Origin of the sequence: Duganella guangzhouensis (genome assembly GCF_009674535.1) — a bacterium.
Classification (GTDB): domain Bacteria; phylum Pseudomonadota; class Gammaproteobacteria; order Burkholderiales; family Burkholderiaceae_D; genus Rugamonas; species Rugamonas guangzhouensis.
In genome coordinates, this window is record NZ_WKJK01000009.1 from 57672 (window position 1) to 173014 (window position 115343).

Sequence of the window (115343 nt, forward strand, 5' to 3'; positions counted from 1 at the left end):
CCAGGAAGTACACCGCTTCCGCGATATCCTCCGGTAGCACGCTCAGTTTCAACATGCTGCGGTCGCGGTAGAAGGCTTCGACGTCGTCGGTGCCGATCTTGTTCGACTGCGCGCGTTCTTCCTTCCACTTGCCGTCCCAGATGCGCGAACCGCGTATCACCGCGTCCGGATTGACGACGTTGACGCGAATGCGGTGCGGTGCGCCTTCCAGCGCGATGCAGCGCGCCAGATGGATCTCAGCCGCCTTGGCGGTGCAGTAGGCCGACGCGCCGGCCGACGCCACCAATCCGTTTTTGCTGGCCACAAACACCATGCTGCCGCCCAGCTTCTGCTGCTTCATCATGCGGAAGGCGGCGCGGCTGGCCAGGAAGTAGCCCTTGACCAGGATGTCCTGATTGCGGTCCCACACCTCCAGCGAAGTATCCTCCAACGGCGACGACGACGCGATACCCGCGTTTGAAACCAGCAGATCCACCCCGCCGAAACGTAGCGCGGAGGCGCTCAACACCTGCTCCACCTGCTCCTCGCTAGTGATGTTGGCCACCACGCTGCCGACATTGTCCTTGCCGCCGACCTTGGCCAGATCCTTGTGCGCCTGCTCCAGCGCCTCGGCATCGATATCGGTCAACAGCACGCAAGCACCTTCCTGCAGCAGCTGTTTGGCCACCGCCTGGCCGATGCCGCCGGCGCCGCCGGTCACCAGCGCGATGCGGCCGGCCAGGCTTTTCGGCTTGGGCATGCGCTGCAGTTTGGCTTCTTCCAGCAACCAGTATTCGATGTCGAAGGCTTCCTGTTCCGGCAGGCCGACGTAGCTGTCGACACCATTCGCGCCACGCATCACGTTAATCGCGTTGACATAAAACTCACCGGCGATACGCGCCGTCGCTTTGTCCTTGGCGAACGACAGCATGCCGACACCGGGAATCAGATAGATGATCGGATTAGCATCGCGCACCGCCGGGCTGTTAGCGTGCTTGCAGCGTTCATAGTAGGCCACGTAGTCGGCGCGGTACTGCGCCAGCGCGTCATCGAGGCCGGCCACCACCGCATCCACATTGGGCTGGCGCGGATCGAAGTCGATCACGAAGGGACGAATTTTGGTGCGCAGGAAGTGATCCGGGCAGGACGTGCCCAGCGCCGCCAACGGCTTCAAATCGGCGCTGCAGACAAATTCCAGCACCGCCGCGCTATCATCGAAGTGACCCAGCTTGTACTCGTCGCGGCTGATTTTCCCGCGCAGCAGCGGCATCAGTTTCGCCGCCAGCGCGCTGCGCTCTTCCTGCGGCAGCGGCGCCACCGCCTGGCCGCCGAATACCGGCTGCTGCACGTTCGCGGCCAGCCATTCTTCGGCGCGCTTGATGATGGCCAGCGTGGTTTCGTAGCAGGACTTGGCAGTGTCACCCCAGGTAAACAGGCCATGGCCTTCGAGGATGATGCCCTTCAGTTGCGGCTGCGATTGCGACAGCGCTTCCAGCTTCAGGCCCAGGTCATAACCGGGACGCTGCCACGGCAGCCAACCCAGTTCACCCTCGAAGATCTTCTGCGTCAGCGCAGCGCTGCTGGCGCAAGCAGCAATCGCGATCACCGCATCCGGATGCATGTGATCGACGTGCTTGCGCGCGATGTAGGCATGCAGCGGCGTGTCGATACTGGCCGCACGCGGATTCAGATTGAAGGTGCAGTGTGGCAGATACGCCACCATTTCATCTTCATTCGCCAGTCCGCGATAACGCCCTTTGAGCGCCTGCAGCTTGTCCATGTACAGCGTGGAGAAGCCATCCAGCTTGATGCTGCCAAGGTCACCGCCGGAGCCCTTCACCCACAACACCTCCACCTGCTGGCCGCTGAGCGGATCTTCCATCATCACTTTGGCCGAGGTGTTCCCGCCGCCGAAATTGGTGATGCGCAGATCGGAGCCCAGCAGATTGGAACGGTACAGCAGCAGTTCCGGTTCGCTCATTTTGGCGGCGGCGGCATCGTCCCATAACGAGGTAATCGGGGCTGGCGCGGGTAGGTTCATTGCGGGTCTCCATGGTTGGCGTTTGATTCCAGCCAGTAGAAATCAGCGGCAGATGAGTGTCAATGCGGAAGCAATCAACTTGGTGACCAACAGAAGAAATAATCATATCGATGATCGGTTAATGAAAGCGATCATTTCTTTTTATCGAAACAGTCAATTCCTTGATCGAAGTGTGATTGACGTCGCGAGATTAAACGTTTAGCCTAGATATTAACAAACAGACACGCCGCAGTAAACGACGGTAGTAGTCACAATAAAGGAGACTGAAATGATCAATCACAAGCGCCGCAAACGCCTGCTGAAGCTTCTTGCAGAACACCAGACCGCCAGTGTGCCCCAATTGGTTGATTGGCTTAACGCCAGTCCGGCCACCGTACGACGCGACATCAGCTGGCTGGCCGCGCGCAGCCTGCTCACGCGCACGCGTGGTGGCGCCGCCAATCTTGAGCAGAAAAAGCGCGGCTTCACGCTCACCAGCGAGACCTTCCAGAACAACATCCAATGCCGCGCCGAGCACAAACGCGCGATCGCGCGCTACGCGGCCGGCATGTGCACCGAGGGTGAGACCATCATCATCAACGGCGGCACCACCACCTTCATGATGGCCGAATTCCTGGTCGATCAGCACCTGAAGATCCTGACCAATTCCTTCCTGATGGCCGAGCGTTTGCTGGTCTCCAGCGAGAACGAAATCATCGTCCCGGGCGGTAAGGTATACCGCGAGCAGAACGTGATCCTCAGTCCCTTCGATAACGACATCACCCAGCACCACTACGCCGCCAAGATGTTCATGAGCGTCTACGGCCTGTCGCTGCTTGGCCTGATGGAAGCCGACCCGTTGCTGATCCAGGCCGAGAAGCGTTTGATCTCGCAGGCGGAAGAGCTGATCGTGTTGGCCGACAGCTCCAAGTTCGCCAAGAAGGCGGGCCTGATCCTGTGCGGTCTGAATCGCGTATCGACCGTCATCACCGATACCGATGCCTCCGATTCGGCGGTGCAGCTGCTGGAGCAGTCCGGCGTGCGCGTGGTCACGGTGGAGCCGGAGGCGATGCCGAAGCAGATCCACACGCCATCCACCTACTCCGCGCCTTACGGCTTTGATACGGCCAGCATGTACCATCCGGAGGCCGCACATTGAAGCTCAAGTCGATCGTATTGGCGGCCGTTGCCGCCGGTCTGCTCACGGCGATCGCGGGCTGCAAGGAGAAAGCGCCTGAACACATCCGCATCGCGATGGTGGTGAAAAATCTGGGCAATGGATTCTTCGACGCCGCCCACACCGGCGCGCTGGACGCGGCCAAGGAACTGAAGGATGTCGAAATCATCTACACCGGTCCCACCACGCCGAGTGCCGAAGGCCAGATCGAAATCATCAACTCGCTGATCAGCCAGAAGGTCGACGCCATCGTCATCTCGGCCAACGATCCGAATGCGCTGGTGCCGATCACGAAAAAGGCCATGGCGCGCGGCATCAAGGTGGTGTCGTTCGACAGCGGCCTGGCGCAGGAAGGCCGTTTGATGCAGCTGAATCCCTCCAACGCGGACTTGATCGGCTTGAAGCAGATCGAGATGGCGTCGGACGCCATTGGCGGTGAAGGCGACGTCGCCATTCTGTCGGCATCGGCGCAAGCCACCAACCAGAATATCTGGATTGGCGTGATGAAGAACGTGCTGCAAAAGCCGGAGTACAGCAAGATGAAGCTGGTGGCGGTGTCCTACGGCGATGACCAGTCGGACAAGAGCTACCGCGAAGCGATCGGCCTGCTGCGCAGCTACCCTCACCTGAAAGCGATCATCTCCCCGACCACGGTGGGCATCAACGCCGCCAGCAAGGCGGTGGTGGATGAGCACCTGGTGGGCAAGGTGTTTGTCACCGGTCTGGGGCTGCCGTCCGAAATGGCGGGCCACGTCAAAAGTGGCGCGGTGCGCGAGTTCGCGATCTGGAATCCGATCGATCTCGGTTACGCGGCCACTTACGCGGCGTATGACTTCGTGAAGAACAAACCGAACGCGCACCCGGGCGGCAGCGTCTCGGCCGGCCGCATGGGCGACATCGCCATCGATGCCAAAGGCGAAGGTGCGATGGCGCCGCCGTTCACCTACAACAAGGCGAACGTCGACAAGTTTTCCAAGATCTTCTGATCCGCAGACGTCTCTCTTAAGCATCTGGCACAAGGGAGAAAAAGCGCGCTAGACTATGGCCATGGCCATCTACGACACCTTCAAAACCCGCACCGCCCAGGCGCTGCCGACGCTGACCGCGACCGAAATCCGCCGCATCCAGCGTTTTGGCAACGTGGTTTGCTATCGCGATGGCGAACGCCTGTTCGACGCGGGTCTCAGTACTTTCGGCATGCTGGTGGTGCTGAAAGGGAGCCTGCGCATCAGCCGTCATGATGGACTGGGTAATACCTCGGTCATCACTGAACACCACGCGGGCGAATTTGCCGGCGAAATCAGCCAGTTGTCCGGCGCGCCCACGCTGGTGAATGGCGATGCCGTGGGCGATCTTGAAGTGCTGACGCTGACCACCGAGGCGCTGCGCGCGCTGCTGGTGGCGGATGCGGAACTGGGCGAACGCATCGTCCGCGCCTTCATCCTGCGTCGCGTCGAGCAGATCGATAACAAGGAAGGTGGCTTGGTATTGGTGGCGCCACCGGGCCATGCGCGCCTGCATGCGCTGCAGGGCTGGTTGACCAGCAACGGCCTGCCGCACCGCGTGCTCGATCCAGACAGCGACCAGCAGGCGCGCGCGCTGACCGAACGCTATCAACCCGAGGCCCACGACTGGCCGCTGGCGGTCTGTCCCAACGGTGACGTTAAAAAGAATCCCTCCTCAGTGGAGCTGGGGCGCTGCCTTGGCACCTTACCGGAACTAATCCCGGACCATATCTGGGATGTGATCGTGGTCGGCGCCGGTCCGGCCGGACTGGCAACGGCGGTGTATGCGGCATCGGAAGGCTTGTCGGTGCTGGTGCTGGAAACCCGCGCCTACGGCGGCCAGGCCGCTGCCAGCGCGCGCATTGAAAACTATCTCGGCTTCCCGACCGGCATATCGGGCGGTGCGCTGGCCGGTCGCGCCTTTGTGCAGTCGCAAAAATTCGGCGTCAAGATGGCGATCCCGGCGCCCGCCGGCCGCCTGCTGTGCGACACCTATCCGCTGCAGGTGGAAATGTGCGGCAGCCTGACGCTCCTGCAAGGCCGCACCGTGGTACTGTCCTGCGGCGCGCGCTATCGCCGCCCTTCGCTGGCCAATCTGCGTCAGTTTGAAGGCAAAGGCCTGTACTACTGGGCCTCGCCGCTGGAGGCCGGGCTGTGTGCCAGCGAAGAAGTGATCCTGGTCGGTGGCGGCAACTCGGCTGGCCAGGCGGCGGTCTACCTGTCCGGCCATGCGGCCAAAGTACACATCCTGATCCGCAAGGACAGCCTGGCGTCCACCATGTCCAGCTATCTGATCGAGCGCATCGCGGCCACGCCCAACATCGAGCTACACGTGGAGTCTGAAATCGTGGCGCTGGAAGGCTGCGACGAGGAAGGCTTGCAGCAAGTGCGCGTGCGCGATAACCGTAGTGGCCTGGAGACGGATTACGATATCTGCCGCGTGTTCCTGTTTATCGGCGCCGACCCGAACACTGGCTGGCTGAGCGAATGCGGTGTAGAGGTTGATGATAAAGGCTTCATCCTGACCGGCTTTGACGTGCCGGGAGCAGCCAGCACCAGCCGCGCAGCGCTGGAAACCAGCGTGCCGGGCGTGTTTGCCATCGGTGACGTGCGCGCCAATTCGACCAAGCGCGTGGCGGCCGCAGTGGGCGAAGGCGCCGCCGTGGTGTCGCAGATCCACGGCTTCCTGGCCAACGCCGCTAGAGAATGTTGATGTGCTGGTGCGGTTCCAGGTCGTGGAACACGTCTTCCTGATGCAGCGGGATATACAGATGAATCGCTTTCCCGCGATGGAACACGCCGCGTAGCTGATTACACACCTGCCAGACCCGCTCGTAGGAATCCGCCACTTCGATCAGCGCCCAGGGATTGTCGCTGATGCCGTCGCGGATCATGGTGACGTGCTTGACGTGGAAAAAGCGCGCCAGCCCCTCCGACACGCTGTCCTCGCACGCGTCGCCGTGCAGTCCGGATAAGATCACTTGCATCGATAGCTCCTTTCAGGCGACGATATTCAAACCGCCATCCACGTAGACAGTGCTGCCGGTCAGTCGCTTCGCATACGGCGAGGCCAGATAGGCACAGGTATTGCCGACGTCTTCGATGTCCACCAATTCCCCCAAGGGTGAACGCGCGATCGCCTCGGCCAGCAAATGGTCGAAGTCCTTCAGGCCAGAAGCGGCGCGGGTTTGCAGTGGGCCGGGCGAAATAGCATGCACGCGGATGTCGCGCGGTCCCAGTTCATACGCCAGATAGCGGCAGGTCGCTTCCAGCGCCGCCTTCACAGGTCCCATCACGTTGTAGTTGGGGACCACCTTGTCGGCACCGTGATAACTCATCGCGAACATGCTGCCGCCTTCGGTCATCAGTGGCACGGCCAGTTTCGCCATCCTTACAAACGAATGGCACGAGACGTCCATCGCCTGCAGGAAGCCGTCCAGCGAACAATCGAGCAAGCCGCCTTGCAGGTCGGCCTTGGGTGCGAACGCGATCGAATGGACCAGAATATCCAGCTTGCCCTGCTGCGCCAGCGCGGCGAACACCGCTTCCAGCTGACCGGGCTGCGACACGTCCAGCGGCAGCAGTTGGGCGCCGATTTGTTCCGCCAATGGCGCCACGTGCGGCAGCGCTTTCTCGTTCAGATACGTCAGCACCACTTCGGCGCCCAGCTTGCGGAACGCCAGCGCGCAGCCCCAGGCGATCGAGTGTTCATTGGCCACGCCGACCACCAGCGCGCGCTTGCCGGTCAAAATGGGATAGACGGTATCTGTACTCATGCTGCCTCCACCAGATCAAGTGCATGCTGCGCGATCATCAATTCTTCGTTAGCGGGAATGACCCAGACCGCGACCTTGCTGTCTGCTTTGCTGATGCGGGCGATGCCTTGCGGTTTGGCCGCGTTCCGCTGCTCGTCCAGTTGCACTCCCAGCCAGGCGGCGTCGCGGCAGACGGCGGCGCGCAACGCCACGCTGTTCTCGCCTATGCCACCGGAGAACACCAGTGCGTCGACACCACCCAGCGCGGCGGCCAGCGAGCCCATTTCGCGGCCGATGCGATAGATCATCAGATCGATTGCCTGCCGGGCGCGCGGATCATCACTCTGTTCGAGCGTGCGCATGTCGGACGAAATGCCGGACACGCCCAGCAATCCGGACTGCTGGTACATCAGCTTCTGCACCGCCGCCACGTCCATACCCAGCTCCTGCATCAGATACAGCACCACGCCGGGGTCGAGCGCGCCACAGCGGGTTCCCATCGGCAGGCCGTCGACGGCGGTAAAGCCCATGGTGCTGGCGACGCTGCGGCCCGCATCGATGGCGCACATGCTGGCGCCATTGCCCAGATGCGCCGCGATCACGCGCGCGTGGGCCAGGCCGGCGTCGGCCTTGGGCAGTACACTGGCGATATACTCGTAAGACAGGCCATGGAAACCGTACCGGCGCACGCCCATTGCAGTGATCTCGGCGGGCAGCGCGAACGCCTGTGCCTCGGCCGGCTGGCCGACGTGGAACGCGGTGTCGAAGCAGCCGATTTGCGGCACATGCGGCGCCATCGCCAGCACCGAGCGCACCGGCGCCAGATTGTGCGGCAGGTGCAGCGGCGCCAGCGGAATCAGTTTTTCCAGGTCGGCCAGCACGGCCGCATTGAGCCGCACCGGGCCGCTGTAAGCGACGCCGCCGTGCACGATGCGATGGCCGACCGCCACCACGCGGTGCCCGTCCAAATGGCTTTGCGCGAAATCGACCAGGAAGCGCATGCCTTGCTCGTGAGTCAGAGCGCTATCCGGCCATTCGTTCGCGCCCACCACAGCGCCCTGCGCGTCCTGCGCGATGAAACGGGCGACACCGCTGTACAGGTTTTCGATTTTGCCGCGCATGGTGAGGTCCAGCGCGGCGCCGCTATACATCGAGAACTTGATGCTGGACGAGCCGGCGTTGATGACGATGATGCTATCGTTGGCCAACATGGCATCAGCCTCCGAGAATACGCGCACCAGACAGTTTGCTATGCGCCACCAGCACAGCCACCGCACACGACGCCAAGCGTGCCTGTACAGTATCCGCACGGCTGGTCAGGATCACCGGTACACGCGCGCCCAGCACAATCCCGGCCGCGCTGGCGCCGGCCATGAAGGTCAGACTCTTGGCCAGCATATTGCCGGCTTCCAGATCCGGCGCCACCAGTATATTGGCACGTCCGGCCACCAGCGATACCAGATGCTTGATGGCCGCCGCTTCCGGGCTGATGGCATTGTCCATTGCCAGCGGGCCGTCCAGCAGCGCGCCGGTGATCTGGCCGCGATCAGCCATTTTGCACAGCGCGGCGGCGTCAATGGTGGACGGCATTTTGGCGCTGACGGTTTCCACCGCCGCCAGGATCGCCACCTTGACCGGATCGAAGCGCAGCACATGCGCCAGGTCGATGGCGTTCTGCACGATGTCGACCTTGTCGCTGAGCGTGGGGATGATGTTGACGGCGGCGTCGGTGATAATCAGCGGTTCGTCGCGACCCGGCACGTCCATCACAAAGCAGTGACTGAGACGGCGCGCGGTGCGCAGGCCGGTGGCGGTGGCCACCACGGCGCCCATCAATTCATCGGTGTGCAGGCTGCCCTTCATCAGCACCGAGGCGCGGCCTTCGTGTATCAGCTGTACCGCGCGCGCCGCCGAGGCGTGACTGTGTTCGGTATCGACCAGCGGCAACGCGCCGATGTCCAACCCCGCTGCCTCGGCCTCCTGGCGGATGCGCTCGACCGGGCCAACCAGAATGGGTTGGATCAAACCCATGCGGGCCGCATCGAGCGCGCCTTCCAGCGCACTGCGGTCACAGGGATGGGCGACGGCGACGGTAACCGGCCCTGCATGCCGCGCTGCAGCGATCAGTCTATCGTAATGCGGATGCGGTCTTTCCATGCGAGCTCCTTAGTAAGCGGCACGGGAATGATAGCAACAAATGCTAATAAATCAATCGTTTTTTGTGCGACGCCGCAAGCCAAACCAGCAGCACAGCGCCACCGGTATGCCCAGCGCGACGGCCGAGATATGATCCCACACGCCGTCACCAACCAGCGCCGAAATCAGACCGACCAAGGTGAGGACCGCCAGCGCGATCGGTGCGCCCCACATGCGCATGAAAGGGCTGTTCATCGCGCATCTCCTTCGGTTGCCAGGGCCGGCTCCGCGCCCTGCTCTTCGCTGCGCGCGACATTGCGCGCAGCCGCCGGCGCCGGCGCACCACGCTTCAGCCACAGATACAAGCCGCTACCCAGCACAAAGATGGTGATGACATCCAGCGCCGCCCACAGGAACTGCATCCACGCGCCGCCGTAGTCGCCAAAGTGCAGTGGCTGCGAAATCAGCAGGCCGGTAAGATACCAAGGCAGTTCGCGGCGATCAGTGATCTCGGTGGTTTGCGCGTCGATCAGCACCGGCTTGTACAGGCGCGAAGTCAGCGCCTCGTCGCCGCGCATGAAGATGCCGTAGTGATGCGGGCTGCTGAACGGCGTGCCGGGGAAGGCGACAAAGCCGATCTTCATGCCCGGTTCCGCCGCCACCGCATGCTCCAGCGATTTCTGCATCGAGCCCAGTTGGGTCGGCGCCGGCATGCCTTTGTACGGCGCGATCATCTCGGCCATTTCGGTGACCTGCCAGTACTTCAACATCAGATCGGCCCAGGTGTTGATCATGCCGGTGGCGCCCACCACCAAGGCCCAGGTCAGTGTGACGATGCCCAGCATATTGTGCAGGTCCAGCCATTTGACGCGTGGACCGCGCTGGCGCCGCACCTCGCCAAACTCCAGCTTGCGCATGAACGGCGCGTACAGCACCACGCCGGAAATGATGGCGATCACCAGCAGCAGGCCCATAAAGCCGAGGAACAGCTTGCCCCACAAGCCGGCGTACAGGTCGACGTGCAGGTGGAACATCACACCCAGGAAGGTGCCTTCGAAACTGGGTTCGCCCAGCACCTTGGCGCTGCGCGCGTCCACCGCGATCGACTTGAAGGATTCGTCGGTGGGATTGTCGCCCAACGTCAGATACCAGATATTCGGCTCGTCCGCCTCCTGCGACAAATACATGGCGATCTTGTTCGGATACAGCGCCTTGCCGGCGGCGATCACGTCATCCATGCTGGCCTTGGGCGTGCCGGCCACCATCTCGGGCGCCTCAATGGCGTTGCCCAACAGGTGATCGATTTCATGGTGATAAATCAGCGGCAGGCCGGTCAGGCAAAGCAGCAGCATGAATACGGTGCAGACCAAACTGCTCCATTTATGTATCCACGCCCAGCGGCGGACGGCGATCGGTGTCATTTTGCTATCCCAGTACAGTCAAACAGACTGCAATGATAATGCAAATTAGTCGCATTCAGCACAATATCCGCGTGTTCAGCCACGCTGAAACACCACTTCAACCCGCAGTCCGGGGCCATCGGCGCGGTTGGCCAGCTGAATGGCGGCCTGGTTGTAAGCCGCCGCCCGCTCCGCGATGGCCAATCCCAGCCCACTGCCCGGCTGGTCCTGCCCCGGCAGGCGGAAGAAGCGCTCGAAGACCTTGCGCTGCATCGCCGGCGCGATCCCCGGACCCTGGTCCACAACCGACAGCACCACCCGCTCGGCCGACGCCGCGATCGCCACCGTCACACGGCCCGCCGATGGCGAGTATTTAACCGCGTTGCTGACCAGGTTATCGAGCAGCGACGCCATGCTTTCCAGATGCAGCGGCAGCACGCAGTGCTCCGGCGCCTGCAATTCGATCTCGATGCCGCGCATGGCCGCCAGTTGCCCGGCCAGCGCCAGGCGGTCCGCCACCAGTTCCACCAGATCCAGCGGCAGCAGGCTGGCTTGATCTCGGTCGCTACCCGAACGGGCCAACGCCAGCAACTGATGCACCGTATGGGTGGCGCGCGCCACGCCGGTGCGCAATCCACGGCCCGCCTCCTCTAGCCGCTCCGGCGTGCGTGCCTGCTCCAGGCTTTCGGCATTGATCTGGATGACGGAGAGCGGCGTTTTCAGTTCATGCGCGGCGTCCACCAGGAATTCCTGCTCGCGCTCCAGCCGCTCCTTGAGCCGCTCCATCAGCCGGTTGACCGCCGCCACCAGTGGCGATAATTCCTGATACGGCGACGGCGCCAGCGAACTCAAATTGGTACCGGAACGCTGCTCGATCTCGCCGACGATGCTGCGCAAAGGACGCAAGCCGGCGCGGATGATGAACCACGCCGGCAGCAGCAGGAACGGAATGCTGAACAGCAGCGGCGACAGATAGTAGCCGACGCTGGACACCTGCAGCAGCCACTCGCCTATCACCTCGGTTGTCATGCGCACCGTGACCCCGGTCGCTGGATCGCTCTCCACCGCCACCACCCAGCCATCGCGCAGCGGCTGGCGATACGGGCCGGCGGCGGCATCGGTGGGTGGCAGCCCCGCGTCCGGCGACTGATACAGCAACCGTCCATCGCGCCACACCTGCGTCTGCAGCGCCGGGGTGTACCAGCCCAGCTCTTTGTACAGCGCGTAATGCAGCTGCTCCATCTGACGCACCACCGGCTGTATCTGCTCCGGCTGACGCCCTTCCATGGTCTGCATCACCACCAGAATCCGCAGCACACTGGCGCGCAGTTCGCGCTGCATGTCGCGCCGCTTGGCGGTGCGCGTTTCGTAGACGTCCAGCGCCAGATTGGCCAGCCACACCAGCGCCATCACCGACACGAAGCCCAGCAGCAGCCGGCGGAACAGCGAGCGGTGCGTCATTTGTCGACCACGTAACCGACGCCGCGCACGGTGCGGATATAGCCTTCACCGATTTTCTGGCGCAGATGCGACATGTGCACGTCCAGCGCCGCGCCCTCGCTGTGCGGCAGTGCGCGCGCCTCCAGCTCGCGCCGGGTCAGCACCCGCTCCGGATAACGCATCAGCGCATGCAGCAGCGCGAATTCAGTTTTCGACAGCACCACATTGGCGCCGCCGCGCGTTAGCAGCATGCGTTTTTCGTCCAGCACCAGATCCTTCACCTTCCACACCGGTTCACCGTTTTCGCTCCAGCCGGTGACGCGCCGCATCACCGCGCGCAGCCGCGCCAGCAGCTCGCTGACGGCAAACGGTTTAACCAGATAATCGTCGGCGCCGCGATCCAGTCCATTGAGCCGGTCCTCCAGGCTCTCGCGCGCGGTGATCACCAGCACCGGTAGCCGATGGCCGGCGGCGCGCAGCTCGCGCAGCAGGTCCATGCCGTTACCATCGGGCAGACCGAGATCCAGCAGCGCGGCATCGAATGGCTCGCTATCCAGCCAGCGGCGTGCATCGCTGGCGCGGCGCACCCAGACCACCTCCTGCCCCGCATCCTGCAGCGACGACTGGAGCGCCCGGCCCAGTTCCAGATCATCTTCGACCAGGCATATCTTCATCTATGCGTACCTCGTGTTCTCATGGCCGATATCTACGCACTTTATTGCAACCAAGTCAATCGCCTGCGCGCCACAGTCTTAGGCAAACATTAAGGTTTCTTTTCGATTTAGTTAAGGAAGGCTGGCCAGAATCGACTAATAAATCCACCACCAGACGAGGGAGAGCAATGGAACGCATGAGAACCGCACCGACGCCGATTGCATCGGCTGTCTTGATGATGTTGGCCTGTAGCGCAGGCCAGTCCTGGGCGCAGGAGGCCGACAAGCCGATGGAGCAAGTGGTGGTGTCCGGCATTCGCGCCTCGCTGGAGCAGGCGCTGACCCGCAAGCGCAACAGCGATACCCTGGCCGAAGTGGTGTCGGCCGAGGACATCGGCAAACTGCCGGACAAGAACGTGGCCGATGCGGTACAGCGGGTGCCGGGTGTGAACATCTCATCCTCCGCCGGCGGTGAAGGTGGCTTTGCCGAAAATGACCGGGTCAGCATACGCGGCACCAGCTCCAGTCTGACGCAAACGCTGGTAAACGGCCATGCCATCGGCACCGGCGACTGGTTTGTGCTGGACCAGGCCGGGGCGGTCGGACGCAGTGTGAGCTACGCGCTGCTGCCTTCGGAAATCGTCAGCGCCGTCACGGTACAGAAAAGCCAGCAGGCGGACATGGTCGAAGGCGGCGTGGCCGGCTCGGTCAACATTGAAACTCGCAAGCCGCTGGACTTCAAAAAGCAGTTCACCGCCGAAGCCACGGTACAAGCCATCTACGCCGACCTGCCGCGCAAGACCGATCCGCAAATGAACGCGCTGTTCGCGTGGAAGAACGACGCCAAGACCTTCGGCGTCCTGCTGCAGCTGTTTTCCGAGAAGCGCCACGAGCGGCGCGACGGCCAGGAATTCTACGGCTACGCCCCGATCGACGCGGAAAGCAACGCGGCCAAGGCCCATCCCGAGCTGGCCGGCGTGCTGGCGCCGGCCGGCATCAGCGCCTCGCTGTTTGAGCAGGAGCGCAAGCGTACCGGCGGCGCCATTGATTTGCAATTCAAGCCATCGCGCGATTTCAGCTTCGATATCAACGGCTTTAGTTCCTCGCTGGACGCAGCCAACTACAACCGCAGCTTCTACAACAACATCGCCGGCAATCTGAACGCGACCGATCCTGTCACCGGTGCCTCGGTCGGCGTGGTGCCATCGTCGTATGTGATCAAAAGCGGCACCCTGGTGTCGGCCACGATTCCGGCGTCGCAGTACCCGGCGGTCAGCGCCACCCAGCCGTATAACCCGTCGTTGTACGCCGCCTTCGGTGACCAGATCTACCGCCCCGGCTCCTCGTCCTCTTCGGCCTATATCGACCTCGATGGCAGCTACCGCGTCAACGAGAACTTGCGCATCACCGGCAGCGCAGGCTATACGCGCGGTACCGGCAAGACGCCGGCGGACATCGGCTACGAGGCCGGACTGACCGGGGTCGGCTCCAGCTACACGCTGAACGGCATGTCGCCGGCGCTGATGTCCTTCCCTGGCGCGGACACCTCCAGCTTCACCGGCTATGTGACGGCTTCCGCCTGGGGCTCGCATGTGGTCACGCTGGACACGGAAAAATACGCCCAACTGGATGGTGAGTTGCGACTGGACCGTGGCGTCATGGAGTCGGCCAAATTCGGCGTGCGCTACGCGGAGCATCACCGCAATGTGAGTCAGCCGGAGAACCGCAGCTGCGCCGTGTGCGACGGCACCACCTCCGCACCGCTGCCGCAATGGAGCGGCGCCACCTATCCGTCCAACTTCGGCAGCGGCATCAGCACCGGCGCCGGCTTCCTGCGCAACGTGTGGCAGATCGATCCGGCCGCAATCGCCGCCTGGGCGGCGCAATACGACCTGACCGGCGGCGCGACTACCCGCAACTGGGCCGGCGAGCTGGATGTGCGCGAAAAAGTCAGCGCGGCCTACGGCATGCTGAATCTGGCGGGCGACGGCTGGCGCGGCAATGTCGGCGTGCGGCTGGTGCATACCAACCAGGCCACCATCACCAATATTCCCGGTGGCGACAATCCGATCGGCCAGGACAACGTCAACGGCGAGTACACGCCGACGCTGAACCAGCGTAGCTACAACGACGTACTCCCCAGCGCGAACTTCAAGTTCGATCTGTCGCCAACGCTGGTGGGCCGGGTCGCTGTGGCCAAGACCATGGCGCGCGCCGACTACAGCGCCATGGTCGGCGCGGTTACGCTGAACGATACCAATCTGACCGGCAGCAGCGGCAATCCGAATCTGAAACCGGTGCGCTCGCTCAATTACGACGCCGCGCTGGAATGGTATTTCGCACCGAAGTCGCTGCTGTCGGCGGGTGTGTTTTACATGGACATGTCGTCCTACGTCACGTACGGCACGGCCAACCTCACCTACTACAACAATTCCTTCAAGCGCTTCGACAGCTACACGATTTCGTCGCCGACCAATATCGGCGCCACCAACCGGGGCGTGGAACTGGCGTGGCAGCAGCACATCTGGGGCGGCTTTGGCGCGCTGGCCAACTACACCTACACCGATGGCAAGGCGGACGACGGGCTGGCGGTGGTGGGCAATTCCAAAACCACCTACAATGCCGAGGCATATTACGAGGACGACAAACTGAGCGCGCGGTTGGCCTACACCTACCGTTCGGCCTTCTCCGGCGGCCTGTATAACAGCTTCCCGCAGGTGATGGCCGGCACCGGCAATCTGGCCGCATCGCTCAATTACAAGATCAACGAGAACCTGTCGATTACCTTCGATGCGCTGAACCTCAACAACGCCGTGCTGCGCTACTACGGCATGAACAAGGACCAGCCTATCGCTTCGTACTCCAACGGTCGTCAATACTATCTGGGGCTGCGTGGAAAACTCTAAACCTGAGCGTATCCTGGCAATCGATGCCTTCCGCGGCATCACCATCCTGGTCATGATCTTCGTGAACACGCTGGCCGGCGTGCGTGGCATGCCGGCCTGGCTCGATCACGCCCCGGCCGATGCGGACGCGATGACCTTCCCGGACGTGGTCTTCCCGGCCTTCCTGTTCATTGTCGGCATGTCGATGCCATTTGCGATGGCGCAGCGGGAAGCGGCCGGCGATCATGGTTGGCGGCTGTGGCGCCATGTGCTGGCCCGTACCGCAGGGCTGCTGGTGCTCGGGGTCTTCATGGTCAATGCCGAGGAAGGCTATAACGAGGCGGCGATGGGATTCTCCATCCATCTGTGGTCGCTGCTGTTCTACGGCTGCGCCCTGCTGGTGTGGGCGGTGTACCGCTTCCGGCGCCCGGGCGTGGCATGGGTGCTGCGCGCGCTGGGCCTGGCTGGGCTGGTGGCGCTGGCGCTGCAGTTCCGGGGCGGCCCGGACGGCAGCACGCGTCTGGCGCCGCAGTGGTGGGGCATACTGGGACTGATCGGCTGGGCGTACCTGTACAGCGCCATTGCATGGCGCCTCACACGCAGCCACCAGCTTGCGATCACTTTACTCATCCTTGCCGGTACGGCCGCATCACGCTACGAAGACGCCACCCATACAGTGATCGCACTGTGCGGGATGTTGACCGCACAGATCTTCTTCGCCGGTCACCAGCGCCAGCGATTTGCCCGCGCCTTGCTGCTGGCGGCGGGACTGGCGGTGCTGGCCTGGTTGCTACGGCCCGTATTCGGCATCTCCAAGATCCATGCCACGCCCAGCTGGGCGCTGTATAGTGCCGCCATCTGTGTGCTGTTGTTCGCCGCCCTGTACTGGATCGTGGACCTGAAGCGCTGGAGCGGATGGACCGTCTGCTTGCGTCCCGCCGCCGCCAACCCGCTGCTGGTCTACATCATCCCGTACATCGTCTACGCCGCCATGCAGCTGCTGCACCAGTCGTTTCCCGCCGTGCTGGGAGCCGGCTGGCCAGGCTTGCTGTGGGCGATGACCTATGCGGTGATCATCGTGGCGATGGCGGTGCCGCTCAATCGTCTGCACATCAAACTACAACTCTGAACACTATGCGCATCACCTCTATCGACGCCGTGCGTGGCCTGACTGTGGCAGCCATGCTGCTGGTGAACGACGCCGGCGACTGGTCTCACGTCTATCCCTGGCTGGAGCACGCGGAATGGCACGGCTGCACGCCCGCCGATCTGATTTTCCCGGTGTTTATGCTGATCGTCGGCGTCTCGCTCCAGCTTGCGCTGAGCCGTCAATTTGAAACGGCGACACCGCCCCAGGCCATGGCGCGCGCAGTCCTGCTGCGCGGTGCGCGCATTCTGCTGCTGGGGATTGCGCTCAACGCCGCCGCCGCGCTACTGCTGCATGACCGCGAGATGCGCCTGCCCGGCGTATTGCAAAGGATAGGCATCTGCTTTGCCGCCGGTGGCCTGATAGCGATCTGCCTGCGCAGCGCGCGCCTTCAATGGGCGCTGTTGGCAGCCATCCTGCTCGGTTATTGGGCGCTACTGCTTAATACAGGAGGGCTGGAGCCCGGCGCCAATCTGGCCGACCGCATCGATACCGCGCTGCTGGGACATTTCGCCTACCAATACAACCCGACCACCGGCCTGGCCCACGATCCCGAAGGTGTACTGGGCACGCTGCCGGCGCTGGGCACGGTGCTGCTGGGATTACGTGCGGGCGATTGGCTACGCGGCCGCCGGATTGGCATACTGGCTATCGCGGGAATCGCGGCGATGCTGATTGGCGCCACCTGGTCGCTGCTACTCCCATTGAACAAGCAGTTGTGGACCTCGTCGTTTGTGCTGTGGAGCGGCGGATTCGGCATGTTGCTGATCGCCCTGGCCGCGTATTTGATCGACGCGCGAGGCTGGCCGCCGCTGGGCCGCGCGATGGGTGTCAACGCCATCACCGCCTATGCTGGCTCCTGGCTGGCGACCTGCCTGCTATCGGCCGGCGGCGTACTAGGTCCGCTGTACGAACATGTGTTCCGCGTCCCCCTGGCGCCGCTGTTCGGACCGGAATTCGCATCAATGGCGTTCGCCGCCGCCTTCACCGCCGTGTTCTGGCTGGCGATGGCCTATGCCTGGCGACGCGGCTGGCGCATCACAATCTAGAAGAGGGTCGGCCGGGATTACGAATTTTTTCGCAGAAGATGCAGCAGGGTCTTGGGGAGCGCGAATTAGCCACGCATACGTGCTGGCGCCGGATCCTCTTCGCCCTGCTGCGCTGGCGGGACTGTTGGCGCAGCGGAGCTGCGGCGGCTAAAGCTTTGCTTCAAACGGCCCAGCAAACCCGCCACACTGGCCAGGCCCAGCAGCGACAGCAAGCCATTGATCAATGTGACTCCTTCCGTGGCAGCTTTGATGAGCCTGATAGATTTCTGCCACAGCGTCTGCGGCGCCGCCTCCACCGCAATGCTCTCATGCACGCTTGGGAATGCATCTTGGTCGACGCCACGGTCGATGCTGGCTTGCAGCACCAGCTTGAGTGCGGCGCTGCCGCTGGCATGCTTGGGTGTCACGGACCAGTCCCAGCGGGCCATGCCTTCGTTGATCAGGGATTTGCCGGCTGGCCCTGAGGGAATAATAATGAAGTCGGCTTCGTTGCCGCTTAAGGTCGCAGTCATATGCTGTCCCACATACACCTGGTCGCGGCCACGCACTTGCTCTCCCCCAGCCGCAGGGTCTTTTGCTCCAGGCTTCACCTCGATTTTGATATTGTCGCTGTCCATCTGCAAGGCTTCGGCCAGCTTTGCCTTCAACTGATCCGCAGGCATGTTCAAGGCGATCCATAAATCCACGCGTGAGGCGACGCCCTCTGTCATTTTGGCTGGAATATGAAACGCCATGCTGCCGTTGGGCGAGACTTCGCCAGCCGCTGGCGGTTGAGCAGGAAGAGACGCTGGCGGCGGGTTGGGCACTTTCCTTCCGTCATGGCTCGCGCGCGGCGGAGGGCGTGAACCTGTCACTAGTACTGGGTTGATAATGGGCGTCGCCACGATGCGCGGCGGCGCTGACGGATCTGGCGCAGCCAACGGCGTCGGTTGTGGCGACGGTTCGCTAGCAACGGGAGCGGGTGCTGGCGCGAGCGACGCAAGTTCGGACGAGCCGCTGATTTGCGTGGCGCAGGACGACAGCAAACACATTGCGGCAACGAGAGCGAATGATCTGAAAATAGCCAGTTTCACGACATCCTCCGGTAAAGCATGTCATTTTGCGCTTTTAATCAGTTATATTTCCTCTCGAATTGTCACTTTTACACGAAATTACGAAGCGCTGTCCAATCCGTCCCCCTTAGCTGCGCGGCGCTTGCTTGCCTGAAATATACGCGAAATTCTAGAAGCGCCAGCGCAGAGACACCGTCAGGCTGCGATCCGTCTGCTGCGGCGACGTGGCGATCAGGCTGCGCGCGGCACGATCGCTGCGCACCCAAAGCGCCTCCGTCATCAGCGACAGGCTGTCGGACAACGCCAAGTCATACGCCAGCGCCAAGCCGTCGCCGTCCTCGTTATTCGGGTCCGATGGCAGGATGTCGTGCTCGCGGGTCAGGAAACGATCGTAACGAACCGCCGCCGTACCGCTACCCAGCGGGTGACTGGCTAGCACATACCAGGACTGAAAGGTGACGGCCACCGCATTCGGTCCCATCAAGGTATCGCCACGCATCGCCTGCGCCAGCAACTCCCACTCTCCGCGCGGACGCCATACCGCGCTGACATGGTTGAAACGGGTGCGCCAACTGTACTGCCAGTCCTTCACCACCATGGGGTCGCCGAGATTGTCGTAATGCAGTGCGGCCAGCTCCAGCACGGAGCCGAAATTCAGATTGGCACCGGCATAGTAGCCCAGCCGGCCGTCGATTTCGCGGTATGGATGGATGTCGCGCCACTGACGCGGGATGGCTCCGGTGCGCCGGTACACCGGCAGGTCAGCCAGCTTCACAGTATCGTTAAGGCCACCAATACGGTCACTGATCGACCAGCCGCGCCACGCCAGCAGTGTGCCGGTAGGGTCGTTGCCGGTAAAAACAGCGGCCAATACACCGACGTCGTAAGGCGCATCACTGTAGCGGCCCAGCCGGCGGGCGCTCCACTCCAACCCCTTGGTGCGCACCTCTTCGCCTATCCAGCTGTTGATGGCGGAACTGGAAATGGTGTGCCTGGGGACCCAGCCCACGCTGTCGTAATCGATTTCGACGCTGGTGGGCGGAAAAAAGAAACCGGCCTTGACGCGGGTTTTCCACGCGCCCGACGGCAGTGGATTCCAACTCAGGAAAGCCTCGCGCACATCGACCACGCCGCGATGCTGCTGATCGGCGCTCAGCTCCAGGCTGGCGGAGAAGCTGTCGCTAATATCCGCATCGCCACGCAGCACGGCCTGGCCTATGCTCAGCAGCGGCGAGCCGCTGTCGTAGCGCAGCTTGCCCAGGCCGCTGTCGAGGAAACTGCGATCGCTGTCCGCATCGACCGCGCGCACATCGACCAGACCACGCCATTCGGCGCCCTGAGCGATGTCGACGACCAGCGCCAGCAATATGCACGAGGAATATCGGAGTAGTTGCATTCCGACATCATACGTCAGTTTTGACGGGGCATCGCATGCCGCTGCGCATGCCCATGATTCGCTATAATCCAACGTCCTTAACCGAACCCTGAACCAGGAAAGAAGCTTCAGATGATGAAACATGTGCGTATTGCCGGGCTGGTTGTGCTGGCTTGCCTGTCCGGCGCGGCGGCGGCCGATACTTTCGAGACCATCGAATCGGCGCCGGCGCAGGAACTGTGGCTCAATGGTGGTTTTTACACCTGGCACTTCCAGCGCGACAAAGACCTGAATGGCGCCAACGGCGGCCTGGGCGCCGAATATCGCTTCTCGACCGTGGCCTCGGTCACCGCCGGCCGCTTCTATAACAGCGACCGCGCCTATTCCAATTATGTCGGCGTCTACTACCAGCCCTGGAAAGTCGGTCCGGTGCGCATCGGCGCGGTGGTGGGCGGCTTCGACGGCTACCCAAAAATGCGAAATGGCGGCTGGTTCCCCGCCGCCATCCCTACCCTCAGCTATGAATACCAGCGTGTGGGCGTCAACGTCGCCATCATCCCGACCTACAAGGACCGGCTGTATGGCGGCATCTCCATACAGCTCAAGCTCAAGGCATTTTAAGCACGGCCCTTGGTCACGGCGATCTGATCCAGGATGTGTTTCGGCACTTCGGCATAGTGCTTGAACTCCATGGTGTAGGTCGCCCGGCCCTGGGTCAACGAACGCAGCGTGGTCGAGTAGCCGAACATCTCGGCCAGCGGCACCAGGGCGCGGATGATCTTGCCGCCACCGCCAGGAATTTCATCCATGCCCTGCACCATGCCGCGCCGCGACGTCAAGTCGCCCATGGCATTGCCCATGAACTCTTCCGGCGTCTCCACCTCCACCGTCATCATCGGCTCCAGCAGCACCGGGCCGGCGCGCTTCATGCCGTCCTTGAACGCCATCGAACCAGCCATGCGGAACGCATTCTCGTTCGAGTCGACGTCGTGGTAGGAACCAAAGGTCAGCGTGGCGCGCACGTCAACCACCGGATAACCGGCCAACACGCCCTGCTTCAGCGTCTCCTGAATACCCTTGTCGACCGCCGGGATGAACTCGCGCGGCACCACGCCGCCTTTGATGGCGTCGACAAACTCATAACCCTTGCCGGGTTCCAGCGGTTCCACCGTCAGCACCACGTGACCGTACTGACCGCGCCCGCCGGACTGCTTGACGAACTTGCCCTCGACATCGCTGGCGGTCTTGGTGATGGTTTCGCGGTAGGCCACCTGCGGCTTGCCCACGGTCGCCTCGACGCTGAATTCGCGCTTCATGCGATCCACCAGAATCTCCAGATGCAGTTCGCCCATGCCGGACATGATGGTCTGGCCCGATTCCTCGTCGGTGTGTACGCGGAACGATGGATCTTCCTGCGCCAGCCGGTTCAGGGCGATGCCCATCTTTTCCTGGTCAGCCTTGGTTTTCGGCTCCACCGCCTGCGAAATCACCGGCTCGGGGAAGATCATCTTTTCCAGCACGATCACGTGATCCGGTGAGCTCAACGTATCGCCGGTGGTCACGCCTTTCAGGCCGACCGCCGCCGCGATATCACCCGCGTACACCTCTTTGATCTCCTTGCGCTCGTTGGCATGCATCTGCAGGATGCGCCCCAGCCGCTCCTTCTGCGACTTGGTCGGGTTGTACACCGTATCACCCGAATTCACCACGCCGGAATAGACGCGGAAGAAAGTCAGCTGGCCGACAAACGGGTCGGTCATGATCTTGAACGCCAGCGCCGAGAATGGATCGCTGTCGGTCGGATGGCGTTCGATCGGCTGGTCGTCTTCGTCGGTACCGGCGATCGCCGGCACATCCACCGGCGACGGCAGATATTCGATCACCGCATCCAGCATCGCCTGCACGCCGCGATTCTTGAAGGCGCTACCGGCCAGCATCGGCACGATCTCGTTGCGGATGGTGCGCTGGCGCAGGCCGGACTTGATCTCGTCCTCGCTCAGCGTGCCGCCTTCCAGATATTTTTCCAGCAGCTCGGGTGAACCTTCGGCGGCGGCTTCCACCATTTTCTCGCGCCATTCCTGGGACACCGCCAGCAGATGCTCCGGGATATCCTCATAGGTGAACTTGACGCCCAGCGTCTCGTCGTCCCAGTTAATCGCGCGCATCTTGACCAGATCGATCACGCCATGGAAGTTATCCTCGGCGCCCAGCGGCACCTGAATCGGCACCGCCACGCCTTTCAGGCGATTGGCGATCTGCTCGCGCACGCGGAAGAAGTCCGCCCCAACGCGGTCCATCTTGTTGATGAAAGCGATGCGCGGCACATGGTATTTGTTCGCCTGGCGCCACACGGTTTCCGACTGCGGCTGCACGCCGCCGACCGCGTCGTACACCATTACCGCGCCGTCCAGCACCCGCATCGAGCGCTCGACTTCAATCGTGAAGTCGACGTGGCCCGGGGTGTCGATGATATTGATGCGGTGCTCAGGGAAATTGCCGGCCATGCCTTTCCAGAAGGCCGTGGTCGCCGCCGAGGTGATGGTGATGCCGCGTTCCTGTTCCTGTTCCATCCAGTCCATGGTGGCGGCACCGTTATGTACCTCACCAATTTTATGGTTAACTCCGGTATAAAACAGGATGCGTTCCGTGGTCGTGGTTTTACCAGCGTCAATGTGGGCGCTGATGCCGATATTGCGGTAACGCTCGATAGGGGTCTTGCGGGTCATCACGAATCTCCTTGAACAGACTGCCAGGAGCTCTCAAGTGCGGCACTGCCGGCCGAATTCAAGAGCGCGTTAGCGTGCGACGTGTTTAATGGCAATTAATGTAGTCTCTCGAATAATCCATCAGCTTAACTCTCAACCAGAAAATCTGCATGCCAATGCGAGCCAAAACTACCCTCATCCTCTCCTTCGGCATGGCGCCGGCTCTGGCTTTAGCCCAGGTATCCGACCTTGAACTGCGGCTGGAACGCTGCGCCGTGCTGGGCGACGCCAGTGCCCGGCTGGCTTGCTACGACGGCCTGGCCAAAACCGCCCCCGTGGTGCAGGCCGCCGGCGACAATGCCGTGGTGCCGCCAGCCGCCGACGTCACCGGCAATAAGGTCGCCACCGTCCCCGCTGCGGACGCGCCGCCACGCACCCAGCCCGCAGCGCCGCCGCCGGAACCCAAGGTGTCGCCCAAGGTCGCGGCGCTGACCACCATTCCGCCCGAAGACACGGTGTCGCGCATGGTGCAGGAATGGGAACTGGACCGCTCGTCCAAGCGTGGCGTGTTCAACTTCCGGCCGCATCGTGACAGCTATTTGCTACTGGCGAATTACAGCACCAGCTCCAATGATGCGCCTTTTGAGGAGTTTACGCCTGCCGGCATCAAATCCAAGCACGTCGAGCTGACTTACCAGATCAGTTTCAAGATGAAGCTGATCGAGCAGCTGTTAAGCTCGCCGGTCGACCTGTGGTTCGGCTACACCCAGAACAGCTTCTGGCAAGCCTACAACCGCGCCGCCTCCAGCCCGTTCCGCGAAACAAACTACCAGCCGGAGCTGATGCTGACCACGCCGCTGGCGCTGGACCTGGGTGTGCTGGACGTGCGTTACCTGACGCTGGCGCTGAATCACCAATCGAACGGCCAGACCTCCACGCTATCGCGCAGCTGGAACCGGATCTATGCGGAAGTGGGAGCGGAGAAAGGCAAGTTTGGTCTGCAGCTGCGCCTGTGGAAGCGGCTGGACAACGCCCGTTCGGATAACGACAACATCGACATCGTCGATTTTATGGGGCACGGCGACCTTACCGCCAACTATCGTTTCAACGGCAATGAGCTGTTTGTCGCGGCGCGCCGCAACTTCAAGACCGGTCACGGCGCCGTCAAGGCCGGCTGGGCCTTCCCGGTGGCGGCCAATCTGAAAGGCTATCTGCAAGCCTTCAGCGGTTATGGCCAGAGCCTGATCGACTATAACTACTCGCAAAAGTCGCTGGGCGCCGGCTTTATGGTCGATTTTTAACGCGGCGTCCCGCCCAAAATGCGCGCCGGCAGCATGACTATGGCGCGCAGCAGCTCAAACACGCCTTCGACGCCGATGCCGATCAGGCGGAACGGCAACAGCAGCAGCCACAGCAGCGGATACATCACCAGCGCCAGCAAAGCCAGCGGCCAGCACAGGAACAGCAACCCCAGCCACAAGATAAAACTCAGCATGACAAGCCCCCGATAGCGTTAAATAATTGTCTATAATGTCACTCTAATAGAGTAGCGGGCCGCCGGCAATCATCGTGCGACCAACTGCGGATAACGGCGATCAATCGCGACATTTTGGGGACAAACGGGAGCATTATGATGAAACCGTGGTATATCGCGCTGCTGCTTGGCAGCGCCAGTCTGGCCGTGCAGGCCCAGCAGCAAGCACCGGCGCCAGCGTCGGCCAGCGTGGTGGTGGCCGGCCAACGCAACGCTTCCGAATGGTTCCGGGTCGAAAGCCAGCACTTCATCGTCTATTCGGACACCAGCAACGACGACGTCGCGCTGCTGCTGAACCAGCTGGAAAAGCTGGACCACATGCTGCGCATCTACACCCAGCCCTATCTGAAGACCACCGGCACCGAGCCCAAGCTGACCTTTTACTACCACGGCCGCGCGACCGACCTGAACGCGCTGGCGGTCAGCCAGCCGCCCTACGCCATCGGCCTGTACAACAGCTGCAGCGCCGGCGTGCAGGGTTTCGGCGTCCACCTGGCCAAGCTGGAGCGGCTGACCAATGCCGACCTGCCCAAGGCGCTGCCGAATGAAAGCCTGGCCTATCTGTTTGAAGCGTACACCCGCCACTTCATCTACCGTTACACCGATATCCGCTCGCCGACCTCGTTCATTGACGGCATGGCGCAGTACTTCGCCAGCGTGCGCTTCTCGGATGCGCAGATGCTGCTGGGCCGCATGCCGATCAATATCGCGCGCTATTACACCTTCCTCGACAAAGGCCGGATGTACAGCCTGGACTACACCGACGTGCTGCAGCAGAACGACAACCGCACCAGCGGCTACGGTTCCAAGGCTGGCGTCAAGCTGGAATTCGCCGCCCGCTCCTGGCTGCTGACGCATTACATATTGTCCAGCGAAGAAAACCGCAAACACCTGCCCGGCTATCTGGCGGCGGTGTATCGCGGCGAGCCGATCCCGCAGGCGTTTGAACAAACCTGGGGCATCAAAGTGGCCGACCTCGGCACCACCTTGTGGCGCTACCGCCGCCAAGCGGTCAAAGTGATGCAGGTGGATGTGCCGGACCTGCCGGCGGCGGTGATGGAGTTCAAGAGCCTGCCGCAATCGTCGGGCGAATTCGTGCTGGCCGAGGCGGCGCTGAAATCCTGCCCGGCGCGCAAGGCTGGCGAAGGACTGCTGCGCCAGCTGCGCGAGTCGGCCGCCCGCTATCCCGCCAACGAATACGCGCAACGCACGCTGAGCCGGGCACAGATCGACTGGGGCAATCCGCAGGATGCGCTGCCCTATCTGGCCAAAGCCACGCAACAGCCGGACGCAGAAGCGTTTTACCTGCTGGGACTGGCAAACCTGAAGCTGTCAAAGCTGGACGCCGCGCGCGCCGCGCTGAACCGTTCGCTGGCCTTGCAACCGTCATCGGCGGAAGCCGCCTACGCGCTGCACCTGACCGGCCTGCAAAGCGGTGCCGTGCCGGACGACGCCACCTTGCAGGCGGCCGTCACCGCCTGGGACAACGGTCATGAAGTGAATACGCTGGCGCGCTCGGCGGCACTGGCTTATGCCTACGTTGGCGACGCGGCACACGCCCGCAACGCCCTGAAGCTGATGGCGCATAACATCCGCGAACCAGATTTGCAGACCTGGGCTCAGACCTGGCTGGACAAACTGGCCAAGGGCGGCGTCACGCAGGATGAAGTGCTGGCCGAGATGCGCATCCTGCCGGCGGCCGATCAGGCCTTCCGCGAATGGACCATCGCCAACGCCGATGTGATGAAAGAAGTGGAATACAACGCCGGCTTGCAGGATGCGCGCGGCCATCTGGACCAGCTGAGCATCAACCCATCCAGTCCGGACAAAGCGCTGCAAAGCACCTACGGTAACCGCTGATCAGGCGAAGGCCGGCGCGCGGTAAGGTTGCAGCACGGCCTCGTACAGCACTTCGGCGCGCAGCGAGGCTTGCAGCGACGCGATCGAGCCGCCGGCGCGGTACTGGAAGCTGACTTGCAGCACATCGCCCTCGCGCGCCTGCACCGGCGTCGCGAGCGGCACCGTCATGTACGGATTCAGCCAGTCGATGGTGGTCGAGCGGTCTTGCACCACCGCCAGGATATTCTTGGTGACGAAGCGCATCGCGTTCACCTCGCCGTTGCGATCCACCACGAACTTGCCCTGCCACGCATAAATCAGCTCATTCGGCTGGTTGAAATCGATGATGCTGTACACCGACGGGCTGGCCAGCTCCACCGTGCCGGGATAAATCCCGGCGGTGTCCTGGAACTGCACGATCGGCGCATGGAAGCCCTCGAAATCGTACTCCTGCTGCAGCGGCTGCACCGCCATGATGACGGCTTCCGGCAGGAATATCGGCAGCGGACCGTCGAACCGTTCGGCGTAACGGCGCTTGAACGATTCAATCACCTCCACCTGCTTCTCGCGCAGCATGCCGACGTGGATCATTTCGCAGATCACCACATCGACCGGCTCCGGCGGCAGGTATTCGAAAGCATCGGCATGGATCACCTCCACTTTTTCGCCGTTGGGATTCAGCGCCAAAAACCTGCGCGCTTCCTGCACCATGTCCGGATTGAACTCGATGCAGTAGACCTTGGACGCCTTGGCCGCCGCAAACCACGACAGCACGCCGGTGCCACCGCCCAGCTCCAGCACCTTGGCGCCCGGCTTGACCGCGTAATCGATCGCCGACTTGAACCCGTGCATGCGGTTCTGATCCATCAGCATATTGTGATGGTATTGCAGCGGGATGAACTGCCCCAGGTAGCAGCTTTCAATTTCGCGTTCGTTCAGCATGGTGATCCTTGATGAGTATCCTGGACCAGATTATGTTCAGGATTGCCCTCACACCATGCCGCGAACTACGCGACAAAACCCCGCCAATTCCCACGCTGCCACTGGCTGAGTTAGTCAATCGACATGTATACGACTATACTAGGGCGATCAACCTGCCGAGGGCCACATGTCAGTTCAGCACCGCAACAACGTTCATTGCCATGGCGACGGCCCGGCCACCATCGTGTTCGTGCACGGCTACGGCTGCGACCAGCAGATGTGGCGCTTCATCTACCCGTCGTTTGCCACGCGCTACCGGGTGGTGTTGATGGATCTGGTGGGCTGCGGCGGCTCCGACCTCAGCGCCTACGACCGCGACAAGTACAGCACGCTGCACGGCCATGCCGAAGATCTGCTGGATGTGATCGACTTGTATGCGAAGGCGCCGGCGGTGTTTGTCGGCCACTCGGTGAGCGCGATGATCGGCATGCTGGCGACCATCATCGCGCCGGAAAAATTCCGCGCCCAGATCATGGTCGGGCCATCGGCCAGCTACATCAACGATGGCGATTATGTCGGCGGCTTCAATCCGGAAGACATCGACGGCCTGCTGAAACTGATGGAAATCGATTACGACGCCTGGGTCAAGCGCATGGCGCCGGCCATCATGGGGGCGCCGCACCCGCAACTGGCCAAGGAATTGCTGACCCGCTTCGAGCGCAACGACCAGGACATCACACGCCACTTCGCGCGCGTCACCTTCACCGCCGACCACCGCGCCGACGTGCCGAAATCGACGGTGCCGGCCCTGATCCTGCAATGCAGCGACGACATGATCGCCCCGCGCGAGGTCGGCGACTATCTGCACCAGCACATGGCCAACAGCCGGCTGGAAGTCATCACCAACATCGGCCACTGCCCGCACATGAGCTCACCGTCAGCCAGTGCGGATATCATCAATGAGTATTTGGCCCAACTGGGCGCTACCGCTTAACGCTTTGCTTTGTTGGCCAGGAAGGTATTGATGGTCTTGGCGATCCACGGCTTGTCGGCCTTGAGGGCGAATTCAGCGGCGGTGAGGTGGAAGCCGCCGTCTTTCAGGGTGGCGTCGGCGCCTTCCTTCAACAGCAGTGCGACCACATCTTCCTGGCCTTCGCGGGCGGCGATCATCAACGGCGTCATGCCGGATGGCGATTCGGCGTCGATGTAGGCGTGCTTGTCCAGCAGCAGCGCGGTCAGCTCGACGCTGCCGGCTGCGGCGGCGTAATGTAATGCAGTCCAGCCCTTTTGGTTGACCTGCGCGCCGTGCTTCAACAGCTCCAGCACCGCCGGCTTGTTCTGGCGGAAGGCCGCCATCATCAGCGCGGTATTGCCGTTGGGCGCCTTGGCTTCGAGGTCGATGCCCGGCGTGTTCATCAGCAGACGGCCGACATTCAGCGCTTCGTAGCGCATGGCGACGATCAGGCCGGTCTCGCCATTGGCATCGCGCGCATTCGGATTGACGCCGCGCGCCAATGCCTTCTTCACGCGCTCTACGCCATCCAGCTGAGCGGCGCGGAAGAAATCGACTTCATCATCGCTTTGCTCGGCCGCCATCGCCGGCAAGGCCAGCGCGGCGCCCAGCGCCCACAGCATCAGACGGCGCCGCATCATGCCGCCACGTTGAACAGTTTGCGGAAATTGGCCGTGGTCTGGGCCGCCACTTCCTCCACCGTCACGCCCTTCAGCTTGGCCAGATATTCGGCCACGTGCGCCACAAAGCCCGGCTCGTTCATTTTGCCGCGGAACGGCACCGGCGCCAGATACGGCGAATCGGTTTCGATCAGGATGCGCTCCAGCGGCAGCTCCAGCGCCACCGCCTGCAATTCCTTGGCGCTCTTGAAGGTCACAATGCCGGAGAAGGAAATGTAAAAGCCCATCTCGATCGCCGCCTTGGCCACTTCCAGCGACTCGGTAAAGCAATGCATCACACCAGCCACGCCGCCAGCCTCGGTGCCGGCGCCCTCTTCGCGCATGATGCGGATGGTGTCCTCGCTGGCGCTGCGGGTATGAATAATCAGCGGCTTGCGGGTGATGCGCGATGCCTTGATATGAGTGCGGAAGCGCTCGCGCTGCCATTCCAGATCACCTTCCAGGCGGTAGTAATCCAGCCCGGTCTCGCCGATGGCGATGATTTTCGGATCGTCGGCCAGCTGTACCAGCTGTTCAACGGTCGGCTCAGGCGTGTCTTCATAGTCCGGATGCACGCCAACAGAGGCGTAGATGTGCGGATACTGGTGAGCCAGCGCCAGCACTTGCGGGAAATCCGGCAGATCCACCGACACGCACAGCGCATGGGTGACCTGGTTGTCGGCCATTTTGGCCAGGATTTCGGGCATGCGAGCAGCCAGCTCGGGGAAATTGATGTGGCAGTGAGAGTCGATATACATGCCGCGATTGTAACCCACCGGCGTTTGTGGAAGCGATGCCACGCTCGCGAAGAAAACGCTTTCAGTTTTAACATTGCAAAGATATCATCCATTCAGCGTTATGTAATTACATTACAAAAATCAAGGAGACCTATGAGTACCACCGAAATTTTCCTGCTAGCGATGCTGCTGATTTTCGTTGCTCCCTATCTGGTATGGCGTCTCGGCCGCACCGATTACTTCGCGCCGCTGGTGGTCGTCCAGATCATCATGGGCATCGTGCTCGGCCCAGGCGTGATGGGCGCGCTATTCCCCGACTATCACAAATTCGTCTTCAATCCGGACGTGACCAAGACCCTGAACGGCATTTCGCAATGGGGCGTGATGCTGTTCGTCATGCTGGCCGGCGTTGAGCTGGACCTGAAAAAGGTCTGGCAATATCGCCGCGAAAGCGTCACCACCGCCGGCCTGTCGCTGGGCATCCCACTGGCGTTCGGCTGCGGCGCCGCGCTGCTGCTGATGCAATACCAGGGCTGGATCGGTGCCAAGGCCGCCAACTGGCAATTCATGCTGGGCACCGGCATGGCCTGCGCCGTCACCGCACTGCCGGTGCTGGTGCTGTTGCTGGAAAAACTCGACATCCTGCGCCAGCCGATGGGCCAGCGCATCCTGCGTTACGCCAGCCTGGACGACGTCGCCATCTGGGGCGTACTGGCGCTGATCATGCTGGACTGGGAACGCGTCGGCCGCCAGGCTGGCTTCCTGCTGGCGTTTGCCGTGCTGACCGTGGTATTCCGCCGCCTGATGGCGCGTCTGGGACAGAGCGACCGCTGGTACGTGGCCCTGATTTGGCTGATCGCCTGCTCGTTCGGCGCCGACTGGGCCGGCCTGCACTTCATGGTCGGCGCCTTCCTGGCCGGCGTGGTGATGGATAGCGACTGGTTCGGCCAGGAGAATCTGGACCGTCTGTTCAGCGCCGTGCTGCTGGTGTTGATGCCGGTATTCTTCCTCAGCACCGGCCTGCGCACCAAATGGGATCTGGGTGGTTACTCGGTGTTCTTCGTGGCGGGCCTGCTGCTGTTGGCCTCGGTGGGCGGCAAGCTGGCTGGCGCTCATATCGCCGGCAAGGTGCTGAAATGGAAGGATGGCGAAGCCTCCATCATCGGCTGGCTGCTGCAGTCCAAAGGATTGATTGAAATCGTGTTTGCCAACATCCTGCTGGACAAGCAAATCATCACCAACGAGACCTTCACCGCGCTGTTGCTGATGGCGGCCGGCAGCACCATGTTGACGATTCCAGTCGTGCACCCTAAACTGAACCGGGCACAAAACCGTGGGCTGGTGAGTCAAGCCAGCTCCTGACATCTGAAGAGGCAATATGGCGCGTAGCGGATTAACCAAGTCACAGGTCAAGGCAAGCCGGGACCAATTACTGGCAGAGGGGCGCTACCCCTCGGTGGACGCGGTCCGCCACGCGCTGGGTGACACCGGCTCCAAGTCCACTATCCACAAATACCTGAAAGAGCTGAGCGCGGAAGATGGCCAGTCCGGCATCACCCGCGAGCAGACTGCGAATAGCCTGCAAGCCATGGTCGAGCAACTGGCTGACCGACTGCACAGCGATGCCGAACAACGCATGGAACTGGCATTGCAGGAAAAAGACGCGGAACTGGCGGCGCTGCGCCGTCAAGTCGCGCAATTGCAGGCGCGCTTGGATCTGCTGGAAGTCGATGGCGACAACGCGCACGACCAGGGATTCGGCAACTTCAGCAACCTGTTCGCCAGCTCGCGCAGCGGCCAGCGCGACGACACCCCATTCAACATCATCCTCGCCGGCGGCCGCAGCATGACCATCGACTTCGACAGCCCGCAGATCCGCCTCAACAGCGCGTTCAGTTAAGCAGTTGCCGTCCCGTCCGGGGCTATTTCAAGCGTTTGAACTTGCTGCCTGTTCTAGGCTTAACGGGTGTGTCGCCAGGCGGATCGACGTTCACAACCATAGTTGTCGATATTGTCTCCAGTTCATAGGGAACGCGAACATTCCGACCTCTGAAGTCCTTCGTATTGCGGGTGATGATCGTGAGATTTTTCACATCGGCGGTCGCTTGAATGATAGCGTCGGGCAGAGCGATCCTGGGGCCATGGCGGCGGCGCTCAGAGACTATGCTTGCGGCTTTCCGCATGATCTCGGCATCGATCTCGATAATCTCAAACCCGAAATCGGCCATAAACTCATCGAAACGCGGCACATCCATCACGTCGGCGCCGCCATACAACTCCATCCAAGTGATAGCGCTGATTGCCGGATTATCCCAGTGGGCCAGCTCGTTCAGCGCTTCCTTGTAGCCCTTGCTCCAGTCGATGAGAATGTTGGTATCGAATAGGACTAAGCCTGCCATTCAGACCTCAATTGGCGCTGGTATTCAAGGCCATCCGCTGGGATGTCAAGCCGATCTACCCAGATCCCCGCAACCTTCTGCAAGGCAGCCATACGGCGCGCGCGGCGTGCCTCTATCGTATCTTCAACAGCAGGCTTGTCGTTCCCAGTCGTATCGAGAACGTGATGATCTTCGAGTGAGTGCTTAAGCGTCGCCATTACACACCTCCCTTGATTGATATTGCAAGTTTAGCGCAATCAGCCAGGCATGGTTTACAGCGTATGCGTAGCGCGCGACGAGCGTAGTGCGGCGCCGAGGATGTCTTCGATGCGCGAGCGGGCGCGTTGGCCGCTCTCGTCGTCCGGGAAATGCACGCCGATGCCTTGCGCCTTGTTGTTATTGGCACCCGGTGGGGTGATCCAGGCGACCTTGCCGGCGATCGGGTATTTGTTGGGGTCGTCCATCAGCGCCAGGATCAGGTAGATCTCGTCGCCGATTTTGTACGGTTTCTGGGTCGGCACAAACATGCCGCCGTTTTTGAGGAAAGGCATGTAGGCGGCGTACAGCGCCGCCTTTTCCTTGATGGCCAGCGAAAGCACCGTCGGCCGTGGCGTCATCGGCACGGTGTTCGGATCGAGTGGGCTGGCAGCGGACATTCCTTACCTTTCAGGCGCAGCAGTTGGCGTAGTCAAGCAGCATCTCTTCCAAAAACAGCTTGGGCGACAAGGGGTGATCGGCCGTCGCCCGCCGTTCGTTGGCGCCCTTGATCGCGGCCAGCAAGCGGCTGACATGGACCTTGTCCGCCAGTCCGGCCAGCTCTTTCTGGTAACGAGGATAATACCGGATGTTACCCGCGAGTTTGTACGAAAACACGTCGTAAAGCCAGCGCTGCAACCAGGACACCGGGCCGCTGAGTGGTACTTTCTGCAACTTGTCCGCCACCTTGAGCGCGCCTTCGACGCTCGGATGGGCCAGCAACTGCAGCAGCGTTTCCAGCTCCTCGCGACTGCCGGCCTCGGCCTGCGCCATCGCCGCCAGCGGCGCGCCGCCCTGCTCGCGCAGCCAGCTGTCGGCGTCCGGCGCGCCTTGCGCCTTCAGCCAGGCCAGCGCCTCGGCGTGACTCGGCATCGGCAAGGCGAACTTGCGGCAGCGCGACAGGATGGTCGGCAGCAGCCGGTCAAGGCTGTTGGAGGCGAGCAGGAACACGGTGCCCGGCGGCGGCTCTTCCAGCGTCTTCAGCAAGGCGTTGGAGGCCGGCATGTTCAGCGCTTCAGCCGGGTACAGCACCACCACGCGCAAGCCCTGGCGGTGGGTCGAAATATTCATGAAATCCGCCAGCGAGCGGATCTGTTCGATCTTGATTCCCTTGGACGGAGTCTTGGTCTTGGCGGCCTTCTTGGCCTCGCCATCGCCCTCCTCGCCATCGGCGGCCGGCTCGTCCTCCATGGACTCGGGCCGTACCCGGCGGTAATCCGGGTGGTTCTGCTGCGAGAACCAGCCGCAGGACGCGCATTGGCCGCAGGCGTGGCCGTCCGGCAGCACCGCCTCGCACAGCAAGCCTTGGGCGAAACGCTCGATGAAGTCGGATTTGCCGATCCCGGCGGCGCCATGGAACAGGATCGCATGCGGCATGCGCTGACGCAGCGTTTGCAGCTGCTGCCAGGCCGATTCCTGCCACGGATAGATGGAATTACTCATTATTCAGCATTCTATGTCAAAAGCAGGCGTCGAGGATGGCGGCGATTTGCTGCTGAATCTCGGCGATGCTTTGCGTCGAATCAATGACACGGAAGCGCTGCGGGAACTGGGCGGCGCGGCGCAAATATTCGTTACGCGTTGCGAAAAAGAAGTCAGCCTTTTCCTGCTCGAACTTGTCTAGCTCGCGGGTGGCATCCAGCCGCGCGCGCGCCACTTCCAGCGGCACGTCGAACAGCAGCGTCAGGTCCGGCTGCAACTCCGGATGCACCCACTGCTCCAGCACCTCCAGTTTGGCCAGGCTGGTGCCGCGGCCGCCACCCTGATAGGCGAAGGTGGAATCGGTAAAACGGTCGGAGATAACCCAGGCGCCGCGCGCCAGCGCTGGCTGAATCACCTGGGCGATGTGCTCACGGCGGCTGGCAAACACCAGCAGCGCCTCGGTTTCCAGATGCATTTTTTCGTGCAGCACGATCTGGCGCAACTGTTCGCCCAGCGGCGTGCCGCCCGGTTCGCGCGAGCTGACCAGCTCGACGCCGCGCGCCTTGATGTAGTCGCTGACGAAGGCGATGTGCGTGGACTTGCCGGCGCCATCAATGCCTTCGAAGGTGATGAATTTACCCATTTAATTCTTATCGTTGATACTGGTTGACTGCCCGATTGTGATCGTTCAGGTTGTCGGAAAACTGGCTGGTGCCATTGCCGCGCGAGACGAAGTACAGCGCGGCGGTCTTGGCCGGCGACAGCGCCGCCGTCAGCGATTGCAGGCCCGGCAGTGCAATCGGCGTTGGCGGCAAGCCGGTCCGCGTATAGGTATTGTAAGGGGTGTCGGTTTCCAGATCCTTCTTGCGGATCTTGCCGTCGTACTTGCTGCCCATGCCGTAGATCACGGTCGGATCGGTTTGCAGCAGCATGCCCAGCTTGAGGCGGTTGACGAACACGCCGGCGATCATGCCGCGCTCGGACTTCTGGCCGGTTTCCTTTTCGACGATGGAAGCCATGGTCAGCGCCTCGTATGGCGTGCGGTACGGCAGCGCCGGATCGCGCTTATCCCAGGCTTCGGCCAGGCGGGTCACCATCATCGCATACGCCTGCTTGTAGATCTGCAAATCGCTGGCGCCCTTGGCGAACAGATAGGTATCCGGGAAGAACAGCCCTTCGGCTTGCTTGTAGTCGGACGCGATGGCGCTCAGCACTTCGGTGTCGGACAGCGCCACGGTGTCATGCTTGAGCCCCTTGTGGGCGGCGATCGCGGCCCGCATCTGGCGGAAGGTCCAGCCTTCGATGATGGTCAGCTGCTCCTGCGCGAACTCGCCGCGCGCCAGTTGGTCGATCAGGCGCAGTGGGGTCGAGCCTGGCTTCAGCTCGTAGGAGCCAGCCTTCAGCTTGCTGCTCTTGCCGGTCGCGCGCGCCAGCAGGTTGAACAGCAAAGGCTGAATCGGCACGCCGGCCTCGGCAATCTGCTGGCCAGCCGCATGGGCGCCGCTGCCGGGCGTGATGGTGAATTCGATGGCTTCGGCCTCATCCGGAATAATCGGCTGCTTGGACCAGTATATGAAATAAGCGCCGCCCAGCAGGGCCAGCAACACAAACAGACCAATTATTTTTTTGATAAAAGCCATTATTAAAGCCGAATTGTTGGGTCAAGTCGCACAGCTTGCCAGTTCCCGGCCCGCTTCGCCAGTGCCGCGTTTTGTGCGGCACCTGACGCGATCTGCGCGACATCACTATAATGAGCCCGTAATGATAATGCTTCCAACGTCAAATAACGAAAAATTATGTCTTCCTGGAATGAACTTTTAGCGCAGCGCACGGCGCCGCTGACCACCGCCCAGCTGGCGGCCGGCTTTGTCGCCCCAATCAACGACCTCGGCCTGATCGCCCTGGACGGCGAGGAATCCGCCACTTTCCTGCACTCCCAGCTGACCAACGATGTCGAGCACCTGAGCCTGGGCGAAGCGCGCCTGGCCGGTTACTGCTCGCCCAAGGGCCGTCTGCTGGCCTCGTTCCTGATGTGGCGCAGCGCCTCGACTATCTTCCTGCAATTGGCGCGCGACATTCAGGCGCCGGTGCAAAAGCGGCTGTCGATGTTCGTGCTGCGCGCCAAGACCAAGCTCAGTGACGCCAGCGAGTTGCCAGCCAACGCGGTGGTGCTGGGCCTGGGCGGCGCCAAGGCCGACGCCGTGCTGCAAACCTGGTTCGACACACTGCCAGCCAAGCCGTTCACCAAGATCGACCACGCGCTGGGCACGCTGATCCGCGTCGCCGATGCGTTTGGCGCAGCTCGCTATCAATGGCTGACGTCGGCCGAGACCGCGCAGACGGTGACGGCGGCGCTGGTCGATGCACTGGCCGTCGGCAGCAACGATGCCTGGCATCTGTCCGAAATCCACGCCGGCGTGCCGCAGATTGCCAAGGCCACGCAAGAGCAGTTCGTGCCGCAGATGATCAACTTCGAGCTGCTGGGCGCCGTCAACTTCAAGAAAGGCTGCTACCCGGGCCAGGAAATCGTCGCCCGCAGCCAGTATTTGGGCAAGCTGAAGCGCCGCGCCACGCTGGTCACCATTCCCGACCTGAGCGCGGTGGCTGGCGCCGAAGTGTTTGCCACCGCCGATCCGGAACAGCCTTGCGGCATGATCGTCAACGCCGCGCCGAATGGCAACGGCGGCGTCGACGCGCTGGTGGAGATGAAGCTGGCCGCCATCGAGTCCGGCTCGGTGCGTCTGGGCTCGGCCCAAGGCACGGCGCTGACCTTCCTCGACATGCCTTACGTGCTGGAACCGCTCGACCTCTAGCATGGATCTGTATATTTACTACAAGGTGAAGGACGCCGACGTAACGTCGCTGCAACCGGCCGTGGCCGCCATGCAGGCGGCGCTGGCGCAGCAGCATGGCGTGCAAGGCCAGCTCAAGCGCCGCCCGGGCAGCAAGGACGGCTTGCAGACGTGGATGGAAGTCTATCCCGCCACGCCAGCTGGTTTTGGCACGGCGTTGGACAGCGCGGTGACCCAGTCCGGCCTGCTGGCGTGGATAGCCGGCCTGCGCCATACCGAACAGTTCACGGACGTGCCGCCATGTGCCTGATCGTCTTTGCCTGGCAAGTCGTGCCGGCGGTGCCGCTGATCGCCGCCGCCAACCGCGACGAATACTACCAGCGCGCCACCGCGCCGGCCGGCCCGTGGCCCGAACATCCGCAGATCTACGCCGGCCGCGACCTGCAAGCCGGCGGCAGCTGGATGGGCATCACCCAGCCCGGCGCCGATGGTGGACCGTCGCGTTTTGCCGCCATCACCAACATCCGCGCGCCGTCCGAGCACAAGGACGATGCGCCGTCGCGCGGCCAGCTGGTGGCCAACTATCTGGCCGGCAGCATGACGCCGCAGGAATATGTGGAGCAAATCCGCGCCACCGCCGATGAATACAACGGCTTCAACCTGGTGCTAGGCGACCGCGACACCCTGATCTGGTACTCCAACAAAGGCGACAACGACCCGCGCAACGGCCAGCCGCTGGCACCCGGCGTGTACGGCCTGTCGAACGCGCTGCTGGACGCGCCATGGCCGAAAGTGCTGAAGACCAAAGCCCAGTTCGCCAGCCTGTTATGCCTGGGCGCGCCCGACGAAGCCTTCTTCGAAATGCTCTCCGACACCGCCCCCGCGCCTGACCTGCGCCTGCCCGAAACCGGCGTGCCGCTGGACCTGGAACGCGTGCTGTCCGCTGTCCGCATCGAAAGCCCCAGCTACGGCACCCGCACCTCCACCGTGGTCAAGCTATACGCCAACGCCCCCGCAGTCCTGCAGGAAATATTGATTCATTGAATCTTTACTTGAATTAACGCTGGTTAACACATGTAGCAAGCATTCGTGCATAAGATGGTTAATCTTGCCATTGGCAGCTTAACCAGCGATTTTCATGATTATTGCCAACGCAGACAGCACTTGGATCGACGTATTCGACAAGCCCATCAGTGAACGCCACGGCCCCGCGCCGAGCGAGGCGATTCGTCACATTTCACTGGTCAACGCCGGACGGGTGCAAGGCGGCACGGTGCCGGTCACGCCGGACGCCGCGCTGGTGGCGCTGGTGCGCGCGGCCATGGACAGCATGCCGCCAGCCGTCACGGCCCGGCTGCGCGACACTTTTCTCGGGGTGTATTTCGCCAACGGCCTCGGCTCGTCGGCCGTGACCGATATCGTGGTCTCGCCGCGCAGCGAATTCCTCGGTTTGATGGTGGTGATCGATGTCGAAGGTCTGGCCCACGACGGCGCCAACGCCTGGGCCAGCTGGCGCGAACGCTCGCCGTTCGACCACACTACCGCAATGGCATTGGAAATGCAGATCACCAACGATGATGATGATGGTCTGCTGCACGCCATCCAATTCCTGCTGCTGCACGAACTCGGCCATGCACTCAGCGCCGGCCGTTCCTTCCTGCCCGACTGGTGGAGCGGCCTGCCGGACCGCAGCAGCGCCAACGATTATTCCTTCCTGCCGATCTCATGGCAGATCGACGAGAAGCGCCGCATCGTGCCGCTGCCGGGCAACGATTTCCCGCTGCGCGCCAACGTCTCGCACTACGAGGGCGACACCCGACTGCCGGCCGGCTACATGACCGACATTTATCGCGCACTCAAACGCACCAGCTTTCCGACCCTGTATTCAGCCTCCAGCGTGCATGAAGACTTCGCCGAATCCTTCGCCTGCTACGTCCACATGCAACTGATGCACAAACCGATGTCGGTCTGCATCCGCCAGCACGGCGAACTGGTGCTGCACTGGCAGATGGACTGGCGTAGCGAGCGCTACGCCGCCAAGCGGGCTTTCTTCGAACGCCTGTTAGGCGTTGCGGCCTGACGCCTTCTGCAGCAAGGCGCGGAAGCCGTTGAACACCTTCTGCATCGCCGGTACCTTGTAGGGGAACATGTCTTCCGGGTCCATGGCGTGCACGATCATCGCATTGTCGGCCTCGAAAATCAGCAGATCGCCGTTCGGCATTTCGGCGCAATCGATGCCCAGATAAGGCAGGTTCATGCGTCGATCGATCGCGCCCAACGCGGCCTGGTGACGCACCGCGAAACCGTCGTCGAAGCGGGCCATTTCGGCCGCTTCCTCGGCGCGCTTGTCGGCGCTTTCGGTCATGCCGGCGTTCAGATAATGGATCATCCAGTTCTGCGAAATCGCGTAGTGGCAGATGTAGGGCTTGCCGTCGATCAGCGCCACACGGTATTTGCGGAACAGGCCATCGGCGCCGCGATAATCGACAAAGCGCGAAATATAGAATTGGCTGCCCTCCACCTCGCGCAGATATTTGCCCAGCTGGGCCGGCGTATCGACCTTCTCCAGATTGGTGCCCGCATGCGAACCCAGCGGACGCACGATGATCGGGAAGCCGCCATCGGTCAACAGCGTTTCAATCGGCAACTCGCCGGCCACCACCGAATTCAGCGCGCCACGGCCGGTGCGCACCGACAGCGGCATTTCCACGCCCGGCAGGCCGCGCAGCGCCGCACATACGCCATCGCGCGACAGCGTGCGGATGTGCTCGGGACGATTGATGACTGGCCGCGGCCAGTCGGCGGTGTACTCGGTCAGGCGCTCCAGCAGCGGCTGGTTGGCCTGCGATTCCGCCACCGCCACCAGCATCACGTCGTGGTCCGGCACTTCATCCGGAAAATCTTCGTCGGCGCGCAGGTACAGCAGCTCCAGCGTGACATCGCTGTTCTCGACCAGGAATTCGACCGGCGTGTTGGCCATCAGGTCGCCCGGCCCCATCAGCACCAACAGGGTCAGCCCCGGCTCGGGACGCTGCGCCGGAATGGTGTAATGCGGTTGCAGAATGATGGCCTCGGACTGCACCGCCAGCGCATCCTCGCGGTTGCCGGTCAGTTGCAGCACGGTGGAAAAATCCATGTAGGCGTGGGCGTCGTTGGGATACGCTTGCGCGCGTTGCAGCAGCGTCTCGCCCACCGGCGTCAGGTCTTCACCGGCGAACGCGCGGCGCATCAGCGGCGCCACGCCGATCAGCGGGGCATTGTGTTGGCCGATAAGGCTTGCATCAAAAGTCATGCGGACTCCGTGGTAAGTAAGTTCAGGCGCCGGGCGCCCAGATTCAGTACCGCATCCAACAGCGCGTCAATGTCCTGACGGCCGGTGCGGTGGTTGACGATGGCCACACGGATGGCCAGATGGCCGCGCACCGTGGTCACGGACGGCGCGGCAATGCCAGATTCCTGCAGGTCCGCCACCAGCGCGGCGTTGAAGGCATCAACATCGCCCTCGCTGCGATAACGGAAGCAGACGATATTCAAGGCGACCGGCGCCAGCAATTCCAGTTCCGGCTGCGCCTGCACGCGCTCGGACAGGTAGCGCGCCAGCACGCAGGTTTCGTTGATCACCTGGCCGATGCGCTCGGCGCCAAACACCTGGAAGGTGAACCAGGTCTTGAGCGCGCGAAAGCCGCGCGACAAGTCGGGACCGAAGTCGGTCGGCCACGGCGAATTGGCGGCCATGCCGCGCACGTCGCGACGCAGATAAGTGTCGCGGGTGGCGAAGGTGTCGAGGTGGGCCGTGCCATCGCGTACCAGAATGAAGCCGGCGTCGTACGGCACCTGGCCCCACTTATGGAAGTCACAGGCGATCGAATCGGCCAGCTCGATGCCATCCAGCAGCGGCTTCAGCTCCGGCGCCAGCATCGCCAGCGCGCCATAGGCGCCATCGACGTGGAACCACAGGCCGTTGCGCTCGGCGATCGCGGCCACTACCGGCAGCTCGTCGATGGCGCCAACGTCCACTGTGCCAACCGTCGCGGCCACGAAGAATGGCTGCAGACCGGCCTGGCGGTCGGCGGTGATGGCGGTTTCCAGCGCCATGGTATCCATCTGGAATTGCGCGTTCATCGGGATCTTGCGCAGGTTGGCGCTGCCAAGGCCGGCCAGATCCATGGCTTGAGCGATGCAGCCATGCGCGCCGGCCGACGCGTACGCCACCAGCTGGCGCTTGGGTGGAACGCCGTGGGTGCGCACCTCGCGCCCCAGCGCGCGGTAACGCGCCACCAGCACCGCGATCATATTGGCCATCGAACTACCGGTGAGGAACAGGCCGGTGGCGTCGGACGGGAACTCGAACAGATCGGCCATCCAGCGCACCAGTTGGCGTTCAACTTCGATCGGGATCTGGTCGCGGCCGCCGCAATTGGCGTTCAGCCCGGCGGCCAGCATCTCGGCCAGCATGCCGACCGGCGTGCCACCGCCCTGTACCCAGCCGAAGAAACCAGGGTGGATATTGCCGATCGTGTAGGGCAGGATGTTTTGCTTGAATTGCTGGTGCACGTCGGCCAGCGTACTGCCTTGCGCGGGCATCGGGCTGCGGAAAGCAGCGCGGGCCGTGTCCGGTATCGGCTGCCAAACCGGGCGCTGCCGTATGCCCTGCAGATAGTCGAACATATCATCCAGCATGCTATGACCCTGGGCGCGGAATTGCTGCCAATCTTCAGGATCCAGCGGGCCAGCGAAATTATTTTCCATTTTCTTTGACATTTGACTCAATTTTTTTTCAGACCTGCCGTTATTGCCAGTAGCGGGGTAATTTATCCAATGCCGTTATCCCACTAACTTGAAGGAAAACGATCATCATGGACCTGAGCAGCATTACTCGCCTGGATACACTTCCCGCAGCCTCCGCTTCGTCGGCTGCGGCATCCGTGCCTGCGTCCGTGAAAACTGTGGGCGCAGATAGCGCACAGTCTATTGTCGCCGCTAAAGAAGACAGCGGGGCCAAGACGCCTAGTAAAACTGAGTTAAAAAAGTCTGTTGATGAAATAAATCGTTTCCTGCAAAACAATAGTGAGGTAGAGTTCAGTATAGACGAAGCCAGCGGGTTGTCGGTAGTCAAGGTGATTGATACCGAGACCAACAATGTATTGCGCCAGCTACCGTCCGAACAGTCGCTTGAAATTGCCAAGAATCTTAACAGCACCCGGAAAGGCTTGCTCATCGATAGCAAGGTATAGCAATCCGACTTGATTCACCACCCCGCCGACCTCTGCCAGCTACCCTCCACTGCCGATTTGCTGGTCGCAGGCGGCGATGAGCGCCTCGCGCTCGACGCGGACTCAGGCCGCAACCGCTACGGCTGCCGGCCAACACCCGATCCGGGCCTGATTGCGCTGGGCTCCTCCACCGCTTCCAATATCTCCACTGCCGCCTATCAGGCTGCTGGTGCGTTGCGCACACGCTGCCTGCAAGCGTTGCGCAGCGCGCCTGAAATGACGGTTTACCGGGCCGCGCTGGCTGAGCTGCGGCGCCGTCTGCTGGCGTTCTGCGGTTGCGGCGTCGATGATAGTCCGATGGCCTTGCTGGCGCCGTCCGGCACGGATTTGTTCATGTTGGCCGCCAATCTGCGCCAGCCACAATGCACGGTGTTGATCGACCCGGCCGAAACCGGCAGCGGCGTGCCGCTGGCGCTGCTTGGTCCGCGTCAGGGCGCGGCGCATACGGTCGCGGTGCGGCGCGCGGATGGCAGTTTGCGCGATGCGCGGGAGGTGGATGCGGAATATGCCGCCATCGTCGACGCGGCGGCCGCGCGCGGGCAGCGGGTGCTGCTGGTGCTGACGGATGTCAGCAAGACGGGGCTGATTTCGCCTGGCATCGCTTCGGTGCTGGCCTTGAAGCGGCGCTGGGGCGCGCAGCTGGATGTGCTGGTGGATGCCTGCCAGTTCCGCATCGATGGGGCGACCGTGCGGGCTTATCTGGCGCAGGACTTCATGGTGGCGCTGACCGGCTCCAAGTTCATGGCCGGTCCCACCTTCAGCGGCGCCCTGCTACTGCCGCGCGCGATGGCCGCCAACGCGGTCGATGCCGTCACCAACAAGGCCAATTTCGGCATGCTGCTGCGCTGGGAAGCCGCGCTCACGGAGATGGAACGTTACGCCGCCGTGCCACCCGCTACCCGCACCGAATGCGCCAGGCGCTTCGAACACGCCGCCACCCACGCGCTTGGCACGGGCTCGACGCTGACATTTGAGCCGCTGCCGGTGCCCGCGCTCGACCGTTCCGCGCTGGGCGCGTCTTCGGGATGGGATTTGGTGCAGACCGTCTTTCCGTTCACGCTGCGCGCGCCGGGCGGCCGCTTGCTGGACGGCGCCGAAGCACGCCGCCTGTATCTGCTGTTGCAGCAGGCCACATCCGGCCGCAAACGCTTTCATTTAGGCCAACCGGTCGGCAACGCGCTGCGTCTGTGCTTGAGCGCGCCCATGATTGCCGACGTCCACGCCGGCCTGCGCGTCGACTACGCCGCCGACATCGCGGCGGCGCTGCAAAGCCTCAGCCTAAGTTTCGCTGCATGTTGATGTGCGCGATGCCGGCCTCGTAAAACTCCTCGCCCTCGATCGCAAAACCGTGACGCTGGTAAAACGGCGCCGCATGCGTCTGCGCGCTCAACGCCACCAACTTGTCGCCACGCGCGCGTGCCTGCGCCATCAGCGCCTGCAGCAACGCCGCGCCTACACCGCTACCGCGCGCCGACTTGCGCACCGCCATGCGGCCGATATGCCCGTCCGGCAGCAGGCGACCAGTGCCGATCGGCGTGCCATCTGCCTCGTAGGCCACGGCGTGCAGACAGAGCGCATCCATGTCATCCATCTCCAGTTCGGCCGGCACCTGCTGTTCCTCGACAAAGACTTCGGTGCGTATCAGCTTGGCGTCCGCCTGCAACGTGGCCCAATCGCCCAGCTTGATGGTGTGCTCGCTCATCGTAAAGATCCTGTGCAAAAGCTCGATTGTCGCACGTCAGCCTACCGCTTGGAAGCGGCCGCGATTTTGGCGCGCAAGGCATCGCGCAACTGCGGCGCCGCCGCGTACGGATCGGCCGGATTGGCGCCATCCACCATGTGCTCCAGTCGCTCGCGCACGCCGGCCAGCGCCTCCGGATGCGAGTAAATATAAAAGCGCCCTTCGGCGACCGCCTTGAAGGTGACCTCGGCCACTTCCTCCGCCGACACCTTGCCAGAAGTAACCGCCTTGTCGGTCATGGACTGCGCCGCCAGCTGGCTGGCGGTCGGTCCCGCCGTCATACGCACATCCTCGGGACGGTTGCGGTGCGACTGGCTGATCCCGGTTGGCACAAAATACGGACACAGCACCGAAGCGCCCAGCGGCGCCCCCACCAATTGCAAATCGTGATACAGCGTTTCGGTCAACGCCACCACCGCATGCTTGGAGACGTTGTAGACGCCCAGCGTCGGCGCATTCACCAGCCCCGCCATCGACGCCGTGTTGACGATGTGCCCCTCAAACTCCGGATCGCGCGCCGCCGTCTCCAGCATCAGCTTGGTAAAGATACGCACGCCATGAATCACTCCCCAGACGTTGACACCCATCACCCATTCCCAATCCGCCTCGGTGCTTTCCCAAATCAGGCCGCCCGAGCCAACACCGGCATTGTTGAACACCAGGTGCACCGCGCCAAACTCAGCCACCGCCGCATCGGCCAGCGCCTGCACTTGCTCGCTCTTGCGCACGTCGCATAACAGGCCGATGACGCTGGTGCCCTGCGCGCGTAATTCCTCGACCGCGCGCTCCAGTGCATCGGCCTGCACATCGGCCAGTACCAGCTTCATGCCTTCGCGCGCCGCCACGTTGGCGAATTGACGACCCAGACCACTTGCGCCGCCAGTAATGACGGCCACCTTGTTGCGGAATGTTTTCATATGAGCTTCACCAGTTGTTTACCAAAGTTGCGCCCCTGCAGCAGGCCCATGAACGCTTCCGGCGCGGCGGCCAGGCCGTCCGCCACCGATTCGCGGTATTTGATTTGACCATTGGCGACCAGCACGGCCAATTCCTGCAAGCCCTGCGGCCAGTACTCCATGTGTTCGGTGATAATGAAACCACGCAGCGTCAGCCGGTTAATCAGCAGCAGGCGCGCGTTTTTGATCGGCAGTTCGCCGCCGTTGAAGCCGGCGATCAGCCCGCACAGCGCTACCCGGGCGAAGGCGTTGGTGCGCGCCAGCGCCGCATCCAGACAGGCGCCGCCGACGTTTTCAAAGATGGCATCGACGCCGTCCGGCGTGGCTGCGGCCAGATCGGCTTCCAGATTGCCGGCCTTGTAATCGACGCAGGCGTCGAAGCCCAGCTCGCGCACCACGTAATCGCACTTCTCCTGACCGCCGGCGATGCCGACCACGCGGCAGCCGCGCAATCGCGCCAATTGGCCAACCACGCTGCCGACCGCGCCGCTGGCGGCGGAGACCACCACCGTTTCGCCGGCCGCCGCTTGCATGATCTGGTTGAAGCCATACCAGGCCGCCATGCCCGGCATGCCAACCACGCCAAGAAAGGCCGACAGCGGAATCCGCGTCGCATCCAGCTTGCGCAGCAGCACGCCGTCCGACACGCCCATCTCGGCCCAGCCCAGAACGCCGTTGACGTAATCGCCTACCTGGTAGAGCTCGTTGCGCGAGGCCAGCACTTGGCCGACCGTGCCGCCGATCATGGTCTGATCCAGCTGCTGCGACGAGGCGTAACTCTTGGCCGCGCTCATGCGGCCGCGCATGTACGGGTCCAGCGACAGATAGTGATTGCGGATCAGCACTTCGCCAGCGGCCAGTTGCGGCACCGGCACCGTCTCCAGCCGGAAGTTTTCCGGCGTGACCGGCCCGCGCGGACGCGAAGCCAGCACAATCCGCTGGTATGTTGCGGGAATACTCATACCGCCGAAACGCCTCCATCCACCGCCAGGATCTGGCCGGTGATGTGCTTGCCGGCGTCGGACGCGAACAGCACTGCGGCGCCTTTCAGGTCTTCGTCGTCGCCCAAGCGGTTCAGCGGCGCGTGCGCAGTCAACTGGTCGCCCATGGCGGATAGCAGGCCTTTGGTCATCTTGGACGGGAAGAAGCCCGGCGCCAAGGCGTTGACGGTGATGCCGAATCGGCCCCATTCACCAGCCAGCGTGCGGGTAAAGTTGACCAGCGCGCCTTTCGAGGTGTTGTAGGCGATGGTCTGCATGGTGCCCGGCGGATTGCCGGCCAGGCCGGCGATTGACGCGATATTGATAATGCGGCCGCTCTTGCGCGGGATCATCGAGCGCTTGCCGACCAGTTGCGACACCACGAAGATGCTGCGAATGTTCAGGTCCATCACCTTGTCCCAGGCGTCGACCGGATGGTCCTCGGCCGGCGCGCCCCAGCTGGCGCCGGCGTTGTTGATCAGGATGTCGATGTGGCCGAGATGGGCAATGGCGCCGTCAACCAGCGCGGCGGCCTGCTCGTCCTGCGACAGGTCGGCGGCGATGGCGTGCGCGCTGATGCCGTGCTGTGCCAGCAAGGCGACCGCTTCATCCAGATCGGCCTGCTTGCGGGCCGACACCACAATCTTGGCGCCCTGCTCGCCCAGCGCCAGCGCCATCTGCAGGCCCAGCCCGCGCGAGCCGCCGGTGACCAGCGCAGTACGGCCGGCCAGCGAAAACAGTTCTTGGGTAGTACGCATATTGTCTCCTCCGCTTGTTCTAAAACCACGCATCCTGCATATCGAGCGTGGTGGTGTCTATGCTGGCCAGCAGTTCCAGCTGCGGCCCGATTTTCGGCAGCTCCCACTGGAAGAAATACCGGCACGCCTGCAGCTTGCCGCGATAGAAATCCGCGTCGCCGTGGTCCAGCGACGCCGCCGCCAGCAAGGCTTGCTGCAGCCAGATCCATGCGACCACCACATGGCCCACCGCTTCCAGATACAGGCTGGCATTGGCCAGCGTCTTGTTCAAATCGCCGACAGCATACAGCTTCTGCGTCACTTGTTCCACCGACTGCCAGGCGTGCTCCAGCGCGGCGGCATGCGCCATCAACTCAGCGCTGAGCGATGCCAGCCCCGGATCGAGCGCATCCGGCGTACCGACGCTGCCGCGCACTTTGCGCACAGTTTTACGCAACTCGGTGCCAAATGCGCGGAACAAGGCGCCATCTTGCAGTGCCACCTTGCGCCCCAGCAGATCCAAGCCGTGGATGCCGTGCGTGCCTTCGTGGATGGCATTCAGGCGGTTATCGCGATAGAACTGCTCAACGTTGTATTCGCGTGTGTAGCCATAGCCGCCATGCACCTGGATCGCCAGACTGTTGGCCTCGACGCACCATTGCGACGGCCAGGACTTGGTGATCGGCGTCAGGAAATCCAGCAGGCGCGCAGCGTGTTCGCGCGCTTCTGGCGTCTCGGCGCTGTGCTGCTCGTCGACCAGGCGGGCACTGAATAGCACCAAGCCCAGACCGCCTTCCACATAAGCCTTCTGCGCCAGCAGCATGCGCCGCACGTCGGTGTGTTCGATGATGCGCAGCTGAGCTTGCGACGCATCCTTTTGCGCCGGATGCCGGCCTTGCGGACGGTTGCGCGCATAATCCAGCGCGTGCAGATAGCCGGTATAGCCCAGCACGGCCGCACCGAGGCCAACGCCGATGCGCGCCTCGTTCATCATGTGGAACATATTGGCCAGACCCTGGCCCGGCTTGCCGACCAGATAGCCAATGGCGCCGTCCCGCTCGCCGAAGTTGAGCAGGCAGTTGGTGGTGCCGCGATTGCCCATCTTGTGGTTCAGTCCGGCTAGCGCGACGTCGTTGCGCTCGCCCAGGCTGCCGTCGTCGTTGACCAGAAACTTCGGCACGATGAACAGCGAAATGCCTTTGACGCCTGGAATCAGCTTGCCGTCCTCGCCCGGAATTTTGGCCAGCACCAGGTGGATGATGTTCTCGGCCAGCTCATGCTCGCCGCCCGAAATCCACATCTTGTTGCCCTTGAGGCGATATTGCGCCTCGCCGTCCGGCAGCGCGCGGGTGGAGATGTCCGACAGGCTGGACCCGGCTTGCGGCTCCGACAAACACATGGTGCCGAAGTAGCGCCCTTCCAGCATTGGCTCGACGAAGCGGCGAATCTGATCCGGCGTGCCGGTCTTGAGCAAAGTGTTGGCATTGCTCATGGTGAGGAAGGTGTAGGCCGAGGTGGCGACGTTGGCGGCGGTGAAATAAGCGGCCAGCGCCTTTTCAACCACCACCGGCAATTGCATGCCGCCACGTTCGAAATCCTGACCGGCCGCCATCAGGCCGGCGGCGGAGAAAGCGTCCAGCGCCGCCTTCACCTCGGGGATGATGCGCACCGCGCCGTCGACCACATGCGGTTCGTTGGCATCCGCCTTCTTGTTGTGCGGGGCGAACAGCTCGGTGGCCAGACGCTCGGCGGTATCGAGCGCGGCGTCGAACGTTTCTCGGTTGTGTTCCTGGAAGCGGGGCCGCTTGGTCAGCGCCTCCGCATCCAGCCACTCATACAGCATAAACGCCAGATCGCGGCGCGACAGAATGAGCGAGTCCATGCGGCTTACACCACTTCGAACAGACCTGCCGCTCCCTGGCCACCACCGATACACATGGTGACCACCACATATTTGACGCCACGGCGCTTGCCTTCGATCAGCGCGTGACCGACCAGGCGCGCACCCGATACGCCGTAAGGGTGACCGACCGCGATCGCGCCGCCATTGACGCTGAGGCGATCCATCGGAATGCCCAACGTGTCGGCGCAGTACAGTACCTGCACCGCAAACGCCTCGTTCAACTCCCACAGGCCAATGTCTTCAACCTGCAAACCAGCCTTCTTCAGCAGCTTGGGAATCGCAAACACCGGACCGATACCCATCTCGTCCGGCTCGCAGCCGGTCACCGCGAAGCCGCGGAACACGCCCAGCGGCTGCAAGCCCTTGGCGGCGGCGGTCTGGGCGTTCATCACAATCGCCATCGAACCACCATCAGAGAACTGGCTGGCGTTGCCGGCGCTGATGACGCCGCCCGGCACCGCAGTGCGGATCTTGGACACGCCTTCGTAAGTGGTATCGGCGCGGATGCCTTCGTCGGCGGCAATCGTCACCTCGCGCGACAGCAGTTGGCCGCTGGCCTTGTCGGCCACGCCCATCACCGTGGTCATCGGCACGATCTCGGCATCGAACAGGCCGGCGGCCTGGGCGGCGGCGGCACGCTGCTGGCTTTGCACGCCATACTGATCCTGACGCTCGCGGCTGATGTTGTAGCGCTTGGCGACGGTTTCGGCCGTCTGCAGCATCGGCCAATAGATTTCCGGCTTGTGCTGCGACAGCCAGACTTCCTTATACATATGCAGATTCATTTCCTGCTGCACGCAGGAAATCGACTCGACGCCGCCGGCGGCATAGATATCGCCCTCGCCAGCGATGATGCGCTGGGCAGCGGTGGCGATGGTTTGCAGGCCGGACGAGCAGAAGCGGTTGATGGTCATGCCGGCGGTGGTCACCGGACAACCGGCGCGGATCGCGACCTGACGCGCGATATTGCCGCCGGTAGCGCCTTCAGGATTGGCGCAGCCGACCAGCACGTCCTCGACCTCCCCCGCCTCGATGCCGGCACGCTGTATCGCCGCCTGCAGCACATGGCCGCCAAGGGTGGCGCCATGCGTCATATTGAACGCGCCTTTCCACGATTTGGCCAGGCCGGTGCGGGCGGTAGAAACAATGACGGCATCTATCATGGGAGTCTCCTATAGTGAATGTGTTATACAAACCAGAATAGCATACATTTAGTACGGTCGTTCGCAAATTTAATTTGTAAGTTTGGCGTAAGTTTGGTGCAAGTATCCCGTAAGGTTAGCGCTACACACTGAAATCAAGCTGACGAAGTATTAACTATCTCAGCCGGGGACTGATTCCTAAAAAAACCAAAGGAGACACATCATGGCAAATTCAGGTACGGCGGACACCCGCAACCTACCCAAGCAAGCCACGCCGATGACCGCCGAGGAGCGCAAAGTGATCTTTGCATCCTCGCTGGGCACGGTTTTCGAGTGGTATGACTTTTATTTGTACGGCTCGCTCGCGCCGATCATCGCCAAACAGTTCTTTATTGGCGAACCGACCACCACCTTCATTTTCGCGCTGCTGGCGTTCGCCGCCGGCTTCATCGTGCGTCCGTTCGGCGCCGTCGTGTTCGGCCGCCTGGGCGACATGATCGGCCGTAAATACACCTTCCTGGTGACCATCCTCATCATGGGCGCCTCCACCTTCATTGTCGGCCTGTTGCCGGGGCATGCGGCGATCGGCATCGCCGCGCCGATCATCCTGGTCGGGCTACGCATCCTGCAAGGTCTGGCGCTGGGCGGCGAATACGGTGGCGCGGCCACCTACGTGGCCGAACACGCGCCGCACGGCAAGCGTGGCGCGTTCACCGCGTGGATTCAGACCACCGCCACGCTGGGCCTGTTCCTGTCGCTGCTGGTGATTCTGGGCACCCGTACCGCCGTCGGCGAGGAAGCGTTCAACGCCTGGGGCTGGCGCGTGCCGTTCCTGGTGTCGGTGCTGCTGCTGGGCATTTCGGTGTGGATCCGCCTGTCGATGAACGAATCCCCCGCCTTCGCCAAAATGAAAGCCGAGGGTAAAACCTCGAAAGCCCCGCTGAGCGAAGCGTTCGGCCAATGGAAAAACCTGAAAGTCGTGATCCTGGCGCTGATCGGCCTGACCATGGGCCAGGCGGTGGTGTGGTACACCGGCCAGTTCTACGCCCTGTTCTTCATGACCCAGGTGCTGAAGATCGACGGCGCCAACGCCAACATCATGACCGCGCTGTCGCTGGCGCTGGCCACCCCGTTCTTCATCATCTTCGGCATGCTGTCGGACAAAATCGGCCGCAAATGGATCATCCTCGGTGGCTGCGTGCTGGCTGCCGCCACCTACTTCCCGCTGTTCGGCGCCCTGACCCACTACGGCAATCCGCAGCTGGAAGCGGCGCTGAAAAACTCGCCGGTGGTAGTGTATGCCGATCCAGCGTCGTGCAACTTCCAGTTCAACCCGACCGGCCAGAAGAAATTCACCTCCTCGTGCGACATTGCCACCAGCATCCTGTCGAACGCCTCGGTGAACTACACCAAGCAAGACGCGCCGGCTGGCAGCGTGGCCAAGATCAAAGTGGGTGACAAGGAAATCAACACCTTCAACGCCGTGCTGACCGCCGACGGCCTGAACTTCGACAAAGCCTCGAAAGACGCCGACGCCGCACTGAAAAAAGACGTCGCCGCCGCAGTGAAGGCCGCCGGCTACCCAGCCAAGGCCGACGAAGCGCAGATCAACAAACCGATGGTGGTGCTGATCCTGTTCGTGCTGGTACTGTACGTGACCATGGTGTACGGCCCGATCGCCGCCATGCTGGTCGAAATGTTCCCGACCCGCATCCGCTACACCTCGATGTCGCTGCCCTACCACCTGGGCAATGGCTGGTTTGGCGGCCTGCTGCCGACCATCTCGTTCGCGCTGGTCGCGTTCAAGGGCGACATCTACTACGGCCTGTGGTATCCGATCGTCATCGCCGTAATCACCGCCATCATCGGCGCCCTGTTCGTCGGCGAAACCAAAGACAACGACATCTACGCCGGCGACTAACCCCCACCGCCCCCACCAAGCCGCCCACGGGCGGCTTTTTTGTATCCGGGGTCAATCCTCCCAATCGCACACGAGCTGGACTGTAGTTCGGCTTCCACGCGGCGGATGATACGGCTGATGGTGCTCTTCGACACGCCGAAGTAGCTGGCGAGTTGGGTCATGGTGTAGGCGGTGGAGTGGTAGGCGGCTGTGATGGCGCTGTCGCGGTCCGCACTGCTTGCACGGTATTCATCGAGCGACAGGGCTAGCGCGCGGCGGTGTTCTTTCTTTACCTCGGCCAAAGCAGCCTCCGGTCTCGGCTGGCGATGGCGCGCTACGAAGGCATCGTCGCCTAGCAGCAGTTGGTGACGAAGTTGCTTCAGTGGGCTGTCCATGCCGATGCCGGCGCCGACGAAGCGTTTGTAGGCGTCGATGGCTTGCTGTTGGGAATCGGCAAACACCTCCAGCATCCAGCGGGTTTGCAACCACGCGGGAGACTGTCGCTCCTGAATCATGTAAGCGTAACTGCTCCAAGGCCAGCCATCCACCGTGGCAACCATACCCGCCCGCACCGGATTCAGCACCACATAGCGCGCCAGCTCGCGCAGATGATTGTCCTTCTGAACCAGCACCGCCGTGTAACGTCCCTGGAACAAATGGCCGACCACCTCATGCCGCCGGTTGAAATACTGCGAATACTGCGCATTCAGCTGCCGCATGCCGTCCGACAAATTCGGCTCGCTGGTCTCGATCAGCACATGGTAATGATTACCCATCAGGCAAAAGCCGTGCACCGAAAAAGCGAAGCGCGCGCAAATCCGCGCCAGTATGTCCAGCCAGACGAAGCGATCGGTATCGTCGAGATAAATGGCCTGACGCCGCTGACCACGCGAGGTCACGTGGTAGACGGCGCCGGCAAATTGCAGTCGTAGTAGTCGGCTCATAAGGGGCAAGATACCCCGCAATCGCCGGGCGGATCATGAGCCGCATCAGTCCCCCAATCATTCACTAGCGCAGAGGCCGTGTGTGATTGGGAGGATTGACCCCGGATACAATTAGCTGTTGAAGCCTTTGTTTTCGGCGGCGAGTTTGAGCAGCAGCGGGGCTGGTTTCCATGCCTGGCCTTGGTGGCCCTGGGCGTAGCGGTTCATGGCGCTGAGCACGTTCGGCAGGCCGACGGTGTCGGCGTAGAACATCGGGCCGCCGCGGTATAGCGGGAAGCCGTAGCCGGTCAGGTAGACCATGTCGATGTCGGAGGCGCGCAGGGCGATGCCTTCTTCCAGGATCAGCGCGCCTTCGTTCACCAGCGAGTACACCAGCCGTTCGACGATTTCCTGGTCGCTGATTTTGCGCCGGGTGATGCCAAGGTCGGCCGAGTGCTGGACGATCATGGCGTTGACTTGCTCGTTCGGATACGCTTTGCGGTCGCCCGCTTTGTAGTCGTACCAGCCGCCACCGGTCTTCTGGCCGTAGCGCCCCATTTCGCACAGCAGGTCGGCGGTTTTGGAGTAGCTGATCTCCGGCTTTTCGACATAGCGCCGCTTGCGGATGGCCCAGCCAATGTCGTTGCCAGCCAGGTCGCCCATGCGGAACGGTCCCATCGCAAAGCCAAACTTCTCGGCGGCTTTGTCGACCTGCTCCGGCAACGCGCCCTCTTCCAGCAGGAAGCCGGCCTGACGGCTGTATTGTTCGATCATGCGGTTGCCGATGAAGCCGTCACACACGCCCGATACCACGCCGGTTTTCTTCAGTTTCTTGGACAGCGCCAGCGCGGTGGCCAACACATCTTTCGCAGTCTCTTTGCCACGCACGATTTCCAGCAGTTTCATGACGTTGGCCGGCGAGAAGAAGTGGGTGCCGATCACGTCTTGCGGACGCTTGGTGAAGGCGGCGATCTTGTCGACATCCAGCGTGGAGGTGTTGGTGGCCAGGATGGCGCCCGGTTTCATCACCTCGTCCAGCTTGCGGAACACAGTTTCCTTGACGCTCAGCTCTTCGAATACGGCTTCCACCACGATGTCGGCATCGCCGATCTCTTCGTAGGACAGCGTGCTGCTCAGCAGGCCCATGCGCTGGTCCAGTTTTTCCTGCGTCAGCTTGCCCTTTTTCAGGGTGTTTTCGTAGTTCTTGCGGATGGTGGCGATGCCTTTGTCCAGCGCTTCCTGTTTGGTTTCCAGCAGCTTGACCGGAATGCCGGCGTTCAGGAAATTCATGGCGATACCGCCGCCCATCATGCCGGCGCCGATGATGGCGGCCGATTTGATGGCACGTACCGGTGTATTCGCCGGCACATCCGGCACTTTGCTGGCGATGCGCTCGGCAAAGAAGGCATGACGCAGCGATTTCGATTCGCTGGTCTGAATCAGGTGCATAAAGCGTTCGCGCTCGAATTTCAGGCCGTCTTCAAACTTCATGGTGACCGAGGCGGCCACGGTTTCCACGCACTCCAGCGGTGCCGGGAACGGACCGGCCATGGCTTTGACGGTGTTGCGCGAGAATTGCAGGAAAGCTTCGTGGTTCGGATAGTCCACCTTGCGGTCGCGCACTTTCGGCAGCGGACGCACATCGGCGATTTTTTCCGCAAAGGCGATCGCCGATTGCAGCAGGTCGGCATCGGCCGCATACAGTTCGTCGAACAGCGCCGGCAGCTTTTCCGACGGCACCGGGTTGCCGGACACGATCATGTTCAGCGCCGGCTCCAATCCCAGCACGCGCGACAGGCGCTGGGTGCCGCCGGCGCCCGGCAGCAGGCCCAGTTTGACTTCCGGCAGCGCGATCTGCGCGCCCGGCAGCGCCACCCGGTAATGACAGCCCAGCGACAGTTCCAGCCCGCCACCCATGCAGACGGTGTGGATGGCGGCAATCACCGGCTTGGTCGAGCTTTCGGCGGTGGCGATCAGCGTGTGCAGATTCGGCTCGGTCATCGCCTTGGGGCTGTTGAATTCCTTGATGTCGGCACCGCCCGAGAACGCCTTGCCGGCGCCGGTGATGATGATGGCCTTGACCGCGTCGTCGGCCAGCGCGCGCTGTATGCCTTGCACGGCGGCGGTGCGGGTTTCCAGTCCCATGCCGTTGACCGGCGGATTGTTCAGGGTGACGACGGCCACGGTGCCGTGCACTTGATATTCAGCAGTCATTGTCTCGTTCCTTATGGTTTTAGTGGTGAGGTACGCCATCCACTATACCGCATAAAAAGAACGATCGTGTTTTTATTTTTATGACACGGAAGCAGCGTCTGCGCAGCGCGCGATTTTGAATGCGGCGACAGCTCTTTGTAACGCCGCGAACATAAGCACAATCATGTTGCTACAAACGGACAGCCGAGCCAAGTTATATAGTGCTCGGCTTGCCTCAGATTTAAATAAAAGAAATAATTACAGAAGCACGAACATATATTCCCCACCCCCGAATATTAAAACAAATCTCACCAAATACCACGTTAAATAAATAACTTGATATTTGGACCACATTATATTTGACAGGGATCCCCCCAATGAACGCTCCTAGCCAGGTCATTCAAACTCAGGACATCGAACTTCAAGCCATCCACGCCGCGCTCAACCGCGTGCAGGCGGTGATTGAATTTGACCTGGAAGGCAAGATTTTGCACGCGAACGAGAACTTCTTGCGTGCCATCGGCTACACGCTGGCCGAGGTTCAGGGCCGTCATCACTCGATGTTCTGCGAGCCGGAGTATGCCGCTAGCCCCGCTTACAAACAATTCTGGGCCGGCCTGGCAGCGGGCGAGTACGACCACGGCGAATACAAGCGCATCGCCAAGGGCGGCCGCGAGATCTGGATCAACGCGTCCTACAACCCCATCATGGACGCCGATGGCAAGCCTTACAAAGTCATCAAATTCGCCACTGACATCACCGACAGCCGCATGCGCAACGCCGAATACGAGGGCAAGGTCAGCGCCATCAGCAAGGCCCAGGCCGTGATCGAGTTCGATATGCAGGGCCATGTGCTTTCCGCCAATGATAATTTCCTCGATGTCATGGGTTACTATCTGGATGATATTAAAGGCGAGCATCACCGCATTTTCTGCGACCCGGAATTCGCCGCCAGTGCCGAATATAAACGTTTCTGGCAAAAACTGAATCGTGGCGAATTTGACAGCGGTCGCTATAAACGTCTTGGCAATAATAAAAAAACAGTATGGATTCAAGCCACTTATAATCCGATTCTGGATTTAAATGGCAAACCTTACAAAATAGTGAAATTCGCAACCGATATTACCGCCCAAGTGGCGCTGGAAGAGTCGGTGGCGGCCAAAGCCAAGGCCGACGGCGACAAGATCGCCCGCCTGCTGGAGTCGGTCGCGTTGGCCGCCAATGGCGACCTCACCAGCAAAGTGCTGGTCGAGGGCGACGAGCCGCTGGACCAGCTGGCCGAAGGCATCAGCAAGATGATTGCCGACCTGCGCAAGGTGATCAGCGACGTGGTGATGTCCGCCAGCGGTCTGGCCGATGCCTCCACCACCATTTCCGAGCGCTGCAACGGCGTCGCGGTCGGCACCCAGGCGCTGGGCGCCACGGTGGAAGAAATGAACGCGTCGATCGACGGCCTGACCAGCTCGATCAACACCATCGCCGGCAATACCTCGGACGCCGACGCCATGGCCAAGTCGACCCAGCACGAAGCGGAAGTCGGCGCCAAGGCGGTCGCCAAGTCGATCGAAGCCATGGACTTGATCAACCGCTCGTCCGAAGATATCGGCGAAATCGTCAAAGTCATCAGCGACATCGCCAACCAGACCAATATGCTGGCCTTCAACGCCGCGATCGAAGCCGCGCGCGCCGGCGAGCACGGGCTGGGCTTCTCGGTGGTGGCGGACGAGGTGCGCAAGCTGGCCGAGCGCTCGTCGCAGGCCACCAAGGAGATTTCCAAGCTGATTAACGAGTCGGTCAAGCGGGTGTCCGCCGGCAGCGAGATTTCGCGCCAGGCCAGCGACGCCTTCGACAAGATTCTGGTCGGCGTGGTCAAGACCACCAATGCCATTTCCGACATTTCCAAAGCCACCAACGAGCAGCTGCTCACCGCGCGCGAAGTCAGCACCGCGGTGCAATACATCGCCGAGGAGGCCGAAAAATCGGCCGCCGCCTGCGATAGCATCGCCCGCTCGACCGAAGGGCTGAATCAGCGCGCCGGCGACTTGAATAAAACCGTAGCCGGCTTCGCGGTGTAATCATGGATGCCGGCGGTTTCCCCCCCGCGACGCTGAGCGCGCTGATCGCGCTGGTGCGCAAGCACACGGGCATCGCGATGACCGAGCGCAAAAGCGTGCTGCTGGAGCGGCGTCTGCGTCCGCGCGTGCAGGCCTTGAACCTCAGCAGTTACCAGGCATATCTGGACAAGGTGGAACAGGATCGGGCCGAAGTACCGCATTTTATCGACCTGGTCACCACCAACGACACGCTGTTTTTCCGCACCCCGCAGGTATGGGATTACGTGGAAAAAGAGTTCCTGCCCAAGTGGTGGAGCGAACACCAGGGCCAGAAGCTGAAAATCTGGTCGGCGGCGGCCTCCAGCGGCGAAGAGCTGTATTCGATGGCCATCCTGTGCGAGGAATTCCTGGAATCGCATCCAGGCTTCAGCTACCAGATCCATGCGACCGATATTTCGCGCCAGATCCTGGCGCTGGCGCGTGACGGCCAGTACACCGGCCGCTCCGTCGAACGCATCCAGTCCACGCATCCGGACTGGGTAAAAAAATACTTCCGCCCCAGCGCCAACGGGCTGCGGGTGGTGGATGCACTGAAACGCAATGTGGAGCTGGCCCAACATAACCTGCTGACTCCGTTAAAGCCTGCCAGACAGTTTGACCTGGTGTTTCTGCGCAATGTACTGATCTATTTTGACCAGGAACAGCAGCAGATCATCCTCCAGCAAGCACGTCCGAGCATGGCACCCCACGCCATCATGATAGTGGGTGAATCCGAATCGATCTCTGGCCTCAACACCGCCTACCAGTTCGACCGGCCGATGATATATCGAATGGAATAGGCGGTCGACATGCAAGCCACACTCAATCCCACCCTGCCCCTGCCCTATGGCACACCGTTGCCATGGCCGGAACCGGAGCCCCGTCAACGCAGCGATAGCCCGCGCGCGCCGTTGCAGGTGGCCATGGGCCAGCTGAAAATCGGCACCCGCACCGAGCAGTTGCAAGCGCTGCTGGGCTCCTGCGTCGGCATCGGCTTCATCTGGAAAAAGCGCGGTATCTGCGGGCTGGCGCATTGCCTGCTGCCGGAATGCCCGCAAATGGAAGATGAATTCGGCGCCCGCTACGTCAACCAGGCGGTGCCGTCGCTGCTGCGCCTGATTGGCGCCACCCCGGCCGACTACGCGGATATCGAAGTGATTCTGGCCGGCGGCGCCACCATGCTGAATGTCTGCTCCAGCCGGTTGCAGATCGGCCAGCAGAACGCCGACGCGGCGCGCAAGCATTTGCGCAAGCGCGGCCTGAACGTCAGCTATTGCCGCATCGGCGGCAAGTGCGGCCGCACCATCAATATCGATTGCGCCAGCATGACGTGTTCGGTCCAGGAAATTATCGCCACTTGCGCGGAGAATACCCATGCCTGATGCGTCGTCTGCCGTCCCTTGCACCGAATTGTTTGGCTCGTTTGTCCTTGGTGACGATGAGTTCGCCCTACCCGCCAGCTGCTTCCGCGAGGTGGTCAATTATCCGGACAAGGTGTCGGCGCTGCCGCTGTCGCCGCGCTTTCTCGAAGGGATTTTTACGCTCCGCGGCAGCGTGATCCCGGTGGTCAATCTGGGCCGGGTGTTCAACCCGGACGCGCGCGCCGCCCAGCCGACCGACAAGATCGCCATCCTTGATTATCACGGCGTGCTGATCGGTATTCTGTTCGACGCCACCGGCGAGATTCTGCGCGTGCGGCCCGAACAGCGCAGCACGCTCAGCTACACGGACGGCGAGCAGCCTGGCGTGGTGGCAGGCACCATCCTGCTTGACCATGGCACCCGGCTGGTACAAGTATTGAATCCGGACGCGCTGGTGCGCATCGAGAACGTGCCGCAAGTGCTGGCGCTGCAATGCAACGACCAGTTGACCCAGCGTCGCCACGGCGAGCGCCGCCAGTGCGTCAGCTTCCGCGCCGGCGACTCCTCGTTTGCGTTTGAAATGCGGGCGATCCAGGAAATTATCCGCGTGCCCGAGCTGCAACCGTCGGTGCTGAACAGCGCCTTGTGCCTGGGTCGCATCAACTTCCGCGGCAGCCCGGTGGCGGTGGTGGATTTTGCCACCCTGCTCAACGCCGGCACTGGCGACAACCGGGTGCGCAGTGATGACAGCGACCAGCGCATCATCGTTGCCCGCATCGACGATGCCACCATCGGCTTCCTGGTCGATTCGGTCGACAATATCGTCAATTTCTACGGCGAGGAAGTGATGCCGATTCCGATGCTGAGCAAGGCACGGGCCGGCATGTTTGCCGGCTGCCTGTCCAAGCCGGAGCTGGGCGACATCTTCCTGCTCGACCATCAGAATATCTTTTCCAGCAATGAAATCAAGGAGATGCGCGCCGGTCACGCCAATCTCTATCCGAAGGACGAGGCCCAGCTGGCGCGCAACGATGCACGCGATGCGCGTCGCACCCAGCGCAAGGTCTACATCACCTTCGCGTTGGAAAACCGCTATGCGGTGGAAATCAAGCAAGTGCGCGAGATTATCGACCTCAGCGTGAGCGACATCACGCGCCCGCCCGGCCTGCCGGCCTTTATGCGCGGCATGATGAATCTGCGCAAGCAGATGGTGACCGTGATCGACCTGCGCGGCCTGTACGATATGCCGCCGCTGGAGGACACCTCGCAAGCCAAGATCCTGGTGGTGGACCGTGGCGACGATTGTTACGGCCTGATGGTGGACGCGGTGGAAAACATCATGACCATCGAAGACAGCAAGCGCTACGGCGCGCCCAAGATGATGCGCAATCCGAATGCGCACGGCGACCCGCGCGCCGAAATGGATGAGGTCATCAATATCGACGGTGCCGACGGCGCGCAGCAAACCCTCAGCGTATTCGAATGCAACCGCCTGCTGGAACGTCTGACCCAGGAGATTCCCGCGCTGGCCACTTGACCGCCGCAGGAGTACAGTAGCGTTATTGTTAACTTGAACGCCACTGCCATGACCATCTCGCGCCGCGCCCTCGTCCTGTTGTTCCCCCTGAGCCTGCTGGCCGCCAGCGTGCAGGCGCTGTCGTTGGACGATATCAGCAACAAGGATGCCTCCGGCGGCCTGAAGGCGGCGCTGGAAGCCGGCTCCAATCAGGCGGTCAGCAAGCTAGGTGCCGAGGGCGGCTTCCTCAACAACGACAAAGTGCGCATCCCGCTGCCCAAGATCCTGGAACAAGCCCGCCCCATTCTCAAGATGACCGGCAAGGCCCAGCAGCTGGACGATCTGGTGGTGCAGATGAACCACGCCGCCGAATCGGCGGTGCCGATGGCCAAGCCGCTGCTGCTGGACGCGGTTAAATCGATGAGCATCAGCGATGCCAAGAACATCCTCACCGGTGGCGAGACCTCGGTCACCGATTTCTTCCGCTCCAAAACCCAGGACAAGCTAGCGGTACAGTTCCTGCCGGCGGTCAAAAAAGTCACCGACCGCTCCGGCCTGGCCACCAAGTACAACTCGGTGATGAGCCTGGCGCCGAAAATCGGTGTGCTGCCCAAGGAACAGGCCACGGTGGAAGGCTACGTCACCCAGCGCGCGCTGGACGGCCTGTACACCATGATTGCCGAGGAAGAAAAAGCCATCCGCGCCGATCCGATCGGCACCGGCAGCAAGCTGATCGGCAAAGTATTCGGCGCGCTGCGCAACTGATTTTCTGAACACCCGCTTGCGATACGCGGGTGGCTAGTCTAATATGGATAGGTAGCCTACCTATATTAGTTGACCATGACATCAGAAATCCCCCAATACGCGGTCGAGCTGGCGGATGAGCTGCGGCTGGCGCTGCATCACGCCTTCCGCCGCATCCGCCAGGAAAGCGACGACGATCCCTCCGGCCTGAGCTTGCAGCAAAAGCTGCTGCTGTCTCACATCAGCCTGCAACCCGGCATCGGCGTGGCCGAGCTGGCGCGCATGGAAAAGCTGCGCGGACCGACCATGAGCGGCCATATCAAGACGCTGGAAAACAGCGGCCTGGTGCGGCGTTCTCCGCCCGATCCCGAGGACCGCCGCCGCAACGGCGTCGAGCTGACCGAACACGGCCTGGCGGTGCTGGAAGCGATCCGCGCCCGCCGCCGCGACTGGCTGGCACGCAAACTATCCCAACTTCCGCCCGAAGGCGCCACCGCGCTGCGCCAGGCGCTTATATATCTGCAGCAGATAGGCAATGACGATGACTGAAACAACTGTGAACGCGGCACTGATCCGCAAAATCTATATGGGCCTGGTCATCATGATCGGCCTGGCGGCGCTGGACCAGAGCATTGTGGCAACCGCGCTGCCGCGCATCGTCGACGAGCTGGGCGGCATGACCCATCTGTCGTGGGTGGTGACGGCCTATGTGCTGGCCTCCACCGCCGTGATGCCGCTGTACGGCAAGCTGAGCGATCAGTATGGCCGCAAGCCGCTGCTGTACACCGCCATCATCACTTTCCTGATCGGCTCGGCGCTGTGCGGGCTGGCGCAGAATATGGTCGAGCTGATCGCCTTCCGCGCCATCCAGGGGCTGGGCGCGGGCGGCTTCATGCCGCTGGCGCAGATTGTCATTGGCGACCTGATTCCGCCGGCCGAGCGTGGCAAGCGCCAGGGCAGCATCGCCGCCGTCTATGCGCTGACCAGCGTGCTCGGCCCGGTGCTGGGCGGGCTGCTGACCGATTGGCTGTCGTGGCACTGGATTTTCTACGTCAATCTGCCGGTGGGCGCGGTGGCGCTGTATGTGATCGCCAAATCGTTGCCACACGACAAGCCGCATCACGCCCACAAGATCGATTACCTCGGCTCGGTGCTGCTGACCGGCGCGGTGACGGCGGCGCTGCTGGTGCTGGCGCTGGGCGGCACTGAATGGGCCTGGCAATCGCGCGAGCTGTTGTACACGGCACTGCTGGCGCTGGCGATGATCGCGCTGCTGCTGTGGCATGTGCGCCGCGTGCCGGAGCCGGTGTTGCCGCCGGATCTGTTCCAGAATCGCGTGTTCAACGTGGCCAGCGTGGTGCTGGCGCTGACCTTTGTCGGCATGATGGGCTCCAGCGTGTTCTTCCCGCTGCTGTTTCAAATGGTGATGGGCGCCAGTCCGGCCAGTTCCGGCCTGCTGACCATGCCAATGATGGTGGGACTGATTATCTCGTCGACGCTGAACGGTCGCGTGCTGGGCAAGACCGGCCGCTACAAGCCGGCCCAGGTGCTGGGGCTGGCGCTGGCGACGCTGTCGTTTGGGGTGCTGGCCTGGGGCATTTCCAGCGCGGCCGGCTATGGTGTGCTGGAGCCGGCCATCTTCGTGCTGGGTGCCGGGCTGGGTCTGGTGATGCCGAATATGACGATCGCGGTGCAGAATTCGCTGCCGGCGATGCGGCGCGGCGTCGGCACTGCGATGCTGGGTTTTTTCCGCTCGCTGGGCGGGCTGATCGGCGTGACCGGTTCCGGCGCCATCCTGGCGCAGCAACTGCACGGCCAGGCGGCGACGGCGGGTTTGTACCGCCATGCGATTGGTAATGTCTTTACGGTGGGGACGGTGATGGTGGGCCTGGGCTTGCTGATGCTGGCCCTGCTGCCCGAGCTGCCGATGGCAACCCGGGCGTCTGCAAAATAAGCTTAGTGTTCCAGCGCCAGCGCCGGGCGGCGCAACGGGCCACGGCCGCCACCCAGACGGTGCGTGGACTCGCGATCCAGCTTGAAGGTGCTGACCATCTCTTCCAGCTGGGCCGCCTGCTCTTGCATGGCATTGGCGGCCGCTGCCGCCTCTTCCACCAGCGCCGCATTCTGCTGCGTCACTTCATCCATCGACACGATGGCCTGGTTGATCTGGTTGATGCCCTCGCTCTGCTCCTCGCCGGCGATCATAATTTCCGTCATGATGCTGGTGACACGTTCCACGCTACTGACAATCTCATTCATGGTGGCGCCGGCCTTGTCCACCAGCTGCGTGCCGGCATCCACCTGCTCCACCGACGCCGTAATCAGCTCCTTGATTTCCTTGGCCGCCGCCGCCGAACGCTGCGCCAGATTACGCACCTCGGTCGCCACCACCGCGAAACCACGGCCCTGCTCACCGGCGCGCGCCGCTTCCACCGCCGCATTCAGCGCCAGAATATTGGTCTGGAACGCAATCCCATCGATCACGCCAATGATGTCGGCAATCTTGCGCGACGAAGTGTTGATGGTGCCCATGGTATCCACCACCTGCGACACCAACTGACCACCCTTGCCAGCCACATCCTGCGCGCTCAGCGCCAGTTGATTGGCCTGACGGGCGTTGTCAGCGTTCTGACGCACGGTCGAGGTCAGCTCTTCCAGCGACGACGCGGTTTCCTCCAGCGCGGCCGCCTGGTTCTCGGTACGGCGCGACAGATCCAGGTTGCCCGAAGCGATCTCGGCACTGGCGGTGGCAATCGCGCTGCTGCCGCTGCGGATGCTGCTGACGGTGTTGGACATCTGGTCCTGCATCTTGATCAGGCCGCCCATCAGCTTGCCCATCTCATCCTGACGCTCAACGCTGATGTGGTTGGCCAGATTGCCGGCGGCGATCTGGTCGAAGTGGCCCAGTGCCTGCTCCAGCGGACGCAGAATCGCCGCCAGCAGACGCACCGCCGAAAACACCAGTAAAGCCGCGCCCAGCACCAGCGCAATCGTGAAGCCCTTGGTGAAGCCGCCGAAGAACGACTGGCTGTCGTCATAGTGCTCTTTGGCCGAGGTCATTTGATACTGTTCCAGCTTGTTCGAAGCGGCGTCAAAAATGCCGAACTGGGCCGACAGCGTCTTCATCGACAGTTCGTCGATCTTGGCGCTGTCCTGGGCGCGCAGCGCGCTCATCAGCGCGCGCAGCTCGTTGACGTACAGCGCGCGCTTGCCGTCCAGATCCTTGGCCAGCACTTTTTCTTCGTCGCCCAGCGGCAGATCAAGGTAAGCTTTCCACGCTTTATCGGCGTCCTGCATGAAACCATCGGCGCGGCCCAGGGTTTTCTCCAGATCCGCCGCTTCCGGATGGAACACGCCACGGTCGATCACGAAACGGGCGCGGTTGAGGAAGTTCTTGGCGGCGCCCAGCGCGATGGTCGACGCCATCTGGTTCGAATACACGTCTTTCAGTGCGTAGTTGACGGTGTTCATGCCGAAGATACTGACACCGCCGAGGCCGAGCAGCAGTGCTCCCAGTAAGGTCATGGTGGCGATCAGGCGCGTGCGAATGGTTATGCTGTTGAACATATCTTTTTTCTCGTATGTATAAAGAATGGACCGGGAGCGCCGGAAGCTGTCATCACGGGGATCTGCCCGTCGGGGGGTGCGCGCCTGGGTGGCCGAAGTGGCTCTATTAATGCCGTAAGGCAATAATGTACGAGAAAAGTAGTTCGGGGTCAAACCATTTATTTGTGAATTAACCTAGTTTCATGCCACAGAGCAACAAACCCGGCGTCTGGCCGGGTTTGATTTTGCAAGCCACTATGCTGTGGGCAGGCGGTAATCGCGATATTGCTCGCGCAGCTTGTTTTTCTGGATCTTGCCGGTGCCGCCGACCGGCAGCGCGTCGGCAAACACCACATCGTCCGGCAGCCACCATTTGGCGATCTTGCCGTCGAAGTGGGCCAGCAGTTGATCCCGGCTCAGTTCAGCACCCGGCTTGCGTACCACCACCAGCAAGGGCCGCTCATCCCATTTGGGATGCGACACACCGATGCAGGCGGCCTGCATCACCGCAGGATGCGACATCGCGATGTTTTCCAGGTCGATGGTGCCGATCCACTCGCCGCCGGATTTGATGACGTCCTTGGCGCGGTCGGTGATCTGCATGAAGCCGTCCGGGTCGATGGTGGCGACGTCGCCGGTCGGGAACCAGCCGTCCTCCAGCACCTCGCCGCCCTCGCCCCTGAAATAGCTGGCGATAATCCACGGCCCCTTGACCAGCAGGCTGCCGGAATGCACGCCATCCCACGGCAATTCCTGCCCCAGCTCGTCGACGATTTTCATGTCGACACCGAAGATGGCGTGGCCTTGCTTTTGCAGGATCTTGCGCTGCTCTTCCTTCGGCAGCGCCATATGCTTGCTCAGCAGGCCGCCGGTGGTGCCCAGCGGCGACATTTCGGTCATGCCCCAGCCGTGAATGACTTCAACGCCGAACTCGTCGATCAGCGTATTCATCATCGCCGGCGGACAGGCCGAGCCGCCAATCACGGTGCGGCGGAAGGTCGAGAACTTGAGCTGGTTTTGCATCGCATAGTTAATCAGGCCCAGCCAGACTGTCGGCACGCCGGCCGAGAAGGTCACGCCCTCCTTCTCCATCAGCTCGTAGACCGATTTGCCGTCCAGCGCCGGGCCGGGGAAGACCATCTTGGCGCCGGACAGCGGCACCGAATACGGCAAGCCCCAGGCGTTGACGTGGAACATCGGCACCACCGGCATGACGGCGTCGCGCGAGGACACATTCAGCACGTTCGGCAAGGCCGATGCGTAGGCGTGCAACACCGTCGAACGGTGCGAGTACAACGCGCCTTTGGGGTTTCCGGTCGTGCCGGATGTGTAACAGAGTGTAGCGGCGGCGTTCTCGTCGAAGCTCGGCCAGGCGTATTCTTCGGACTGGGCGGCCAGCAAATCCTCGTAGCACAGCAGATTCGGAATCTTGCTGTCGGCCGGCATGCGGTCGGCCGCGCCCAGCAGTATCCAGCCCTTAACCGTCTGGCAGTGTGGCGCGATGGCCTCGATCAAGGGCAGGAAGCAGAAGTCGAACAGCAGGTATTGGTCTTCGGCATGGTTGCAGATATAGGCCAGTTGCTCAGGATGCAACCGCGGATTGATGGTGTGCAGCACCGCACCGCTGCCGGACACGGCGTAATATGCTTCCAGGTGACGGTAACCATTCCAGGCCAGCGTGGCCACGCGCTCGCCGCTTTGCACGCCCAGCGCCCGCAGCGCGTTGGCCAACTGGCGGGCGCGCCGGGCGCAGTCGCGGAAAGTGTAGCGGTGCAGATCGCCTTCCACCCGCTGCGAGACGATCTCACTATTGGCGTAATGGCGGGCGGCAAATTCAAGGATGCTTGAGATCAGCAAGGGCTGATCCATCATCTGTCCCATCAGCATGCGGGAGTCTCCGTTGGTAGTGATTATTGGCCCGAGTGTGGTGCGCCGCTCCACCCAGCGTCAATGCTTTTCGATGCTGCACTGCCGCATCGCCGGCCTGCGGTAAAATCCGAGCCTGGCTTATTCTCGATTGGAACCATCATCACTGCCGCTAACCTGCCGCTGGACAATTCGTTTGCGTCCTTGCCGCCTGCTTTCTATACCCGGTTGATGCCTACTCCGCTGCCCGCGCCCTATCTGGTGGGCGTCAGCGCGCCGGCGGCGCAGCTGATCGGGCTGACACCGGATGACGTCGCCGCCAGCCTCGACATCCTGATCGGCAACGCCGTGCCCGAGCGCGCGCAGCCGCTGGCGGCCGTGTATTCCGGCCATCAGTTCGGCGTTTGGGCCGGCCAGTTGGGCGACGGCCGCGCCATCCTCTTTGGCGATGTCGCCGGTGCCGACGGGCCGCTGGAACTGCAATGGAAAGGCGCTGGCCTGACGCCCTACTCGCGCATGGGCGACGGCCGCGCTGTGCTGCGCTCGTCGATTCGCGAATTCCTGTGCTCGGAAGCCATGCATGCGCTGGGCATTCCGACCTCGCGCGCGCTGTCGGTGGCCGGTTCGGACCAGGGCATCATCCGCGAAACCATGGAAACCGCCGCTGTGGTGGTGCGCATGGCGCCCAGCTTCGTGCGCTTTGGCTCGTTCGAGCACTGGTACTACCGCAAGCAGACCGATCAACTGAAAGTGCTGGCCGATTACGTCATCGACCGCTTCTATCCGGCGCTGCGCGACGCCGAAAATCCCTACGCCGCGCTGCTGGAAGAAGTCACGCGCCGGACCGCGCACATGATCGCGCAGTGGCAGGCGGTCGGCTTCATGCATGGCGTGATGAACACCGACAATATGTCCATCCTCGGCCTGACGCTGGATTACGGCCCTTACGGCTTCATGGAAGCCTTCGACGCCAACCACATTTGCAACCACACCGATCAGCAAGGTCGCTATTCCTACGCCAACCAGCCGCAGATCGGCCACTGGAATTGCTACGCACTGGCGCAGGCCATGCTGCCGCTGATCGGTGACGTCGAGGCCACGCAGGCCGCGCTGGACGTCTATCAACCCGAGTTCGGCAGCAAGATGGACGAGCTGCTGCACGCCAAGCTGGGCCTGACCATGCTGGATGAGCATTTCGAGGCCGACCGCACGCTGTTCGACGACCTGTTTGCCATCTTGCCGGGTGTGGACTTCACGCTGTTCTTCCGCCGCCTGAGCGGGGTGCGCGCGGCCGATGCCGGCGGCGACGAGCCGCTGCGCGATCTGTTTATCGACCGTCCCGCTTTCGACGCCTGGGCCGAGCGCTACCGCGACCGCCTGCGCGCCGAAGCAAGCGACGACGTCAAACGCGCGGTTGCGATGAATCAAACCAACCCCAAATACGTGCTGCGAAACTATCTGGCCCAGGTGGCCATTGAAAAAGCGCAGAATAAGGACTTTTCCGAGCTGGAGCGGCTGCTAAAGGTGTTGCAGCGCCCCTACGACGAACAGCCCGAACACGAGCAATACGCCGCCTTGCCGCCGGACTGGGCAAGCCACTTGGAAGTTAGCTGTTCTTCTTAAGCGAGAAATAAGCCATGAGCAATAAAGTTGCCAAAACCGACGCCGAATGGCGTACCCAACTGGACCCGATGGAGTATCAAGTCACGCGCCACGCCGCCACCGAACGCGCTTTCACCGGCAAGTTCTGGGATCACCACGAACCGGGCATCTACACCTGCGTATGCTGCAACACGCCGCTGTTCCGCTCCGACACCAAGTTTGATTCCGGTTGCGGCTGGCCCAGCTATTTCGAACCGATCGATCCGGCCAACGTGATCGAAAAAGTGGACCGTTCGCATGGTATGCTGCGCACAGAGACCATTTGTGCCGTGTGCGACGCCCACCTCGGCCATGTATTCCCGGACGGCCCGCCGCCAACCGGCCTGCGTTATTGCATCAACTCGGCGTCTCTGCGCTTTGACCCACAAGACTAATAAAACCACATCATGAAATTCCTCTTCGACCTGATCCCGGTATTGCTGTTCTTCGGCTCGTACAAAATGGCCGGCTGGAATGCCGAGGCAGCCCAGCATTTCATCAACACCCATATGAGCGGCATGATTTCCGGTGGCTCGGTGACGGCGGAACAGGCGCCGATCGTGATCGCCACCCTGGTCGGCATCCTGGCCACGATGGCGCAGATCGCCTGGATCAAGCTGCGCGGGCGCAAGGTCGATGGCGTGCTGTGGTTGTCGCTGGGCATGTTTGTCGTGTTTGGCGGCCTCACCATCTACCTGCACGACGAGGATTTCATCAAATGGAAGCTGAGCATCGTCTACTGGATCTTCGCGGCCGGCCTGTTGATCAGCGACCTGGTGTTTAAAAAGAACCTGATGCGCCAATCGATGCAGGAAATCATCGATTTGCCGGAAGCCATCTGGAGCCGTTTGAATCTGGCCTGGATCGCATTCTTCAGCTTCATGGGCGTACTGAACTGGTATCTGGCATTTGTGCTGTTTAAAGGAAATACCGACGCCTGGGTGAATTTCAAAGCCTTTGGTTCGACCGGCATCATGTTCGTATTTATTGTTGGGCAGACGATTTATTTGTCGCGCCATATCAAGGACCAGGCATGATGAGCCAGATTCAAGATACCCGCCTGGAGCGCATGCGCGCCCGCTTCACCGACAAGCTGCAGCCGCTGGAACTGGTGGTCGACGACGACTCCGCCGCGCATGCCGGCCATGCCGGCGCCGCCTCTGGCGGTGGCCACTACAACGTCAGAATTGTTTCGTTACAATTCGAAGGGCTTAAACTCGTCACAAGACATCGACTCGTGTATGATTCTGTGCACGATATGATGCATAAAGAAATTCATGCATTGGCCATTACCGCATTGGCTCCGTCCGAAGTATGATGGAGCGCTGGATCGGGGATGGCCTGATCGGCTTTTAAAATAATTGAAGACAAAGACGGATTACAGTCCAACCCCATCCAGGTATTTTCGCTATAACTTTCCCCTTACAGGAATTAATAATGACCTTCAAGCCAGCCAAGTTGCTGATTGCACTTCTCGTTGTCGCTGTACCAGCTTTTGCGCAAAACGTTGCCGTGGTTAACGGCAAAGCGATCCCGACCTCGCGCGTGGACGCCATCGTCAAGCAAGTTGTGGCCCAAGGCCAGCAGCCAGATTCGCCACAGCTGCGCGATATGATCAAGAAAGACCTGATCAGCCGCGAAGTGCTGATGCAAGAATCGGACAAGCAAGGCTACGCCAAGAGCGCCGACGTCAAAACCGCGATCGAAAATGCCCGCCAAGCCATCATGATCAATGCTCTGCTGGCTGAATACGTGAAGAAAAACCCGGTCACCGACGCTGAAATCAAGGCGGAATACGACAAAGCCGTGGCCGCCAATGGCGACAAGGAATACCACGTGCGCCACATCCTGCTGGGCACCGAAGCCGAAGCCAACGACGTGATCGCCAAGATCAAGGCTGGCGCCAAGTTCGAAGACCTGGCCAAGCAGTCGAAAGACACCGGCTCGGCAGCCAACGGCGGCGATCTGGACTGGGCTGTGCCTGCCTCGTTCCCACCAGTGTTCTCGCAAGCTTTCGTGACCCTGCAAAAAGGCCAGGTCACCGAGAAGCCAGTGCAGACCCCGAACGGCTGGCACGTGATCAAAGTGGACGACATCCGTCAAGCCAAACTGCCAACCCTGGAAGAAGCCAAACAGCAAATTGGCGAAGGTCTGGTACAGCGTAAAGTACAGGCTTACCAGGAAGAACTGGTAAAGAAGGCAAAAGTACAGTAATGTTATGAAAGGCGGCGCCCTGCGGGGCGCCGTTTTTGATTCCGCGTTGGTATCATGCACCCTCAAGTGTATTTTTTATAGGATTTAAATAAATGATGTTGAAGCCAGCCCGTCTGATGTTAGCCCTGGTCGCTATCGTTGCCGCTCCAGCTTTCGCGCAAAACGCCGCGACCGTTAATGGCAAAGCCATTCCAGCCGCCAAGGTTGATCAAATGGTCAAACAAGTGGTTGCCCAGGGTCAGCAGCCGGATTCGCCGCAACTGCGCGATGCGGTTAAAAAAGAACTGATCTCCCGCGAAGTCATGCTGCAGGAAGCAGATAAACAGGGTTATGGCAAAAAGCCGGAAGTCACCGCCGCGATTGATAATGCGCGTCAAAGCATTATTATCAATGCCATGCTGGCTGATTATGTGAAAAAGAATCCGGTAAAAGACGCTGAAATCCAGGCTGAATACGACAAATATAAAGCCGCTGTCGGTCCAAACGAATATCACTCGCGTCATATTCTGGTGGCCACCGAACAGGAAGCGAAAGACATTATCGCCAAGCTGAAAGCTGGCGGCAAATTCGAAGAACTGGCCAAAGTATCGAAAGACGGTTCGGCCAATAATGGCGGCGACCTTGGCTGGATGTCCCCAGCTAAACTGGTGAAACCATTCGCCGACGCCATGGTGGCACTGAAAAACGGCCAGATCACCGAAACCCCGGTGAAAACCGAATTCGGCTACCACGTGATCAAACTGGAAGAATCGCGCCCGACCAAGTTCCCTTCGTTCGACGAAGTGAAAGGCCAGATCGCCGAAGGTCTGCAACAGCGCAAGATCGTCGCCTACCGCGAAGAACTACTGAAGAAAGCCAAGATCCAGTAAGCTGGACCCGCTCCAAGGAAGCGCCTGCATGCAGGCGCTTTTTTTACGCCCTTTGCAGACTCGAAACTGGCTTATACAAGCCAACAACTAGCATGAAACCTGACTTCCTGGCCGACCTCAACGCCCTGCTCACCTCTGTCATCGACAATGACCGTGCGCCCGCCATGCGCGCCTACATGCGCGACCAGTTCGACTTCCTCGGCATCGGAACGCCGGACCGCCGCGCCGCCGCCAAGCCGCTGTTGCGCACTCTCAAAGGCCAGAACCTGCTGACGTACGCCAGCGCGCTGTGGCAACTGCCGCAGCGCGAATATCAATACATCGCGCTGGATTTACTGGCGTTGCATCATCGGGAATTATCGGCGGCGGATATCCCCGCCTTAATGGTACTGATACAGAATAAACCGTGGTGGGATACAGTGGATGCCATGGCCGGCATTATTGGCGACGTACTGCGGTATCAGCACGATTATATGGATGAAGTGCTGCGTGATTCAAATATGTGGATACGCCGCATCGCCATACTGCACCAACTAGGCTGGCGCGATAAAACAGATGAAGCCCGCTTATTCGATTATGTACTGACCTGCGCCCACGAAAAAGAATTCTTCATTCAAAAAGCCATCGGCTGGGCATTAAGAGATTATGCCCGTCATGCTCCCGACGCCGTACGCATATTCACCCACAAACAAAAAGAGCGGCTCGCGCCGCTCTCTTTCCGTGAGGCGAATAAACACCTCTAATGTCCAGCACGTGTCCACTTCGGGGTCAGTTCCAAAAATCGGACATCGAATCGCGTACGATCCAATGTCCATTTTTTAGAACTGACCCCGAATAGGGGACATTAATTACCCGACGAATTTACGGGCGTTGCGGAACATCCGCATCCACGGCGATTCCTCGCCCCAGCTTTCCGGCGCCCACGAATGCTGCACCGAGCGGAATACGCGCTCGGCGTGCGGCATCATCACGGTGAAGCGGCCGTCGGCGGTGGTGACCGAGGTCAGACCTTGTGGCGAGCCGTTCGGGTTGTATGGATACGCCTCGGTGGCGGCGCCACGGTTGTCGACGAAACGCATCGCCGCCACCGCTTCGCCGATGTTGCCGGTCTGCGAGAAGTCGGCATAGCCTTCGCCGTGGGCGATGGCGATCGGGGTTTGGGTGCCGGCCATGCCGCTGAAGAAGATCGACGGCGAGTCCAGCACTTCCACCATCGCGAAGCGCGCTTCGAATTTCTCCGATTTGTTGGTGGTGAACTTCGGCCACGCCTGCGCGCCAGGAATCAGCGGTTTCAGGTTGCTCATCATCTGGCAACCGTTGCAGACGCCCAGGCCGAAGGTGTCTTTGCGGGCAAAGAACTTGGCGAACTGGTCGGACAGCGCGTTGTTGAACAGAATGGTCTTGGCCCAGCCCTCGCCGGCGCCCAGCACGTCGCCGTACGAGAAGCCGCCAACGGCGATAACGCCCTGGAAGTCGTCTAGCTTGGCACGGCCCGAGATCAGGTCGCTCATGTGGACATCGACGGCGGTAAAGCCGGCCTGGTGCATTACGTAGGCGGTCTCGATGTGCGAGTTGACGCCTTGCTCACGCAGAATCGCCACGCGTGGACGCACGCCGGTGGCCAGGAATGGCGCGGCAACGTTGTCGGTCAGATCAAACGTGACTTTTGGCGTGATGCCTGGGTCTTGCTCGTCCAGCAGACGGTCGTATTCGGCGTCGGCACAGGCCGGATTATCGCGCAGACGGGCGATGCGCCAGCTGGTTTCGCTCCACAGACGGTGCAGTTCGGCACGCGTCTTGTTGTAGATGACTTTGGCGTCACGGGTGAATTCGATCACGCCGCGATCGTTGGTCTTGCCGATGATGTGGCTGCAAGCGCCCAGGTTGAACGAACGCAGCACGTCCATCACCGCCGATTTTTCGTCGGCACGTACTTGGATCACCGCGCCCAGCTCCTCCGAGAACAGCGCGCGCAGGGTTTGTTCGTTGCGGCGTTCGGCGATCTGGGTAGCCCAGTTCTTGGCGTCGCCCTGGTCGGCGCCGTGGCCTTCTTCCAGCGTCAGGATGTCGAGATTGATCGACAGGCCGGCGCGGCCGGCAAACGCCATCTCGGTCAGCGTGCCGTACAGGCCGCCATCCGAGCGATCGTGGTAAGCCAGCAGCTTGCCGTCAGCGTTCAGTTGCTGGATGGCGGCGAAGCAGGCTTTCAAGTCTTCCGGGCTGTCGACGTCCGGCACGCTGTTGCCCAGCTGGCCCATGACTTGCGACAGCGCCGAGGCGCCCAGACGGTTCTTGCCGCGACCCAGGTCGATCAGGATGATCGAGGTGTCGCCAACGTCGGTACGCAGCTGCGGGGTCAGCGACTTGCGCACGTCGTACACAGGGGCGAACGAGGAAACGATCAGCGAAACCGGCGAAATCACTGCCTTGGCTTGGTCGCCCTCTTTCCAGGTGGTGCGCATCGACAGCGAATCCTTGCCAACCGGGATGGAAATACCCAGCGCCGGGCACAGCTCCATACCCACGGCTTTCACCGTGTCATACAGCGCCGCATCCTGGCCAGGCTGGCCGCAAGCCGCCATCCAGTTGGCCGACAGTTTGATGTCTTCGATCGAGCTGATCGGCGCGGCGGCGATGTTCAGCACCGCTTCCGCCACCGCCATACGGCCCGAGGCGGCGGCATCGATCACGGCCAGCGGCGTGCGTTCGCCCATGGCCATGGCTTCGCCTTTGTAGCCTTCGAAGCTCATCGCGGTCACTGCGCAGTCCGCCACAGGCACCTGCCACGGGCCGACCATCTGGTCGCGCACCGACATGCCGCCCACAGTCCGGTCACCAATGGTGATCAGGAACGATTTGTCGCCCACGGTTGGCAGCAGCAGCACGCGTTTGGCGGCCTCTTCCAGATCCATGCCGGTCAGGTCGATGGCCGGGTAGTCGTTTTGCACGTGATGCACGTCGCGCTGCATTTTTGGCGGTTTGCCCAGCAGCACTTCCATCGGCATGTCGACCGGGCTGTTGCCCAGATCAGGATCGATCAGTTTCAGTTGACGCTCTTCGGTGGCGGTGCCGACCACGGCGAACGGGCTACGCTCGCGCTCGCAGATGGCCTGGAATGCCGGCAGGTCGGCCGGCGCGATCGCCAGCACATAACGCTCCTGCGATTCGTTGGACCAGATTTCTTTCGGCGCCATGCCGCTTTCTTCCAGCGGAATCTTGCGCAGATCGAAGATCGCGCCGCGCTTGGCGTCGTTGGTGATTTCCGGGAACGCGTTCGACAGACCGCCAGCGCCCACGTCGTGAATCGAGATGATCGGGTTGTTCGCGCCCAGCTGCCAGCAGGAGTTGATGACTTCCTGCGCGCGGCGTTCCATTTCCGGGTTGCCACGCTGGACCGAATCGAAGTCCAGGTCGGCGGTGTTGGTACCGGTCGCCATCGACGACGCGGCCGAGCCGCCCATGCCGATGCGCATGCCAGGACCGCCCAGCTGCACCAGCAGGCTGCCAACCGGGATGTCGTCCTTGTGGGTGTGTTGCGACGAGATATTGCCGATACCGCCGGCAATCATGATCGGCTTGTGATAGCCGTACACGGTGTCGTGCGCGCCGGCAAACTGCTTGCCGATGTTCTGCTCATAGGTACGGAAGTAACCGCCCAGCACTGGACGACCGAATTCATTGCTGAAGGCGGCGCCGCCCAGCGGACCGTCGATCATGATTTGCAGCGGCGAGGCGATGCGCTCCGGCTTGCCGTATGGCGTGCCGGTATCGCGGTAATCGCCATCCTTGACCGGTGCGGTGACCACAGCATCGCTTTCCCAGGCGCGCACAGCGCCCGGCAGCAGCAGGTTGGACACGGTGAAGCCAGCCAGGCCGGCTTTCGGCTTGGCGCCGCGGCCGGTCGCGCCTTCGTCGCGGATTTCGCCGCCGGCGCCGGTCGAGGCGCCCGGGAATGGCGAAATCGCGGTCGGGTGATTGTGGGTCTCCACCTTCATCAGGGTGTGGGTCAGCTCGGTGATCGGCGCATATTCCTGGTTGCCGGACTGCGGGAAGAAGCGCATCACTTCCGCGCCTTCCATGATCGACGAGTTGTCGCTATAGGCCACCACGGTGCCCTTAGGCTGCAGCTGGTGGGTGTTCTTGATCATGCCGAACAGCGATTTAGGCTGCGCCACGCCGTCGATGGTCCAGTCGGCGTTGAAGATCTTGTGGCGGCAGTGCTCGGAGTTAGCCTGCGCGAACATCATCAATTCAACGTCGGTCGGATTGCGGCCGGCCTTGGTGAAGGCGGCGTCCAGATACTCGACTTCATCTTCCGACATGGCCAGGCCGAGGTCGGTGTTAGCCTTGTCCAGCGCGGCCTTGCCGCTGCCGATCACGTCTACCGATTCCAGCGGACGCGCTTCCAGCTCGCGGAACAGGCCGGCGGCGTCATCCGCCGAGCCCAGCACCGATTCCGTCATGCGGTCGTGCAGCAAGGCGATTATGGCTTGCTGCTCTTCCGTGCTTAGCTGCTTCTGCGCGCCCAGCGAGGTGCCCAGCAGGCCGGTCTTCAGGTTGATGCGATACGCCACACCGCGCTCAACGCGCTTGATGTGCACCATGCCGCAGTTATGCACGATGTCGGTCGCCTTGGACGCCCACGGCGAAATGGTGCCGAAGCGCGGAATCACGAAGAATTCCTCTGCATGGCCTTCGGTGTTGTCGGCGTGAGCCGGCTCGCCGTAGGTCAGCAGACCTTGCAGGCGGCTGGTGTCGTCGGCCGACAGCGGTGCGCCGGCGTCGATGAAGTGGACATAGCGCGCCTGGACGGCGGCAACAGAAGGCAGCACCGCTTGCAGTTGGTTCAACAGGCGTTGGCTACGGAATGCGGACAGGGCGTTAGAGCCCGGCAGAATCAGCATGGTTGGAAGATAGTTGATGCAGCTAGGCTGCGGTTTAAAGGGGAATGGGGCACGAGATACTTGGTCTTGCAGATTTTCCTTTGCGCGCATTATACCTGCTATCAGCCCGGCCATATAGTGGGGACAACAGCCGAAACCTGCCACAGAAGCAACATTTAGCACTGAAAATCAGGTATTTTGACTTGCCTTGGAGTATGCTGAGCGAAACTTAGCTTGGATGTGGAACAATGGCAGAATATAGCGACTTGTCAGTGCTGATCGTGGACCCCAACCCCGGGATGCGCGGCAACCTGCACAATATGCTGAGCCAGGCGTCGATCACGCGCATCGACTACGCGGTGAGCTCCGGCACGGCGGTACGCCAGCTGGCGAAGAAACCGTTTGACATCATTTTGTGCGAATACGACCTCGGTAACGGCAGCGGCGACGCCAATGGCCAGGACGGCCAGCAGCTGCTGGAAGACTTGCGTCACCATAAATTGATCACGCCGTGGACTATTTTCATCATGCTGACCTCCGAGGGCGAGTACAGCAAGGTGATCGGCGCCGCCGAGCTGACGCCGACCGACTATGTGCTCAAGCCATTCACGGTGGACGCCCTGCTGCAGCGCATCCAGCGCGCGGTGGACCGGCGCGCCGCCTTCATGCCGGTGTATCAGCTGGTTGAGCTGGGCAATATCCGCAAAGCCATCAGCGAAGCCAAGGCCTCCGAAGAAAAGAATCCCCGCTACGCGATCGAATTCGCCCGCCTGCGCGCCGAATTGCTGTTCTCGCTGAACGAGCTGGCCGAGGCGGAAATGGTCTATCAGTGGATTTTGATGACGCGACCGATCGCTTGGGCCCATCTGGGTCTGGCGCGCTGCCGTTACGGGCTGGAGAAATACGTTGAGGCGCAAGAGACGCTGAACGCGCTGCTGGGACAAAATCCGCGCTTCATGGCCGCCTACGATCTGCTGGCGCGCACCCATGAGGCGCTGGGCCAGCAGGAAGCCGCCAAACGCGTGCTGGAAGACGCGGTGGCGATTTCGCCGCACATGGTGCGCCGGCTGCGCCATCTGGGCGAGGTGGCGCTGGAAACCGGCGACGTTGGCGCAGCTGAAAAAGCCTTCAAGCAGGTGGTGGCCAAGGCCAAATATTCCGAATTCCGCGACCCCGAGGACCACGTCAAGCTGGTCAAGACGCTGGTCAAGAAAGGCGACGCCAACCAGGCCAGCGGCGTGCTGCGCGATATGGAGCGCTCGCTACGCGGCGGCCCCAACGTGGATGTGTGCCGCGCCGTCGCGGCCGGCATGCTGCAGCAGATGAACGGCAACACCAGCGCCGCCGCCAACGAGCTGACCCAGGCGGTCAACGCGGTGGCGTCCAGCCGCGGCCTGTCGACCGGGTTGAAGCTGGGGCTGGTGCAAAGTTGTCTGGACGTTAAGCTGGACCAGCAGGCGTCGGACCTGATGCTGAATCTGATGAACGACACCGACAGTGGCATCTCCATGGACGACGCGGTGCAAGTGTTTGAAAAGGCTGGCCGCCACGATCTGGCTGCGGGCATGGGCGAACAGATCAAGATTCAGGTCGACGAACTGCTGGCGCACGCCAACGAGCAGCGCACGCAAGGCGATCTGCGGGCGGCGGTGGATACGCTGAACGCCGGACTGCGCAAAGCGCCCGGCAATATGGCGCTGCTGCCGGCGGCTCTGGCGGCCATCCTCAAGCAGTTGGACGATCTCGGCTGGGAGGCGCCGTTGGGCGAACAGGCTCAGTACCTGCTGGAACGCATGCGCCAGCTCGACCCTGGCCACCCTACCCTCGACGCGCTGATGGAGCAATACCATCACACCCAGCGCAAATACGGCATCTCGGTGGTGGCCTGAGATCTACTCGGGGCTGTCGATCTGGTAGCCCTTGGCTTTCAGCGCGTTCAGGTAGCTGTCCGGGCCCAACAGGTCCGACAAACCGAGCGTGGCAAAGCTGGTGGTATTGCTGCTGAGCGCCTGCTCGGCGGCGCTGACCCACGCTTCCTGGATGCGCTCGCGCACGTTTTGCCAGCCGGGTTGGTTCTTGACAAACTGCGCATTCTGCATGGCGTCCTCGCACGCCTGCTCCTGATCGGGATAACTCAGTTGTTGAATCGCGGCGATGTCGCCTTTGGCCCAGGCGTTGGCGCGGGTGCGCATGGCCTCGATATCGCTTTCCAGCCGCGATAGCGTCTTGTCGAAACAGGCGGTATCGGACAGCGCGCCTTGCTTGAAATCGCTGAGCGCCTGCGACATATTGCTGGTGTCCAGCTTGATGCCGGTGCTGGTGGTCTTGATCTTGCGGTCCTTGACGATACTATTGATTTTGGCCAGCACGTCACCCCCGCGCGACAGACCTGCTTGTTTCAGGCCGGCCTCGTACAGCGTTTGTGCCACGAAGATCGGGCGTTCGCGCTCAATGCTGTTGTCCTTGCCGATGTATTTGGCTTTCAGCGGCTGCCAGCGGGCGTAGACGTCGGCCGGCAGCACGTCATGCAGGGTGGCGCCATCAGGATTCTTTTTCACGCCGATCAAACTCGGCAGCAGCGTCAGGCCGCGCCAAAAGCCGACTTGGGCGTGGGCACTAGGCGGTGACAAGTATTCCTGCGATTGGGCAAGGATGGTTTCCACCTGCTGCGAGCGCCATTCCATTTTCTGCGGCAGCGGCGAGTAGGTGCCGAAGATCCACAGCGTGTGGTCGCCCTTGCTGACCTTCCACAGGCCGGGGCCGGGTCGCTGGCCGACCAGCAGGATTGATTCGGGAATGGGTTCGGCGGCTTCCTGCTCAGCCGGCGCCGCTTCGGTTTGCGCCCAGCTGGCGATGGGCAGTATCAAGCACAGCGTCGACAGCAGGCGCGTGCGCATGGCTTAGAACGCGATCAGGCCAGTGCTGAGGAAGTGGCTGATGATGTACCACGAGGCGAAGTACAGGCCGCACAGGCCGAAAGCGGAGAGAATCGCGCCGCGCGGGCTACCGTTCCGGAACACTGTCAGTAATGTGCGCATGCTGCGGTCTCCTTGCCTGTCGAAAACCCGACTGTACGTCGCGCTTGCCCCTGGGACAAGCAAGGATTCCCCGGTAGCAGATGGCGATACTGGAGGTATCGCCAGATAGACCGCCGCCCACTGCAGTCTAGTCCGCCGCCGGCCCGTAACCACCGCCGCCCGGCGTTTCGATGACGAACACATCATCCGGCTGCATGGCGGTCTTGCCGATATGACCCAGCACATCGACCCGGCCATCGGCCCGCTGTACGCTGTTGCGCCCCAGCGCGCCCGGCTCGCCGCCGGCCATGCCGAACGGCGCATGGATGCGGTTGTTGGACAGGATGGCCGCCGTCATCGGCTCCAGGAAACGCACCTTGCGCACGCCGCCGTTGCCGCCATGCCAGCGCCCCGCTCCGCCACTGTCGGCGCGGATCTCGTAGCTGTCCAGCCGTACCGGGAAGCGGAACTCCAGGATTTCCGGATCGGTGAGGCGCGAATTGGTCATATTGGTCTGCACCACCGAAGTACCGTCAAAGCCATCACCGGCACCGGAGCCGCCGCTGATGGTCTCGTAGTACTGATAGCGCTCATTGCCAAACGTGAAGTTGTTCATCGTGCCCTGCGCCGCCGCCATCACGCCCAGCGCGCCGTACAGCGCATTGGTGATGCAGGTCGAAGTCTCCACATTGCCCGACACCACCGAGGCCGGATAATGCGGATTCAGCATCGAACCCGGCGGTATCAGCACCTTCAGCGGCTTGAGACAGCCGGCATTCAGCGGAATCTCGTCATCCACCAGCGTGCGGAACACATACAGCACCGCCGCCATGCATACCGCCGATGGCGCGTTGAAATTATTGTCCAGCTGCGGTGAGGTGCCGGCAAAGTCGATCTCGGCACTGCGCGCCGCCCGATTGACACGCACCGCCACCTGAATCTGCGCGCCGTTATCCAGCGGCAGCGTGAAACTGCCATCCTTCAGCGCGCTGATGACGCGGCGCACCGCCTCCTCGGCGTTGTCCTGCACATGGCCCATGTACGCCTGAACCACGTCCAGCCCGAAGTGCGCGACCATCTTGTGCAGCTCGTCCACGCCCTTCTGGTTGGCCGCGACCTGGGCGCGCAGATCGGCCAGATTCTGGTCCGGATTGCGCGCCGGGTAGCGCGCCGAAGCTAGCAAGGCGCGCGTTTCCGCCTCCAGCAACTGGCCGCCGTCGACCAGCTTGAAGTTATTGATTAAGACGCCCTCTTCCTCAATCACGCGCGAATCCGGCGGCATCGAACCCGGCGTGGTGCCGCCGATGTCCGCATGGTGGCCGCGCGAGCCGACGTAGAACAGAATGCGGGCACCGGTCTCATCGAACACCGGCGTAATCACCGTCACATCCGGCAGGTGGGTGCCGCCGTTGTAGGGATCGTTGAGCATGAAAACGTCGCCGGCGCGCATCTTGCCAGCGTTCTCGCGCATCACCGTCTTGATGCTTTCGCCCATCGAGCCCAGATGCACCGGCATGTGCGGCGCGTTGGCAATCAGATTGCCGTCGGCGTCGAAGATGGCGCAGCTAAAGTCCAGCCGCTCCTTGATGTTGACCGAATAGGCGGTGTTCTGCAGGCGCAGCCCCATCTGCTCCGCGATCGACATGAACAGATTATTGAAGATCTCCAGCATCACCGGATCGGCCGTGGTGCCGATGGCGCGCCGTTCCGGCAAGGCCACCACGCGGCGCAGCACCAGATGATCGTTCAGCGTCACTTCCGCCTGCCAGCCGGCTTCGATGATGGTGGTCGCATTTGCCTCCGCGATGATGGCCGGTCCTTTGACGATATCGCCTATCCGCGTGGCCGAACGTTGATACAAGCTGGTCTGGCGCCAGCGGCCGCCGGTGTACATCGGCACCACCGCGTGCGGCATCAGGCCGGACAGGCGGCGCGCCGCCGGCTCCACCGATTCGGACGGCACCTCGGAACGACCGATCGCCTCCACCGACACCGCCTCCACGATCAGCGCGCGCGCCGGCATCAGGAAGGAATAGCGTTTGCGGTAGGCCGCTTCGAACTGCTGGCGCATGCTGTCCACCGCATCGAACAGCACGATCAACGCGGTGTCCGTGCCCTCGTAGCGCAGATGCACGCGGCGTATCAGCGTGATGCGCGCATCCTCCACCTGCTGGTGATGCAGGTCGGCGCGCGCCTGGCGGCCCAGCGCGTGCAGGCGCGCGTCCAGCTCGACCTGACCTTCGATGCTCAATTTGGCCTCAACGGCGGCCTCACGCATCGCGGTCTGATCGGCCAGGCCCATGCCGTAGGCCGACATCACGCCCGCCAGCGAATGCACGAACACCGTCTTCATGCCGAGCGCGTCGGCCACCAGACAGGCGTGCTGGCCGCCGGCGCCGCCAAAGCTGGTCAGCGTGTACTCGGTGACGTCATGGCCGCGCTGCACCGAAATCTGCTTGATGGCGTTGGCCATATTGCCGACCGCGATGGCGAGGAAGCCCTCCGCCACCTGCTCCGGCGACGTCTCCTTGCCGGTGGTTTTGACGATTTGCGTGGCCAGTTCGGTAAAGCGCTGGCGCACCGCAGCGGCGTCCAGCGCCTGCTTGCCGTCAGCGCCGAACAGCTGCGGAAAATGCTGTGGCTGAATTTTGCCCAGCATAACGTTGCAGTCAGTGACCGCCAGCGGCCCGCCGCGCCGATAGCTGGCCGGGCCTGGATTGGCGCCGGCGCTGTCCGGGCCGACGCGATAGCGGCTGCCGTCGAAATGCAGGATCGAGCCACCGCCGGCCGCCACCGTATGGATACTCATCATCGGCGCGCGCATGCGCACGCCGGCCACCTGAGTTTCGAACACGCGCTCGAACTCGCCGGAGTAATGCGAGACGTCGGTCGAGGTGCCGCCCATGTCGAAGCCGATGACCTTGTCAAAGCCGGCCAGCTTGCTGGCGCGCACCATGCCGACAATACCGCCGGCCGGGCCGCTCAGGATCGAATCCTTGCCCTGGAAGGCGCGCGCATCGGTCAGGCCGCCATTGGACTGCATGAACTGCAGATTCACGCCTGGCAGCTCCTGCGCCACCTGGTCGACATAGCGGCGCAGAATAGGCGACAGATAGGCATCCACCACCGTCGTATCGCCGCGCGCCACCAGCTTCATCATCGGGCTGATTTCGTGCGAGACCGACACTTGGGCGAAGCCCATCTCGCGCGCCATGTCGGCCACCTTGGTCTCGTGCGCATGGTAGCGGTAACCATGCATGAACACGATGGCCAGCGAGCGCAACCCCTTGTCGTACGCCTCGGCCAGGCCGGCGCGCGCGGTGGCCAGATCCAGCTCGCGCACCGTGTCGCCGTGGGCACCGATGCGCTCGTCAATCTCCACCACATGGCTGTACAGCAGCTCCGGCAGCAGGATGTGGCGGTCAAACAGGCGCGGACGATTTTGGTAGGCGATGCGCAGCGCATCGCGGAAACCGCGCGTGATCGCCAGCGCGGTCGGCTCGCCCTTGCGCTCCAGCAGCGCGTTGGTGGCGACGGTCGTGCCCATCTTCACCGCGCCGATTTGCGCCACCGGAATCGGCTTGCCCTTGGCCACGCCCATCAACTGGCGGATGCCGGCAATGGCGGCGTCGGCATAATGCTCGGGATTCTCGGATAGCAGCTTCAGCGTGCGCAGGCGGCCGTCCGGCGCGCGCGCCACGATGTCCGTAAAGGTGCCGCCGCGATCTATCCAGAATTGCCAATCCATGCATCCCCCACCGAGCTGTGAAGCGCCTATTGTAGTACCTGTCGTGCCGCGAGGTGATGCCGCGCTGGCCGCCTTTACAGAAATTTAGATGATAAAATGGCACGATGAGTCCACTTTACGACGTTGCCGACATCCGCGCCATTGAACGCGCAGCCGCCGCCATGCTGCCGCCTGGCGCGCTGATGCAGCGCGCCGGCCAGGCCAGCGCCAACGCCGCGCTGGACCTGCTGCCGTTCGCCACCGCCCACGCCAAAGTACTGGTGCTGGCCGGCCCCGGCGACAACGGTGGCGACGCGCTGGAAGCGGCGGCCCACCTATCCTACACCGGTGCGCAAGTCACGCTGATTCACTTCGCGCCCGGCGCCACACCATCGGCCGAACGCCAGGCCGCGCTGGAACGGGCCAAAGCCAGCGACACCCGCTTCCGCGCGCTGGAAGACGCCGCCATCGCCGGCACCGACTGGAACCTGGTCATCGACGGCCTGTTCGGCATCGGCCTGAAGCGGCCGCTGGCCGGCGACTACCGCGCGCTGGCCGAGGCCGTCAACCAGCTGCGCTGCAGTGTGCTGGCGCTGGACGTGCCGAGCGGGCTGGATGCCGACAGCGGCAGCGTGATCGGCGGTACCGATGGCATCGCCATCCATGCCAGCCACACCATCACCTTCATCGGCAACAAACCGGGGCTGCATACCTGCGACGGGCGCGATTACGCCGGGCTGGTCGACATCGCCCGGCTCGACATCGACGCCGCGCTGTTTCCGCCGGCGCGGCTGCACCTGAACGACGTTAAGTTTTTTGCCCGCCAGCTGCGCGCACGGCGTCAGAACAGCCACAAAGGCAGCTACGGCAATGTAGCGGTGATTGGCGGCGCCGACGGCATGCGCGGCGCGCCAATCCTGGCCGCACGCAGCGCGCTGCATAGCGGCGCCGGCCGCGTCTACGTGCTGTTTCCGGATCAAGCGCTGGCCAACGATCCCGGCCAGCCCGAGCTGATGTGCCGCCAGGCCGAAGGCTACGACTTCAGCCTGGCCACGCTGGTGATCGGTCCCGGCCTGGGCGACAGCGACCATGCGCGCGAGCTGCTGCAACGGGCGATCGTCTGCGGCAGCGCACTGGTGGCGGATGCCGACGCCCTCAACCTGCTGGCCGCCGACCCGGCGCAACAAAGCGCGCTGGCGCAGCGCCCGGCCGCCGTCATCCTGACCCCGCATCCACTGGAAGCGGCGCGGTTGCTGAACACCAGCATCAGCGCGGTGCAAGCCGACCGCCTGGGCGCCGCGCGCACGCTGGCGGCGCGGCTGCAAGCGATCGTCGTGTTAAAAGGCTCGGGCACCGTGATTGCCGCGCCGAATGGCGACACCGTCATCAACAGCACCGGCAACCCGGCGCTGGCCACCGCCGGCACCGGCGACGTACTAGCGGGCCTAAGCGGCGCGCTACTGGCGCAAGGCTGGCCGCAATGGGAAGCCGCGCTGGCCGCCGTCTGGCTGCATGGCATGGCGGCCGACGTCCTGGTCACCGACGGCCACGGCCCGATCGGCCTGACCGCCGGCGAACTCATCCCCGCCATCCGCACCGCCCTCAACCGCATGGTCCAACACCATGTCCACTAATTCGGGGTCAGTTCCAAAAATCGGACATTGAATCGCGCACGACTCAATGTCCGATTTTTGGAACTGACCCCGAAGTGGACATTTAGACCAGACGGCCGGCGGCGATGGTGATGGTGCGGCGGCAGCGTGCGGCCATCGCTTGGTCGTGGGTGACCAGGACCAGGGTGGAGCCGTGTTGGCGGTTGAGCTCGAACATCAGCTGGATCACGGATTCACCGGTCGCGGCGTCCAGCGAACCGGTCGGTTCGTCGGCAAACAACAGCGGCGGTTCGCTAACGAAGGCGCGTGCCAGCGCGACGCGCTGTTGTTCGCCGCCGGACAGGTATTTGGGATAGTGCTTGAGCCGGCTCGACAGACCGACCCGTTCCAGCATCGCTGCCGCTTTGTCGCGCGCGCCACTTACGCCGGCCAGTTCCAGCGGCAGCATGACGTTTTCCAGCGCGGTCAGATGCGCCAGCAGCTGGAACGACTGGAACACGAAGCCGAGCTTTTCCTTGCGCAGCGCGGCGCGGCCGTCTTCATCCAGCGCGTAAATGTCGACGCCATCCAGCACCACGTTGCCGGCGCTGGGGGTGTCAAGGCCTGCCAGCAAACCGAGCAAAGTCGACTTGCCGGAGCCGGAGGCGCCAACGATCGCCAGCGTCTCGGCCTTTTGCACGGTAAAATCCACTTCGTGCAAGATCGTCAGTTCGCCACTGGCGTCAGCCACGCGCTTGGCCAGGCCGTTGACGGCAATCGCTGGCTGCGCGCTGGCGGCGCCGGCCGGCGGGGTGGCCAGGGCCGGACCTTCCGGCATGAAATGGGAAGACGCTTTAGGGAAATCAGGCATGCTTAATCTGTTGAATCGTTTATCGGGAAAATTTCTGGCCACCCTGCTCTTGTTGTCGGCAGCGGCGAGCGCCTATTCTGCACCAAAAACCGTGCTTGTGCTCGGGGATAGTCTGTCGGCCGAGTACGGTCTGGCGCGCGGCACCGGCTGGGTCGCGCTGGCGGAGCAAAAGCTGAAGCAGAATAACATCGAAGCGGTGGTGGTCAACGCCAGTGTCAGCGGTGAGACGACCAGCGGCGGCCGTTCGCGCCTGCCCGCGCTGCTGAGCAAGTACAAGCCGGATCTGGTGGTGATCGAGCTGGGCGCCAACGATGGCTTGCGCGGTCTGCCGGTGCCGGCCGCCGAGGCCAATCTGCGCGCCATGAACGAGGCCGCCACCAAGGCCGATGCCAGGGTGATGTTGATTGGCATGCGCATGCCGCCCAATTATGGCCGCGACTACGCCGACAAGTTCTTTGCCATGTACGGCAAGCTCAGCAAAGACATCAAGGCGCCGCTGGTCCCATTCATGCTGGATGGTGTGGCTGACAAGCCGCAATTGTTCCAGCCCGACCGCCTGCATCCGCTGGCCGAGGCCCATCCCACCATCCTGGCCAATATCTGGCCGCAGCTGCAAAAGAGCCTCAAGGCTAAGTAATCCCCCTATCCGGATTTCACCAGCGCTGTCGGCGCGCTGGTGAATGCTGAACATGGGCGACGCGCGCGCCCAGCCGCGCCTAACCGGCCGCAACACCGCATAAAACCTGCATATCCGGCCAAATGTCGGCCAAATTCCTTAGCTTCCATACCACTTTGCCATCCTGGCATGCCGCTTGCAAACAGGGAGGGAATGTTATCCCAGATTCATTCCCAACCCTAAGGAGCCTCTCCAATGAAGCAAGCTTTGCGCATGAAGAAAAGTGTGTTGACCCAGGCGGTACTGCTGGCCCTGCAAGCCGGTGCCGCTGTGACCGCCTTGGCCGCCGAGGACGATACAAGCGGCGCCAACGCACCTGCCGTCGCTGCGCTGGGCGATAACGTCGGCGCGGTGATCGTCACCGGCACCCGCCGCAGCGGCCTGAAGGCGGTCGACAGCGCCTCGCCGATCCAGGTGGTGGACGCCGGCACGCTGGAGCGCACCGGTCAGCCCGACCTGATTCAGGCGCTGGCGCAAAACCTGCCCTCCTTCACCGCCCAGGCTTTCGGCGGCGATACCGCCAACCTGACGCTGTCGGCCCGTCTGCGCGGCCTCAGCCCGAACGATACGCTGGTGCTGGTCAACGGCAAGCGCCGCCACACCACGGCCAACCTGGCGGTGCTGGCCGGACCGTTCCAGGGCGGCGCCGCCACCGACCTCAACTTCATTCCGGTGGCGGCCATCGACCACATCGAGGTGCTGCAGGACGGCGCCGCCGCCCAGTACGGCACCGATGCGATTGCCGGCGTGATCAACATCATCCTGAAAAAGGACAATACCGGCGGCAGCCTGACCACCACCGGCGGCGCTTACTTCGACCAAGGCGGCAGGACCGGCGACGTCTCCTTCAACAAGGGCTTTGAGCCCAGCAGCAATAGCTACATCAATCTGAGCGGCGAGCACAAATACCATGGCTTCAGCGACCGCGGCGCGATCGACCCGCGCGTGGTCAGCGCCGCCAACCTGGCCGCGATCCCGACCCTGAGCCAGGCCGAGGGCTACCCTTACGTCAACCACATCTCCGGCGACGCCGCTTATCATATCTCGCTGCTGGCGCTGAACGCCGGCGTCAACCTGGGCGACACCGAGCTGTACTCGTCGGCCACCTACGGCAAGAAGACCGCGCAATCGTATGAAAACTACCGCTTGCCGAACCGCCTGCCGAAAGTCTATCCAAAAGGTTTCAGTCCGCTCGAAACCATCGATGAAACCGACTTCGGCTTCACCGGCGGCGCGCGCGGCACGGCGGCCGGCTGGAACTGGGATTTAAGCAGCACCTACGGCCGGGACAAGGCTGACATCGGTGTAGTCAATTCGGCCAATATCTCGCTGTACAACGATACCGGCTCAACGCCGACCAGCTTCCACGCCGGCACTTTCACCGCCAGCCAATGGACCACCTCGCTCGAACTGAACCGCGACTACGCGGTCGGCTGGTCCAGCCCGCTGACGGTGGCCGCCGGTCTTGAATACCGCCGCGACACCTACGACATCGGCGCCGGCGATGCCGCCTCGCGTTACAAGGAAGGCTCGCAGTCCTATCCAGGCTTCTCGCTGACCGACGCCGGCAGCCACGCCCGCCACAACCAGTCGGTGTATGTCGATGTCGCCGGCTCGCCGGTGGCCCAGTTCAAGCTGGACCTGGCCGCGCGTTATGAGAACTACAGCGACTTCGGCAGCGCCCGCGTCGGCAAGATCACCGGCCGCTACGACTTCTCGCCAGAAGTGGCGCTGCGCGGCACCGTCAGCAACGGTTTCCGCGCGCCCACCATGGCCGAGCAGTACTACTCGGCCACCAATGTAACGCCGACCCAGGCGTCGGTGCAGCTGGCGCCCAACTCGAAGGCCGCCGCGCTGGTCGGCATCAACGGCTTGAAACCTGAGAAGTCCAGCAACTACAGTGTCGGCCTGGTGCTGCATCCGCTGCCACGCGCTACGCTGGCGCTGGACGCCTACACCATCATCATCCATGACCGGATTGTCGGTAGCGGCACCGTGTATGGCTCGGGCAATACCGTCAATTCGCCGGCGGTGGTGGCGGCGATTGTGGCCAACGGCAATGTGCTGGACCCGACCGTGTCCAAAACCGGCATCAGCATTTTCTCGAACGCGGCCAACACCAAGAATACCGGACTGGAAGCGGTGTTCAGCTATAACACCAACCATGACGACTGGGGCAAAGTCGACTGGACCGTGGCCGGCAACTACAACAAGGTCGAGGTCACCAAGGTCAATCAGGCGCCGTCGCAGTTGTCGCCGCAAAAATTGCTGGACCAGGCCGCCGTCGCCTTCCTGGAAAAAGCCTCCCCCAAAGTGCGTCTGAACTTTGGCGCCTTGTGGAAACGCGGCGACTGGACCGTCAATCTGCGGGAATCGGTGTACGGCCCATCGTCCGGCTTCGCCTCGCTGGACAATGTGACCTACTACGAGACCAAGATCAAAACCCTGGCCACCACCGACCTGGAAGTCTCTTACCGCATCAACAAGGCGTGGACCGCGTCGCTGGGCGCCAACAACCTGTTCAACAAGTATCCGGACCAGATCAACGGCGATTATCTGCAAGCGGCACGCAACGGGCTCAACAATCTGGCCGTCACCCAGTATCCGTCGTTCTCGCCGATCGGCATCAATGGCGGTTATTACTACGGCCGGCTTAGCTACGTGTTTTAAGGCTCTGCCTTTTGCAGGGTAAAATCCTAGCCAGATAAAACATCATCAAGGCAATATGAAATACCCTGAAGTTCTCGGCATCGCAGAGGTGCTGGCGCAGTTGGACAGCTTTGATGCCATCATCGATGTCCGCAGCCCCTGCGAGTTCGCGGTTGACCATCTGCCCGGCGCTATCAACGCGCCGGTGCTGGATGACGAGCAGCGCATCCGTGTCGGCACCATGTACAAGCAACAAGGAGCGTTTGAAGCAAAGAAGGTCGGCGCCGCGCTGGTGGCCAAAAACATCGCGCGGCACATTGAAGAACGCTGGATCGATCAGCCACGCGAGTGGCGGCCGCTGATTTATTGCTGGCGCGGCGGCAACCGCAGCGGCTCGATGGCGCACATCCTGGCCAAGATCGGCTGGCCGGTGGTGCAGCTGGACGGCGGCTACAAGGCGTTCCGGCAAGAGGTCAACGCGGCGCTGGAGCAGACGCCGCAGCTGCGCTTCAAGGTGGTGTGCGGCACCACCGGCAGCGGCAAGAGCCGGTTGCTGGAGGTGCTGGCCGCGCAAGGCGCGCAGGTGCTGGATCTGGAACAGCTGGCCGCGCATCGCGGCTCGGTGCTGGGCCATTTGCCCAACGCGCCGCAGCCGTCGCAGAAAGCGTTTGAAACCCGAATCTGGAACACGCTGCGCCGCTTCGATCCGGCGCGCCCGGTGTTCGTGGAGTCGGAAAGCAAGAAGGTCGGCAATCTGCGCGTGCCGGCCGCGCTGATGGACAGCATGCGCGCTTCAGACTGCATCGCGTTGTCGTTGTCGGTGCCGAACCGGGTGCGGCTGCTGATGGAGGATTACGAACATTTCCTGCTCAACCCGGAGTCGCTGAACGGTCAGCTGGAACACCTGACCCAGCTGCACGGCCGCGACAAGATCGGCCAGTGGCAAGCGCTGTCACACGCCGGCCAGATGCCGCAGCTGGTGGAGCAGCTGCTGGTTCAGCATTACGACCCCGCTTATCTGCGCTCTATCGACCGCAATTTCGTCCGCTACGGCCAGGCTTTGCCGCTGCATCTGGACGATATCGGCAGCACCGCCTTCAACGCCGCCGCCCAACAATTGATCGCCGCTACGTAGTAACCACTATGGCCATCGCGGTGCGTCTCCCAAAGTAGTGCGATGGCCGAAACTTCTTTATTTGCAGCCCGCGCGCGTAGTCTTGCGTAATGGATTCCCTTAAGTCGCCTCCGGCGAGCCCGGCTGGCGCTGGTCGCTTCGCACGCAAAGTGCTTACATGCAAGTTACTGGCATGTATTTTGCGGAACGTTAAGAAAAATTATTATTTCTTAACCTGAAGGAGCGGCATCAATGAAGCATCCGAAGCACATCAAGAGACGTTGGTTGACCCAGGCAGTCCTGCTGGCCCTGTACGCCGGCAGCGCTGGCGCAGTGTACGCGGCCGACACCACAGCCGATGACAGCGCCGCCGCAGCACCAGCCGCCCCAGTCGCCGCCGGCGAAAACGTTGAAGCCGTGATCGTGACCGGTACCCGCCGCAGCGGCCTGAAGGCGGTCGACAGCGCCTCGCCGATCCAGGTGCTTGACTCCGGCTCGCTGGAACGCACCGGCCAGCCGGATCTGATCCAGGCGCTGGCGCAGAATCTGCCCTCCTTCACCGCCCAGGCATTCGGCGGCGACACCGCCAACCTGACGCTGTCGGCCCGCCTGCGCGGCCTCAGCCCGAACGATACGCTGGTGCTGGTCAACGGCAAGCGCCGTCACACCACCGCCAATCTGGCGGTGCTGGCCGGGCCGTTCCAGGGCGGCGCCGCCACCGACCTCAACTACATCCCGGTGGCCGCCATCGACCACATCGAGGTGCTGCAGGACGGCGCCGCCGCCCAGTACGGCACCGATGCGATCGCCGGCGTGATCAACATCATCCTGAAGAAAGACAGCTCGGGCGGCTCGCTGACCACCACCGGCGGCGCCTATATGGACCAGGGCGGCAAGACCGGCGACGTCTCGTTCAACCAGGGCTTCGAGCCCAGCGCCAATAGCTACCTGAACGTCAGCGGCGAACACAAATACCACGGCCACAGCGACCGTTCCGATGTCGACCCGCGCGTGGTCAGCGCCGCCAACCTGGCCTCGATGCCGACCCTGAGCCAGGCCGAAGGCTACCCTTACGCCAACCACATTTCCGGCGACGCCGCCTATCACATCTCGCTGTTGTCGGCCAACGGCGGCATCGACCTCGGCGGCGTCGAGCTGTACAGCAACGCCACCTACGGCAAGAAGAGCGCGCAATCGTACGAGAACTACCGTCTGCCGAACCGCATCCCGAAGGTGTACGCCTACGGCTTCAGCCCGCTGGAAGCAATGGATGAAACCGACTTCGGCTTCACCGGCGGCGCGCGCGGCAGCGTGGCCGGCTGGAACTGGGACTTGAGCAGCACCTACGGCAAGGACAAGGCTGAAATCGGCGTGGTCAACTCGGCCAATATCTCGCTGTTCAACGACACTGGCTCGACCCCGACCAGTTTCCACGCCGGCACCTTCACCGCCGCCCAATGGACCACCTCGCTGGACGTCAGCCACGATGTCGATATCGGCTGGGTCAGCCCGCTGTCGGTGGCGGCCGGCCTGGAATATCGCCGCGACAGCTATGAAATCGGCGCCGGCGATGCCGCCTCGCGCTACAAGGAAGGTTCGCAATCCTATCCCGGCTTCTCGCTGACCGACGCCGGCTTCCACACCCGCCACGACAAATCGGTGTACGTCGACCTGGCCGGTTCGCCGATCGCCAACCTCAAGGTGGATATCGCCGCGCGCTACGAGGATTACAGCGACTTCGGCGCCGCCCGCGTCGGCAAGATCACCGGCCGCTACGACTTCACGCCGACCTTTGCGCTGCGCGGCACCATCAGCAACGGCTTCCGCGCGCCGACCATGGCCGAACAGTACTACTCGGCCACCAACGTGTCGCCGACCTCGGCCTCGGTGCAGCTGGCGCCGAACTCGGCGGCGGCGGCGCTGGTCGGCATCAACGGCCTGAAACCGGAGAAGTCGACCAACTACAGCCTCGGCTTCGTGGCCCACCCGGTGGCGCGCTCGACCTTGACGGTGGATGCCTACAGCATCGAAATCCGCGACCGCATCATCGGCTCCGGCACCATCTACGGTTCCGGCAACACGGTGAATTCGGCGGCGGTGGTGGCAGCCATCAAGGCCAACGGCAACGTGCTGGATTCGACCGTGACCAAGACCGGCATCAGCATCTTCTCCAACGCCGCCAACACCAAGAACACCGGGCTGGAAGCGGTGTTCTCGTACGCCAGCAATTTTGGCGACCTGGGCAAGGTGGACTGGTCGGTGGCGGGCAACTACAACAAGGTGGAAGTGACCAAGGTCAATCAGGCGCCGTCGCAGCTCTCGCCGCAGAAACTGCTGGACCAGGCCGCGATCGCCTCGCTGGAAACCGCCTCGCCCAAGGTACGCGTCAACCTGGGCGCGTTGTGGAAGAAAGGCGACTGGACCGTCAATCTGCGAGAATCGATTTACGGCCCGTCGTCGAGCTACAGCTCGCTGGATAACGTGACCTACTACGAAACCAAGATCAAGACGCTGGCCACCACCGATCTGGAAGTGTCGTACCGCGTGACCAAGCAGCTGACCGCGTCGGTCGGTGCCAACAACCTGTTCAACAAGTATCCGGACAAGGTGAACCAGGCATACGTGGCGGCGGCGCGCGCGGCGCTGAACACGGCGGCGGTGACGCAATATCCATCGTTCTCGCCGATCGGCATCAACGGCGGTTATTACTACGCCCGTTTGAACTACAGCTACTAAAAACAAAAGGGCCGCATTAGCGGCCCTTTTTTTAATTACTTCACTTCGGTGACTGTCGTCGTCGAAATCGGCTTCAGGATCTTGACCTTGGCCTTTTGTTTCAGCAGTTCGACATATTGCGCCATCTCTTGCTGAGCGATGATGTTACCGATCTGCTCAGCTTCCGATTTACGCTGCGCCGCATCCTGCTGCACAGGCTGCTGCACTTTGGCGATGCGGTACAGGCCGTAGCCCATGCCCGGCACATCCACGCCAGTGTAGGCTGGCAGCTTGCTGGTGTCGGCCTTCATCACGGCTTGCAGCGCCAGACCGTTGATGCCTTCAGGCTTGGAACGCGAGACCACTTTGGCGGCGCCGAAACCGGTCGCATCGCCCGACTTCTTGAAGGCTGCCAGTTTCTCTTCACCCGCCTTGGTCGCCAGCTGAGCGGCTTGTTCCATGGTCACGCGCTGACGGATCTGCGCATCGACTTCGGCCAGCGGACGCTTGGAGGCCGGCTTGAACTCGACGATACGGCCCGAGATCAGGGTGTTCGGTGCGACTTCGACCGCTTCGGTATTGCGCTTGCTGCTCAGCGAATCGTTGGAGAACAGCGCGGTCAGGAACTTGGCGTTGTTGTACGGCGCGGCGGCAGCCATCGGCGATGGCGTGCGCGACACGTTCTCGGCGCTGACGATCTTCAGGCCCAGCTTGTCGGCGGCCGGTTTCAGGCTGTCAGCTTGCTCGTAGACGGTGTTGGTGAAGGTCTCGGCCATTTCCGAGTACTTCTTGCCGGCCTTGCTCTTCTTCAGCAGGTCGGCCACGTCGCCCTTGACGGCGTCGAATGGCTTGACCACGGCTGGTTTCAGCTCGGTCACGGTCAGGATGTGGAAGCCGAAGTCCGACTGCACCAGATCGCTGATCTCGCCTTGCTTCAGTTTGCCGATGGCGGTTTCCACCACTGGCACCAGTACGCCTTTTTCAATCACGCCCAGGTCGCCGCCTTGCTCGGCCGAGCCCGGGTCTTCCGACTTGGCTTTGGCGATTTTGGCGAACTCGGCCGGAGCCTTGCGCACTTCGTCCAGGATCGCTTGCGCCTTGGCCTTGGCGGCGCTGATCTCAGCCGCGCTGGCGCCCTTCTTCACGGTCACCAGAATGTGGCTGGCGCGGCGGGTTTCCGGGGTGGTGAACTGGACCTTGTTCTTGTCGTAGTAATCCGACACTTCGGCATCGGTCACGCTGACCTGGCTCATCACCGCGTCGTTGTTGAACACCACGTATTCGATCTTGGCCTGCTCAGGCACTTCGAACTGCTTGCTGTTCTTGTCGTAGAACGCCTTGACCATGTCGTCGGTCACTTTGACCTGCGGCACGAAGTCGCTGACCGGCAGCAGCAGTTCCTGCACTTCGCGCTCCTGGCCGGCGATGTCGGACAGGTTCTTGGCGACAGAGCGCGGCGCGAAGCCGCTGCCTTCGATGGCGCCGGCCAGCTGCTGCAGCGCCAGGTCGCGGCGCATGCGGGCATCGTTGTCCTGTGGACGCAGACCTTGCGCCGCCAGGATGGCCTTGTACTGTTCCATGTTGAACGAGCCAGGGCCGCCAAACAGGTCCATGATGGCCTTCTGCAGCTGGGCGTCGCTGACGCTCAGGTTGCTGTGAATGACTTCAGCGGCCACCGCGCGCTGGGCGATCAGCTGGTCCAGGATGCTTTGCTTGAACTCAGGCGTGTCGAACATTTTCTGGTCGAACTGCGCGCCCAGGCGCTGGCGGTAGCTGTCCAGCTGGTTACGCACGGCGTTGTCGAACTCTTGCTGGGTCAGCGGCTTGCCATCGATCTTGGCGATGGTATTGGCGTCATCGCCAAAGCTCTTGTAACTGCCGATACCGACAAATGCAAACGATGGCACGATGATGATGGCCAAGAAAATCTGCATCAAGCGTTGATGGGTACGAATAAATTCAAACATGGTCTGCCAATTCGGATTAAGTGGGGCTTGCACATACAAAAAAGGCGAACTCGCGTTCGCCAATTCCGGTTGCCGGATTTTACAGTGCACACCCCTCTATAGCAAGGGCCATCCTTGGCAAAAGAACTATATTGCCACTCAGCCCTGGCGACGACGGCGCGCCATGAAGCCCAGCAGGCCCAGGCCGGCCACCAGCATGGCGTAAGTCTCGGGTTCCGGCACGGCGGCCGTCACCGACACATTGTCCAGCAAGGCGCCGACATTATCGCCGCCGGCATTGTGGAAGCTGAACGACGCCAGCCCGGTCGAGGTGGCGGTATAGCTCAGCATGTAGGTGGTGAAAGCGTCGCCGCTGTCGCGGGTGATGACCTGGCTGCTGCTGCCGAAATTCACGCTCACGCTGTCGGTGCTGTAGCCACGGTGGTTGCCGGCCAGATCAAACGTCAGCGTGTAAGTCTGCCCTGCCGTCAGCGTCACCGAGTTGGCAAACAGCGCGGCTTGGCTGGTGGAGCCGTCCAGATCGATATAGTGGCCGTCGGCGCCGCCCACCAGGTCGTATGGCGTGCCAACACCGATCACATCCACGGTGCCGCTGGTGGCGCTCCAGCCGCCAGCAAAAGACGGCGTGTTCAGCGAATATGGATCAGTATTGAAGTTATCGGAAAACAGTGGCGCAGCTTGAGCTGCTGAGGCGCACAACAAGGCTGCGGCAATTGCGAGTTTTTTCATGGTATCTCCCAGGGGTTTAATTATTCTTGAAGCAACTTCATTTGCATAATAGCACCATCAGATGCCACAGGCCCATGAATTTTTCCTTGGGAAAATCCAACATCGATAGATGTTGCCGGGAGGGATATTAATTAAAATCGGGAGATAAAAAAGAAAAACCCCGCAGCTTGAATAAAGCTGCGGGGTATCTTGTTCTTGGCGGAGCGGACGGGGCTCGAACCCGCGACCCCCGGCGTGACAGGCCGGTATTCTAACCAACTGAACTACCGCTCCTAGTTGGGCACTACAATCTCGATATTTGTTGGCGGAGCGGACGGGGCTCGAACCCGCGACCCCCGGCGTGACAGGCCGGTATTCTAACCAACTGAACTACCGCTCCAGCTGAATATCAAGGTGCTACATACTACAGTAAAACTTAATTTTCGGCAAATGTTTTTTGGTGGGCGGTGAGAGGCTCGAACTCCCGACCTAAGCCTTGTAAGGGCTCCGCTCTACCAACTGAGCTAACCGCCCATTTGCCGCAGTGAACAACTTAGTTACCTGAGCTGCTCACCGAAGTCCGTTAGTTTACAGCATCTTTCAAAGCTTTGCCAGCTTTAAATTTAGGAACTTTCGCTGCGTCGATGGTGATCTCTTCTTTGGTGCGTGGGTTGCGGCCGGTACGGGCAGCACGCTCGCTTACCGAGAAGGTACCAAAGCCAACCAGGGTCACGCTGTCGTTGTTTTGCAGGCTGGTGGTTACGCCGTCGATAACAGCGTCCAGTGCGCGAGCAGCAGCCGCTTTCGAAATATCAGCGGTGGTGGCGATATGGTCGATCAATTCAGTCTTATTCAAAGCAATTCCCCGTCACTAAGGTTATTCATTCTCGAAAATCCGAGAATGCGAAAAAATTCAGGCCGTATTAAACAAGCCAGCCCACTACTGTGTCAAGGCTGCACAATAGAAAAACAAGTAAAAATAAAAAAACAGGCGCTATATAAGCGCCTGTTTTAATGTTATTACTGCAGCGGAGTTAGTGTTTTACCACGTCACCCTGGCCGTCGGCCTTGGCGGCGGCGGCTGCCACCGCTTCCACCGGCGCGGTTTCCACCAGCGCTTCCGGCTGGCGTTCCAGCGCGATTTCCAGCACTTTGTCGATCCAACGCACTGGCACGATCTCCAGTTTGTTTTTGACATTGTCCGGAATGTCGGCCAGATCCTTGACGTTCTGCTCAGGGATCAGCACGGTTTTGATGCCACCGCGTTGCGCCGCCAGCAGTTTTTCCTTCAGGCCGCCGATCGGCAGCACTTCGCCGCGCAGCGTGATCTCGCCGGTCATGGCGACATCGGCACGCACCGGAATGCCGGTGAAGACCGAGACCATGGCGGTGGTCATCGCGATACCGGCCGATGGACCATCCTTAGGCGTCGCGCCTTCCGGCACGTGGATGTGGATGTCGGACTTCTCGAACTGCTCAGCCTTGATGCCCAGACGGGCGGCACGGCTGCGCACCACGGTGCGCGCGGCTTCGATCGATTCCTTCATCACATCGCCCAGCGTACCGGTGCGGATGACGTTGCCCTTGCCCGGCATGGTCACGGACTCGATGGTCAGCAGATCGCCGCCCACCTCGGTCCATGCCAGACCGACCACCTGGCCGACCTGATTTTCTTTCTCGGCCACGCCGAAGTCGTAGCGGCGCACGCCCAGGAATTTATCCAGGTTTTTCGGCGTGACGGCGACTTTCTTCTCCGACTTCTTCAGCAGCAGCATCTTCACCACCTTGCGGCAGATCTTGGACACTTCACGTTCCAGCGAACGCACACCGGCTTCGCGGGTGTAGTAGCGGATCACGTCGCGCACCGCCGCTTCGCTGATCGAGATCTCGTCCTCTTTGAGGCCGTTGTTCTTGATCTGCTTCGGCAACAGATAACGCTGGGCGATGCTGGTCTTCTCGTCCTCGGTGTAGCCCGACAGGCGGATCACTTCCATCCGGTCCAGCAGCGCCGGCGGGATGTTGTACGAGTTCGAGGTCGCCACGAACATCACATCCGACAGGTCGAAGTCGACCTCGATGTAGTGGTCCGAGAAGGTGTGGTTCTGTTCAGGATCCAGCACCTCCAGCAGCGCCGACGATGGATCGCCACGGAAGTCCGCGCCCATCTTGTCGATCTCGTCCAGCAGGAACAGCGGGTTGCGCACACCAACTTTCGCCAGCGATTGCAGAACCTTGCCCGGCATCGAGCCGATGTAGGTACGACGGTGACCGCGAATCTCGGCCTCGTCACGCACGCCGCCCAGCGCCATGCGCACGAACTTGCGGTTGGTGGCGCGCGCGATCGACTGGCCCAGCGAGGTTTTACCCACGCCTGGAGGACCGACGAAGCACAGAATCGGCGCTTTCAGCTTGTCGACGCGTTGTTGCACCGCGAGGTATTCCAGAATGCGTTCCTTGACCTTGTCCAGGCCATAGTGATCGCCTTCCAGCACTTTTTCAGCGTTGGCCAGATCGTTGTTGACCTTGGATTTTTTCTTCCATGGCAGGCTGACCAGGGTGTCGATATAGTTGCGCACCACGGTGGCTTCGGCCGACATCGGCGACATCAGCTTCAGCTTTTTCAGCTCGGCGGTGGCCTTGTCCAATGCCTCTTTCGGCATCTTGGCCAGCGCGACTTTCTTCTCCAGCTCGTCCAGGTCGGCGCCATCTTCGCCCTCGCCCAGTTCCTTCTGGATCGCTTTCACCTGCTCATTCAGGTAGTACTCGCGCTGCGACTTCTCCATCTGGCGCTTGACGCGGCCACGGATGCGCTTTTCCACTTGCAGGATGTCGAGTTCGCCTTCCAGCTGGCCCAGCAGATGTTCCAGGCGCTTGGCGACGCTGAAGATCTCCAGGATCACCTGTTTCTGCTCCAGCTTGAGCGGCAGATGGGCGGCCACGGTGTCGGCCAGGCGGCCGGCGTCGTCGATGCCCGACAGCGAAGCCAGGATCTCCGGTGGAATCTTTTTGTTCAGCTTGACGTACTGGTCGAACTGCTGAACGATGGCGCGGCGCATCGCTTCGATTTCCGAATCGTCGCCCAGCTCGGAATCGAGCGGCGTCAGATCGGCCACGAAGTGCGTCGGCGTATCGGTAATGCGGTTGATGCGGGCCCGCTGCGCGCCTTCCACCAGCACCTTGACGGTGCCATCAGGCAGTTTCAGCATTTGCAGGATATTGGCCACGCAACCGATTTCGTAAATGTCGGAAGCAGAAGGTTCGTCTTTAGCCGCGGCTTTCTGGGCGGCGAGCATAATGCTCTTGCCCTGCTCCATAGCGGCTTCCAGTGCCTTGATCGATTTTGGGCGCCCCACGAACAGCGGTATCACCATATGCGGAAATACGACGACGTCCCGCAGCGGCAATAACGGCAGTTGAGTTTGCTCAGTTAATTTGGAAGTAGTCATGGCGTAACCTTATGTGTAAGCGTGATTATGATGTGGGCGCTGTTTTGCCGAATCACAAGACCGACCTGCAAGAAATAATTCCTTATAAAAAAGAATGTTTTTCGAAGAAGCTAGTCGCACTCTAAAAGAAATTCAGCGTCAAATAAAAAAGCCACGCGCGACCTGTCGTCACGAGTGGCTTTTCGAATGAAGCCTGCATGCTTTTATTGATTTTTATTGTACCGCCTTGCCCCACGGATGCGAAATGAATTTTGCGGCCGCGTGAGGCAAGTGTGCACAAGTTATTTAATTCTCACCAGAAGCTTTGGCCTGCTCCTGATAAATCAACAAAGGTTTAGCGCCACTGGTGATGGTATTCTCATCGATAACCACTTTGGTGACGTTGGTTTCATTTGGCAATTCATACATGGTGTCCAGCAGCGCGTGTTCCAGGATCGAACGCAGGCCACGGGCACCAGTCTTGCGCGCCAACGCTTTCTTGGCGATCGCGTGCAAGCCGGCCGGACGGATTTCCAGTTCGGCGCCTTCCATCTCCAGCAGCTTGGAATACTGCTTGATCAGCGCGTTTTTCGGCTCGACCAGGATCTGGATCAGCGCTTCCTCGGTCAGCTCGGCCAGCGTGGCCACCACCGGCAGACGGCCCACCAGCTCTGGGATCAGGCCGAATTTGATCAGATCTTCCGGTTCCGCTTCCATCAGCACGTCGCTGACGTTGCGCTCCGACTTGCTCTTCACCGAGGCGCCGAAACCGATGCCAGATTTCTCCGAACGGTTTTCAATCACCTTGGCCAGGCCGTCAAACGCGCCGCCGCAGATGAACATGATGTTGGTAGTGTCGATCTGCACGAAGTCCTGGTTAGGATGCTTGCGGCCGCCTTGTGGCGGCACCGAGGCCATGGTGCCCTCGATCAGTTTCAGCAGCGCCTGCTGCACGCCCTCGCCCGACACGTCACGGGTGATCGACGGGTTGTCCGACTTGCGCGAGATCTTGTCGATCTCGTCGATGTAGACGATACCGCGTTGCGCCTTGTCCACATCGTAGTTGCAGCTTTGCAACAGTTTTTGAATGATGTTCTCGACGTCCTCACCCACATAGCCGGCTTCGGTCAGCGTGGTGGCGTCGGCGATCACGAACGGCACGTTCAGCATGCGCGCCAGAGTCTGCGCCAGCAGGGTTTTACCCGAGCCGGTAGGACCGACCAGCAGGATGTTCGATTTCGCCAGTTCGACGTCATCTTTCTTGCCCAGATGCTTGAGGCGCTTGTAGTGGTTGTACACCGCCACCGACAGGATGCGCTTGGCCGTTTGCTGGCCGATCACGTACTGATCCAGCAAGTCCTTGATTTCATGCGGGGTCGGCAGGTCCGACTTGGCGCCCGTCACCGATTCGATGGCCGAGGTCTCGTCGCGGATGATGTCGTTGCACAGATCGATGCACTCGTCGCAGATGAACACCGATGGGCCGGCGATGAGTTTCTTCACCTCGTGCTGGCTTTTGCCGCAGAACGAGCAGTACAGAAGTTTTTCGCCGCTGGAGGATTTTTTGTCTGACATGGGGGCAGTCTTCTTTGGTTACAGAAAGCAAGTACGGTGTAATGCGGCTCGGAAACTCCGCCTACAACCACATGCTACCCGAAATAAAAACGAAACGCCCGAACGATTAATATCGCCCGGGCGTTTTTTCTAGCAATGCTGCAAAGGAAGCATCAAGCCCGGTTGGTCAACATTTTGTCGATCAGACCGTACTCTACCGCCTCTTCCGCCGACATGAAACGGTCGCGATCGGTGTCTTTGGCGATCTGTTCAACGGTTTGGCCGCTGCGTTCGGCCATGATCGAGTTCAAACGGTGGCGCAGGTACAGGATTTCCTTGGCCTGGATTTCGATATCCGACGCCATGCCCTGCGAGCCGCCCGAAGGCTGGTGAATCATGATGCGCGAGTTCGGCAGCGAGAAGCGCTTGCCCTTGGCGCCGGCGGCCAGCAGGAACGCGCCCATCGAGGCGGCGATACCGGTGCACAGCGTCGATACGTCAGGCTTGATGAACTGCATCGTATCGAAGATGGCCAGACCGGCCGAAACCGAACCGCCAGGCGAATTGATGTACAGCGAGATGTCCTTGTCCGGATTTTCGCTTTCCAGGAACAGCAGCTGCGCCACCACCAGGTTGGCCATCTGGTCGTTGACCGGGCCGACCATGAAGATAATGCGTTCCTTCAGCAGACGCGAGTAGATGTCGTAAGAGCGCTCGCCGCGACCGCTTTGTTCCACCACCATCGGTACCAGACCGAGCATTTCAGTGTCCAGTGCCGGATTACGGTTCATACCAGTCATTCTTATTTCCTTGTGAAGCAGCTTTAGGGGCCGGAATGCTTATATTACATCATCCGGCCCAAACTGAATTACGCCTGAGCGTTGCTTCCCATCAGTTCGTCAAAGGCGATTACCTTGGACGAAGTCTTCGACAGGCCCAGTACGTAGTTGACGACGTTTTCTTCCAATACAAGTGCTTCCACTTCGGCCAGACGACGACGATCGCTGTAGTAGTACTTCAGCACTTCGCGTGGGTCTTCGTAGCTTTGGGCGAAGTCTTCGATTTGCGCTTTGACTTGCTCAGGCTGGGCTTGCAGCTTGTTCTCGCCGACCAGTTGCGACAGGATCAGGCCCAGGCGTACGCGACGCTCGGCTTTTTCCGCGAACAGTTCTGGTGGGAATGGCACGTCCTTGACGTTCATGCCGCGCTGCGCCATGTCCTGGCGGGTCATTTCGGCCAGACGCTCGGTGTCCTGAGCGATCAGGGCTTTCGGCACGTCCAGGGTGGCGGTCTTGACCAGGGTGTCCATCACGGCTTCTTTGTTGCGTGCTTTCACGCGGCCGGCGACTTCACGCTCCAGGTTGACCTTGATGTCTTCGCGCATTTTAGCGACGTCGCCATCGGCCACGCCCAGCGACTTGGCGAATTCGCCGTCAACTTCCGGCAGGTGCGCCCATTCCAGGTTTTTCAGGGTGATGGTGAACGAGGCGGTTTTGCCGGCCACGTCTTTACCATGGTAGTCCTCTGGGAAAGCCAGTGGGAAGGTCTTGGCTTCGCCCACTTTCAGGCCGACGGTGGCGGCTTCGAATTCTGGCAGCATGCGGCCTTCGCCCAGCACGAAGGTGTAGTCTTCGGCTTTACCGCCTGGGAATTCCACGCCGTCGATCGAGCCGACGAAGTCCACGGTCACGCGGTCGCCGTTGGCGGCGATGGCTGCACCACCGTCGCCGTGCTCACCGGCTTCGCCCTTGGTGTGGAAGTGCACGCGCTGCTTGCGCAGGATGTCGATGGTCTTGTCGATTTCAGCGTCGCTGACTTCGGCTTTGACGGTTTCGATTTCCACCGTGGTCAGGTCGCCGATCGCGACTTCCGGGTAGATTTCGAAGGTGGCGTCAAAGGTCAGCACGCCTTCTGGCGACTCAGCCTTAGGCTCAATGTTCGGGTAACCAGCAACGCGCAGCTGGTTTTCGTTTGCGGCGTCGTTGAAAGCACGGCCAACTTTATCATTCAGCACTTCGGTTTCGATCTGGTAACCGTACTGTGCTGCGACCATTTTCAGAGGAACTTTGCCCGGACGGAAGCCTGGTGCCTTAGCCGTTTTGGCTTGCACTTTCAGGCGCTTCTCAACTTCAGCGCGGACTTCGGTCAGCGGGAAGGAGATCGTGATACGACGTTCGAGTTTGCCCAAGGTTTCGACTGCAGTTGCCATGTTAAAAAATCGTCCAAAAAAAATAATAGTACAGTTGGTGCGAGGAGGGGGACTCGAACCCCCACACCATTGCTGGCGTCAGGACCTAAACCTGGTGCGTCTACCAATTTCGCCATCCTCGCGGCATGTTTGCACAAAAGCAAAGGGCGACCTGTAAGTGAAAAAGGGTCGCCCTCTTCCTGCTTTATACGCAGGAGCTTTCAACTTCAACGCGGTATTCTAACGGGTTTTCCAGCGAAATAAAGAGGTTTTTTATTAGGTCGCCAACATTACCGCGAAAATTAAGCGTTTTTGCCCGTTTTGCTCCTTATTTTGCCCATTAAACAGGCTTTTTCACTCTAAACCAGGCCGCATACAGCGCTGGCAGGAACAATAAAGTCAGCGCCGTCGCCAGGATCAGCCCGCCCATAATCGCCACCGCCATCGGCCCCCAGAATACCGAGCGCGACAAAGGAATCATCGCCAGCGCGGCGGCGGCCGCCGTCAGGATAATCGGGCGGCAGCGCCGCACCGCCGATTCGACGATCGCGCTCCAGGCATCGTGACCGGCCCTGATGTCCTGCTCGATCTGGTCGACCAGAATCACCGAGTTACGGATGATCATGCCGAACAACGCGATGATGCCGAGATTGGCCACAAAGCCCAGCGGCCGCCCCAGCACCAGCAATGCCATCGCCGCGCCGGCCACGCCCAGCGGCCCGGTCAGGAACACCAGCAACGCGCGCGAGAAGCTGTGCAGCTGCAGCATCAGCAAGGTGAAGATGATGAACACCGCCAGCGGCAGGTTGACCGCGATCGAGGCTTCCGCCGCGCCGCTATCCGAGGCCGCGCCCTTGACCGTGATCGCATAACCGGCCGGCAGCGCGTCGCGCAGCGGCTGTAGCAGCGGCTCGATCTGATTCGACACGGTCGGCCCCTGGATATGGTCGCCAACGTCGGATTGCACCGTGATCGCCCAATCGCGCCCCTCGCGCCACACCACGCCCGGCTCCCACACGAAATGCGCACGCGCCAGCTGGCTGATCGGTACCGACTTGCCGCTGGCAGTCGGAATATTGGTATCGTTCAGCACCGAGATGGTGGCACGCTCCTCGATCGGCTGGCGGATCTGAATATCGATCAGCTTGATGCCCTCGCGGAACTGGCCAATGGTGGTGCCGGACAGGATGGTGTTCGCCGCCCGCATCACGGTTTGCGAAGTCACGCCCAGCGCGCGCATCTTGTCCTGATCCAGGTCCAGCCGCAGCACTTTGATCGATTCATTCCAGTTGTCGTTGACGCCGATGGTGTTCGGATTGGCGCGCATGATGTCCTTGACCTGGTCGGCAATCGCGCGCACCTTGTCGACCTCGGTGCCGGTGACGCGGAACTGCACCGGATACGGCACCGGCGGCCCGTTCGGCAGCAGCTTGACGCGACCGCGCACCTCGGGGAAATCATGCTTGAACAGGTCGACGATCTTGTCGCGCAGCTCGCCGCGCGCCTGCAGGTCTTTCGGCAGCACCACGATTTGCGACACATTGGTCTGCGGGAAAATCTGGTCCAGCGGCAGGTAGAAGCGCGGCGAGCCGGTGCCGACATAGCTGGTCACGCTGACCACGCCCGGCTGCTTCTGGATAAACGCTTCAAACTTCTTCACCTGCGCCTCGTTGGCGGCGTAGGTTGTGCCCTCCGGCGTCCACATCTCCACCATCAGCTCGGGACGGCTGGAATCCGGGAAGAACTGCTTCTCGATGAACTTGAAGCCATAGACGCCCAGCCCGAACACCGCCAGCGACGCCGCGATCGTGATCCAGCGATACTCGACGCACCAGTTCACCAGCGCGCGGAATTTGCGGTAGCCCGGCGTATCGAACAGCTCATGCTCGCTACCGCCGTTGGCATGCGGCTGCACCTTCAGCAGCACGTAGCCGAGATAGGGCGTGAACGTCACCGCCACCACCCACGAAATCACCAGCGCCAGCGCGTTCACAGAGAACAGCGAGAAGGTGTACTCGCCGGCCGCCGACTTGGCCATGCCGATCGGCAGGAAACCGGTAACGGTAATCAGCGTGCCGGTCAGCATCGGAATCGCGGTGGACTTGTAGGCAAAGGTGGCAGCATCGAAGCGCGACATGCCCTCCTCCATTTTGCGCACCATCATTTCCACCGCGATGATGGCATCGTCCACCAGCAGGCCCAGCGCGATAATCAGCGCGCCCAGCGAAATTTTATGCAAGTCCACGTCCAGCACGCGCATGAACAGGAAGGTTACCGACAGCACCAGCGGAATGCTCAGCGCCACCACCAGGCCAGGCCGCGCATCCAGCCGCAGCTTGGGTTTGGTGTGCAGACCCAGCGAGACGAAACTGACCGCCAGCACGATCAGCACCGCTTCGATCAACGTGTGCACGAATTCGCCCACCGAGGCTTTGACCGCTTCCGGCTGGTCCGACACGCGCTGCAATTCGATACCGACCGGCAGCTTGGCCTTCAGGTCGCGCACGGTCTTTTCCATGTGCTTGCCAAGCTGGATGATGTTGCCGCCCTTCTCCATCGACACGCCGAGGCCGATCACTTCCTTGCCGTTGAAGCGCATCTTGTTGCCCGGCGGATCTTGATACTCGCGCTTGATGGTGGCGAAGTCGCCCAGGCGGAAGGTGGTGCCGTTGGCGCGCAGCTCCAGCTCTTCCAGATCCTTGACGGTCTTCAGCGCGCCGGTGACGCGTACTTGCAGGTTATCGGTCGGCGTCACCAGCACGCCGGTGGCCTCCACCGTATTTTGGGTGGCGATCTGGTTGGCGATGGTCTCGATCGGAATGCCCAACTGGGCGAACTTCTTGTGCGAGAACTCGATGTTGATTTTCTCATCCTGCACGCCAAACAGCTCAACCTTGGACACCAGCGGCACGCCCAGCAGTTGCTGCCGCACGAAATCGGCATAATCCTTCATCTCGGCATAGGTAAAGCCGTCGCCGGACAGCGCGAAGATGGAGCCATAGGTATCGCCGAACTCGTCGTTGAAGTACGGCCCCTGCACGCCGGACGGCAGCGTGCCCTTGATATCGCCGATCTTCTTGCGCACCTGATACCAGGCGTCCGCCACACTTTTAGGCGGCGTCGATTCGCGCAGCTTGAGGATGATGACGGTCTGGCCCGGCTTGGAATAGCTGGAAATCTCGTCCACGCCAGGGGTTTCCTGCAGCTTTTTTTCCAGCTTGTCGGTGACTTGCTCAGCCATTTGCAGCGCGGTCGCGCCCGGCCATTGCGCCTGCACCACCATCGCCCGGAAGGTAAACGGCGGATCTTCGTCCTGGCCCAGATTCATATAACTGAGTACACCGCCCAGCAGCAGCACGGCGATCAGGTAGCGGGTCAGCGGGATGTGTTCCAGCGCCCAACGTGACAGGTTGAAGCCCTCCTTCATTTGGCCGCCCCTGGCAGGTCATTGCCGAGGATTTTGACCTTCTGGCCCGGCTTCAGCAGGTTGACGCCGGCCGTCACCACAGTCTGGCCAGGCTGGACGCCGCTGGACAGCACGATGTCATTGCCGGCCACGCCGCCGATCTTCACCGGCACCAGCTTGACCGCGCCCTGCTCCACCAGCCATACCGAGGTGGCGGATTTTTCATAGAACAGCGCCGTCAGCGGCACCTTGATCTGCGGTGTCGGCGTCTTGGAAGCGAACTGCACCACCGCCGTCATGCCGAGCTTGGCTTCGGTCAGCGAATCCGGTATCGACACCTTGACGGTATAGGTACGGGTGGCGGCATCGGCCACTGGCGAAATCTCGCGGATCTTGCCGGCCACGGTGTTTTTCGGATCGGCCCACAGTCGTACCTGCACGTCTGGAATGCGGCGCAGCGCATCGACCTTGTCTTCCGGCAGACCGATGACGATCTCCTTCTCGCCCGCCTTGGCGACATTGACCACCGGCGTGCCGGCCGCCACCACCTGGCCGATTTCGGCGTTGACCACCGTCACCACCCCGTCCACATCGGACAGCAGAGCCGCGTAGCCAGCCTGATTAGCCTGACCGCGATAGGCGGCCTGAGCCGCATCGACGCTGGCCTGGGCCGATTTATAGGTCGAATCCTTGGCATCCAGCACCGCCTGGCTGACGAAGCTCTTGCTGCGCAATTCCTGGTAGCGCTGCAGCTCGGCCTTGGCCAGGTCGCGATTGGTCTCGGCGGCGCGCAAATTGGCCAGCGCCTGTGCCTGTGACAGCTGCAGATCCTGCGGATCAAGCTGCATCAGCACCTGGCCTTTCTTGACCAGCGTGCCAACATCCACCTTGCGGCTGACGATCTTGCCGCCGACGCGGAAGCCGAGGCGCGATTCCACCCGCGCCTTCACCTCGCCGGAAAACTCGGCGTTGACGTCGATATCGCTGCTGACCAGCTGAATGACGCGCACCGGGCGTATGTCCTCGGTTTTATCCACCTGCTTCGAGCAGGCTGCCAGCAGCGTCAGCGCCGAGGCGGCAAGCATGAAATTCTTGAGATTAGACACAGCAGCTTCCTTTAATGACTGAAGGGTTATTTATAAATTATAAGCTCAACAACTGCATTTGCAAATGACTTGAGCGTCATTAATTTAGCCTTCCAAGCACCAATACTTGCTCTCGTTTCAAGATCCCTCTACCATTACGCGCTGGAAACCCAATCCGGCACCCGCCGCTGCTCCTTCATTATGCCGGTCGATCACTACGAAAACTTCCCTGTTGCCTCCATTTTGCTGCCCAAGCGCCTGCGCCCGGCGGTCGAAGCGATTTACGCCTTCGCCCGCAGCGCCGACGATCTGGCCGACGAAGGCGACGCCACGCCCGAACAGCGCCTGGCCGCGCTGAACGCCTATGAAGCGGCGCTGGACCGCATCGAACAAGGCGCCATCGATCATCAGCCGATGTTCGAGCGGCTGGCGCAGGTGGTGCGCGAATACGAAATGCCGCTGAAGCCGCTGTACGAGCTGCTGTCAGCCTTCAAACAGGACGTGCTGGTGAGCCGCTACGCCACCTATGACGCGCTGCTGGACTATTGCGCGCGCTCGGCCAACCCGGTCGGCTACATGATGTTGCACCTGTATGGCGCGGCCGACGAGGAAAATGTGCGTGATTCGGACGCCATTTGCACTGCGCTGCAGGTCATCAACTTCCTGCAGGACGTGGCGATCGACCTGCACAAGGAGCGCATTTACATTCCGCTGGAGGATCTGAACCGGTTTGCGATCTCGCCGGCGGCGCTGGATCATCCGAGCGCGCGGCCGCGCTGGCGTTCGCTGATGCGGTTTGAAGTCGAGCGCGCGCGCCAGTTGATGCTGAGCGGCGCGCCGCTAGCACTGCGCCTGCCGGGCCGCATCGGCTTCGAGCTGCGCATGGTGGTGCAAGGCGGATTGCGCATTCTGGATGCGATCGAGGCGGCCGAATACGATGTATTCCTGCACCGCCCCAAGCTGGTCAGGCGCGACTGGCTGGCCATTTTCTGGGCCGCCGTGCGCATGAAAAAACAGATGAAAGCGCTCAGACTGGCGCGAACGACTGGGTAGACGTGATTTTCTGATCGTTGCGCAGCGGCGCTGGCGGCACCGACGACGATGGCGGCGCCGATACCTTGGGCGCGGCCACCGGGGCCGACGACTTGGATTGCTTCAGCACGAATTCGCGCATCGAATCCGCTTCCGACACCGACAAGGCGGTCTGGCAATTGACGCCTTCGTTGGAAATCTGCCATTCCTGATAATCGACCACGCTCAGCGAGCGCTGTTTCTGCTCGTCCATCAGCTTGCAGCGGGCGGCGACCTGGCGCGCCTCCTGCAAATGCTGGGTGTAATAAGTGGCCGTTTTCATCGGCGACGCATCCTGCGCAGACGAACCCTCGCATCCGGCAAGAACCGGTACAACGATCAGGGCGGCACAAATCTGCGACTTCATACGTTATATCTCCACAAAGGTAACATATTGTATCCCTAAATCGCCTAAAGTTGCAGACCGCGCCTCTACTCCTTCCTATAGAATAGCGGCTTCGAATAGCCCATTGCTTTTTTATTCATGTCTCCCGACGACTACTGCCAGCAAAAGACCGCGCAAAGCGGCTCCAGTTTTTACTACAGCTTTTTGTTCCTGCCGCCGGAGCGTCGCCGCGCCATCACCGCCCTGTATGCGTTTTGCCGCGAAGTGGACGACACCGTCGATGAATGCACCGATGAGTCGGTCGCCCGCATCAAGCTGGCCTGGTGGCGCAAGGAGATCGCGACCATGTACGCCGGCAGCCCGTCGCACCCGGTGACGCAGGCGCTGCAGCCGCACATCCAGCCCTACAATCTAAAGGAAGAACACCTGCAAGCCATCGTCGACGGCATGGAGATGGACCTGAACCAGTCGCGCTACCTGGATTATGTGGCGCTCAACAAGTACTGCTGGCACGTGGCCAGCGTGGTCGGCATCCTGTCGGCCAGCATTTTCGGCGTGACCAATCCGCAGACGCTGCAGTTTGCCGAGAAACTGGGCCTGGCGTTCCAGCTGACCAACATCATCCGCGACGTGGGCGAAGATGCGCGCAAGGGCCGCATCTATCTGCCGATCAGCGAGCTGCAGCAATTCAACGTCACCGCCGCCGAAATCCTCAACGCCAAGCACACCGACAAGTTTGAAAAGCTGATGGCGTTCCAGATCGCCCGCGCCCAGACCGTCTACGACGAAGCCTTCGCCCTGCTGCCCAAGGAAGACCGCCGCGCCCAGCGTCCCGGCCTGATGATGTCGGCCATCTACCGCACCCTGCTGACCGAGGTCGAGGCCGACGGCTACCACGTGCTGACACACCGCATCTCGCTGACGCCAATCCGCAAGCTGTGGCTGGCGTGGAAGACCTACGTTCGTGGCTGACGCGATCATCGCCGGCACCCCGGCCGACAAGCGCGGCCACGCCGAGCCCATTCCGCCGTCGCGCTCGATTGCGGTAATCGGCGCCGGCTGGGCCGGCTGCGCCGCCGCCGTCGAACTGGCGCAGGCCGGCTACAAAGTCACACTGCTGGAAGCCGGCCGCACCCTGGGCGGCCGCGCGCGTCGCGTCGAAACCGACCGCAAGCTGCTGGACAATGGCCAGCACATCCTGCTCGGTGCCTACCGCGAAACGCTGCGCCTGATGCAGCAAACCGGCGTCGACCTGAAACAGGCGCTGCTGACGCTGCCACTGCAAATGCGCTATCCGTCCGACAGCGACGGCATGGACTTCGTCGCCCCGGCGCTGCCGCTGCCGGCGCCGCTGCACCTGGCCGCCGCCCTGTTGCGCGCCAAGGGCCTGCAGCGCGAAGACAAACTCAGCCTGGCCCGTTTCTCAACCAGCGCACGCTGGATGGGTTGGCGGCTGCACACCGATTGCAGCGTCAGCGAACTGCTGGAACGCTTCGACCAGACCCCGCGCCTGATTCAGCTGATGTGGCGCCCGCTGTGCCTGGCGGCGCTGAACACGCCTCCGGAGCGTGCCTCGGCCCAGATTTTCCTCAACGTGCTGCGCGACAGCCTGGGCGCCAACCGCCGCGCCTCCGACATGCTGCTGCCGCGCGCCGACCTCAGCAAACTGTTCCCGGAAGCCGCCGCCGCCTACGTGGTCGAACGCGGCGGCTCGGTGCGCAGCGGCGCCAAGGTGCAGGCGCTGCGTTCGATCGAGGGGCGCTTATGGCAGCTGGACATCAGCGGCGCCGCCGTCGGCGGCACCTGGAGCACCTATTTCAGCGGTGTGGTGCTGGCCACCGGCGCCGCCCAGGCCGCCGCCCTGCTGCACGACATCCCGGACGCCGACACCAGCGCCCTGTGCGGCCAACTGACCGCTTTCGAGCCGGAAGCCATCACCACCGTCTACCTGCAATATGACGCCGCCACCCGGCTGGAGCTGCCGTTTTACGCCCTGCTGGACGATCCGTACAACCACCATTACGGCCAGTTCGTGTTCGATCGCGGCCAGCTGGACGCCAGCCAGGCCGGCCTGCTGGCCGTGGTGATCAGCGCCTCCGGCCCGGCCGCCGCGCAGCCGCAGGAACTGCTGGCCGAGGCGGTGGCGGTGCAACTGGCGGTCGATTTCCAGCGCCCGGAACTGGGCCGCCCGAGCTGGTTCAAGGTAATCACCGAGAAACGCGCCACCTATGCCAGCTCCCCCGGCCTGGCGCGCCCGGACAACGCCACCGGCCTGCCCGGTCTGGTTCTTGCTGGCGATTACACCGCCGGCGACTATCCGGCCACGCTGGAGTCGGCGGTGCGCAGCGGCGTCGCTGCCGCCCGGTTACTCAAAAGGAGCGCCGTCCAGTAGCCGGTTTTTGTCGCCTGTGCCGTCATTTATGCAGCCTGTCACATGACTGTGGCAGATCGACAGCCGCTTGGGTACAGTTGCATCATGGGCAAAAGGCAAGCAACATTGTGGACTTAACATCATGACCAAGCAGCAATACCTCGACGCGCTCAAGCAGGCCATGCACGGTCTGCCACCGGAACTGGTGGCCAAGACCCTGGCTTACTACGAGCAACGCTTCATCGACGGCCTGGTGGCCGGCCAAAGCGAAGCCGAGGTCTATCAGGAGCTGGACGAACCGCGCAAAATCGCCATGACGCTGCGCGCCAACGCTCACCTGAACGCTTTCGAGCAAAAGAAAACCCCTTTCAACTTTGCCCGCACGGTGGCGTCGTTTATCGGCCTGGCCATCTTCAACCTGTTCATGGTGATCCCGGCCATGGTGTACGCCAGCCTGCTGGGCGCGGTCTACGTGTCGGCATTCGCGTTTTACATCGGCGGCGTGGCGCTGACCGCCAGCGGCCTGTCCGGACAAAACGAACTGGCGCTGGAAGGTCCGTTGCGTCACCTGATGGAGTACACCAACAGCCACTTCGACAACCAGGACGAGGAAGAGGATATCCAGGGCTGGCGCGTGTCGATCAACAGCATGGGGGTGCAGGTCAACAAGGACGAGGCGCAGTCGCCATCCCCCGAGGATGAAAGCCTGAGCCGCAGCGGCCGCCTGCTAGACCGTGCCGAGGCGGTGGCCACCGGCGATGTCCACATCACCACCGATTTTGACAACGGCGCCCGCACCACGCAGTCGGCGATCGGCCTGGGGCTGATTTTGGGTGGCATTGGCCTGTGTTTGATCAGTATCGTGCTGACCCGCTACACGGTGATCGGCTTGAAACGCTACGCGGCGATGAATCTGTCGCTGCTTCGCGGACGCTAGGAGTTCATCATGCGCGCATTAATGAAAATCGGAGCCGGTCTGCTGGTGCTGGCGTTTGTGCTGATCGGCGTCACTTACAGCATGCTGAAGGCATATGGCAGCAGCAGTCCGACCAGCGTGGCTGGCCGTTCGCTGGGCAGCGAAACCCGCAAGATCGACGCCATGGCGACGGCGGTGGAGCTGAATGGGCCGATCGATCTGATTCTGACCCAGGGCCAGAACGCCTCGCTCAAGGTGCGCGGCGAACAGCGCTCGCTGGCGAATATCGAAACTATCCAGGATGGCCGCGATCTGCACATCGGCACCAAGGGCATGCTGCTTAATCCGCGCCATCGGCTGCAGGTGGAGCTGATTTTGCCATCGCTGGAGGAGCTGGTGGTCACCAGCAGCGGCGACACCAAGGTATCCGGATTTAACGGCGAGCGGCTGGAATTGCAGTTACACGGCTCCGGCAATGTGAACTTCAGCGGCCGTTATCGCGAGTTGAACGCCAGCGCACATGGCAGCGGCAACTTGAATATGAATGCCGGCAGCACCGAAACCGTGGAGCTGGAGATGGTGGGCTCAGGCCAGATCACCGCATCCGGCAGCTGCAAGACGCTGAACGCTGAGCTGACCGGCTCCGGCGACCTGAATGCGCGCCACCTGGCGGCCGATCAGGTGACGGTGAATCTGAAAGGCTCGGGCACCAGCCACGTGTTCGCCAAGCAGTCGGCCGACCTGACGCTGCGCGGCAGCGGCGATATCCGCGTGCTGGGCAACCCGGATCGCCGCAACGTCAACCGCACAGGTTCCGGCGAAGTCAGTTGGGAGTAATCCCGCGCCAGGCCAGCGCGTCGCGCGCGGCGGCGATGCCGCTGGCAAAGCAGGCCGTTAGCAGATAACCGCCGGTCGGCGCTTCCCAGTCGACCATTTCGCCGGCCACGAACACGCCCGGCGCGGCCTTCAGCATGGTCCCTTCCAATCCATCCCAACGCACGCCGCCGGCGGTGGAAATCACTTCATCGATCGGGCGTGGACGCAGCAGCCGCACCGGCAAGCGCTTGATCGCCGCCGCCAGCTGCGCTTCGTCCGCGAACTGCTGCTTGCTCAAACACTCGCGCAACAGCCCTGCTTTCACGCCCTTGATGCCCAAGCGGCTTTGCAGATGGCTGCTCATGGAACGCGCGCCACGCGGCCGCGCCACTTCGTCCGCCACCCGCTCCGCACTCCAATCCGGCATCAGATCCAGCCAGATGGTGGTGCCGCCATCCGCCGCGATCTGATCGCGCAACGCCGCCGACAGCGCGTAAATCAAGCTGCCCTCAATGCCGCCCTGCGTTACCACGAATTGTCCCTGCTTGCGCATTTCGTCGCCGCGCGCATCGCGCGCGATCACCGCCACCGTCATCAACGGCTCGCCGGCGTGACGGCTGCTGAAATGCTCGCTCCAGGCGACGTCGAAACCGCAGTTGGCCGGCGCCAGTGGCGCCAGCGGCACGCCGCGTTCGGCCAGCAGCGGCATCCATTTGCCATCCGAACCCAGTCGCGCCCAACTGCCTCCCCCCAGCGCGAGGATCACCGCGTCCGGCCGCACCAGCAGCTCACGCGCGCCGGGCGCACCGTCTTCGGCTGGGGTGGAAAAGCGCAGCGCCCCATCCTGCCAGCCCAGCCAATGGTGCCGCATGTGGAACTGCACGCCGCGCTCGCGCACCGCATGCACCCACGCCCGCAGCAGCGGCGCCGCCTTCATATCGGTCGGGAACACCCGGCCCGAAGTGCCGACGAAGGTCTCCAGGCCCAGGCCATGCACCCAGTCGCGCACAGCCTGCGGACCGAAGGCGTCCAGCATCGGCCGCAGCGGCGTCGCCGAATTACCATAACGCGTTACAAAATCAGCATACGGCTCGGCGTGCGTGATATTCATGCCGCTGCGTCCCGCCAGCAGGAACTTGCGGCCGACCGACGGCATGGCGTCGTACAGATCCACCTGTGCCCCGCCATCGGCCAGCGTTTGCGCGGCCATTAGCCCGGCGGGGCCGCCGCCGATGACGGCGACGCGAAAAGGTGTCAAACTAGACTGCATGCATTCGGTCCAATATCAAAAAACAAGGGAGATACCATGGGTGCGCTATTCTGGATAAAACGCTTTCTGCTGGCCGCCGTGCCGCTGTTCGCGATCCTGGCCGCAGTGGAATGGTTCAAAGGCTCGCCCCGGCAGGAAGACTACCTGAGCGCCGGCGCCTGGGCGGTGATCGCGGCCGGCATTTTCACCTACACCTCATGGCGGCGCTATCGCCACGCCAAGGCTTGCGGCATGTGCGACGATCTCGCCGCCGCCCGTAAGAACAAGAACATCAGCCCCCGGTAACCGGCGGGAAGAACGCCACTTCGGCGCCATCGGCAAGCGCGGCATCGGCGCCGCACATCACCTGATTGTGCGCCATGCGCAGCGCCGGATGGCCCAGCGCCTGCTGCCAGTTGTCGCCGCGCGCGGCCAGATGCGCGCGCAGTGCGCCCACCGTGGTCACGCCATCCGGCAGCGCCATCGCTTCCGACGACGCCCCCACAGCTTCGCGCACGCTGGCGAAAAATTTTACGGTAATACCCATCAGTACAATAACTCGCTAAACGGGATAAAGCGCACCTGATCGCCGCGCGCGATGGCCTGGCCAGGGGGATTGTCGATCACGCCGTCGCCCCACACCGTCGACGTCAACACGCCGGAACTCTGGTTGCGGAACAGCTCCACGCCGCCTTCATCGTTGATGCGGGCGCGCAGGAACTCGTTGCGCTTGTCGGCCTTGGGCCAGTCGAAATCGGCGCGCATGCTGAAGGCACGCGGCGCGATAGCGCCGGCCACGCCCTGCAGGCGCAGAATGAACGGCCGCACGAATATCAGGAAGGTGACAAAGCTGGACACCGGATTGCCCGGCAGGCCGATGAAGAACGCCTGCCGCACTTCGCCAAACGCCAGCGGCTTGCCCGGCTTGACGGCGATCTGCCACATATTCAGCTTGCCTTCGGCTTCCACCGCCGGCTTGATATGGTCTTCCTCGCCGACCGACACGCCGCCCGAGGTGATGATCAGATCATGTCCTTCGGCCGACTGGCGCAGCACCGAGCGGGTCGCGTCCAGCGAATCCGGCACGATGCCGAAATCAGTGATCTCGCAGCCCAGGTTTTCCAGCAGCGCGCGCAGCGTGAAGCGGTTGGAATTGTAGATCGCGCCCGGCGCCAGTGGCTCGCCAGGCATGGTCAATTCGTCACCGGTGAAGAACACGGCCACGCGCAGCTTGCGCTTCACCGGCAATTCGGCCAGGCCGATCGATGCGGCCAACCCCAGCTCCTGGCTGCGCAGGCGCGTACCGGCGGCCAGCACCACGCTGCCGCTGGCGATGTCCTCGCCGGCGCGGCGTATCCATTCGCCCGACTTGGGTGCGTGGTTGATGGTGACGGTGTCGCCATCCAGCGCGCACTGCTCCTGCATGACGACGGCATCGGCGCCTTGCGGAATCATGGCGCCGGTGAAGATGCGGGCCGCCGTCCCCGGTTGCAGAGCCTGCGGCACATGGCCGGCCGGGACGCGCTGCGACACCTTCAGCGCCGCGCTGCCGCTGACGCAATCGGCCGCGCGCACCGCGTAGCCGTCCATCTGCGTGTTATCGGCGCCGGGCACGTTCATTTCCGACACCTGCGCTGCCGCCAGCACGCGGCCGTTGGCCGCCAGCGTGGCTACCAGTTCGGTGTCCGCCAACGGGCGCACCGCGCCCAGCATCAGCGTCTGCGCTTCGCTGACCGACAGCATCGGCTTACGCGGCTCGCTCATCACAGCCCCGTGTTGGTCGCGATGTATGCCTTCATCGCGTCGACATCCGCCTTCATGACGACGAACTTCTGCGGCAGGTCTTCGATGTTCTCGAAGCCCGCAGGACGTTCGGCGTCTTCGCCCAGCGCTTCCAGGATGGTTTCGTTGAACTTGGCCGCCAGGGCGGTTTCCAGCACGATCATGGTCACGCCGGGTTCCAGGTTCTCTTTCGCCACCTTGATGCCGTCGGCGGTGTGGGTGTCGATCACGATGCCGTAATCGTCGGCCACGTCGCGAATGGTGTTGACGCGGTCGTCGTGGGTCGACTTGCCCGACTTGAAGCCGTAGTTGGCCACCAGTTTGAACTCGTCGCCATCGCTGCCAGGTTTGCCGGACAGGTCGAAGCCGCCGTGGGTTTCCACTTTCTGGAACAGCGCGCGGGTGCGGTCGCCATCGCGGCCTACCAGTTCATACACGAAGCGCTCGAAGTTGGACGCCTTGGAGATGTCCATCGATGGACTGGAGGTGTGATAGGTCTCGGCCGACTTGCGCACGCGGTACACGCCGGTGCGGAAGAATTCGTCCAGTACGTCGTTCTCGTTGGTGGCCGCCACCAGCTTGTCGATCGGCAGGCCCATCATGCGGGCGATGTGGCCAGCGCAGATATTGCCGAAGTTACCCGATGGGACGGTGAACGACACTTTCTGCTCGTTGGAGGTGGTCGCCGCCAGATAGCCGCGGAAGTAGTACACCACCTGCGCCACTACACGTGCCCAGTTGATCGAGTTGACGGTGCCGATCTTGTGTTTGGCCTTGTATTCGAGGTCGTTCGACACGGCTTTGACCATGTCCTGCGCGTCGTCGAACACGCCTTCGATGGCGATGTTGTAGATATTAGGGTCCTGCAGCGAGAACATTTGCGCGGTCTGGAAAGCGCTCATCTTCTTGTGCGGCGACAGCATGAACACGCGGATACCCTTCTTGCCACGCATCGCGTATTCGGCGGCGCTGCCGGTATCGCCGGAGGTGGCGCCGAAAATGTTCAGTTCCGCGTTCTGCTTGGCCAGCGCGTATTCGAACAGATTACCCAGCAGCTGCATCGCCATGTCCTTGAACGCCAGGGTCGGACCGTTCGACAGCGCCTGCAGCACCAGCTTGGTGCCGTTGGCCTCTTCCAGCACGCGCAGCGGCGTGATGTCGGCGGCGCTTTCGCCCTGGCGGGCGTTTTTGTACACATCCTGGGTGTAGGTCTTGGCGGTCAGCGCGCGCAGATCGGCTTCCGGAATATCGGTCGCGAACTTCTTCAGAATCTCGAACGCCAGCTCGGCG

99 protein-coding genes and 4 tRNA genes (2 of these 103 cut by a window edge) are annotated in these 115343 nt (G+C 61.9%); 47 read left to right on the plus strand and 56 right to left on the minus strand.

Going from position 1 to position 115343, the window contains the following annotated elements; translation table 11 throughout:
* Positions 1–2020, minus strand: the 5' portion of a protein-coding gene (locus GJ699_RS17860) for a bifunctional rhamnulose-1-phosphate aldolase/short-chain dehydrogenase (protein WP_154378704.1). The gene continues 77 nt to the left of window position 1, outside the view; only the first 2020 of its 2097 coding nucleotides appear in the window; it begins with the start codon at positions 2018–2020; the stop codon falls past the left edge of the window.
* A 268-nt stretch (positions 2021–2288) separates the two neighbouring features.
* On the opposite strand from GJ699_RS17860, the gene GJ699_RS17865 reads away from it, so the two are divergent.
* From GJ699_RS17865 to GJ699_RS17875, 3 genes are all read left to right on the plus strand, one after another.
* Positions 2289–3158 carry a DeoR/GlpR family DNA-binding transcription regulator gene (locus GJ699_RS17865; protein ID WP_154378706.1) on the plus strand — a complete coding sequence of 290 codons (870 nt, stop codon included), beginning with the start codon at positions 2289–2291 and terminating at the stop codon, positions 3156–3158.
* Entirely contained in the window at positions 3155–4162 is a 1008-nt protein-coding gene (gene rhaS, locus GJ699_RS17870; RefSeq protein WP_195763577.1) for a rhamnose ABC transporter substrate-binding protein, read from the plus strand. Before GJ699_RS17865 ends, rhaS begins: the two co-directional genes overlap by 4 nt.
* Positions 4163–4223: 61 nt before the next feature.
* Positions 4224–5894, plus strand: coding sequence for an FAD-dependent oxidoreductase (locus tag GJ699_RS17875; RefSeq protein WP_154378708.1), 1671 nt, complete (start codon positions 4224–4226; stop codon positions 5892–5894).
* Here the strand turns inward: GJ699_RS17875 and GJ699_RS17880 are convergent.
* The 8 genes from GJ699_RS17880 to GJ699_RS17915 form a co-directional block, all read right to left on the minus strand.
* Positions 5881–6168, minus strand: a complete 288-nt coding sequence (locus GJ699_RS17880) for an RNA-binding protein (RefSeq protein WP_154378710.1) — start codon at positions 6166–6168, stop codon at positions 5881–5883. The two genes, GJ699_RS17875 and GJ699_RS17880, sit on opposite strands and share 14 nt — an antisense overlap.
* Positions 6169–6180: 12 nt before the next feature.
* Positions 6181–6957 (minus strand): enoyl-ACP reductase FabI, encoded by a 777-nt coding sequence (gene fabI, locus GJ699_RS17885; RefSeq protein ID WP_154378712.1) that lies wholly within the window; start codon positions 6955–6957, stop codon positions 6181–6183.
* A complete protein-coding gene (locus tag GJ699_RS17890; RefSeq protein WP_154378714.1) occupies positions 6954–8147 on the minus strand; it encodes an acetate/propionate family kinase in 1194 nt (397 codons plus the stop codon). The genes fabI and GJ699_RS17890 overlap by 4 nt, the downstream gene beginning before the upstream one ends.
* Before the next feature lie 4 nt (positions 8148–8151).
* Positions 8152–9093: a phosphate acetyltransferase gene (locus GJ699_RS17895; RefSeq protein WP_154378716.1), complete on the minus strand. Its 942-nt coding sequence runs from the start codon at positions 9091–9093 to the stop codon at positions 8152–8154.
* Positions 9094–9144: 51 nt separating this feature from the next.
* The gene (locus GJ699_RS17900) at positions 9145–9327 is read right to left on the minus strand and encodes a hypothetical protein (protein WP_154378718.1); all 183 of its coding nucleotides are present in this window, start codon (positions 9325–9327) and stop codon (positions 9145–9147) included.
* A complete protein-coding gene (locus tag GJ699_RS17905) occupies positions 9324–10493 on the minus strand; it encodes a PepSY-associated TM helix domain-containing protein (protein ID WP_154378720.1) in 1170 nt (389 codons plus the stop codon). The genes GJ699_RS17900 and GJ699_RS17905 overlap by 4 nt, the downstream gene beginning before the upstream one ends.
* Before the next feature lie 75 nt (positions 10494–10568).
* The gene (locus GJ699_RS17910; protein ID WP_154378722.1) at positions 10569–11933 is read right to left on the minus strand and encodes an ATP-binding protein; all 1365 of its coding nucleotides are present in this window, start codon (positions 11931–11933) and stop codon (positions 10569–10571) included.
* Positions 11930–12586 (minus strand): response regulator transcription factor, encoded by a 657-nt coding sequence (locus GJ699_RS17915; RefSeq protein ID WP_154378724.1) that lies wholly within the window; start codon positions 12584–12586, stop codon positions 11930–11932. Before GJ699_RS17915 ends, GJ699_RS17910 begins: the two co-directional genes overlap by 4 nt.
* Positions 12587–12753: 167 nt before the next feature.
* Between GJ699_RS17915 and GJ699_RS17920 the strand changes: the two genes are divergently transcribed.
* The 3 genes from GJ699_RS17920 to GJ699_RS17930 are packed head-to-tail and all read left to right on the plus strand — an operon-like array spanning position 12754 to position 17646.
* The gene (locus tag GJ699_RS17920; RefSeq protein ID WP_154378726.1) at positions 12754–15471 is read left to right on the plus strand and encodes a TonB-dependent receptor; all 2718 of its coding nucleotides are present in this window, start codon (positions 12754–12756) and stop codon (positions 15469–15471) included.
* Entirely contained in the window at positions 15458–16579 is a 1122-nt protein-coding gene (locus GJ699_RS17925) for a DUF5009 domain-containing protein (protein WP_154378728.1), read from the plus strand. Before GJ699_RS17920 ends, GJ699_RS17925 begins: the two co-directional genes overlap by 14 nt.
* Before the next feature lie 5 nt (positions 16580–16584).
* Positions 16585–17646, plus strand: a complete 1062-nt coding sequence (locus tag GJ699_RS17930; RefSeq protein ID WP_154378730.1) for an acyltransferase family protein — start codon at positions 16585–16587, stop codon at positions 17644–17646.
* A 65-nt stretch (positions 17647–17711) separates the two neighbouring features.
* On the opposite strand, the gene GJ699_RS17935 is transcribed toward GJ699_RS17930, so the two are convergent.
* Positions 17712–18380 carry a hypothetical protein gene (locus GJ699_RS17935; protein WP_154378732.1) on the minus strand — a complete coding sequence of 223 codons (669 nt, stop codon included), beginning with the start codon at positions 18378–18380 and terminating at the stop codon, positions 17712–17714.
* A gap of 136 nt (positions 18381–18516) precedes the next feature.
* On the opposite strand from GJ699_RS17935, the gene GJ699_RS17940 reads away from it, so the two are divergent.
* Entirely contained in the window at positions 18517–18852 is a 336-nt protein-coding gene (locus GJ699_RS17940; RefSeq protein ID WP_154378734.1) for a hypothetical protein, read from the plus strand.
* Positions 18853–18867: 15 nt separating this feature from the next.
* On the opposite strand, the gene GJ699_RS17945 is transcribed toward GJ699_RS17940, so the two are convergent.
* Complete coding sequence (locus tag GJ699_RS17945) at positions 18868–20094, minus strand: hypothetical protein (RefSeq protein WP_154378736.1); 1227 nt, start codon at positions 20092–20094, stop codon at positions 18868–18870.
* A 111-nt stretch (positions 20095–20205) separates the two neighbouring features.
* Between GJ699_RS17945 and GJ699_RS17950 the strand changes: the two genes are divergently transcribed.
* Entirely contained in the window at positions 20206–20694 is a 489-nt protein-coding gene (locus GJ699_RS17950; RefSeq protein WP_154378738.1) for a hypothetical protein, read from the plus strand.
* On the opposite strand, the gene fusA is transcribed toward GJ699_RS17950, so the two are convergent.
* Entirely contained in the window at positions 20691–22799 is a 2109-nt protein-coding gene (gene fusA, locus GJ699_RS17955; RefSeq protein WP_154378740.1) for an elongation factor G, read from the minus strand. The two genes, GJ699_RS17950 and fusA, sit on opposite strands and share 4 nt — an antisense overlap.
* A 155-nt stretch (positions 22800–22954) precedes the next feature.
* Between fusA and GJ699_RS17960 the strand changes: the two genes are divergently transcribed.
* Positions 22955–24079, plus strand: coding sequence for a phospholipase A (locus tag GJ699_RS17960; RefSeq protein ID WP_229262159.1), 1125 nt, complete (start codon positions 22955–22957; stop codon positions 24077–24079).
* Here the strand turns inward: GJ699_RS17960 and GJ699_RS17965 are convergent.
* Positions 24076–24273 carry a hypothetical protein gene (locus GJ699_RS17965; protein WP_154378742.1) on the minus strand — a complete coding sequence of 66 codons (198 nt, stop codon included), beginning with the start codon at positions 24271–24273 and terminating at the stop codon, positions 24076–24078. The two genes, GJ699_RS17960 and GJ699_RS17965, sit on opposite strands and share 4 nt — an antisense overlap.
* Positions 24274–24408: 135 nt before the next feature.
* Between GJ699_RS17965 and GJ699_RS17970 the strand changes: the two genes are divergently transcribed.
* Entirely contained in the window at positions 24409–26172 is a 1764-nt protein-coding gene (locus GJ699_RS17970; protein WP_154378744.1) for a tetratricopeptide repeat protein, read from the plus strand.
* On the opposite strand, the gene GJ699_RS17975 is transcribed toward GJ699_RS17970, so the two are convergent.
* Positions 26173–27093, minus strand: coding sequence for a class I SAM-dependent methyltransferase (locus tag GJ699_RS17975; protein WP_154378746.1), 921 nt, complete (start codon positions 27091–27093; stop codon positions 26173–26175).
* Between the two features lie 166 nt (positions 27094–27259).
* Between GJ699_RS17975 and GJ699_RS17980 the strand changes: the two genes are divergently transcribed.
* Complete coding sequence (locus tag GJ699_RS17980; RefSeq protein WP_154378748.1) at positions 27260–28066, plus strand: alpha/beta fold hydrolase; 807 nt, start codon at positions 27260–27262, stop codon at positions 28064–28066.
* Here the strand turns inward: GJ699_RS17980 and GJ699_RS17985 are convergent.
* Together GJ699_RS17985 and GJ699_RS17990 are read right to left on the minus strand one after the other, a co-directional pair.
* Positions 28063–28725, minus strand: coding sequence for an ankyrin repeat domain-containing protein (locus GJ699_RS17985; RefSeq protein ID WP_154378750.1), 663 nt, complete (start codon positions 28723–28725; stop codon positions 28063–28065). The genes GJ699_RS17980 and GJ699_RS17985 overlap by 4 nt on opposite strands.
* Positions 28722–29501, minus strand: coding sequence for a TatD family hydrolase (locus tag GJ699_RS17990; RefSeq protein WP_154378752.1), 780 nt, complete (start codon positions 29499–29501; stop codon positions 28722–28724). Before GJ699_RS17990 ends, GJ699_RS17985 begins: the two co-directional genes overlap by 4 nt.
* A 132-nt stretch (positions 29502–29633) precedes the next feature.
* Here GJ699_RS17990 and GJ699_RS17995 point away from each other — a divergent pair, with 132 nt between their 5' ends.
* Together GJ699_RS17995 and GJ699_RS18000 are read left to right on the plus strand one after the other, a co-directional pair.
* Positions 29634–30842 carry a cation:proton antiporter gene (locus GJ699_RS17995; protein WP_154378754.1) on the plus strand — a complete coding sequence of 403 codons (1209 nt, stop codon included), beginning with the start codon at positions 29634–29636 and terminating at the stop codon, positions 30840–30842.
* A 16-nt stretch (positions 30843–30858) separates the two neighbouring features.
* Positions 30859–31380, plus strand: a complete 522-nt coding sequence (locus tag GJ699_RS18000) for a DNA-binding protein (RefSeq protein ID WP_154378756.1) — start codon at positions 30859–30861, stop codon at positions 31378–31380.
* A gap of 22 nt (positions 31381–31402) precedes the next feature.
* Here GJ699_RS18000 and GJ699_RS18005 read toward each other — a convergent pair whose 3' ends face one another.
* Positions 31403–31879: a PIN domain-containing protein gene (locus GJ699_RS18005; protein ID WP_154378758.1), complete on the minus strand. Its 477-nt coding sequence runs from the start codon at positions 31877–31879 to the stop codon at positions 31403–31405.
* Between the two features lie 11 nt (positions 31880–31890).
* On the opposite strand from GJ699_RS18005, the gene GJ699_RS18010 reads away from it, so the two are divergent.
* Complete coding sequence (locus tag GJ699_RS18010) at positions 31891–32058, plus strand: hypothetical protein (protein ID WP_154378760.1); 168 nt, start codon at positions 31891–31893, stop codon at positions 32056–32058.
* Between the two features lie 72 nt (positions 32059–32130).
* Here the strand turns inward: GJ699_RS18010 and GJ699_RS18015 are convergent, their stop codons facing one another.
* From GJ699_RS18015 to mltG, 4 genes are read right to left on the minus strand one after another with little or no spacing between them, the layout of a single operon-like run.
* Positions 32131–32514, minus strand: a complete 384-nt coding sequence (locus GJ699_RS18015) for a PilZ domain-containing protein (protein WP_195763578.1) — start codon at positions 32512–32514, stop codon at positions 32131–32133.
* A gap of 10 nt (positions 32515–32524) precedes the next feature.
* Entirely contained in the window at positions 32525–33556 is a 1032-nt protein-coding gene (locus tag GJ699_RS18020) for a DNA polymerase III subunit delta' (protein WP_154378762.1), read from the minus strand.
* Between the two features lie 16 nt (positions 33557–33572).
* Positions 33573–34178 (minus strand): dTMP kinase, encoded by a 606-nt coding sequence (gene tmk / locus GJ699_RS18025; protein ID WP_154378764.1) that lies wholly within the window; start codon positions 34176–34178, stop codon positions 33573–33575.
* A gap of 7 nt (positions 34179–34185) precedes the next feature.
* Positions 34186–35175: an endolytic transglycosylase MltG gene (mltG, locus tag GJ699_RS18030; RefSeq protein ID WP_154378766.1), complete on the minus strand. Its 990-nt coding sequence runs from the start codon at positions 35173–35175 to the stop codon at positions 34186–34188.
* 156 nt (positions 35176–35331) lie between these two features.
* On the opposite strand from mltG, the gene ygfZ reads away from it, so the two are divergent.
* The 4 genes from ygfZ to GJ699_RS18050 all read left to right on the plus strand — a co-directional run bounded on the left by ygfZ (position 35332) and on the right by GJ699_RS18050 (position 38407).
* Complete coding sequence (gene ygfZ, locus GJ699_RS18035) at positions 35332–36348, plus strand: CAF17-like 4Fe-4S cluster assembly/insertion protein YgfZ (protein WP_154378768.1); 1017 nt, start codon at positions 35332–35334, stop codon at positions 36346–36348.
* Between the two features lies 1 nt (position 36349).
* The gene (locus GJ699_RS18040; RefSeq protein ID WP_154378770.1) at positions 36350–36637 is read left to right on the plus strand and encodes a DUF4936 family protein; all 288 of its coding nucleotides are present in this window, start codon (positions 36350–36352) and stop codon (positions 36635–36637) included.
* The gene (locus GJ699_RS18045) at positions 36628–37371 is read left to right on the plus strand and encodes an NRDE family protein (RefSeq protein WP_154378772.1); all 744 of its coding nucleotides are present in this window, start codon (positions 36628–36630) and stop codon (positions 37369–37371) included. Before GJ699_RS18040 ends, GJ699_RS18045 begins: the two co-directional genes overlap by 10 nt.
* A 94-nt stretch (positions 37372–37465) precedes the next feature.
* Complete coding sequence (locus tag GJ699_RS18050; RefSeq protein WP_154378774.1) at positions 37466–38407, plus strand: hypothetical protein; 942 nt, start codon at positions 37466–37468, stop codon at positions 38405–38407.
* Here GJ699_RS18050 and GJ699_RS18055 read toward each other — a convergent pair.
* The gene (locus GJ699_RS18055; RefSeq protein WP_154378776.1) at positions 38390–39619 is read right to left on the minus strand and encodes an ATP-grasp domain-containing protein; all 1230 of its coding nucleotides are present in this window, start codon (positions 39617–39619) and stop codon (positions 38390–38392) included. The genes GJ699_RS18050 and GJ699_RS18055 overlap by 18 nt on opposite strands.
* Positions 39616–41076 (minus strand): pyridoxal phosphate-dependent decarboxylase family protein, encoded by a 1461-nt coding sequence (locus GJ699_RS18060; RefSeq protein ID WP_229262160.1) that lies wholly within the window; start codon positions 41074–41076, stop codon positions 39616–39618. The genes GJ699_RS18055 and GJ699_RS18060 overlap by 4 nt, the downstream gene beginning before the upstream one ends.
* Positions 41077–41183: 107 nt before the next feature.
* Here GJ699_RS18060 and GJ699_RS18065 point away from each other — a divergent pair, with 107 nt between their 5' ends.
* A complete protein-coding gene (locus GJ699_RS18065) occupies positions 41184–41561 on the plus strand; it encodes a flagellar protein FlaG (protein WP_154378779.1) in 378 nt (125 codons plus the stop codon).
* A 9-nt stretch (positions 41562–41570) separates the two neighbouring features.
* A complete protein-coding gene (locus GJ699_RS18070) occupies positions 41571–42899 on the plus strand; it encodes a hypothetical protein (protein ID WP_154378781.1) in 1329 nt (442 codons plus the stop codon).
* On the opposite strand, the gene GJ699_RS18075 is transcribed toward GJ699_RS18070, so the two are convergent.
* From GJ699_RS18075 to GJ699_RS18100, 6 genes are read right to left on the minus strand one after another with little or no spacing between them, the layout of a single operon-like run.
* Positions 42874–43302, minus strand: a complete 429-nt coding sequence (locus GJ699_RS18075; RefSeq protein WP_154378783.1) for a GNAT family N-acetyltransferase — start codon at positions 43300–43302, stop codon at positions 42874–42876. The two genes, GJ699_RS18070 and GJ699_RS18075, sit on opposite strands and share 26 nt — an antisense overlap.
* A gap of 41 nt (positions 43303–43343) precedes the next feature.
* Positions 43344–44258, minus strand: coding sequence for an SDR family oxidoreductase (locus tag GJ699_RS18080; RefSeq protein WP_154378785.1), 915 nt, complete (start codon positions 44256–44258; stop codon positions 43344–43346).
* On the minus strand, positions 44255–45259 hold the full coding sequence (locus GJ699_RS18085; protein ID WP_154378787.1) for an NADP-dependent oxidoreductase: 1005 nt from the start codon (positions 45257–45259) through the stop codon (positions 44255–44257). Before GJ699_RS18085 ends, GJ699_RS18080 begins: the two co-directional genes overlap by 4 nt.
* Positions 45256–46035 (minus strand): SDR family oxidoreductase, encoded by a 780-nt coding sequence (locus tag GJ699_RS18090; RefSeq protein WP_154378789.1) that lies wholly within the window; start codon positions 46033–46035, stop codon positions 45256–45258. Before GJ699_RS18090 ends, GJ699_RS18085 begins: the two co-directional genes overlap by 4 nt.
* A 19-nt stretch (positions 46036–46054) precedes the next feature.
* The gene (locus GJ699_RS18095; protein WP_154378791.1) at positions 46055–47896 is read right to left on the minus strand and encodes an acyl-CoA dehydrogenase; all 1842 of its coding nucleotides are present in this window, start codon (positions 47894–47896) and stop codon (positions 46055–46057) included.
* A 5-nt stretch (positions 47897–47901) separates the two neighbouring features.
* On the minus strand, positions 47902–49080 hold the full coding sequence (locus GJ699_RS18100; protein ID WP_154378793.1) for an acetyl-CoA C-acyltransferase: 1179 nt from the start codon (positions 49078–49080) through the stop codon (positions 47902–47904).
* Between the two features lie 202 nt (positions 49081–49282).
* On the opposite strand from GJ699_RS18100, the gene GJ699_RS18105 reads away from it, so the two are divergent.
* Positions 49283–50980: an MFS transporter gene (locus tag GJ699_RS18105; RefSeq protein WP_154378795.1), complete on the plus strand. Its 1698-nt coding sequence runs from the start codon at positions 49283–49285 to the stop codon at positions 50978–50980.
* Here the strand turns inward: GJ699_RS18105 and GJ699_RS18110 are convergent.
* Together GJ699_RS18110 and GJ699_RS18115 are read right to left on the minus strand one after the other, a co-directional pair.
* The gene (locus GJ699_RS18110) at positions 50977–51903 is read right to left on the minus strand and encodes a transposase (protein WP_154378797.1); all 927 of its coding nucleotides are present in this window, start codon (positions 51901–51903) and stop codon (positions 50977–50979) included. The genes GJ699_RS18105 and GJ699_RS18110 overlap by 4 nt on opposite strands.
* A gap of 111 nt (positions 51904–52014) precedes the next feature.
* Positions 52015–54096 (minus strand): 3-hydroxyacyl-CoA dehydrogenase NAD-binding domain-containing protein, encoded by a 2082-nt coding sequence (locus GJ699_RS18115; RefSeq protein WP_154378799.1) that lies wholly within the window; start codon positions 54094–54096, stop codon positions 52015–52017.
* 356 nt (positions 54097–54452) lie between these two features.
* Here GJ699_RS18115 and GJ699_RS18125 point away from each other — a divergent pair, with 356 nt between their 5' ends.
* The 7 genes from GJ699_RS18125 to GJ699_RS18155 all read left to right on the plus strand — a co-directional run bounded on the left by GJ699_RS18125 (position 54453) and on the right by GJ699_RS18155 (position 61743).
* A complete protein-coding gene (locus tag GJ699_RS18125) occupies positions 54453–56150 on the plus strand; it encodes a methyl-accepting chemotaxis protein (protein ID WP_154378803.1) in 1698 nt (565 codons plus the stop codon).
* 2 nt (positions 56151–56152) lie between these two features.
* Positions 56153–56968: a CheR family methyltransferase gene (locus GJ699_RS18130; RefSeq protein WP_154378806.1), complete on the plus strand. Its 816-nt coding sequence runs from the start codon at positions 56153–56155 to the stop codon at positions 56966–56968.
* 9 nt (positions 56969–56977) lie between these two features.
* The gene (locus GJ699_RS18135) at positions 56978–57550 is read left to right on the plus strand and encodes a chemotaxis protein CheD (RefSeq protein ID WP_154378808.1); all 573 of its coding nucleotides are present in this window, start codon (positions 56978–56980) and stop codon (positions 57548–57550) included.
* Positions 57543–59066: a chemotaxis protein CheW gene (locus GJ699_RS18140; RefSeq protein WP_154378810.1), complete on the plus strand. Its 1524-nt coding sequence runs from the start codon at positions 57543–57545 to the stop codon at positions 59064–59066. Before GJ699_RS18135 ends, GJ699_RS18140 begins: the two co-directional genes overlap by 8 nt.
* Positions 59067–59114: 48 nt before the next feature.
* On the plus strand, positions 59115–59810 hold the full coding sequence (locus GJ699_RS18145) for a DUF4197 domain-containing protein (RefSeq protein WP_154378812.1): 696 nt from the start codon (positions 59115–59117) through the stop codon (positions 59808–59810).
* Between the two features lie 75 nt (positions 59811–59885).
* Positions 59886–60338 carry a MarR family winged helix-turn-helix transcriptional regulator gene (locus GJ699_RS18150; RefSeq protein ID WP_154378814.1) on the plus strand — a complete coding sequence of 151 codons (453 nt, stop codon included), beginning with the start codon at positions 59886–59888 and terminating at the stop codon, positions 60336–60338.
* The gene (locus tag GJ699_RS18155) at positions 60331–61743 is read left to right on the plus strand and encodes an MDR family MFS transporter (protein WP_229262161.1); all 1413 of its coding nucleotides are present in this window, start codon (positions 60331–60333) and stop codon (positions 61741–61743) included. The genes GJ699_RS18150 and GJ699_RS18155 overlap by 8 nt, the downstream gene beginning before the upstream one ends.
* A gap of 2 nt (positions 61744–61745) precedes the next feature.
* Here GJ699_RS18155 and GJ699_RS35160 read toward each other — a convergent pair whose 3' ends face one another.
* Together GJ699_RS35160 and GJ699_RS18165 are read right to left on the minus strand one after the other, a co-directional pair.
* Positions 61746–63356, minus strand: coding sequence for a methyl-accepting chemotaxis protein (locus GJ699_RS35160; protein WP_154378818.1), 1611 nt, complete (start codon positions 63354–63356; stop codon positions 61746–61748).
* A gap of 234 nt (positions 63357–63590) precedes the next feature.
* The gene (locus GJ699_RS18165; protein ID WP_308495524.1) at positions 63591–65216 is read right to left on the minus strand and encodes a 3-(methylthio)propionyl-CoA ligase; all 1626 of its coding nucleotides are present in this window, start codon (positions 65214–65216) and stop codon (positions 63591–63593) included.
* A 69-nt stretch (positions 65217–65285) separates the two neighbouring features.
* Between GJ699_RS18165 and GJ699_RS18170 the strand changes: the two genes are divergently transcribed.
* The 7 genes from GJ699_RS18170 (at position 65286) to GJ699_RS18200 (ending at position 70668) form a co-directional block, all read left to right on the plus strand.
* Positions 65286–66824: a protein adenylyltransferase SelO gene (locus GJ699_RS18170; RefSeq protein ID WP_154378822.1), complete on the plus strand. Its 1539-nt coding sequence runs from the start codon at positions 65286–65288 to the stop codon at positions 66822–66824.
* 14 nt (positions 66825–66838) lie between these two features.
* A complete protein-coding gene (gene msrB / locus GJ699_RS18175; RefSeq protein WP_154378824.1) occupies positions 66839–67237 on the plus strand; it encodes a peptide-methionine (R)-S-oxide reductase MsrB in 399 nt (132 codons plus the stop codon).
* A gap of 12 nt (positions 67238–67249) precedes the next feature.
* Complete coding sequence (locus GJ699_RS18180) at positions 67250–67879, plus strand: septation protein A (RefSeq protein ID WP_154378826.1); 630 nt, start codon at positions 67250–67252, stop codon at positions 67877–67879.
* A complete protein-coding gene (locus GJ699_RS18185; protein WP_154379136.1) occupies positions 67879–68160 on the plus strand; it encodes a BolA family protein in 282 nt (93 codons plus the stop codon). The genes GJ699_RS18180 and GJ699_RS18185 overlap by 1 nt, the downstream gene beginning before the upstream one ends.
* A gap of 119 nt (positions 68161–68279) precedes the next feature.
* Complete coding sequence (locus tag GJ699_RS18190) at positions 68280–69056, plus strand: peptidylprolyl isomerase (protein WP_154378828.1); 777 nt, start codon at positions 68280–68282, stop codon at positions 69054–69056.
* A gap of 92 nt (positions 69057–69148) precedes the next feature.
* Positions 69149–69925 carry a peptidylprolyl isomerase gene (locus GJ699_RS18195; RefSeq protein ID WP_154378830.1) on the plus strand — a complete coding sequence of 259 codons (777 nt, stop codon included), beginning with the start codon at positions 69149–69151 and terminating at the stop codon, positions 69923–69925.
* 92 nt (positions 69926–70017) lie between these two features.
* On the plus strand, positions 70018–70668 hold the full coding sequence (locus tag GJ699_RS18200) for a DNA alkylation repair protein (RefSeq protein ID WP_154378832.1): 651 nt from the start codon (positions 70018–70020) through the stop codon (positions 70666–70668).
* A 105-nt stretch (positions 70669–70773) separates the two neighbouring features.
* Here the strand turns inward: GJ699_RS18200 and purL are convergent, their stop codons facing one another.
* Entirely contained in the window at positions 70774–74829 is a 4056-nt protein-coding gene (gene purL / locus GJ699_RS18205) for a phosphoribosylformylglycinamidine synthase (protein WP_154378834.1), read from the minus strand.
* Between the two features lie 227 nt (positions 74830–75056).
* Between purL and GJ699_RS18210 the strand changes: the two genes are divergently transcribed.
* Positions 75057–76697 carry a tetratricopeptide repeat-containing response regulator gene (locus GJ699_RS18210; protein ID WP_154378836.1) on the plus strand — a complete coding sequence of 547 codons (1641 nt, stop codon included), beginning with the start codon at positions 75057–75059 and terminating at the stop codon, positions 76695–76697.
* Positions 76698–76700: 3 nt separating this feature from the next.
* Here the strand turns inward: GJ699_RS18210 and GJ699_RS18215 are convergent, their stop codons facing one another.
* From GJ699_RS18215 to GJ699_RS18220, 3 genes are all read right to left on the minus strand, one after another.
* Positions 76701–77705 (minus strand): TraB/GumN family protein, encoded by a 1005-nt coding sequence (locus GJ699_RS18215; RefSeq protein ID WP_154378838.1) that lies wholly within the window; start codon positions 77703–77705, stop codon positions 76701–76703.
* Between the two features lie 3 nt (positions 77706–77708).
* Entirely contained in the window at positions 77709–77846 is a 138-nt protein-coding gene (locus tag GJ699_RS34195) for a hypothetical protein (protein ID WP_195763579.1), read from the minus strand.
* A 127-nt stretch (positions 77847–77973) separates the two neighbouring features.
* Positions 77974–81573 carry a hydantoinase B/oxoprolinase family protein gene (locus GJ699_RS18220; protein WP_154378840.1) on the minus strand — a complete coding sequence of 1200 codons (3600 nt, stop codon included), beginning with the start codon at positions 81571–81573 and terminating at the stop codon, positions 77974–77976.
* 104 nt (positions 81574–81677) lie between these two features.
* Between GJ699_RS18220 and GJ699_RS18225 the strand changes: the two genes are divergently transcribed.
* Positions 81678–83186 (plus strand): NAD(P)H-hydrate dehydratase, encoded by a 1509-nt coding sequence (locus tag GJ699_RS18225; RefSeq protein WP_154378842.1) that lies wholly within the window; start codon positions 81678–81680, stop codon positions 83184–83186.
* A gap of 82 nt (positions 83187–83268) precedes the next feature.
* Here GJ699_RS18225 and GJ699_RS18230 read toward each other — a convergent pair whose 3' ends face one another.
* The gene (locus GJ699_RS18230; protein WP_154379138.1) at positions 83269–83982 is read right to left on the minus strand and encodes an ABC transporter ATP-binding protein; all 714 of its coding nucleotides are present in this window, start codon (positions 83980–83982) and stop codon (positions 83269–83271) included.
* Between the two features lie 31 nt (positions 83983–84013).
* Here GJ699_RS18230 and GJ699_RS18235 point away from each other — a divergent pair, with 31 nt between their 5' ends.
* The 4 genes from GJ699_RS18235 (at position 84014) to GJ699_RS18250 (ending at position 91190) form a co-directional block, all read left to right on the plus strand.
* Positions 84014–84652 carry an arylesterase gene (locus tag GJ699_RS18235; RefSeq protein WP_154378844.1) on the plus strand — a complete coding sequence of 213 codons (639 nt, stop codon included), beginning with the start codon at positions 84014–84016 and terminating at the stop codon, positions 84650–84652.
* A 234-nt stretch (positions 84653–84886) separates the two neighbouring features.
* Positions 84887–87361 (plus strand): TonB-dependent receptor plug domain-containing protein, encoded by a 2475-nt coding sequence (locus GJ699_RS18240; protein WP_229262162.1) that lies wholly within the window; start codon positions 84887–84889, stop codon positions 87359–87361.
* 55 nt (positions 87362–87416) lie between these two features.
* Positions 87417–88475 carry a tRNA 2-selenouridine(34) synthase MnmH gene (mnmH, locus tag GJ699_RS18245; protein WP_154378845.1) on the plus strand — a complete coding sequence of 353 codons (1059 nt, stop codon included), beginning with the start codon at positions 87417–87419 and terminating at the stop codon, positions 88473–88475.
* Between the two features lie 264 nt (positions 88476–88739).
* Positions 88740–91190: a TonB-dependent receptor plug domain-containing protein gene (locus tag GJ699_RS18250; RefSeq protein WP_229262163.1), complete on the plus strand. Its 2451-nt coding sequence runs from the start codon at positions 88740–88742 to the stop codon at positions 91188–91190.
* Between the two features lie 35 nt (positions 91191–91225).
* Here GJ699_RS18250 and GJ699_RS18255 read toward each other — a convergent pair whose 3' ends face one another.
* The 13 genes from GJ699_RS18255 to GJ699_RS18315 all read right to left on the minus strand — a co-directional run bounded on the left by GJ699_RS18255 (position 91226) and on the right by GJ699_RS18315 (position 105523).
* On the minus strand, positions 91226–93136 hold the full coding sequence (locus GJ699_RS18255; protein WP_154378849.1) for a SurA N-terminal domain-containing protein: 1911 nt from the start codon (positions 93134–93136) through the stop codon (positions 91226–91228).
* A gap of 138 nt (positions 93137–93274) precedes the next feature.
* Positions 93275–93865, minus strand: a complete 591-nt coding sequence (locus GJ699_RS18260) for a PEP-CTERM sorting domain-containing protein (protein WP_154378851.1) — start codon at positions 93863–93865, stop codon at positions 93275–93277.
* 196 nt (positions 93866–94061) lie between these two features.
* Positions 94062–94138 (minus strand) — tRNA-Asp (locus GJ699_RS18265).
* 29 nt (positions 94139–94167) lie between these two features.
* Positions 94168–94244, minus strand: a tRNA-Asp gene (locus GJ699_RS18270).
* A 58-nt stretch (positions 94245–94302) separates the two neighbouring features.
* Positions 94303–94378 (minus strand) — tRNA-Val (locus tag GJ699_RS18275).
* A gap of 49 nt (positions 94379–94427) precedes the next feature.
* Positions 94428–94700 (minus strand): non-specific DNA-binding protein Hbs, encoded by a 273-nt coding sequence (hbs, locus tag GJ699_RS18280; RefSeq protein ID WP_154378853.1) that lies wholly within the window; start codon positions 94698–94700, stop codon positions 94428–94430.
* A 178-nt stretch (positions 94701–94878) separates the two neighbouring features.
* A complete protein-coding gene (gene lon / locus GJ699_RS18285) occupies positions 94879–97290 on the minus strand; it encodes an endopeptidase La (protein WP_154378855.1) in 2412 nt (803 codons plus the stop codon).
* Between the two features lie 285 nt (positions 97291–97575).
* Positions 97576–98844 carry an ATP-dependent Clp protease ATP-binding subunit ClpX gene (gene clpX, locus GJ699_RS18290; protein ID WP_154378856.1) on the minus strand — a complete coding sequence of 423 codons (1269 nt, stop codon included), beginning with the start codon at positions 98842–98844 and terminating at the stop codon, positions 97576–97578.
* 152 nt (positions 98845–98996) lie between these two features.
* The gene (gene clpP / locus GJ699_RS18295; RefSeq protein ID WP_371865248.1) at positions 98997–99614 is read right to left on the minus strand and encodes an ATP-dependent Clp endopeptidase proteolytic subunit ClpP; all 618 of its coding nucleotides are present in this window, start codon (positions 99612–99614) and stop codon (positions 98997–98999) included.
* Positions 99615–99691: 77 nt separating this feature from the next.
* Positions 99692–101032: a trigger factor gene (gene tig, locus GJ699_RS18300; protein WP_154378858.1), complete on the minus strand. Its 1341-nt coding sequence runs from the start codon at positions 101030–101032 to the stop codon at positions 99692–99694.
* A 35-nt stretch (positions 101033–101067) separates the two neighbouring features.
* Positions 101068–101154, minus strand: a tRNA-Leu gene (locus tag GJ699_RS18305).
* A gap of 197 nt (positions 101155–101351) precedes the next feature.
* A complete protein-coding gene (locus tag GJ699_RS18310; RefSeq protein ID WP_154378860.1) occupies positions 101352–104438 on the minus strand; it encodes an efflux RND transporter permease subunit in 3087 nt (1028 codons plus the stop codon).
* Entirely contained in the window at positions 104435–105523 is a 1089-nt protein-coding gene (locus GJ699_RS18315) for an efflux RND transporter periplasmic adaptor subunit (protein ID WP_371867590.1), read from the minus strand. Before GJ699_RS18315 ends, GJ699_RS18310 begins: the two co-directional genes overlap by 4 nt.
* 180 nt (positions 105524–105703) lie before the next feature.
* On the opposite strand from GJ699_RS18315, the gene hpnC reads away from it, so the two are divergent.
* A complete protein-coding gene (hpnC, locus tag GJ699_RS18320) occupies positions 105704–106555 on the plus strand; it encodes a squalene synthase HpnC (protein ID WP_154378862.1) in 852 nt (283 codons plus the stop codon).
* On the opposite strand, the gene GJ699_RS18325 is transcribed toward hpnC, so the two are convergent.
* Positions 106530–106856, minus strand: coding sequence for a hypothetical protein (locus GJ699_RS18325; protein WP_154378864.1), 327 nt, complete (start codon positions 106854–106856; stop codon positions 106530–106532). The two genes, hpnC and GJ699_RS18325, sit on opposite strands and share 26 nt — an antisense overlap.
* Before the next feature lie 201 nt (positions 106857–107057).
* Between GJ699_RS18325 and hpnD the strand changes: the two genes are divergently transcribed.
* The 4 genes from hpnD (at position 107058) to GJ699_RS18345 (ending at position 111043) form a co-directional block, all read left to right on the plus strand.
* Positions 107058–107891 (plus strand): presqualene diphosphate synthase HpnD, encoded by an 834-nt coding sequence (gene hpnD / locus GJ699_RS18330; protein WP_154378866.1) that lies wholly within the window; start codon positions 107058–107060, stop codon positions 107889–107891.
* Positions 107892–107940: 49 nt separating this feature from the next.
* Positions 107941–109311 carry a hydroxysqualene dehydroxylase HpnE gene (gene hpnE, locus GJ699_RS18335; RefSeq protein ID WP_371867596.1) on the plus strand — a complete coding sequence of 457 codons (1371 nt, stop codon included), beginning with the start codon at positions 107941–107943 and terminating at the stop codon, positions 109309–109311.
* A gap of 121 nt (positions 109312–109432) precedes the next feature.
* Positions 109433–110227 (plus strand): DUF1700 domain-containing protein, encoded by a 795-nt coding sequence (locus tag GJ699_RS18340; protein ID WP_154378868.1) that lies wholly within the window; start codon positions 109433–109435, stop codon positions 110225–110227.
* A gap of 9 nt (positions 110228–110236) precedes the next feature.
* The gene (locus GJ699_RS18345; protein WP_154378870.1) at positions 110237–111043 is read left to right on the plus strand and encodes a head GIN domain-containing protein; all 807 of its coding nucleotides are present in this window, start codon (positions 110237–110239) and stop codon (positions 111041–111043) included.
* On the opposite strand, the gene GJ699_RS18350 is transcribed toward GJ699_RS18345, so the two are convergent.
* Complete coding sequence (locus GJ699_RS18350) at positions 111030–112292, minus strand: TIGR03862 family flavoprotein (RefSeq protein ID WP_154378872.1); 1263 nt, start codon at positions 112290–112292, stop codon at positions 111030–111032. The genes GJ699_RS18345 and GJ699_RS18350 overlap by 14 nt on opposite strands.
* A 36-nt stretch (positions 112293–112328) precedes the next feature.
* Here GJ699_RS18350 and GJ699_RS18355 point away from each other — a divergent pair, with 36 nt between their 5' ends.
* The gene (locus tag GJ699_RS18355) at positions 112329–112577 is read left to right on the plus strand and encodes a PH domain-containing protein (protein ID WP_154378874.1); all 249 of its coding nucleotides are present in this window, start codon (positions 112329–112331) and stop codon (positions 112575–112577) included.
* Here the strand turns inward: GJ699_RS18355 and moaD are convergent.
* The 3 genes in view from moaD to thrC are tightly spaced (each overlapping or abutting the next) and all read right to left on the minus strand, a layout consistent with a single transcriptional unit that may run on beyond the window.
* Positions 112564–112818 carry a molybdopterin converting factor subunit 1 gene (gene moaD, locus GJ699_RS18360; RefSeq protein ID WP_154378876.1) on the minus strand — a complete coding sequence of 85 codons (255 nt, stop codon included), beginning with the start codon at positions 112816–112818 and terminating at the stop codon, positions 112564–112566. The two genes, GJ699_RS18355 and moaD, sit on opposite strands and share 14 nt — an antisense overlap.
* A complete protein-coding gene (locus GJ699_RS18365; protein ID WP_154378878.1) occupies positions 112818–114035 on the minus strand; it encodes a molybdopterin molybdotransferase MoeA in 1218 nt (405 codons plus the stop codon). The genes moaD and GJ699_RS18365 overlap by 1 nt, the downstream gene beginning before the upstream one ends.
* A protein-coding gene (gene thrC, locus GJ699_RS18370) for a threonine synthase (protein WP_154378880.1) crosses the window boundary here: on the minus strand, positions 114035–115343 show its 3' portion. The gene runs 167 nt beyond the window's last position; 1309 of the gene's 1476 nt are visible here — the last part of the coding sequence; its start codon lies beyond the right edge, outside the window; it ends in the stop codon at positions 114035–114037. Before thrC ends, GJ699_RS18365 begins: the two co-directional genes overlap by 1 nt.

Excerpts from the sequence above, each read along its gene's own strand:
- GJ699_RS17865 (WP_154378706.1), top strand. The coding sequence starts at position 2,289 with ATGATCAATCACAAGCGCCGCAAACGCCTGCTGAAGCTTCTTGCAGAA.
- GJ699_RS17875 (WP_154378708.1), top strand. The coding sequence starts at position 4,224 with ATGGCCATCTACGACACCTTCAAAACCCGCACCGCCCAGGCGCTGCCG.
- GJ699_RS17880 (WP_154378710.1), bottom strand. The coding sequence starts at position 6,168 with ATGCAAGTGATCTTATCCGGACTGCACGGCGACGCGTGCGAGGACAGC.
- fabI (WP_154378712.1), bottom strand. The coding sequence starts at position 6,957 with ATGAGTACAGATACCGTCTATCCCATTTTGACCGGCAAGCGCGCGCTG.
- GJ699_RS17890 (WP_154378714.1), bottom strand. The coding sequence starts at position 8,147 with ATGTTGGCCAACGATAGCATCATCGTCATCAACGCCGGCTCGTCCAGC.
- GJ699_RS17895 (WP_154378716.1), bottom strand. The coding sequence starts at position 9,093 with ATGGAAAGACCGCATCCGCATTACGATAGACTGATCGCTGCAGCGCGG.
- GJ699_RS17900 (WP_154378718.1), bottom strand. The coding sequence starts at position 9,327 with ATGAACAGCCCTTTCATGCGCATGTGGGGCGCACCGATCGCGCTGGCG.
- GJ699_RS17905 (WP_154378720.1), bottom strand. The coding sequence starts at position 10,493 with ATGACACCGATCGCCGTCCGCCGCTGGGCGTGGATACATAAATGGAGC.
- GJ699_RS17910 (WP_154378722.1), bottom strand. The coding sequence starts at position 11,933 with ATGACGCACCGCTCGCTGTTCCGCCGGCTGCTGCTGGGCTTCGTGTCG.
- GJ699_RS17915 (WP_154378724.1), bottom strand. The coding sequence starts at position 12,586 with ATGAAGATATGCCTGGTCGAAGATGATCTGGAACTGGGCCGGGCGCTC.
- GJ699_RS17920 (WP_154378726.1), top strand. The coding sequence starts at position 12,754 with ATGGAACGCATGAGAACCGCACCGACGCCGATTGCATCGGCTGTCTTG.
- GJ699_RS17930 (WP_154378730.1), top strand. The coding sequence starts at position 16,585 with ATGCGCATCACCTCTATCGACGCCGTGCGTGGCCTGACTGTGGCAGCC.
- GJ699_RS17935 (WP_154378732.1), bottom strand. The coding sequence starts at position 18,380 with ATGGCGTTTCATATTCCAGCCAAAATGACAGAGGGCGTCGCCTCACGC.
- GJ699_RS17940 (WP_154378734.1), top strand. The coding sequence starts at position 18,517 with ATGGGCGTCGCCACGATGCGCGGCGGCGCTGACGGATCTGGCGCAGCC.
- GJ699_RS17945 (WP_154378736.1), bottom strand. The coding sequence starts at position 20,094 with ATGCAACTACTCCGATATTCCTCGTGCATATTGCTGGCGCTGGTCGTC.
- GJ699_RS17950 (WP_154378738.1), top strand. The coding sequence starts at position 20,206 with ATGATGAAACATGTGCGTATTGCCGGGCTGGTTGTGCTGGCTTGCCTG.
- fusA (WP_154378740.1), bottom strand. The coding sequence starts at position 22,799 with ATGACCCGCAAGACCCCTATCGAGCGTTACCGCAATATCGGCATCAGC.
- GJ699_RS17960 (WP_229262159.1), top strand. The coding sequence starts at position 22,955 with ATGCGAGCCAAAACTACCCTCATCCTCTCCTTCGGCATGGCGCCGGCT.
- GJ699_RS17965 (WP_154378742.1), bottom strand. The coding sequence starts at position 24,273 with ATGCTGAGTTTTATCTTGTGGCTGGGGTTGCTGTTCCTGTGCTGGCCG.
- GJ699_RS17970 (WP_154378744.1), top strand. The coding sequence starts at position 24,409 with ATGATGAAACCGTGGTATATCGCGCTGCTGCTTGGCAGCGCCAGTCTG.
- GJ699_RS17975 (WP_154378746.1), bottom strand. The coding sequence starts at position 27,093 with ATGCTGAACGAACGCGAAATTGAAAGCTGCTACCTGGGGCAGTTCATC.
- GJ699_RS17980 (WP_154378748.1), top strand. The coding sequence starts at position 27,260 with ATGTCAGTTCAGCACCGCAACAACGTTCATTGCCATGGCGACGGCCCG.
- GJ699_RS17985 (WP_154378750.1), bottom strand. The coding sequence starts at position 28,725 with ATGATGCGGCGCCGTCTGATGCTGTGGGCGCTGGGCGCCGCGCTGGCC.
- GJ699_RS17990 (WP_154378752.1), bottom strand. The coding sequence starts at position 29,501 with ATGTATATCGACTCTCACTGCCACATCAATTTCCCCGAGCTGGCTGCT.
- GJ699_RS17995 (WP_154378754.1), top strand. The coding sequence starts at position 29,634 with ATGAGTACCACCGAAATTTTCCTGCTAGCGATGCTGCTGATTTTCGTT.
- GJ699_RS18000 (WP_154378756.1), top strand. The coding sequence starts at position 30,859 with ATGGCGCGTAGCGGATTAACCAAGTCACAGGTCAAGGCAAGCCGGGAC.
- GJ699_RS18005 (WP_154378758.1), bottom strand. The coding sequence starts at position 31,879 with ATGGCAGGCTTAGTCCTATTCGATACCAACATTCTCATCGACTGGAGC.
- GJ699_RS18015 (WP_195763578.1), bottom strand. The coding sequence starts at position 32,514 with ATGTCCGCTGCCAGCCCACTCGATCCGAACACCGTGCCGATGACGCCA.
- GJ699_RS18020 (WP_154378762.1), bottom strand. The coding sequence starts at position 33,556 with ATGAGTAATTCCATCTATCCGTGGCAGGAATCGGCCTGGCAGCAGCTG.
- tmk (WP_154378764.1), bottom strand. The coding sequence starts at position 34,178 with ATGGGTAAATTCATCACCTTCGAAGGCATTGATGGCGCCGGCAAGTCC.
- mltG (WP_154378766.1), bottom strand. The coding sequence starts at position 35,175 with ATGGCTTTTATCAAAAAAATAATTGGTCTGTTTGTGTTGCTGGCCCTG.
- ygfZ (WP_154378768.1), top strand. The coding sequence starts at position 35,332 with ATGTCTTCCTGGAATGAACTTTTAGCGCAGCGCACGGCGCCGCTGACC.
- GJ699_RS18040 (WP_154378770.1), top strand. The coding sequence starts at position 36,350 with ATGGATCTGTATATTTACTACAAGGTGAAGGACGCCGACGTAACGTCG.
- GJ699_RS18045 (WP_154378772.1), top strand. The coding sequence starts at position 36,628 with ATGTGCCTGATCGTCTTTGCCTGGCAAGTCGTGCCGGCGGTGCCGCTG.
- GJ699_RS18050 (WP_154378774.1), top strand. The coding sequence starts at position 37,466 with ATGATTATTGCCAACGCAGACAGCACTTGGATCGACGTATTCGACAAG.
- GJ699_RS18055 (WP_154378776.1), bottom strand. The coding sequence starts at position 39,619 with ATGACTTTTGATGCAAGCCTTATCGGCCAACACAATGCCCCGCTGATC.
- GJ699_RS18060 (WP_229262160.1), bottom strand. The coding sequence starts at position 41,076 with ATGGAAAATAATTTCGCTGGCCCGCTGGATCCTGAAGATTGGCAGCAA.
- GJ699_RS18065 (WP_154378779.1), top strand. The coding sequence starts at position 41,184 with ATGGACCTGAGCAGCATTACTCGCCTGGATACACTTCCCGCAGCCTCC.
- GJ699_RS18075 (WP_154378783.1), bottom strand. The coding sequence starts at position 43,302 with ATGAGCGAGCACACCATCAAGCTGGGCGATTGGGCCACGTTGCAGGCG.
- GJ699_RS18080 (WP_154378785.1), bottom strand. The coding sequence starts at position 44,258 with ATGAAAACATTCCGCAACAAGGTGGCCGTCATTACTGGCGGCGCAAGT.
- GJ699_RS18085 (WP_154378787.1), bottom strand. The coding sequence starts at position 45,259 with ATGAGTATTCCCGCAACATACCAGCGGATTGTGCTGGCTTCGCGTCCG.
- GJ699_RS18090 (WP_154378789.1), bottom strand. The coding sequence starts at position 46,035 with ATGCGTACTACCCAAGAACTGTTTTCGCTGGCCGGCCGTACTGCGCTG.
- GJ699_RS18095 (WP_154378791.1), bottom strand. The coding sequence starts at position 47,896 with ATGGACTCGCTCATTCTGTCGCGCCGCGATCTGGCGTTTATGCTGTAT.
- GJ699_RS18100 (WP_154378793.1), bottom strand. The coding sequence starts at position 49,080 with ATGATAGATGCCGTCATTGTTTCTACCGCCCGCACCGGCCTGGCCAAA.
- GJ699_RS18105 (WP_154378795.1), top strand. The coding sequence starts at position 49,283 with ATGGCAAATTCAGGTACGGCGGACACCCGCAACCTACCCAAGCAAGCC.
- GJ699_RS18110 (WP_154378797.1), bottom strand. The coding sequence starts at position 51,903 with ATGAGCCGACTACTACGACTGCAATTTGCCGGCGCCGTCTACCACGTG.
- GJ699_RS18115 (WP_154378799.1), bottom strand. The coding sequence starts at position 54,096 with ATGACTGCTGAATATCAAGTGCACGGCACCGTGGCCGTCGTCACCCTG.
- GJ699_RS18125 (WP_154378803.1), top strand. The coding sequence starts at position 54,453 with ATGAACGCTCCTAGCCAGGTCATTCAAACTCAGGACATCGAACTTCAA.
- GJ699_RS18130 (WP_154378806.1), top strand. The coding sequence starts at position 56,153 with ATGGATGCCGGCGGTTTCCCCCCCGCGACGCTGAGCGCGCTGATCGCG.
- GJ699_RS18135 (WP_154378808.1), top strand. The coding sequence starts at position 56,978 with ATGCAAGCCACACTCAATCCCACCCTGCCCCTGCCCTATGGCACACCG.
- GJ699_RS18140 (WP_154378810.1), top strand. The coding sequence starts at position 57,543 with ATGCCTGATGCGTCGTCTGCCGTCCCTTGCACCGAATTGTTTGGCTCG.
- GJ699_RS18145 (WP_154378812.1), top strand. The coding sequence starts at position 59,115 with ATGACCATCTCGCGCCGCGCCCTCGTCCTGTTGTTCCCCCTGAGCCTG.
- GJ699_RS18150 (WP_154378814.1), top strand. The coding sequence starts at position 59,886 with ATGACATCAGAAATCCCCCAATACGCGGTCGAGCTGGCGGATGAGCTG.
- GJ699_RS18155 (WP_229262161.1), top strand. The coding sequence starts at position 60,331 with ATGACTGAAACAACTGTGAACGCGGCACTGATCCGCAAAATCTATATG.
- GJ699_RS35160 (WP_154378818.1), bottom strand. The coding sequence starts at position 63,356 with ATGTTCAACAGCATAACCATTCGCACGCGCCTGATCGCCACCATGACC.
- GJ699_RS18165 (WP_308495524.1), bottom strand. The coding sequence starts at position 65,216 with ATGGGACAGATGATGGATCAGCCCTTGCTGATCTCAAGCATCCTTGAA.
- GJ699_RS18170 (WP_154378822.1), top strand. The coding sequence starts at position 65,286 with ATGCTTTTCGATGCTGCACTGCCGCATCGCCGGCCTGCGGTAAAATCC.
- msrB (WP_154378824.1), top strand. The coding sequence starts at position 66,839 with ATGAGCAATAAAGTTGCCAAAACCGACGCCGAATGGCGTACCCAACTG.
- GJ699_RS18180 (WP_154378826.1), top strand. The coding sequence starts at position 67,250 with ATGAAATTCCTCTTCGACCTGATCCCGGTATTGCTGTTCTTCGGCTCG.
- GJ699_RS18185 (WP_154379136.1), top strand. The coding sequence starts at position 67,879 with ATGAGCCAGATTCAAGATACCCGCCTGGAGCGCATGCGCGCCCGCTTC.
- GJ699_RS18190 (WP_154378828.1), top strand. The coding sequence starts at position 68,280 with ATGACCTTCAAGCCAGCCAAGTTGCTGATTGCACTTCTCGTTGTCGCT.
- GJ699_RS18195 (WP_154378830.1), top strand. The coding sequence starts at position 69,149 with ATGATGTTGAAGCCAGCCCGTCTGATGTTAGCCCTGGTCGCTATCGTT.
- GJ699_RS18200 (WP_154378832.1), top strand. The coding sequence starts at position 70,018 with ATGAAACCTGACTTCCTGGCCGACCTCAACGCCCTGCTCACCTCTGTC.
- purL (WP_154378834.1), bottom strand. The coding sequence starts at position 74,829 with ATGCTGATTCTGCCGGGCTCTAACGCCCTGTCCGCATTCCGTAGCCAA.
- GJ699_RS18210 (WP_154378836.1), top strand. The coding sequence starts at position 75,057 with ATGGCAGAATATAGCGACTTGTCAGTGCTGATCGTGGACCCCAACCCC.
- GJ699_RS18215 (WP_154378838.1), bottom strand. The coding sequence starts at position 77,705 with ATGCGCACGCGCCTGCTGTCGACGCTGTGCTTGATACTGCCCATCGCC.
- GJ699_RS34195 (WP_195763579.1), bottom strand. The coding sequence starts at position 77,846 with ATGCGCACATTACTGACAGTGTTCCGGAACGGTAGCCCGCGCGGCGCG.
- GJ699_RS18220 (WP_154378840.1), bottom strand. The coding sequence starts at position 81,573 with ATGGATTGGCAATTCTGGATAGATCGCGGCGGCACCTTTACGGACATC.
- GJ699_RS18225 (WP_154378842.1), top strand. The coding sequence starts at position 81,678 with ATGAGTCCACTTTACGACGTTGCCGACATCCGCGCCATTGAACGCGCA.
- GJ699_RS18230 (WP_154379138.1), bottom strand. The coding sequence starts at position 83,982 with ATGCCGGAAGGTCCGGCCCTGGCCACCCCGCCGGCCGGCGCCGCCAGC.
- GJ699_RS18235 (WP_154378844.1), top strand. The coding sequence starts at position 84,014 with ATGCTTAATCTGTTGAATCGTTTATCGGGAAAATTTCTGGCCACCCTG.
- GJ699_RS18240 (WP_229262162.1), top strand. The coding sequence starts at position 84,887 with ATGAAGCAAGCTTTGCGCATGAAGAAAAGTGTGTTGACCCAGGCGGTA.
- mnmH (WP_154378845.1), top strand. The coding sequence starts at position 87,417 with ATGAAATACCCTGAAGTTCTCGGCATCGCAGAGGTGCTGGCGCAGTTG.
- GJ699_RS18255 (WP_154378849.1), bottom strand. The coding sequence starts at position 93,136 with ATGTTTGAATTTATTCGTACCCATCAACGCTTGATGCAGATTTTCTTG.
- GJ699_RS18260 (WP_154378851.1), bottom strand. The coding sequence starts at position 93,865 with ATGAAAAAACTCGCAATTGCCGCAGCCTTGTTGTGCGCCTCAGCAGCT.
- lon (WP_154378855.1), bottom strand. The coding sequence starts at position 97,290 with ATGACTACTTCCAAATTAACTGAGCAAACTCAACTGCCGTTATTGCCG.
- clpX (WP_154378856.1), bottom strand. The coding sequence starts at position 98,844 with ATGTCAGACAAAAAATCCTCCAGCGGCGAAAAACTTCTGTACTGCTCG.
- clpP (WP_371865248.1), bottom strand. The coding sequence starts at position 99,614 with ATGAACCGTAATCCGGCACTGGACACTGAAATGCTCGGTCTGGTACCG.
- tig (WP_154378858.1), bottom strand. The coding sequence starts at position 101,032 with ATGGCAACTGCAGTCGAAACCTTGGGCAAACTCGAACGTCGTATCACG.
- GJ699_RS18310 (WP_154378860.1), bottom strand. The coding sequence starts at position 104,438 with ATGAAGGAGGGCTTCAACCTGTCACGTTGGGCGCTGGAACACATCCCG.
- hpnC (WP_154378862.1), top strand. The coding sequence starts at position 105,704 with ATGCCGGTCGATCACTACGAAAACTTCCCTGTTGCCTCCATTTTGCTG.
- GJ699_RS18325 (WP_154378864.1), bottom strand. The coding sequence starts at position 106,856 with ATGAAAACGGCCACTTATTACACCCAGCATTTGCAGGAGGCGCGCCAG.
- hpnD (WP_154378866.1), top strand. The coding sequence starts at position 107,058 with ATGTCTCCCGACGACTACTGCCAGCAAAAGACCGCGCAAAGCGGCTCC.
- GJ699_RS18340 (WP_154378868.1), top strand. The coding sequence starts at position 109,433 with ATGACCAAGCAGCAATACCTCGACGCGCTCAAGCAGGCCATGCACGGT.
- GJ699_RS18345 (WP_154378870.1), top strand. The coding sequence starts at position 110,237 with ATGCGCGCATTAATGAAAATCGGAGCCGGTCTGCTGGTGCTGGCGTTT.
- GJ699_RS18350 (WP_154378872.1), bottom strand. The coding sequence starts at position 112,292 with ATGCAGTCTAGTTTGACACCTTTTCGCGTCGCCGTCATCGGCGGCGGC.
- GJ699_RS18355 (WP_154378874.1), top strand. The coding sequence starts at position 112,329 with ATGGGTGCGCTATTCTGGATAAAACGCTTTCTGCTGGCCGCCGTGCCG.
- moaD (WP_154378876.1), bottom strand. The coding sequence starts at position 112,818 with ATGGGTATTACCGTAAAATTTTTCGCCAGCGTGCGCGAAGCTGTGGGG.
- GJ699_RS18365 (WP_154378878.1), bottom strand. The coding sequence starts at position 114,035 with ATGAGCGAGCCGCGTAAGCCGATGCTGTCGGTCAGCGAAGCGCAGACG.